The sequence below is a fragment of the Chryseobacterium rhizoplanae genome, from assembly GCF_900182655.1.
Taxonomy (GTDB): domain Bacteria; phylum Bacteroidota; class Bacteroidia; order Flavobacteriales; family Weeksellaceae; genus Chryseobacterium; species Chryseobacterium rhizoplanae.
On the sequence record NZ_FXTC01000007.1, the window covers coordinates 1 to 115,343 of the forward strand.

At 37.1% G+C, this 115,343-nt stretch carries 103 protein-coding genes, 2 tRNA genes and 1 riboswitch; of the genes, 59 read left to right on the forward strand and 46 right to left on the reverse strand.

All coding sequences use genetic code 11. The features are described 5' to 3' along the window. Nucleotides 1-864: 864 nt before the first annotated feature. Nucleotides 865-1,026: a bacteriocin-like protein gene (locus FN817_RS23205; RefSeq protein ID WP_167498881.1), complete on the reverse strand. Its 162-nt coding sequence runs from the start codon at nt 1,024-1,026 to the stop codon at nt 865-867. A gap of 226 nt (nt 1,027-1,252) precedes the next feature. Between FN817_RS23205 and FN817_RS15580 the strand changes: the two genes are divergently transcribed. Beyond that, nucleotides 1,253-1,525 carry a bacteriocin-like protein gene (locus FN817_RS15580; RefSeq protein WP_142718759.1) on the forward strand — a complete coding sequence of 91 codons (273 nt, stop codon included), beginning with the start codon at nt 1,253-1,255 and terminating at the stop codon, nt 1,523-1,525. 52 nt (nt 1,526-1,577) lie between these two features. Here the strand turns inward: FN817_RS15580 and FN817_RS15585 are convergent, their stop codons facing one another. Next, a complete protein-coding gene (locus FN817_RS15585; protein ID WP_142718760.1) occupies nt 1,578-2,528 on the reverse strand; it encodes an isopenicillin N synthase family dioxygenase in 951 nt (316 codons plus the stop codon). 84 nt (nt 2,529-2,612) lie between these two features. Between FN817_RS15585 and menD the strand changes: the two genes are divergently transcribed. Then, on the forward strand, nt 2,613-4,283 hold the full coding sequence (gene menD / locus FN817_RS15590; RefSeq protein ID WP_047420743.1) for a 2-succinyl-5-enolpyruvyl-6-hydroxy-3-cyclohexene-1-carboxylic-acid synthase: 1,671 nt from the start codon (nt 2,613-2,615) through the stop codon (nt 4,281-4,283). Between the two features lie 2 nt (nt 4,284-4,285). Here menD and FN817_RS15595 read toward each other — a convergent pair whose 3' ends face one another. Both FN817_RS15595 and FN817_RS15600 read right to left on the reverse strand, forming a co-directional pair. Further along, complete coding sequence (locus FN817_RS15595) at nt 4,286-4,912, reverse strand: aminotransferase class IV (protein ID WP_047420744.1); 627 nt, start codon at nt 4,910-4,912, stop codon at nt 4,286-4,288. Beyond that, nucleotides 4,896-5,873: an aminodeoxychorismate synthase component I gene (locus tag FN817_RS15600; RefSeq protein ID WP_142718761.1), complete on the reverse strand. Its 978-nt coding sequence runs from the start codon at nt 5,871-5,873 to the stop codon at nt 4,896-4,898. The genes FN817_RS15595 and FN817_RS15600 overlap by 17 nt, the downstream gene beginning before the upstream one ends. A gap of 44 nt (nt 5,874-5,917) precedes the next feature. Between FN817_RS15600 and FN817_RS15605 the strand changes: the two genes are divergently transcribed. The 4 genes from FN817_RS15605 (at nt 5,918) to FN817_RS15620 (ending at nt 8,785) form a co-directional block, all read left to right on the forward strand. Continuing rightward, complete coding sequence (locus FN817_RS15605; protein WP_142718762.1) at nt 5,918-6,643, forward strand: hypothetical protein; 726 nt, start codon at nt 5,918-5,920, stop codon at nt 6,641-6,643. 72 nt (nt 6,644-6,715) lie between these two features. After that, complete coding sequence (locus tag FN817_RS15610) at nt 6,716-7,444, forward strand: beta-carotene 15,15'-monooxygenase (RefSeq protein ID WP_047420747.1); 729 nt, start codon at nt 6,716-6,718, stop codon at nt 7,442-7,444. Nucleotides 7,445-7,456: 12 nt separating this feature from the next. After that, the gene (locus FN817_RS15615) at nt 7,457-8,536 is read left to right on the forward strand and encodes an AI-2E family transporter (protein WP_142718763.1); all 1,080 of its coding nucleotides are present in this window, start codon (nt 7,457-7,459) and stop codon (nt 8,534-8,536) included. Between the two features lie 21 nt (nt 8,537-8,557). After that, nucleotides 8,558-8,785, forward strand: a complete 228-nt coding sequence (locus tag FN817_RS15620; RefSeq protein WP_047420761.1) for a DUF3820 family protein — start codon at nt 8,558-8,560, stop codon at nt 8,783-8,785. Nucleotides 8,786-8,866: 81 nt separating this feature from the next. Here FN817_RS15620 and uvrB read toward each other — a convergent pair whose 3' ends face one another. The 3 genes from uvrB to FN817_RS15635 all read right to left on the reverse strand — a co-directional run bounded on the left by uvrB (nt 8,867) and on the right by FN817_RS15635 (nt 13,171). Continuing rightward, nucleotides 8,867-10,858: an excinuclease ABC subunit UvrB gene (gene uvrB, locus FN817_RS15625; RefSeq protein ID WP_142718764.1), complete on the reverse strand. Its 1,992-nt coding sequence runs from the start codon at nt 10,856-10,858 to the stop codon at nt 8,867-8,869. A 148-nt stretch (nt 10,859-11,006) separates the two neighbouring features. Further along, nucleotides 11,007-12,797 (reverse strand): M56 family metallopeptidase, encoded by a 1,791-nt coding sequence (locus FN817_RS15630; RefSeq protein WP_142718765.1) that lies wholly within the window; start codon nt 12,795-12,797, stop codon nt 11,007-11,009. 2 nt (nt 12,798-12,799) lie between these two features. After that, entirely contained in the window at nt 12,800-13,171 is a 372-nt protein-coding gene (locus tag FN817_RS15635) for a BlaI/MecI/CopY family transcriptional regulator (RefSeq protein ID WP_142718766.1), read from the reverse strand. Between the two features lie 105 nt (nt 13,172-13,276). On the opposite strand from FN817_RS15635, the gene FN817_RS15640 reads away from it, so the two are divergent. Further along, nucleotides 13,277-14,494, forward strand: coding sequence for a PQQ-dependent sugar dehydrogenase (locus tag FN817_RS15640; RefSeq protein WP_142718767.1), 1,218 nt, complete (start codon nt 13,277-13,279; stop codon nt 14,492-14,494). 141 nt (nt 14,495-14,635) lie between these two features. Here FN817_RS15640 and FN817_RS15645 read toward each other — a convergent pair whose 3' ends face one another. From FN817_RS15645 to FN817_RS15680, 8 genes are all read right to left on the reverse strand, one after another. Further along, nucleotides 14,636-17,062: a TonB-dependent receptor plug domain-containing protein gene (locus tag FN817_RS15645; RefSeq protein WP_142718768.1), complete on the reverse strand. Its 2,427-nt coding sequence runs from the start codon at nt 17,060-17,062 to the stop codon at nt 14,636-14,638. Between the two features lie 162 nt (nt 17,063-17,224). Continuing rightward, entirely contained in the window at nt 17,225-18,382 is a 1,158-nt protein-coding gene (locus FN817_RS15650) for a pyridoxal phosphate-dependent aminotransferase (RefSeq protein ID WP_142718769.1), read from the reverse strand. Nucleotides 18,383-18,384: 2 nt separating this feature from the next. Continuing rightward, nucleotides 18,385-19,461, reverse strand: a complete 1,077-nt coding sequence (locus FN817_RS15655) for an FAD-dependent monooxygenase (protein ID WP_142718770.1) — start codon at nt 19,459-19,461, stop codon at nt 18,385-18,387. 332 nt (nt 19,462-19,793) lie between these two features. Then, nucleotides 19,794-21,170 carry a tryptophanase gene (locus FN817_RS15660; protein WP_142718771.1) on the reverse strand — a complete coding sequence of 459 codons (1,377 nt, stop codon included), beginning with the start codon at nt 21,168-21,170 and terminating at the stop codon, nt 19,794-19,796. Nucleotides 21,171-21,263: 93 nt separating this feature from the next. Continuing rightward, a complete protein-coding gene (locus tag FN817_RS15665; RefSeq protein ID WP_142718772.1) occupies nt 21,264-21,881 on the reverse strand; it encodes a DUF502 domain-containing protein in 618 nt (205 codons plus the stop codon). A gap of 25 nt (nt 21,882-21,906) precedes the next feature. Further along, the gene (gene miaE / locus FN817_RS15670; protein WP_142718773.1) at nt 21,907-22,485 is read right to left on the reverse strand and encodes a tRNA-(ms[2]io[6]A)-hydroxylase; all 579 of its coding nucleotides are present in this window, start codon (nt 22,483-22,485) and stop codon (nt 21,907-21,909) included. A 74-nt stretch (nt 22,486-22,559) separates the two neighbouring features. Continuing rightward, on the reverse strand, nt 22,560-23,648 hold the full coding sequence (locus FN817_RS15675) for an acyltransferase family protein (protein ID WP_142718774.1): 1,089 nt from the start codon (nt 23,646-23,648) through the stop codon (nt 22,560-22,562). A gap of 142 nt (nt 23,649-23,790) precedes the next feature. After that, on the reverse strand, nt 23,791-24,675 hold the full coding sequence (locus tag FN817_RS15680; protein WP_142718775.1) for a neutral zinc metallopeptidase: 885 nt from the start codon (nt 24,673-24,675) through the stop codon (nt 23,791-23,793). 184 nt (nt 24,676-24,859) lie between these two features. On the opposite strand from FN817_RS15680, the gene rplU reads away from it, so the two are divergent. The 4 genes from rplU to FN817_RS23215 all read left to right on the forward strand — a co-directional run bounded on the left by rplU (nt 24,860) and on the right by FN817_RS23215 (nt 26,407). Continuing rightward, entirely contained in the window at nt 24,860-25,438 is a 579-nt protein-coding gene (gene rplU / locus FN817_RS15685) for a 50S ribosomal protein L21 (protein WP_081995486.1), read from the forward strand. Between the two features lie 12 nt (nt 25,439-25,450). Continuing rightward, entirely contained in the window at nt 25,451-25,708 is a 258-nt protein-coding gene (rpmA, locus tag FN817_RS15690) for a 50S ribosomal protein L27 (protein WP_027372929.1), read from the forward strand. A gap of 189 nt (nt 25,709-25,897) precedes the next feature. Continuing rightward, nucleotides 25,898-26,065, forward strand: a complete 168-nt coding sequence (locus FN817_RS23210) for a hypothetical protein (RefSeq protein ID WP_167498882.1) — start codon at nt 25,898-25,900, stop codon at nt 26,063-26,065. 177 nt (nt 26,066-26,242) lie between these two features. After that, nucleotides 26,243-26,407, forward strand: a complete 165-nt coding sequence (locus tag FN817_RS23215; RefSeq protein WP_167498883.1) for a bacteriocin-like protein — start codon at nt 26,243-26,245, stop codon at nt 26,405-26,407. Between the two features lie 76 nt (nt 26,408-26,483). On the opposite strand, the gene FN817_RS15695 is transcribed toward FN817_RS23215, so the two are convergent. The 7 genes from FN817_RS15695 to FN817_RS15725 form a co-directional block, all read right to left on the reverse strand. Then, a complete protein-coding gene (locus FN817_RS15695; protein WP_228451580.1) occupies nt 26,484-28,919 on the reverse strand; it encodes a DUF5686 family protein in 2,436 nt (811 codons plus the stop codon). 372 nt (nt 28,920-29,291) lie between these two features. Beyond that, nucleotides 29,292-29,365, reverse strand: a tRNA-Asn gene (locus FN817_RS15700). A gap of 136 nt (nt 29,366-29,501) precedes the next feature. Then, a complete protein-coding gene (locus FN817_RS15705) occupies nt 29,502-30,221 on the reverse strand; it encodes an AAA family ATPase (RefSeq protein WP_142718777.1) in 720 nt (239 codons plus the stop codon). A gap of 68 nt (nt 30,222-30,289) precedes the next feature. Next, complete coding sequence (locus FN817_RS15710; protein WP_142718935.1) at nt 30,290-33,478, reverse strand: S41 family peptidase; 3,189 nt, start codon at nt 33,476-33,478, stop codon at nt 30,290-30,292. A gap of 299 nt (nt 33,479-33,777) precedes the next feature. Further along, nucleotides 33,778-33,851, reverse strand: a tRNA-Asn gene (locus FN817_RS15715). An 80-nt stretch (nt 33,852-33,931) separates the two neighbouring features. After that, a complete protein-coding gene (gene rseP / locus FN817_RS15720) occupies nt 33,932-35,413 on the reverse strand; it encodes an RIP metalloprotease RseP (protein WP_142718778.1) in 1,482 nt (493 codons plus the stop codon). A gap of 106 nt (nt 35,414-35,519) precedes the next feature. Next, nucleotides 35,520-35,960: a DUF6646 family protein gene (locus FN817_RS15725; RefSeq protein WP_047381880.1), complete on the reverse strand. Its 441-nt coding sequence runs from the start codon at nt 35,958-35,960 to the stop codon at nt 35,520-35,522. Between the two features lie 222 nt (nt 35,961-36,182). Here FN817_RS15725 and FN817_RS15730 point away from each other — a divergent pair, with 222 nt between their 5' ends. Beyond that, nucleotides 36,183-36,935, forward strand: a complete 753-nt coding sequence (locus FN817_RS15730; RefSeq protein WP_142718779.1) for a nitrilase-related carbon-nitrogen hydrolase — start codon at nt 36,183-36,185, stop codon at nt 36,933-36,935. A 54-nt stretch (nt 36,936-36,989) separates the two neighbouring features. On the opposite strand, the gene FN817_RS15735 is transcribed toward FN817_RS15730, so the two are convergent. Together FN817_RS15735 and FN817_RS15740 are read right to left on the reverse strand one after the other, a co-directional pair. Further along, nucleotides 36,990-37,289, reverse strand: coding sequence for a thioredoxin family protein (locus tag FN817_RS15735; RefSeq protein WP_142718780.1), 300 nt, complete (start codon nt 37,287-37,289; stop codon nt 36,990-36,992). Nucleotides 37,290-37,347: 58 nt separating this feature from the next. Continuing rightward, on the reverse strand, nt 37,348-38,757 hold the full coding sequence (locus FN817_RS15740; protein WP_142718781.1) for an MBL fold metallo-hydrolase: 1,410 nt from the start codon (nt 38,755-38,757) through the stop codon (nt 37,348-37,350). A 342-nt stretch (nt 38,758-39,099) separates the two neighbouring features. On the opposite strand from FN817_RS15740, the gene FN817_RS15745 reads away from it, so the two are divergent. From FN817_RS15745 to FN817_RS15800, 13 genes are all read left to right on the forward strand, one after another. Next, nucleotides 39,100-40,626, forward strand: a complete 1,527-nt coding sequence (locus FN817_RS15745; RefSeq protein WP_142718782.1) for a helicase HerA-like domain-containing protein — start codon at nt 39,100-39,102, stop codon at nt 40,624-40,626. A gap of 160 nt (nt 40,627-40,786) precedes the next feature. Then, nucleotides 40,787-42,010, forward strand: coding sequence for a 3'-5' exonuclease (locus tag FN817_RS15750; protein ID WP_142718783.1), 1,224 nt, complete (start codon nt 40,787-40,789; stop codon nt 42,008-42,010). 262 nt (nt 42,011-42,272) lie between these two features. Then, nucleotides 42,273-43,475, forward strand: coding sequence for a diaminopimelate decarboxylase (lysA, locus tag FN817_RS15755; protein ID WP_174774481.1), 1,203 nt, complete (start codon nt 42,273-42,275; stop codon nt 43,473-43,475). A gap of 272 nt (nt 43,476-43,747) precedes the next feature. Next, complete coding sequence (locus FN817_RS15760) at nt 43,748-45,481, forward strand: thiamine pyrophosphate-dependent enzyme (protein WP_142718784.1); 1,734 nt, start codon at nt 43,748-43,750, stop codon at nt 45,479-45,481. 128 nt (nt 45,482-45,609) lie between these two features. Beyond that, the gene (locus tag FN817_RS15765; protein WP_228451581.1) at nt 45,610-46,092 is read left to right on the forward strand and encodes a hypothetical protein; all 483 of its coding nucleotides are present in this window, start codon (nt 45,610-45,612) and stop codon (nt 46,090-46,092) included. Between the two features lie 17 nt (nt 46,093-46,109). Continuing rightward, nucleotides 46,110-46,799, forward strand: a complete 690-nt coding sequence (locus FN817_RS15770) for a hypothetical protein (RefSeq protein WP_142718785.1) — start codon at nt 46,110-46,112, stop codon at nt 46,797-46,799. A 100-nt stretch (nt 46,800-46,899) separates the two neighbouring features. Continuing rightward, the gene (gene miaB / locus FN817_RS15775; protein WP_047424859.1) at nt 46,900-48,336 is read left to right on the forward strand and encodes a tRNA (N6-isopentenyl adenosine(37)-C2)-methylthiotransferase MiaB; all 1,437 of its coding nucleotides are present in this window, start codon (nt 46,900-46,902) and stop codon (nt 48,334-48,336) included. Nucleotides 48,337-48,451: 115 nt separating this feature from the next. Beyond that, nucleotides 48,452-48,598, forward strand: coding sequence for a hypothetical protein (locus FN817_RS23220; RefSeq protein WP_167498884.1), 147 nt, complete (start codon nt 48,452-48,454; stop codon nt 48,596-48,598). Next, nucleotides 48,570-49,289, forward strand: a complete 720-nt coding sequence (locus FN817_RS15780) for a tetratricopeptide repeat protein (protein WP_142718786.1) — start codon at nt 48,570-48,572, stop codon at nt 49,287-49,289. Before FN817_RS23220 ends, FN817_RS15780 begins: the two co-directional genes overlap by 29 nt. 115 nt (nt 49,290-49,404) lie before the next feature. Then, the gene (locus tag FN817_RS15785) at nt 49,405-50,694 is read left to right on the forward strand and encodes a sigma-54 interaction domain-containing protein (protein ID WP_142718787.1); all 1,290 of its coding nucleotides are present in this window, start codon (nt 49,405-49,407) and stop codon (nt 50,692-50,694) included. Between the two features lie 7 nt (nt 50,695-50,701). Then, on the forward strand, nt 50,702-51,406 hold the full coding sequence (locus FN817_RS15790) for a hypothetical protein (protein ID WP_142718788.1): 705 nt from the start codon (nt 50,702-50,704) through the stop codon (nt 51,404-51,406). Next, nucleotides 51,396-51,947 carry an LptE family protein gene (locus FN817_RS15795; RefSeq protein WP_052186504.1) on the forward strand — a complete coding sequence of 184 codons (552 nt, stop codon included), beginning with the start codon at nt 51,396-51,398 and terminating at the stop codon, nt 51,945-51,947. The genes FN817_RS15790 and FN817_RS15795 overlap by 11 nt, the downstream gene beginning before the upstream one ends. Before the next feature lies 1 nt (nt 51,948). Next, on the forward strand, nt 51,949-54,069 hold the full coding sequence (locus tag FN817_RS15800) for a hypothetical protein (protein ID WP_142718789.1): 2,121 nt from the start codon (nt 51,949-51,951) through the stop codon (nt 54,067-54,069). Between the two features lie 39 nt (nt 54,070-54,108). On the opposite strand, the gene FN817_RS15805 is transcribed toward FN817_RS15800, so the two are convergent. The 4 genes from FN817_RS15805 to FN817_RS15820 all read right to left on the reverse strand — a co-directional run bounded on the left by FN817_RS15805 (nt 54,109) and on the right by FN817_RS15820 (nt 56,661). Then, the gene (locus FN817_RS15805; protein WP_142718790.1) at nt 54,109-54,717 is read right to left on the reverse strand and encodes a DUF4126 domain-containing protein; all 609 of its coding nucleotides are present in this window, start codon (nt 54,715-54,717) and stop codon (nt 54,109-54,111) included. Between the two features lie 215 nt (nt 54,718-54,932). Next, nucleotides 54,933-55,304, reverse strand: coding sequence for a ribonuclease P protein component (gene rnpA / locus FN817_RS15810; RefSeq protein WP_142718791.1), 372 nt, complete (start codon nt 55,302-55,304; stop codon nt 54,933-54,935). Between the two features lie 15 nt (nt 55,305-55,319). Beyond that, the gene (locus FN817_RS15815) at nt 55,320-56,045 is read right to left on the reverse strand and encodes a tRNA threonylcarbamoyladenosine dehydratase (protein ID WP_047424574.1); all 726 of its coding nucleotides are present in this window, start codon (nt 56,043-56,045) and stop codon (nt 55,320-55,322) included. Beyond that, nucleotides 56,038-56,661, reverse strand: a complete 624-nt coding sequence (locus FN817_RS15820) for a TatD family hydrolase (protein ID WP_142718792.1) — start codon at nt 56,659-56,661, stop codon at nt 56,038-56,040. The genes FN817_RS15815 and FN817_RS15820 overlap by 8 nt, the downstream gene beginning before the upstream one ends. A gap of 96 nt (nt 56,662-56,757) precedes the next feature. On the opposite strand from FN817_RS15820, the gene FN817_RS15825 reads away from it, so the two are divergent. The 12 genes from FN817_RS15825 to FN817_RS15880 all read left to right on the forward strand — a co-directional run bounded on the left by FN817_RS15825 (nt 56,758) and on the right by FN817_RS15880 (nt 68,516). Continuing rightward, on the forward strand, nt 56,758-57,387 hold the full coding sequence (locus tag FN817_RS15825) for a TetR/AcrR family transcriptional regulator (protein ID WP_142718793.1): 630 nt from the start codon (nt 56,758-56,760) through the stop codon (nt 57,385-57,387). Between the two features lie 103 nt (nt 57,388-57,490). Next, on the forward strand, nt 57,491-58,486 hold the full coding sequence (locus FN817_RS15830) for an outer membrane protein assembly factor BamD (protein WP_047424577.1): 996 nt from the start codon (nt 57,491-57,493) through the stop codon (nt 58,484-58,486). A 41-nt stretch (nt 58,487-58,527) separates the two neighbouring features. Further along, on the forward strand, nt 58,528-58,851 hold the full coding sequence (locus tag FN817_RS15835) for a DNA-directed RNA polymerase subunit omega (protein ID WP_034681463.1): 324 nt from the start codon (nt 58,528-58,530) through the stop codon (nt 58,849-58,851). A gap of 124 nt (nt 58,852-58,975) precedes the next feature. Then, nucleotides 58,976-60,181, forward strand: coding sequence for a bifunctional phosphopantothenoylcysteine decarboxylase/phosphopantothenate--cysteine ligase CoaBC (gene coaBC / locus FN817_RS15840; protein WP_142718794.1), 1,206 nt, complete (start codon nt 58,976-58,978; stop codon nt 60,179-60,181). Nucleotides 60,182-60,217: 36 nt separating this feature from the next. Then, nucleotides 60,218-61,123: a type IX secretion system protein PorD gene (gene porD, locus FN817_RS15845; RefSeq protein WP_047424582.1), complete on the forward strand. Its 906-nt coding sequence runs from the start codon at nt 60,218-60,220 to the stop codon at nt 61,121-61,123. 170 nt (nt 61,124-61,293) lie between these two features. Further along, nucleotides 61,294-62,943, forward strand: coding sequence for a DNA repair protein RecN (locus tag FN817_RS15850; RefSeq protein ID WP_142718795.1), 1,650 nt, complete (start codon nt 61,294-61,296; stop codon nt 62,941-62,943). Between the two features lie 73 nt (nt 62,944-63,016). Continuing rightward, entirely contained in the window at nt 63,017-64,483 is a 1,467-nt protein-coding gene (locus tag FN817_RS15855; protein ID WP_142718796.1) for a DUF5687 family protein, read from the forward strand. A gap of 3 nt (nt 64,484-64,486) precedes the next feature. Continuing rightward, nucleotides 64,487-65,203 carry an ABC transporter ATP-binding protein gene (locus tag FN817_RS15860; protein WP_142718797.1) on the forward strand — a complete coding sequence of 239 codons (717 nt, stop codon included), beginning with the start codon at nt 64,487-64,489 and terminating at the stop codon, nt 65,201-65,203. An 18-nt stretch (nt 65,204-65,221) separates the two neighbouring features. Further along, complete coding sequence (locus FN817_RS15865) at nt 65,222-66,160, forward strand: Dyp-type peroxidase (protein WP_142718798.1); 939 nt, start codon at nt 65,222-65,224, stop codon at nt 66,158-66,160. Nucleotides 66,161-66,286: 126 nt separating this feature from the next. Continuing rightward, a complete protein-coding gene (locus FN817_RS15870) occupies nt 66,287-66,847 on the forward strand; it encodes an RNA polymerase sigma factor (protein ID WP_142718799.1) in 561 nt (186 codons plus the stop codon). Further along, nucleotides 66,834-67,445, forward strand: coding sequence for a hypothetical protein (locus tag FN817_RS15875; protein ID WP_142718800.1), 612 nt, complete (start codon nt 66,834-66,836; stop codon nt 67,443-67,445). The genes FN817_RS15870 and FN817_RS15875 overlap by 14 nt, the downstream gene beginning before the upstream one ends. 30 nt (nt 67,446-67,475) lie before the next feature. After that, the gene (locus FN817_RS15880; RefSeq protein ID WP_142718801.1) at nt 67,476-68,516 is read left to right on the forward strand and encodes a porin family protein; all 1,041 of its coding nucleotides are present in this window, start codon (nt 67,476-67,478) and stop codon (nt 68,514-68,516) included. A gap of 73 nt (nt 68,517-68,589) precedes the next feature. On the opposite strand, the gene fumC is transcribed toward FN817_RS15880, so the two are convergent. After that, nucleotides 68,590-69,984 carry a class II fumarate hydratase gene (gene fumC / locus FN817_RS15885; protein ID WP_142718802.1) on the reverse strand — a complete coding sequence of 465 codons (1,395 nt, stop codon included), beginning with the start codon at nt 69,982-69,984 and terminating at the stop codon, nt 68,590-68,592. A 222-nt stretch (nt 69,985-70,206) separates the two neighbouring features. On the opposite strand from fumC, the gene FN817_RS15890 reads away from it, so the two are divergent. Further along, nucleotides 70,207-71,814 carry a fumarate hydratase gene (locus tag FN817_RS15890; RefSeq protein ID WP_142018895.1) on the forward strand — a complete coding sequence of 536 codons (1,608 nt, stop codon included), beginning with the start codon at nt 70,207-70,209 and terminating at the stop codon, nt 71,812-71,814. Nucleotides 71,815-71,907: 93 nt separating this feature from the next. After that, nucleotides 71,908-72,192: a hypothetical protein gene (locus FN817_RS15895; protein ID WP_171006268.1), complete on the forward strand. Its 285-nt coding sequence runs from the start codon at nt 71,908-71,910 to the stop codon at nt 72,190-72,192. Between the two features lie 93 nt (nt 72,193-72,285). Here the strand turns inward: FN817_RS15895 and FN817_RS15900 are convergent, their stop codons facing one another. Further along, nucleotides 72,286-73,158 (reverse strand): helix-turn-helix transcriptional regulator, encoded by an 873-nt coding sequence (locus tag FN817_RS15900; RefSeq protein WP_167498885.1) that lies wholly within the window; start codon nt 73,156-73,158, stop codon nt 72,286-72,288. Nucleotides 73,159-73,312: 154 nt separating this feature from the next. Between FN817_RS15900 and FN817_RS15905 the strand changes: the two genes are divergently transcribed. From FN817_RS15905 to FN817_RS15975, 15 genes are all read left to right on the forward strand, one after another. Continuing rightward, entirely contained in the window at nt 73,313-75,391 is a 2,079-nt protein-coding gene (locus FN817_RS15905) for a T9SS type A sorting domain-containing protein (protein ID WP_142718804.1), read from the forward strand. A 193-nt stretch (nt 75,392-75,584) separates the two neighbouring features. Next, nucleotides 75,585-78,422: an alpha-amylase family glycosyl hydrolase gene (locus FN817_RS15910; protein ID WP_142718805.1), complete on the forward strand. Its 2,838-nt coding sequence runs from the start codon at nt 75,585-75,587 to the stop codon at nt 78,420-78,422. 260 nt (nt 78,423-78,682) lie between these two features. Beyond that, nucleotides 78,683-78,788: riboswitch (SAM riboswitch) on the forward strand. A 94-nt stretch (nt 78,789-78,882) separates the two neighbouring features. Next, nucleotides 78,883-81,315, forward strand: a complete 2,433-nt coding sequence (locus FN817_RS15915; protein WP_142718806.1) for a TonB-dependent receptor plug domain-containing protein — start codon at nt 78,883-78,885, stop codon at nt 81,313-81,315. A 7-nt stretch (nt 81,316-81,322) separates the two neighbouring features. Then, a complete protein-coding gene (locus tag FN817_RS15920; protein WP_142718807.1) occupies nt 81,323-82,633 on the forward strand; it encodes an APC family permease in 1,311 nt (436 codons plus the stop codon). A 147-nt stretch (nt 82,634-82,780) separates the two neighbouring features. Next, nucleotides 82,781-83,866 carry a peptide chain release factor 1 gene (prfA, locus tag FN817_RS15925; protein ID WP_047424606.1) on the forward strand — a complete coding sequence of 362 codons (1,086 nt, stop codon included), beginning with the start codon at nt 82,781-82,783 and terminating at the stop codon, nt 83,864-83,866. A gap of 80 nt (nt 83,867-83,946) precedes the next feature. Further along, on the forward strand, nt 83,947-84,621 hold the full coding sequence (locus tag FN817_RS15930; protein ID WP_142718808.1) for a hypothetical protein: 675 nt from the start codon (nt 83,947-83,949) through the stop codon (nt 84,619-84,621). Between the two features lie 95 nt (nt 84,622-84,716). Beyond that, complete coding sequence (locus tag FN817_RS15935; protein WP_142718809.1) at nt 84,717-86,819, forward strand: prolyl oligopeptidase family serine peptidase; 2,103 nt, start codon at nt 84,717-84,719, stop codon at nt 86,817-86,819. A 138-nt stretch (nt 86,820-86,957) separates the two neighbouring features. Further along, entirely contained in the window at nt 86,958-90,011 is a 3,054-nt protein-coding gene (locus tag FN817_RS15940; protein WP_142718810.1) for a reprolysin-like metallopeptidase, read from the forward strand. Nucleotides 90,012-90,149: 138 nt separating this feature from the next. Next, nucleotides 90,150-92,270: a methylmalonyl-CoA mutase gene (gene scpA, locus FN817_RS15945; RefSeq protein WP_142718811.1), complete on the forward strand. Its 2,121-nt coding sequence runs from the start codon at nt 90,150-90,152 to the stop codon at nt 92,268-92,270. A 42-nt stretch (nt 92,271-92,312) separates the two neighbouring features. Next, complete coding sequence (locus FN817_RS15950) at nt 92,313-93,299, forward strand: M28 family peptidase (RefSeq protein WP_142718812.1); 987 nt, start codon at nt 92,313-92,315, stop codon at nt 93,297-93,299. Nucleotides 93,300-93,699: 400 nt separating this feature from the next. Beyond that, the gene (locus tag FN817_RS15955) at nt 93,700-94,434 is read left to right on the forward strand and encodes a hypothetical protein (RefSeq protein ID WP_142718813.1); all 735 of its coding nucleotides are present in this window, start codon (nt 93,700-93,702) and stop codon (nt 94,432-94,434) included. 27 nt (nt 94,435-94,461) lie between these two features. Further along, entirely contained in the window at nt 94,462-95,853 is a 1,392-nt protein-coding gene (locus tag FN817_RS15960; protein WP_142718814.1) for an RtcB family protein, read from the forward strand. An 83-nt stretch (nt 95,854-95,936) separates the two neighbouring features. After that, nucleotides 95,937-96,482 carry a nucleotidyltransferase family protein gene (locus tag FN817_RS15965; RefSeq protein ID WP_142718815.1) on the forward strand — a complete coding sequence of 182 codons (546 nt, stop codon included), beginning with the start codon at nt 95,937-95,939 and terminating at the stop codon, nt 96,480-96,482. Between the two features lies 1 nt (nt 96,483). Next, nucleotides 96,484-97,182, forward strand: coding sequence for a peptide chain release factor H (gene prfH / locus FN817_RS15970; protein WP_142718816.1), 699 nt, complete (start codon nt 96,484-96,486; stop codon nt 97,180-97,182). Then, nucleotides 97,169-97,675 (forward strand): tetratricopeptide repeat protein, encoded by a 507-nt coding sequence (locus FN817_RS15975; protein WP_142718817.1) that lies wholly within the window; start codon nt 97,169-97,171, stop codon nt 97,673-97,675. The genes prfH and FN817_RS15975 overlap by 14 nt, the downstream gene beginning before the upstream one ends. 158 nt (nt 97,676-97,833) lie before the next feature. Here the strand turns inward: FN817_RS15975 and FN817_RS15980 are convergent, their stop codons facing one another. Together FN817_RS15980 and FN817_RS15985 are read right to left on the reverse strand one after the other, a co-directional pair. After that, nucleotides 97,834-98,121, reverse strand: a complete 288-nt coding sequence (locus FN817_RS15980; RefSeq protein WP_047424621.1) for a c-type cytochrome — start codon at nt 98,119-98,121, stop codon at nt 97,834-97,836. Nucleotides 98,122-98,141: 20 nt separating this feature from the next. After that, complete coding sequence (locus tag FN817_RS15985) at nt 98,142-98,435, reverse strand: c-type cytochrome (protein ID WP_142718818.1); 294 nt, start codon at nt 98,433-98,435, stop codon at nt 98,142-98,144. Nucleotides 98,436-98,635: 200 nt separating this feature from the next. Between FN817_RS15985 and meaB the strand changes: the two genes are divergently transcribed. Further along, nucleotides 98,636-99,628, forward strand: a complete 993-nt coding sequence (gene meaB / locus FN817_RS15990; protein ID WP_142718819.1) for a methylmalonyl Co-A mutase-associated GTPase MeaB — start codon at nt 98,636-98,638, stop codon at nt 99,626-99,628. On the opposite strand, the gene FN817_RS15995 is transcribed toward meaB, so the two are convergent. Beyond that, nucleotides 99,625-100,173, reverse strand: coding sequence for a DUF4251 domain-containing protein (locus FN817_RS15995; protein ID WP_142718820.1), 549 nt, complete (start codon nt 100,171-100,173; stop codon nt 99,625-99,627). The genes meaB and FN817_RS15995 overlap by 4 nt on opposite strands. Nucleotides 100,174-100,278: 105 nt before the next feature. Between FN817_RS15995 and FN817_RS16000 the strand changes: the two genes are divergently transcribed. Both FN817_RS16000 and FN817_RS16005 read left to right on the forward strand, forming a co-directional pair. After that, nucleotides 100,279-101,085: a M48 family metallopeptidase gene (locus tag FN817_RS16000; protein WP_142718821.1), complete on the forward strand. Its 807-nt coding sequence runs from the start codon at nt 100,279-100,281 to the stop codon at nt 101,083-101,085. Between the two features lie 86 nt (nt 101,086-101,171). Continuing rightward, nucleotides 101,172-101,483 (forward strand): hypothetical protein, encoded by a 312-nt coding sequence (locus FN817_RS16005; protein ID WP_047424626.1) that lies wholly within the window; start codon nt 101,172-101,174, stop codon nt 101,481-101,483. Nucleotides 101,484-101,517: 34 nt separating this feature from the next. Here FN817_RS16005 and FN817_RS16010 read toward each other — a convergent pair whose 3' ends face one another. From FN817_RS16010 to FN817_RS16060, 11 genes are all read right to left on the reverse strand, one after another. Continuing rightward, complete coding sequence (locus tag FN817_RS16010) at nt 101,518-102,129, reverse strand: outer membrane beta-barrel protein (RefSeq protein ID WP_047377301.1); 612 nt, start codon at nt 102,127-102,129, stop codon at nt 101,518-101,520. Beyond that, a complete protein-coding gene (locus tag FN817_RS16015) occupies nt 102,113-102,928 on the reverse strand; it encodes an ABC transporter ATP-binding protein (protein ID WP_047424627.1) in 816 nt (271 codons plus the stop codon). Before FN817_RS16015 ends, FN817_RS16010 begins: the two co-directional genes overlap by 17 nt. Continuing rightward, nucleotides 102,928-103,680: an MlaE family ABC transporter permease gene (locus tag FN817_RS16020; protein WP_047381748.1), complete on the reverse strand. Its 753-nt coding sequence runs from the start codon at nt 103,678-103,680 to the stop codon at nt 102,928-102,930. The genes FN817_RS16015 and FN817_RS16020 overlap by 1 nt, the downstream gene beginning before the upstream one ends. A 103-nt stretch (nt 103,681-103,783) precedes the next feature. Then, the gene (locus tag FN817_RS16025; RefSeq protein WP_142718822.1) at nt 103,784-105,154 is read right to left on the reverse strand and encodes an exopolysaccharide biosynthesis polyprenyl glycosylphosphotransferase; all 1,371 of its coding nucleotides are present in this window, start codon (nt 105,152-105,154) and stop codon (nt 103,784-103,786) included. Nucleotides 105,155-105,196: 42 nt separating this feature from the next. Then, nucleotides 105,197-105,826 (reverse strand): 7-carboxy-7-deazaguanine synthase QueE, encoded by a 630-nt coding sequence (locus tag FN817_RS16030; RefSeq protein WP_142718823.1) that lies wholly within the window; start codon nt 105,824-105,826, stop codon nt 105,197-105,199. Nucleotides 105,827-105,833: 7 nt separating this feature from the next. Further along, nucleotides 105,834-106,718 carry a bifunctional 5,10-methylenetetrahydrofolate dehydrogenase/5,10-methenyltetrahydrofolate cyclohydrolase gene (locus FN817_RS16035; RefSeq protein WP_142718824.1) on the reverse strand — a complete coding sequence of 295 codons (885 nt, stop codon included), beginning with the start codon at nt 106,716-106,718 and terminating at the stop codon, nt 105,834-105,836. A gap of 47 nt (nt 106,719-106,765) precedes the next feature. Continuing rightward, on the reverse strand, nt 106,766-108,406 hold the full coding sequence (gene pgi, locus FN817_RS16040) for a glucose-6-phosphate isomerase (protein WP_142718825.1): 1,641 nt from the start codon (nt 108,404-108,406) through the stop codon (nt 106,766-106,768). 194 nt (nt 108,407-108,600) lie between these two features. Continuing rightward, entirely contained in the window at nt 108,601-109,206 is a 606-nt protein-coding gene (locus tag FN817_RS16045; RefSeq protein ID WP_142718826.1) for a hypothetical protein, read from the reverse strand. Further along, a complete protein-coding gene (locus FN817_RS16050; protein ID WP_142718827.1) occupies nt 109,196-109,705 on the reverse strand; it encodes an RNA polymerase sigma factor in 510 nt (169 codons plus the stop codon). The genes FN817_RS16045 and FN817_RS16050 overlap by 11 nt, the downstream gene beginning before the upstream one ends. Before the next feature lie 24 nt (nt 109,706-109,729). Further along, entirely contained in the window at nt 109,730-110,608 is an 879-nt protein-coding gene (locus tag FN817_RS16055; protein WP_142718828.1) for a TraB/GumN family protein, read from the reverse strand. A 156-nt stretch (nt 110,609-110,764) separates the two neighbouring features. Then, on the reverse strand, nt 110,765-111,676 hold the full coding sequence (locus FN817_RS16060; RefSeq protein WP_142718829.1) for a DUF4349 domain-containing protein: 912 nt from the start codon (nt 111,674-111,676) through the stop codon (nt 110,765-110,767). Between the two features lie 208 nt (nt 111,677-111,884). Between FN817_RS16060 and FN817_RS16065 the strand changes: the two genes are divergently transcribed. Next, nucleotides 111,885-113,243, forward strand: a complete 1,359-nt coding sequence (locus FN817_RS16065; RefSeq protein ID WP_142718830.1) for an acyl-CoA dehydrogenase family protein — start codon at nt 111,885-111,887, stop codon at nt 113,241-113,243. Between the two features lie 58 nt (nt 113,244-113,301). Here the strand turns inward: FN817_RS16065 and FN817_RS16070 are convergent, their stop codons facing one another. Next, nucleotides 113,302-113,679, reverse strand: coding sequence for a DoxX family protein (locus FN817_RS16070; protein WP_047424651.1), 378 nt, complete (start codon nt 113,677-113,679; stop codon nt 113,302-113,304). 152 nt (nt 113,680-113,831) lie between these two features. Here FN817_RS16070 and FN817_RS16075 point away from each other — a divergent pair, with 152 nt between their 5' ends. Further along, nucleotides 113,832-114,080: a bacteriocin-like protein gene (locus FN817_RS16075; protein ID WP_142718831.1), complete on the forward strand. Its 249-nt coding sequence runs from the start codon at nt 113,832-113,834 to the stop codon at nt 114,078-114,080. A 114-nt stretch (nt 114,081-114,194) separates the two neighbouring features. Here FN817_RS16075 and FN817_RS16080 read toward each other — a convergent pair whose 3' ends face one another. Further along, nucleotides 114,195-115,307, reverse strand: coding sequence for an AI-2E family transporter (locus FN817_RS16080; RefSeq protein WP_142718832.1), 1,113 nt, complete (start codon nt 115,305-115,307; stop codon nt 114,195-114,197). Nucleotides 115,308-115,343: the final 36 nt, after the last annotated feature.

Below are 115,343 nucleotides of genomic sequence, written 5' to 3' on the forward strand. Positions count from 1 at the left end.
AACACAGAAGTTAAGCCCACCAGCGCCGATGGTACTGCGAAAGCGGGAGAGTAGGCCGCCGCCAGTTTTTATTTTATTTTTAAAAATCCTTTATCTTATGATAAAGGATTTTTTTTTGCTGTATACCCAAGCCAGCACAATCCTAAAAGATAAGTAATGAATAATAAGCAATGAGTAATAAATAATGCATCAGTTTATCAATTATCATTGAGTGCACATTGTTCAAAACCAGTTTCCCGTCTTTACCATCATTACTAATCTATATTCCTCTTATCTGTCACTTTGAAGGAGTTTAAACAACCCGGGATTGTATTGTATCATTTTCCTCAACGAATGTCTTACCAAATAATAAATTTTGGCTAAAGCCCCATAGGAAGAAAGAAATCTTAATAAAACGGCTTCCTTCGACTACGCTCAGGATGACGGCCCGCTCCTATTGAATAGGATAAAACTATTATTTATAATCTGAACCTCAGAAAAACGTAACGCGAATCCCGAATCCCGCAACTCATAACTCATAATTCGTCTTCCCTAGCCCCGATAGCAATGGTTACCCCACAGCTTGCGTGGGAGAGCTGTGGGTTTGAGTGTAGGAAAGCGCTGGCGCGAGGAGTATGAATGGATAGCGGGAGAATGCTCTTCTTTATTAATGCTGATGAATTCTCTAATTTAATACCAAGTATTACTTATTACTATCAGACATTATTTTTAAGCTCATAAACAATCTCTTTTTTATAAAAATATATCTGTGTGTGGAAATGTTATAGGAAGAGCTAAAATCTACCCTATTGTAAGCCTACAGAAATAAAAAAACCGCTTCAACAAAGAAACGGTTCCCATTTTATGACATTTTGATTTTCAATCTTACATATCACTGTTTGTGTCCGGGCATTTGAAATCATCACTGCACGTAGCACAAACAATTACTCCGCTGCAATAATACATGCAGAAATCTGCTTCAGGAAGAGTGGCACCTCCGGAAATGTTTTTTAATTGGCCTTTTTGTAGTTTTTTTAAATTTTTCATATTGTTTTAATTAAAAATTTGTATGTAAAGTAAAAATAGTTAAAATATTTTTAATTAAACAAGATATGGTATATAAAAAAATAAAGTTTACTAAAATTATAGTCTTTTGAATCTGCTAGAAACTCAGTTTTATTTAAATATTTGATTATTAGTTAAATATATATTATTTTTAGGCAAGCGTTATCCGAAAAGCTTTTAGAGTAGGAAATACCAAAAATCAAAAACTATGAAAAATCTAAAAAAACTTTCAAGAGAAGACAAGAAAAGTATTGTTGCTGGAGTCGACTTTCCGGCATATTGTTTTGAGGGTGGAGGACCAGGAGAAGGAGGGTGCTCTGCGGGAGAGATCTGTTCAGGTGGTAAATGTGTACCTTACGGAGGAAATCCGGGAGGTGGAGGAAACCCAGGCGGTGGTGGTGATTCTTATACCTGTATCTGTCCGTGGGGAACTTTCACTCAGCCTACGCCATGCCCTGAATTTTATTGTATCACAGGTTAGGACACAAATAGGAATAAAAAAGGCTGTCTCAAGATCGAGACAGCCTTTTTATTTATTTTTTAATCAATCCCAGTTCGATCAATCTTTCATGCAGGAATTCTCCGGCAGTTGTATCTTCGTATAGTTTCGGATTGTTTTCGTCTACACAATTTTCAAGTGCATTTAAAGACATAGCACTTACAGGATGCATAAAGAAAGGAATCGAATATCTTGAAGTACTCCACAATTCTCTTGGTGGGTTTACCACTCTGTGGATAGTAGATTTCAATTTGTTGTTGGTATGTCTTGAAAGCATATCTCCAACATTGATCATCAATTCATCCGGTTCTGCAATGGCATCAATCCATTCTCCGTTGTGATTCTGAACCTGAAGACCTTTCCCTTGTGCTCCCATTAGAAGAGTAATAAGGTTAATATCTCCATGAGCTGCAGCTCTTACCGCATCATCCGGTTCTTCAGTAATTGGCGGATAGTGAATAGGTCTTAAAATAGAATTTCCTTCTGCGATTTTGTCATCAAAATAGAATTCATTTAAGCCAAGATGCAATGCTAAAGCTCTTAGAACATACTGTCCCGTTTTCTCAAGCATCTGAAATGCCTCTTTACCAACTTCGTTGAATTTTGGAAGTTCATCAACGATTACATTGTCCGGATACTCAGTTTTGTATTTTGAATCATCAGACAGATATTGCCCAAAGTGCCAAAATTCTTTTAAGTCTCCTTTTTTGAAACCTTTTGCAGTTTCTTTACCGAATCCTACATAACCTCTCTGGCCGCCTATTCCTGGAATCTCATACTTCTGTTTCGTTTCCACTGGCTGTTCAAAAAAGTTTTTTACCTCTCCATACAAATCATCTACCAGGTTGTCATCAAGAAAGTGGCCTTTTAAGGCTACAAAACCAATTTCTTCATAAGCTTTTCCGATTTCATTTACAAATTTCTGTTTGCGTTCCGGGTTGTCCGAAAGGAAATCACGCAGGTCTACACTAGGTATTTTATCCATTTTTAGAAATTTACGAACAGCAAAATTACATTTTTTTTAATTTAAATGATTTTAAAATCATTATTTATAAGTTAAATTTGCTGTATGAAAAAATATTCTTCTAAGAGAAGTATCCAAATACTTGCACATCTTCTTCAACAGTACGGAATTGCTGATATCGTAATTTCTCCGGGGTCAAGAAATGCTCCTTTGGCCATTCATTTTTCGGAGGTAGATAGTTTTAACTGTTACAGTATTGTAGACGAAAGAAGTGCTGCTTTTGTGGCGATGGGAATGGCAAAAAGCGAAAAGAAACCGGTAGCAATTACCTGTACCAGCGGATCTGCAGTGGTAAACTATTATCCTGCTGTTACTGAAGCTTTTTATCAAAATATTCCACTTTTGGTACTTACTGCTGACCGACCGACTGATTTTGTTGATTTGTTCGATGGTCAGACGATAAGACAGAAGGATGTTTTTCATCAGCATTCCTATGGTGATTTCCAGCTTTTGGAAGACAGCAAAGAACATGCAGAAGATATTAATTTCGATACCATTAAAAAAGCCATTGAACTTTGCTTTGAAAAGCAGGGGCCGGTGCATATTAATATTCCTTTGGAGGAGCCTTTGTATGAGCTTGTATCAGAACTTCCTACTTTTCCTACGGTAGAAAAAACAATCAAGCATAAAGAGTATGAAATTCCTTCAAATTTAATTGCAGAATGGCATACTTCACAAAGAATTATGCTGTTGGTAGGAACCAGAGATTACAGCCCTGAGCTGGAAAATCAATTGACTCAATTGGTGAAAAACCATTCTGTGATTGTTTTAAGTGAGGCCAATTCTAACCTTCATCATGAGAAGTTTTTCAAACATATAGACCGTTATATATTTAATTTTACAGAAGAAGACTATAAAACCTATGCTCCGGATCTGTTGATCACAGTGGGACAGAACGTAGTTTCTAAAAAAGTAAAACAGTTCCTGAGAAGTGCTCGCCCTAAACAGCACTGGCACCTGGATGAAGTATGGCAGCCGGATACCTATTTCTCACTGACAGAAAAAATTGAAGTTAAGCCTGAAGTTTTCTTCTCAAAATTGTTGAAATTTATCAATCTGGAGCCTAGACCCTATTTTAATCTTTGGGACGTTTTAAGGGATAAAAAAGATGCTAAACACGAGCAGTTTTTGAATACGATTGAATTCTCAGATTTTTATTTCTTCAATAAGGCTTCGCAGACGATTCCTGAAAATTATAACATCCATTTCAGTAATTCTTCCGGCATCAGATATGCACAGCTGTTTGATTTCGGAAAGCGAAAAATGTACTGTAACAGGGGAACCAGCGGTATTGACGGATCTACTTCTACGGCAATGGGATTTGCTATTAAAAATGAAAATCCTACTTTGCTGATTACAGGAGATTTAAGTTTCTTTTATGACATCAACGGACTTTGGAATCAATATATCCCACCGTTTGTAAGAATCATGATCTTCAATAACGGTGAAGGAAATATCTTTAAGATCATTCCGGGGCCCGGAAATGCCAACCCGAATACATTGGATGAGTTTATTGCTACAAAACACCGTAAGAATGCAGAATCTCTTGCCAAGCACTTTGGGTTCTCCTATATAAAAGTAGAGGATGAAATTACGCTTGACAGAGTTCTGGAGAATTTCTTCAAACCTGATGCACAACCAAAAATCCTGGAAGTAAATACTCACGGGAAGAATAGCGCAGATGTGCTGAAGTCATACTTTGAGTTTATGAAATAATCTTAAAGATCAAGATACTCTTCATTCCCCGGCAGATTGATAATTCTGTCGATAGGGTAGATGAACATATCATCAAAATCATTCAATGCATTAATGATCTGGAAATGGGTGAACTGCTTTATATTTTGTAAAGTAATCTCCGTTTCTTTGATCTTTTTGTGCTTTAAAAGATGCTGCCTCTGTACTCCGTTCAGCAGATAGGTAGCGGGAGTAAACCAGTCTTTCCCTTTTAAAAATAAAAGGTTAGAAAAAGAGGTATCGGTGATATGATTATTTTTAACAATGATAATCTCTTCTGTCTTGGATTTCATCTTCATTTTATCCAACTCTTTACGGTCTTCAAACTTGAATGAATAATCAAAACTGTTGTTTTCTACCAGCTTGAAATCCTGAATTTCAGGAATCGCATAAGGAATCATCTGTGTTCTGACTCTTTTGTCGAGATCATAAGAAATTCTTAATTTGAAAAGACCATCCTCATCATGCTGTAGATTTTTGTAGATCTTAGCCAAATCAATAGAGTCTTCTTTCCCGAAATGGGAAAATGTTTGATTGACACGTTTCTGGTGTAGATCCAATAGAAAAACCTCCTGATCTTCTACTTTAATGCTTTCAATGAATTGGGACATAGATTTTATTTTTCATTTCCTGATATTCGTCTTCTAACTTACTCATGTGCGTTATACCGCCTCCGCTTTTGAAATACAGCTGGTCTTCTTCTTTTTCAATAAAGCGTATCATTACACAGCTGTCTACATTCTGGCCGTCAAACCAGCCACAAATTCCCGTGTAATATCCTCTGTCATATCCTTCTGCATCCAGAATTATTTCCAGTGTTTTAGGTTTGGGAGCTCCTAAAATAGATCCCGCAGGAAGAAGTTTCTGCATAATACTTCCTACTTTTCCCTCATATTCAGGTTTTATCATTCCTGAGATTTCAGAACTCATGGCATACAGATCCTTTTGTTGGGTTTTGATGAAATCAATATGCTGGAACTGGTCCACCCTTACATCATCAGCTACCATGCTCAGATCATTCCGAAGCAGATCTACTACAGTGTAATGTTCTGCTTTTTCCTTTTTATCATTCTTCAGTATTTCCGCAGCATTTTCAATAGAGGCATCAATGGTGCCTTTCATGGGATAGGTTAAAATTTTTCCGTCAATGATCTTTACAAAAGTTTCAGGAGAAAAAAATACAAAAAAATCTTTATAAAAAACTTTGTATTTCGCATTTGAGTGGTAAAAAATTTCTTCTAAGGTTAAATTGGTCTCTATCTTGGTCTTTCTGGTATAATTTACTAAATAAGAATTTCCCAAACGAATATTTTTCTGAACCTTATCAAAGCCGATTTTAAAGCTTTCCAATGTTTCAGGAAACGATTTCCAGACTACTTTTTTGTCCAGTTCCTGTGTCTCTTTTGTGTTTGAAAACTCTTGAAAATCAATAATTAAGCCTTCTTTTTCAATTTCATGTTCCTGATAGATTTCCACATTCTCCGAGAGAAAGTCGATAACGAAAAAATAGGGAACCTTCTGAAGAGAAAGCTCGTCCATTTCCATAAATTTTTGATGATTCACTGAAAACATTCTGCAAAAGTACTTATTGATGTTTACTTTTGCATAAATTTTTTATGATGCAGAACAAATATCCTCAGAAACCGGGACTAGATTTTATATTGAAGCAGGCATTTTTTTATTGGAATAAAACACTGGTTTTTCAGTTGATGTTTTCCATCATATTTTTTGGAATATTGCTTACCGCCGTTATGCTTTTTGGAACAAAGTATGACGTTTTCTCTTACAATAAAGAATTGGAGGAAGCTTTTTTGCAGGGAACAAAAGCATATCTGAAAAAAATGGAAGCGATAACGGCAACCGAAAATTATCAGATGTTTACACTGGCTATCTGGGGGACTACAGCATTTTTGTATCCATTGAATCTTGGGATGTTCCAGATCTTCAGGAAAATTGATCTTAAAGAAAATATTGTGATCGGGGATCTTTTTGCGGGGTACAATGGACTCAACTTTTTTAAATATGTAGGGTATTTTCTTTTCTGGTTCTTTATTTACAGATTTACAATTCCTACCATAATATTGGCTGTTGCTTGGGTTGCTGTGACTCTGTTTGTTGCACCGCTTATGTTTTTTGCGGATAAAAGGATATTCGAAGCCATTTCTCTGAACTTTAAAGCTCTTAAAATGTATTTCGTTGAAATAATGGTTTGTGTAATCGTTGCTTTTCTATTTAAGTATTTAGGTTTTGCTCTTTTTTTGATAGGAGGACTTTTCACTTTTCCTTTTTGGAATGCGATGATTTATTCATTGTATAAAACCGTTTTTTCAGAGAAAAGCTAAAATTCATTCGTGTTTAATGTGATTTTTTACTAAAAAAAACTAATTTTGGTAAAATCATTAAATATTTAAACTATGTCTGAATTTAACGAATTTGATCAGCAAGGCTCTGTGCCTAACAGAGATACGGGGTCGATTATTTCTCATGCCTTTGAAATGTATAAAGGTGTTTTCGGTTACGGAATCGTAGCAATGATTATTTATCTGGTGGGAGGGTCTGTTATTCAGATGCTTACAGGATTTGATTCTGCTTCTATCGTAGAAGATATGAAATCTTCAGGAGGTGATTTTAATTATTGGAGTGCTCCGGGACTTCCTTTGTATATGGGGGCTTCCAGTCTTTTCGGTCTCTTATTATCGCCTTTGTATGTAGGATTGATCTACATGGTGAATAAATATAACACCAAAAGCCCTATTGAGTTTTCTGACCTATTCATCGGATACCGTCAGAATTTTGTAAACATATTGATCTACAGTCTTCTATCTGGGATTATTTCTTCAGTTGCTCTTGCATTGTGTGTACTGCCTATTATTTTTGTATATCCTTTCCTTTTATTAGGATATCCTATTCTGTTATTTGAAAATGCTTCAGCTACAGATGCTTTAGGGAAATCTTTCAATATTGCTAAAGAAAACTATGGCGTTTTCTTATTAACCGGATTCTTAGGATTCCTGATCTCTATTGCAGGGGTTATTCTTTGCGGAATTGGGGTTATCTTAACCGCTCCGTTTATTATGATTGTAATGTACTCTACGTATTGTGCTTTCTTAGGAAAACCAAGACAAATTATGTACAGTAAATAAAATATAAAATACATGATGAATAAGGACAAACAAATAAGCAGTGTTGCAATAAAGCAGATGTCTTTGCTGGCCATTATTATAGTGCTGGCAGGGTTGATCTGTTTTAATCTGGCATTGTTTATTCCCTCTGTTTTGGGGGCAATCACCATTTATGTAGTCTGCAGAAAATATAACTTTTACCTGCAGGAAGAAAAAAAATGGAAACCTTCACTTGCGGCATTTGCATTAATGTTTGCGAGTCTTATTGTTCTTATTCTTCCTATCTACTTTATTGCCGATCTGATTATTGATAAACTGGGAAATGCGCAGGCCTATATGGCCAAGTTCAATGTTTTCCTGGATAAAATACATTCTTACATATTTTCCAAAACAGGGTTTGATATTCTGAGCAAAGAAAATATGACGAAACTGAAAGATAATGTAGGAAAAGTTTCTACGTCAGCGCTCAGTGGGACATTCAATACGCTTACTGTAGTGATGTCCATGTATTTTATTCTCTATTTTATGCTGGAAAGACCAAGACTCTTTGAAAAGATTCTTACTTCTTCTGCACCGTTGAAGAGATCCAACATTTCTTTGATAGGCGATAAAATGAGAAAACTGATTATGGCCAATGCTATCGGGATTCCGGTTGTAGCAGTAGGACAGGGGATTGTAGCGCTTATCGGATACCTTATTTTTGGAGCTCCGGGAGCAATTCTTCTGTTTGCTTTGACGGCTGCTGCTTCAGTAATTCCTGTGGTAGGAACGGCTATTGTATATGTTCCGGTATGTATCTTTATGATCGCTGAAGGAAATACAGGTCAAGGTATTGGCTTAGCGATCTATTGCCTTGTAGTGGTAGGTCTTACGGATAATCTTCTTCGCTTTACGCTTTTAAAGAAACTGGAAAACATCCATCCTTTGAATACGGTATTTGGGATTATCATGGGAATGAATCTTTTTGGCTTCATGGGGCTTATTTTCGGGCCTATTCTGATTTCACTGACCCTTCTTCTGGTTCAGGTATACAGAAATGAGTTTTCGGATGAAGAGACACCTCCAGACCTTGAACTGCCCGGCCAAAATGATCTTGAAGAAAAATTAATTTAATTATATAAAAAAGTGGAAGGACTGAATCCCGAAATATTAAAAGAAATCTGTGTCATGAAAATGCCGTTCGGCAAGTATGAAGGAACGGTTCTGATTGATCTTCCGATCAGTTACCTGGAATGGTTCAACAAAAACGGAATGCCAAAGGGAAAACTGGGAATGCAACTTTCAACAGTTTATGAGATCAAATTAAACGGCCTGATGGATCTTTTGACTCCCATCAGGGCAGCAGTAAGAAACGGATTGTAATAAAAATAAATAAACCAATCTTGGTAAAAAGTTTCGGCGGCATCGAAGATGCCGCCGAAACTTTTTTATAAATCAGTCTTATTAAGCCTTCAAAGCTGCAATTTCATCTCTCAGCTTGGCCGCTTTTATAAAGTCAAGGTTTTTCGCAGCAGCTTCCATTTCTTTCTGCTTCTGTGTAATCATTTTCTCTATATCTTCACTTGCATAGGTTGCTTTTGTTTCAGCAACTTTCTGAAGGATTTCTTTTTGGGTATATTTCTCATCCGGGAAGTCTTTGCTTCTTCCGACAAGGTTTTCAGAAATCTTTTTATTTAATGCTTTTGGCTTCAGGCCGTGATCTTCATTGTATTGCATTTGTTTAGCACGGCGGTATTCGGTTTCATCCAGAGTAGCCTGCATGGATTTTGTGATTTTATCAGCATACATGATTGCTTTTCCGTTCACATTCCTTGCAGCACGTCCCACAGTCTGAATCATTGATCTTCTGCTTCTCAGCATTCCTTCTTTATCAGCATCCAGAATAGCTACTAATGAAACTTCAGGTAAATCCAATCCTTCTCGCAATAAGTTAACCCCAATAAGCACATCAAAAAGCCCCAGACGAAGATCCTGCATGATCTGAATACGTTCCAGCGTTTCAACATCAGAGTGAATATATCTTGTTCTGATTCCGAATTTGGTAAAGTATTTCGTAAGTTCTTCTGCCATTTTCTTCGTTAAAGTCGTTACCAGTACTCTTTCATCAGCATCAGATCTTTTATGGATTTCCTCCATCAAATCATCAATCTGGTTGATGGTAGGTCTTACCTCAATAATGGGGTCAAGAAGTCCTGTCGGACGGATGATCTGCTCTATATAAGCTCCTCCGGTTTTTTCAAGTTCATAATCTGCAGGAGTTGCTGAAACATAGATTACCTGATTCTGAATAGCTTCAAATTCTTCAAACTTTAAAGGTCTGTTGTCCATAGCAGCCGGCAGTCTGAAACCGTATTCCACTAATGCTTCTTTTCTGCTTCGGTCACCACCATACATAGCATGAACCTGTGGAACCGTTACGTGGCTTTCGTCAATAACCATTAAAAAGTCTTTAGGGAAATAGTCGATCAGACAGAAAGGCCTTGTGCCCGGAAGACGGCCGTCAAGATATCTCGAATAGTTCTCAATTCCTGAACAATAGCCCAATTCTTTGATCATTTCAAGGTCCAATTCAGTTCTTTCCTGAAGTCGTTTGGCTTCTAATGGTTTTCCAACAGAACTAAAGAAATCAACCTGTTTTACCATATCATCCTGAATTTCTTTGATGGCACCGTTTAAGGTTTCCTTTGATGTGACAAAAAGATTGGCAGGATAAATTTGTATCTGATCAAAATTGTCTTCTACATTTCCTGTAACCGGGTCAAAGCTTTGAATTTTTTCAATTTCATCTCCAAAAAACTGAATTCTGATGGCATTATCAGTATAAGCGGGGAACACATCAATCACATCTCCTTTTACACGGAATGTTCCTCGTTGGAATTCATTTAATGTTCTGGCATATAATGCATTAACTAATGAGTGGAGAAGCGCTGTTCTCGTCACTTTTTCACCAATAGCAATGGAAATTAAAGATTTATGAAATTCTGTAGGGTTTCCGATACCATAAATACAGGAAACAGAGGCTACAATCAAAACATCCCTTCTTCCTGAAAGAAGGCTGGCAGTTGCAGAAAGACGCAGCTTTTCCACCTCTTCATTGATGCTCAGGTCTTTTTCAATATAAGTTCCCGTTGTAGCAATATAAGCTTCGGGCTGGTAATAATCATAGTAGCTTACAAAGTATTCCACGGCATTTTCCGGGAAGAACTCTTTAAACTCCATGAAGAGCTGTGCCGCAAGAGTCTTATTGTGTGCCAGAACTAAGGTTGGGCGCTGAACATTTTTTACAACATTCGCAACAGTAAAGGTTTTTCCGGAGCCTGTAACTCCTAGGAGTGTTTGATATTTCTCACCGATCTCTATTCCTTCGGTAAGTTTTTCAATAGCTTGAGGCTGGTCTCCGGTAGGTTTATATTCTGATTGAAGCTTAAAATCCATAGAAAAGAATGTATACAACAAAAATACGAAAGAAATTATTAGACAGGATAATGTTTTGATGGTGAATATTTTGATAATAAAATTTTAACAGTTTCAACAGGAATAATTGAAAAAATAAAAAAAGCGCTAAAAATTAGCGCTTTCAAGATTAAGGTTTTGTAAAAGTCATTGTTGCGGGGACTTTTAGTACAGAAGCAATGGGTTTCCCATCTTTCGTAGCAGGTTTCCAAACTGTGTTATTACTTATTTCAGTGACTGACTTAAGAAGTTCCCGGTTTAGTATTTCATTATCTCCCGAAGTGGTTACCTGTGTTGTTTTTCCTGTCTCATCGATATGAATATAAGCAGTTGATGTTATAGTACCATATTTAGGTTCAAAGTGACTGGTATCAATGCCCTTATTTATTTGCATTCTGAAACTTTTATCCCCATCAACGTATTGTGCCGGAAGTTCATTAGTGTTCTGTGGAGTATTGATGGTTGTATTTGTGTTTTTACCTTGATTATTTTCATTTATGCTATTTATCCTTGGAACGATTGTATCTGCAACGGCTTTTAAATCTTGCCTTTTGAATCCCATTATGACAGAAGATTTTCCTTCTTGTCTGGTCTTTTCAAAATAAGCCGGAGTCATTAAAGTAACCTGATAAGGCTGAGGATTTTGTGCTGTTCTGGCATTTGGATAAATTTTACTGATATAAACATTTGAAAAATCTGTTTTCTTATAGTTTTTCAAAACGCTGTTTTCAATTTTTTTTGAATCAATCCAGACTGCATAGTCTTTTTTATTTAAAAATGATTTCAGTTCACTCTCTGTTGGAATTCTTTTTTTTAATTCAGGCAACGCAAAGAATGTGATCTTCTGCTCATTTTTCTGGGTTTCATTCAGTAAAGGATAAAGTTCTTCCAGTCTTTTTTTATCACTTTCTGAGACCTTTTTTGAAAATTCAGCATATTTTCCATCATTCAGCAAATCAGCATACTTAGCCAATATGTCTTTAAATTCCTGATAAGAATCCTGGTCATTAGTCTGAGCAGAAGTTTCCGCTATTTTTTCTGGTATCTGAATACTTGCGGAATTCCCTGCATATGTTCTTTCAGAAAGTAAAACAGCGGCAGCAATTAGCGTTGTGATTCCAGCTGTTTTCTTTAACAGGCTGAATTTCGATTTTTTGGTTTTCATCATAATAAATCTTTTTTTGGTGTTGTTAAAATTAAATGAATGAGTCAAAGGAGGATTTTGGTGGCTAAGAATTTGATCAAGAATAAGGTTTTGGTACTCTTTAATATTATAATTCTTTTTCAGTACCGCTTCATCTGCTAAAAACTCATGATTCGTGATTACTGCTTTTTTGTATAAGAAAAGAACAGGGTTGAACCAGGTAAAAATCTTTAAAAGATCCAGTATTACTAAATCTACACTGTGTTTCTGATCAATGTGAGCCTTTTCATGCAGGAAAATTCTTTGGTCAATTCTATCATTTTCCATGTAATTTTTCCCCATATATATTGTATTCCAGAAACTGAATGGAGAAAGACTTTCACTTGTTAATATGATATTGTAATATTCGTAAATACGTTTTTCACCTTTAATTCTTCTGAAAGCTAAGAGAGCTAAGAGACTTTTCATGAGTAGAAAAAGTGTCATTACAGCATACACGCCCCACACAATATTCATCCAGTTGAAACTATCCTGTTCTGGCTGAATTAAAATCATTTGCTGAGCCGTTTCTTCAATCATCATTTGAGTTTGAGGCTCTATTTTAGCTTCAGGTCTTTGTATCGTAATATTGATAAATGGAATAATATAAGAAAGCAGTATACCACTTAATAAATACCATCTGTTGAATCTGTACATTCTTTCTTTTTCAAGGAAGAGATAATAAACGGCAATGAAAACAGAAGAACACAGAACTATTTTCAGAATAATGGCTGCCATATCTATTCCTTTATCTGATCATCTATGATATCACGGAGTTCTTTCAGCTGCTTTTGACTAAGCTTTGCATTCGATGTAAAAAAGGAAGCAAACTGTGTTACTGAGCTGTTGAAAAAACGATCAATCATGGAAGTCATTTCTTCCTTGAAATATTCCCCTTTTTCTATTTTTGGATAGTATTCACGGGAATTTCCATACACTTTATAACCTACAAGATCTTTGTTCTGCATTCTTTTAAGCAAAGTTGCAATAGTAGTTGCAGCAGGCTTGGGGTCAGGATAGGTTTCCAGAATATCCTTCATGAAAATTTTTTTCTTCTCCCAAAGAATTTCCATGAGAATTTTTTCAGAATCTGTTAATTTAATCTCTTTCATTCTACAATGTTGTAATTTGTTCTACAAATGTAGAATAAAAAATGAAACCAACAAATTTTATGGCATTATTTTTCCATTCATTATACAATCACCAATCCTAATATTATGAGAATCAATCAATTTTATGTCCCGATAATGAGCCTTTTTCTTGTTTTGTCATCGTGCAAAGAAAATCATGCGAATGCTCAGAAGACTGGAAACGATGGAAGTGTAGAGACAGAGAAGCCTAATTCTGATTACAAACCGGCATTTAAAGGGCAGACAAGAATCAAGGCAGTAAAGACTACAACAGCATATAATGTAGAGATATTAAACAAAGATTTAGGAAGACCCTGGGGAATTATCAATTTACCTGATGGAAAGTTTCTGATTACGGATAAGAATGGTCACATGAATGTTGTGTCAATAGATGGGAAACAGGTGTCAAAAATAGAAGGCTTTCCAAAAGTGGATTCAAAAGGGCAGGGAGGAATGTTGGATGTGGCTCTTGATCCTGATTTTACTGCCAACAATATTATTTACTTCAGTTTTTCAGAACCGTTTGGGAAAGGAAATTTAACTTCCGTGGCGAAAGGCAAGCTGTCTGCAGATCTCAAAAATATCTCAGAAGTAAAAGTTATTTTCCGTGCTGAACCTTCTTACGATGGAGATAAACATTATGGAAGCCGTCTGGCTTTTGATAAAGATGGACATTTATTTATAAGTACAGGAGAAAGATCAGATAAAGTGACGCGTGTCTATGCACAGAAAACGGATAATTATCTTGGAAAAATTCTGAAAATTACAAAAGACGGCAAGCCCGCTCCGGGAAATCCTTTTATCGGAAAACAAGGCTATAAACCTGAAATTTATGCTTATGGTGTGCGTAACCCGCAAGGAATGGCGATTGATCCTAATGGCAATCTCTGGGATGTGGAAATGGGACCGAGAGGTGGAGATGAGATCAACCTCATTCAACCCGGAAAAAATTACGGATGGGGAGATGTGACGTATGGAATTGAATATTCAGGTGATAAAGTAGGGCAGGGAATCACCCAAAGAGAAGGAACTGAGCAACCCATCTATTACTGGGATCCGGTGATTTCACCAAGCGGAATTACTTTTTATACAGGAAATATCGAAGAATGGAAAGGAAATCTGATGATTGGATGTTTAAGTGGCGAGCATATTGACAGGATTGTCATGAAAGATAATAAAGTGATCGGTGAAGAACGTCTTCTGGCAGATCAGAAAGAACGTTTCCGCGACGTATTGAACGGAATGGACGGAAATCTTTATGCGGTAACCGACAGTGGTAAGCTTTATAAAATTTCAAAAAAATAAAAAAACTGTATCAAAATGTCATTCTGAACGAAATGAAATGTAGTGAAGAATCTTATGCTATTGGTTTATCAATGAGATTCTTCCTTCGTCAGAATGACAAAGGTGAAATTATTAACCTTGGATACAGCTTCTTTTATTCTCTTAAAACTTAAAGTTAAGTCTGGCAAAAACCTGTCTTCCGGCAAATCCCATCTGAACAGGGTCAAAAATACCTCCGCCTTCTGTATTTCCATCACTTACATGAGTGGTTTGCAGTGTAGGGTACCTGTTAAACAGGTTTTTACTGCCCAGGGTGAGGTTCAGATTCTTACAAAATTCATAACCAAAAGAAAGATCAGTAGTTACTTTTGGATTATAGACCTGTTCTCTACCGTCATAACCAATCAGTGTTGCTTTGTCAAATCTTACCAACTGGAGATTCGCATTGAATTTGTTGATCTTATAATTGAGGTTCAAATTGACTTTTGTTTTCGGAGCAGAAGCGAGGATAAAAGCTTTTTCTCTTTCGCTTAAGTAAATGTTTTCTTTCCCTGCCAGTTGTTCTGAAGTATTTACTTTGGTGATTTCCATATCATTATAGTTTCCGGCTAAGGTAGCCGTCAGTTTTCCAGAACCTACATTTTCACTATAGCTTAAGATAATATCAATCCCTTTCGTGCGGGTATCAATTGCATTAGAAAAGAATTGTACCTGGTCAATAAATGGATTTTCTTCTTGAACTTTTTCTGGCAAGTCCGCCTGTGCGAAATATCCGGTAAGAACGATTCTGTTTTTTACCTGAATATAATATCCATCCACTGTCGCTGTAAATTTTCCTGTGTTGAAAGTGAATCCTGCACTTCCGTTCACAGAGGTTTCCTGCTTCAGCTGAGGAATTCCAAGGCTGCCTGCAATATTACTATCGTTAGATGCGAGCTGAATGGTAACTAATTTTTTTTCCTGGAAGTTGGTAAATTGCTGGCTGTAATATTTCTGAGCCAGAGAAGGTGCTCTGAACCCGGTAGAAACGGAACCACGGAAAGCAAATTGCGGAGTGATCGCATATCTTGTTGCAAATTTTCCATTTAAAGTGCTTCCAAAATCATTATAATTTTCAAATCTTCCGGCAACGCTTATCATCCAGTTTTTTGTAACGTCAAGTTCAGTATCTATATAGGCCGCAAAGTTATTTCTGCTCTTACCAATGTCTGTGGAATATCCCGGGAATCCTTGGGAACCGCCTGGTCTTACATCACCGCTTAAAGGATTGGTGACAAGAAGGTTTTGGGGTGTACTGGCGGTCACAGGATTTCCATTTACATCATACATAGCATAAGAAGCTTCTTCTCCTTTGATGATATCAAATTTTTCATACCTGAATTCCGATCCGAAAGCGATATTCAGTCCTTCCAGTACTTTGAACTGCTTTACAGCATTAAAACCTGTTGTATTCTGTAGTAATGAATGTCCTCCTGCATTAAAGCTTGTAGGTGATTTGACTCCCAAAGTGGCATTAATCGTATTGTCAATCTGATAGGTAAATCTGTTGTTGCCAAAAGCATTATAAAAATCTACATCCCAGCCGGCAACTTTAAACTTAAGACCGTTGTCAAACGTAAAATCTGTAATGCTTGTATTTTCAATCGGGTTGAATCCTGTAGGATAAATTTCAGGAATATTTCCGTCGGCATCTGCTGATCTGGTCCATGCGTAGGCCTTGGTATTTCTGTGAGAAAAACCTTGACGGGAATAGAATTTCAGACCATCAGATAAAGGAAGCTCAATATTTCCGAAAAAGTAAATGTTTTGCGCCTTTGCATCCCCGAAACGCTGTCTTGGAGCAGTATATAAGTCAGGATTTGCATTTCGTATCGCATAATCTTTGTTCATAAACTCTACTGTAAAGTTTCCAAAACCTCCCTTTGAGCCTATTTTAGTTCCTAAATTTCCACTGAAATCAAAGGTAGTTCCATCTACTTTATGATCTGAGACAACATCATTATTCCCCGGGCTTTTAAAAAGATTCATTCCATAAAAAGCATTTCCTTCAAACCCTTTGTCACGGTCATTCAAAATAACATTGATTACTCCTGCAATGGCATCAGATCCATATTGAGCTGAGGCTCCGTCACGAAGGACTTCCACTCTTTTTATCGCACCAATTGGAATGGTATTCATATCATATCCGGTGTTTCCTCTTCCTTTAGTTCCAAAAAGATTGATGAGTGAAGACTGATGATATCTTTTTCCATTCAACAATAGCAAAGTTTGATCCGGCCCTAAACCTCTTAAAGTGGCAGGATCTACTGCATCAGCACCGTCAGATCCTGATTGTTTGTTAGAGTTGAAAGATGGCGCAGAAAACTGTAAAAGCTGGTTGATTTCTACTTGTCCTGTTGACTGGCTTACCTGTTTAATGTCGATGATATCAATAGGAACAGGCGTATTCACTACTGTTCTTTTTTTATTCCGGCTTCCGGTGATGGCCACTTCGTCAATCTTCGATTCTTTCAGGGTATCCTTTATTTGCTGGGCATAAGATAAGGTAGAAGCTCCAAGAAAAATGATGCTGATGTATTTTATTTTCATATAGATAATTTTGAGTGGTGATTTAATCAAAATTATCAATATTTATTTTTAAATCCACATTAAAATTAAATATTCAGTATGGATGTCTTAATTTATTAAAGATTTGTGTTAATTTGAGAAAAATAATAACTTATTATTAAAATTTGATGAAAAATTTTAATGTTAAAAGCTGGTAATGATTCTGTTAATTCCTTCTTCTAAAATTTCCTGTGAAGTGGAAAAACAAATTCTGATATGTCCTTCCGCTCCTTTTCCGAACCATCTTTCTGATCCGGGAACAATGGCAACCTTTCCCTGCTTTAAAACATGTTGGGCAAACTGATCGCTGGACATTCCGTTTTCAATCTTCGGAAACAGCACAAAAGTAGCCTCAGGTAGATTTGGGGTTAGAATTTCTGACCGGCTTAATAATGTAAAAGCAAAATTTCTGTTACTCTGTAAATGAGCTAAAAATTCTTTATACCAAGGCTTTGCTTTCTCCAGAGCTACACTTCCGGCAATCTGGGACAACGTAGAAACGCCTTCTATTGTTGAATTGAAATTGGACTTTTCTGTAAAATCTTCAAGAATATCCTGGTCATTACACAATACAGCCCCAATTCTCAGTCCTGCAATTCCAAATGATTTTGAAAAGCCGTAAACGGTAAAACTTTTTCTCTTCGCCTTCTCAGAAACGGAAGAGTAGGTATGGAAGTTTTTGTTGTCATAAATAATATCACTCCAGATTTCATCACTCATCACCCAAAGATCATGAGCTGAAGCGATTTCTGCTATTTTTATTAAAACTTCTTTAGGGTATACTTTTCCCAGTGGATTGTGCGGATTGCAGATGCTGATAAGCTTCGTTTTGGAATTGATTAAAGAAACCAGTTTTTCAAAATCAATGTCTCCCGTTATGGTATCTACAGGACAAAGCCTCACTTTTCCACCAGCAGTTTCTACTGATTTTTTGAAAAGAAAATCTACAGGATCCAGAATAATGGCTTCATCTCCCGGGTTCAGAACATAAGAGGCAATCAGAAACATTCCCTGGGCGGCACTGTTGACTGCCAGAACATTTTCCGGGAAAAAGCTTCCATGTTTCTCATTATTAAAATGATCTGCAACACTTTTTTTGAATTCCGGAAGACCGGAAAACGGTCCGTAGCTTAGATAGCCATCTTTCAGGTATTCAATAATTCCCTGTTCTATTTCAGGTGCTGTCCTGAAGTCCGGATCTGCAGCGGTAAGGGGAATAATTCCTTCCTCTAAAGTTGCCCATCTTCCGTTGTAGGCTTTTCTTTTCAGTGCTTCAAAGTTGATATCGTTATTGCTGAACATATTTATTTATAAGATATGGGTAAAATGTTTTCTGATTGTTGATGGAGCGGGAGCAGGAACTGATTGAGCAATGTTCTTCCGTTATTGATATGAGTCTCAATTTCAGGTTTCCTTTTTGCCTCATATTTTCTGAAGGCTTCCGTTTTATCTTCTTCTTCAACTAAATACTTCGTTAATGTGAAAGAGTCTTTCAAGGCTGAGGTTACACCCTGGCTAGTAAATGGGATCAGTGGGTGCGCTGCATCTCCGATGAATACAATATTATCTTTATAAAACGGATTCAGTTTTTCCAGCTCATAAACACGCCATAAGTGTACGTTTTTATAGTCTGATTTCTGTATAATTGATGGAATTAAAGGATGCCAATTCTCAAAAACTTCGAGCATATATTTCTTTAAATTCTCTGCTGAGCAGTCGTTGATCATATATTTTTCATTGTCAAACTGTGAATACCAAAGAACAGTATCATGGGTGAGTTTAAGAATACCAAAAGTTAACCCACCGTCTTCATGATGGAATTTTATAAAGTCATTTTCAATAGAATCTGCAATTTCTTTATCCTGAATGATATTCACTACTTCACTTTCCCTTACCACTTTCATGGTTTCATCTTTAAAAAGACGGCTTCTTATACGGCTTCTGGAACCATCAGAAATGACTGCTATTTCTGCATCAATATCAGTTCCATCGGAAAGTTTTAATTTTCCGTTCTGTTGATCATCGGGGATTATGGTGTGTTCGTAGGTTATTTTTTCAGGAGAAATATTTTGAGCCAGCAGATCAATTAATGAATTTCTTGAAATGGCAAAAACATGGTTCAGTTCCTTTTCTGCCAGTATTTTTCCTGTATGGGAGTATTGTATGTATTTCTTTAAAAAATTCCCATGCTTAAGAAGAAGGTCCGGATCTATGATCTGATAAAGGTATTCCATTCCTTCCTGTGGAATAAGAAAACCATGACCTGCCAGATCTTCCTTTTTTCTTCTTTCATAGATGTGATAATCAATCTTGTATTTTTTTAAGTAATTCGCCATGCTTAAGCCGGAGATACCGGCGCCCACGACAGCAATTTTCTTCATTTTCGGAATAACGGATTTTTCAGGTTGGTTCTCAAGTATTTTTATATCTGTTTTACCAGATGGATACAAAATTAAAATTAAAAACATTCACTATTTCAAAAAAGAAATTAATTTAATTGAGTTTTCTAAAAAATAAAGTGAAAAGAATAATATGTTGCATGTGATAAAGAAATATGTTTGATTTATATTTATTTGTAAAATATAATATCTGAGTGATTTTGAACCAGTTATCTTTGTTTTTTTGAAAATAAGAGGCACAAGATTGTTCTTGTATAGGAAACTTTTGAATTTTAATGCATAAAAAAACCGGAAAAAAAATTCCGGTTTTATGATTAAGCTTTTTCAAGCTGAACAGTAAAGTGTCTTAAGATTTCCGGTTCCCAGGTGATCTTGTATCCTTTTGCTATTTCTTCACGTCTTTCATAAACATTCTTGATAGCAGCAGCAATATAATCCATATGGTTATTGGTATAGGTTCTTCTAGGAATTGCCAGACGTACCAATTCTAACTTAGGATAACGGTTTTCTCTTGTTGCTGGATCTCTGTCAGCTAATAATGTTCCTATTTCTACAGTTCTGATCCCTGCTTCTTTGTAAATTTCAAGTCCTAATGTCTGTGCCGGATATTCTTCACGGGAAACATTGGGTAGAAAGTTTAAAGAATCAATGAATACAGCATGTCCTCCGATTGGTTTTTGAACCGGAATTCCGTATTCAATCAGTTTATTACCTAAGTATTCAACCTGAGAAATTCTGCTTTCAAGATAAGCGAACTCAGTAGCTTCATCAAGACCTACAGCCAATGCTGCCATATCTCTTCCAGCCATTCCTCCGTAAGTAATAAATCCTTCGTAAATAATGGTAAAGTTGGAAGCTTTTCTGAAAACTTCTTCATTATTTAAAGCAATGAATCCACCGATATTTACTAAACCGTCTTTTTTAGAACTCATTGTCATCCCGTCTCCGTAAGAGAAAATTTCCTTACAGATTTCTTTGATGCTTCTGTTTTCCTGTCCTGCTTCTCTTTTTTTGATGAAGTAAGCATTCTCAGCAAACCTCGCTGAATCAAAGAACACAGGGATTCCATATTGGTCAGAAAGAGCTTTTACAGCCTTCATGTTTTCTAATGATACAGGCTGTCCTCCTGAAGAGTTACATGTAATGGTAATTAAACAGAAAGGAATATTTTCTTTTGGGTGACTTTTATAAACTTCTTCCAGTTTTTCAAGGTTGATATTTCCTTTGAAAGAGTGAAGATCATTAATATCAAAAGCTTCATCAATAGTACAGTCTATGGCATGTGCCTTTCTGATCTCGATATGCCCTTTTGTAGTGTCAAAATGAGAGTTTCCCGGAACTACATCTCCTTCTTTTACCAATACTGAGAAAAGAACGTTTTCTGCAGCTCTTCCCTGGTGTGTAGGTAATAAATATTTGAATCCTGTAATGTTCTCTACAGTTTTCTGTAACTGTTCAAAAGAACGGGATCCTGCATAGCTTTCATCTCCGGTCATTAAAGCAGACCATTGTCTATCAGACATTGCTCCGGTTCCTGAATCGGTAAGCAGGTCAATATAAACATGTGAAGATCTTAAATTGAAAAGGTTATAATTAGCTTCTTTAAGCCATTGCTCTCTTTCTTCTCTGGTAGATTGGTAGATTTCCTCCACCATTTTGATGCGGAAAGGTTCCGCGTACGGTAAATTCATGAGTTAAATTATGTTTTAAATTGTTTGTAAAGAAAATGTGTTTGAAAATAATTTTCAAAATTCATCAATGTTATAAATAAGGCTTGGGAAGTATTATTCTGGAGCTTTAAATATATTTTCATCAGAATGGAATCCGGCTACACCGCCGCTCACGGCAAACTTCATTGCAGAAGCTGCTGTCATTCCCACTACAGGTTTGATGTTTTTTTCTTCAGTAACAATTACCCAGCCCGAGATGGCGTACGAGTGGGGAAGATATACCGCAACGTAATTATGCTTTTCAACGTCCGACATTTCTTTTTGGGTTAAAAAGCCGATTCTCCAGATTTCCGGATTTTCATTGGTTTTTACCCATACAGGATCGTTGAATTTTTTCTTATCACCTACGAATGAAGACATCACGTCTTTTGTAGGAGTGTAAATATGCTTTACTCCCGGAGTTTTTTCCAGTAAGCTGTCCATCGTATCGAAAAAGAATCTTCCGACCACGAATTTATTTCCTAAATACCCTAAAATAGCAGTAAACAGTATGGTTGATACGAAAACAAGCCCTGGGATCTGCTTTGCAAGAGAAGGAACAAGATTGTCAATGGCACTTACAATATACCAGATTACAAAAATGGTAAGCCCGATAGGACCAATAATAACCAGTCCCTGAAAAAAGTTTTTCAGAAATAGATTGGCAATATTTTCAAAGCTTGGCTTCTTCAATGTGTATTCTTTACTGCTTTATATTTTAACCGTGAATGGTTTCTTTGTTCCCGTAGGATTTAATAATGCTGGCTTCATATTCCAGCCATTCTTCCCAACGTTTGTTTACTTTCTCCGGATCTCCAAGCTGTCTTGCGAATCCAATGAAAGTCGTATAATGATTGGCTTCAGAAATCATAAGTTCTTTGTAGAAAACTTTAAGCTCTTCGTCTTTGATGTTTTCAGTAAGAACCTTGAATCTTTCGCAGCTTCTGGCTTCAATCATAGCAGCAAAAAGCATTTTGTCTACGATGAGGTCTTCTCTTGTTCCCTGAACGATAAATTTCGCCAGCTCATTTACGTAATCATCTTTTCTTGCTCTTCCGAAGGTATGCCCTCTTTTTTTAATGATCTCATGCACCTGATTGAAATGATCCAGTTCTTCCTGTGCAATGGCAAGAAGTTCTGTCACAATTTCAGGATATTCCGGAAGCATTGTAATCAGGCCTATGGCATTGGTAGCTGCTTTTTGCTCGCACCAGGCATGATCTGTTAAAATTTCTCCGATGTTTCCTTCTGCAATATTGGCCCACCTTGGATCGGTAGGGAGTTTCAACTTAAACATGTTGTAAAATTTCTGTAAATTTAAACAAATTGAGGTAAGAAATGTGACTTTATTTCAATTTGATCGTTAAAGTCTTAAGAGGCGGTCTTTCTTCTTAGGAATTCCAAAATATTCCAACCCCAGCTATCCACTTTTTTCAACCCGGCAGAAATCATGAAGGCTAAAATGATATTAATACCATAAATAATGATCATTAAAATCCACCACGGCATATTTTCTTTTAATGGAACCACCAGAAAATATACCAATGAAGAACTGATTCCCTGTGCAAAGTAGAAGAAAATAGCATTCTTTCCGATATAGGTAATGAAATTTTCTTTTGTGATCTTTAATCGGTTATAAAGAACAAATAAGGTTACCAGGGAGAATAATGCCCAGATGATATAGGGGATTTTTGGCGGGAATTTATTTTTATTGATTTTATAGAAAATTTCTCCTCCATAGTACCAGAACATCCATAAAAGAGCTGCTCCAACAAGTGCATATAATATTGGAATTGCTTTGGTGGGGATTTTTTTTCCACGCATTTTGTTTCCAATTAAAAATACGGCAAGATAAAAGGCTACATATCCCACCTGCCCGGTTGGATAATATTCCGGGAAAATGTTGAATAATAAGGTTAAACCAATGCAAAGCCCAATGAACCAGTTGATCTGTTTCGGGAAGAACCTTAAGATAAGAACACCAAAAACAGTAAGAATATAATACACTTTAAGATACCAGAAACTTCCCATCACCACAGGAAAAGTGTCGGCATTGGTATATTGATGCAGATACCAGTTGCCCAGGTTTTCCCATTGAGGCGTTGTTGAAATGCTGGTAGTAGAATATTTAGATCCAAATGTGGAATAAAAGCTTTGGAGCCATTCCATCGAAAAGAAGCTTAGTCCAAAGACTTTAAAGAAGTAATCTAACAAGAACAGGAAAGTCACAAATATCATATAGGTAATCTGCAGTTTCAACAGGCGGTACAATGTTTTTTCAATATTGGCTCCGGAAGTAATTCCACTCAAAGCATAGAAAAGAGCTACGTCAAAAACAAGCGAAAATACCCTTATTTCTGCGGGAATATAAAACTGTCCGGACCAGAAAGCGGTATGGATAAATATGATAGAAAGTGTTGCCAGTCCTTTGGCGAAATCAATATAGAGATCTCTGTTCATTATGGATTACTTGGAATTTTTTTATTTTCAAAAATACAAACAAATTGATTTTATAGAACATAAAAAGTTTTTTTAAACAAAAAAGGGGCGGAACATACTGCCCGCCTCCTTTCTTAAATATGCTAAAAATGAATGTTCGTGTTTATTGAAGATGTTTAAATTCTTCTGCAGAAATTTCTCCTGACTGAATTTTTCTCAGCTCATCTATATATTGGCTCATGTAGGCGTCAATTTCAGGATTTACTGTGTTCTTAGCCATCTTGTAAGTTCCGTTTAATACTCCCTGATAATAATAGAAGAAATTATAATCAAAATTGGAAGCGTTAAGATCATACTGTCCTAAAAGGAATCCTAAACGAACTGCAGATCTTCTTTGTGCAGGTGTTCCGTGATGTCCGGGATTGGTTGTCTGATAATCTCCGATACTTTGAGCAAACTCATAAGCTGCTGCAATTTCCGGGAAGCTTGTTTTATTGTACCCGTTAGGTCTTCTCAAATAGTATCCTGCAAAACCGTCAGCTTCAAGCTCGTTAGGTCTGGCTGTGTTTTCGCTTACAGATGGAAGTCCAAAGATATACTGCAGCTGATGTCCGTACTCATGAGCGAGAATCATCGCATTCACAATATCACCTCCTTTTGCTTTTGCATCATAATAGATGGCGTATCCATAATAGATCTTTCCGGTAGAATAGGAAATTGCATTGTACGTAGAATTGTAATTGGATGGATCATTCACAAATCTTAGTGTAGGATTGCTTCTTCCCCACATACTTGCAATCTTAGTCATCTGACCGTTCATGAAATTGGTGTCTGTGGAATTTTGAAGTCCGGTTAGTAAAACTGAATTTGCACTCCAGTTGTTATCAACATAAGAGCAGATTTTTTCCAGATCTCCCGGCTGATCAATTTTTGCACTAAGTTCTTGCTGAGGTTGAACATTGTTGTCCATTTGGTCATCACTACATGCTGTCAATGAAGTTACAGCAATGGCACCTGCTAGTAAGCAGAGATTAAAGTTTCTTTTCATATATAAATTCAATTTGGTAAAACGAAGGTATGAAATTATCTCTTAATTGTGAGTATTTTAATGAAAAAAATTATTCAAAACATAGTGAGTAGGTTTTTAATTAAAAAAACATTGCTTTGATTGTAAGCTGTTTAGAAAATTATATGTATATTTGCACCTCGAAATAACTAAAAATTTATAAACAATGTTTGCAATTGTAGAAATAGCAGGGCTTCAATACAAAGTTGAGCAAGACCAGAAGTTGTTTGTAAACCGTTTAAAAGGAGATAAAGGAGGAAAAGTTTCTTTCGATAAAGTTCTTCTTACTGTAAACGGTGCAATCACTGTAGGCGCCCCAGCTGTAAACGGAATCACTGTAGAAGCAGAGATCCTTGACCACGTTAAAGCTGATAAAGTAATCGTTTTCAAAAAGAAAAGAAGAAAAGGTTACAAAGTGAAAAACGGTCACAGACAATCTTTAACTCAAATCGTAATCACTGGTATTACAGGATTTGAAGGTGGCGCTAAAAAAGCTGCTGCTAAAAAAGAAACTGTGAAAGGTGAAGTTCTTTCAGACAACGCAACTGTTAACTTTAGTGAAGATCACGAGCTGAACTATCACTTAAAGAAAAACAACTTGTCTCAGTCTAAAGAGAACAGAGAAACTTTAATTACTTTAGGTAAAGCAGTTAAAGTGGAATTAGAAAAGAATATTCTTACTCATGAAGAAGTAGATGCTGCTATCATTAAGAATATCGATCAATTTAAAGCACTTAATAAATAATCCAGTAATAAAATGGCACACAAGAAAGGAGTCGGTAGTTCCAAGAACGGTAGAGAGTCTCACTCTAAAAGATTAGGTGTGAAGATTTTCGGAGGACAAGCAGCTATTGCCGGAAATATTATTGTTAGACAAAGAGGTACTCAGCACCACCCAGGTGATAACGTGGGAATCGGTAAAGATCACACTTTGTTTGCATTAGTAGATGGTAAAGTAGTTTTCAGAAAGAAAGCAAACAACAGATCTTTTGTATCTGTAGAACCAAACGCATAATTTTTAAGCGTTTTATAAAAATCAAAGCTTCAGCAAATGCTGAGGCTTTTTTTTGTTATTATAATTGCAATTATTTTCGCGGTATTCAATTTTTTGTGAAATATTTTTATATTTGTTAACTGTCCTGTTATGAATAGTTGTGAGAGCCGAGAAGCATAAAGAGTAGGCGCAAATTAAAACAAAATATCTATGAAAAATCTAAAGAAATTAACCAAAAAGAATTTAAAAGAAATGACCGGAGGAGTAGCGGCCGTCTGCCCTTCTATGTTTCAATCCTGTGATGAATGGTGCAGATGGTCACCATGGCAAAAATCACACTGTATGCTTTCCCAGTCCTGTACAGAATGTTTTGAATGATATAAATAATCTTCTTTAAGCTGAACCTTATGGGGTTCGGCTTTTTATATGAAGTTAAAAAAGCTTAAATAATATCCTTTGGTGGTGAAATAATTATATATTTGTCTGTTATCAAATAAAAAATTGCGGAAGCCGAAAAGCAAAGAGAGTAGGCAACAAATAAAACTAAATATAATCATGAAAAATTTAAGAAAATTAACAAAAGCCAGTCTGAGAAGTATTAACGGAGGAGAAGTATGGTGTCCGGCAAAACCTATTACATCATGCAGTGTATGGTGCGGATTGACAAAAGAGCAGAAAATGCGTTGTCTGCTTGATGTAGAGGGTTGTGAGTGTTTCTGATACTTTGTATAAAGTTGAAAAATAAAAGTTCGGCGGCTTCAAAGAAGCCGCCGAAACTGTTTTATATTATTTCTGGTTAGAATCCTACCTGAAATCCTGCTTTAACACCGAATTTTGAAATATCCGGTCTGTCAAGGTAATTTCCTCTCCAGTTGAAGTCTACCCTGAAAATTCTAAGATTTCCGATTCCTATATTTTCAATTCCAAATCCGTATTCATAATAAATATGTTCGCTTGGTGCAGAATATCTAAAACCTTCAACATTGATTGCCTTTGAAGCATCGCTTAATGTTCCATAAGCTCCTCTGATAAACGCAACCTCCCGGAATTTCAGTTTTTTAATCAAAGGAATATAAGAAAGAATTTTACCGTTAAAATGATGCTCCAGCTGAAGAGTGGTATAAGCGTCAGTCACGAATTCATAATAGTTAAGCTGAGAGAATGTATTCGGTACCAAACCATAGGACAGGTTGGCGGGAATGATATTCTGTAATGCCAGAGGAACTGTACTGAAGTTTTTTCCTGCCTCAAAATTCACTACCAGTTTCCCCATGCTGCCAATCAAAAACGGCTTATAAAGCATGAACTGAAGCTTGTCATAATTGAAGTCAGCATTAAATAAACCTTCAATACCTCTGGTATATCTTAAAACAATGGTTGGTGCAAGGTTTCGGGCCTGGTAACGGTCAATCCCGGTTTGAGAGAACTTAGCGCCAGGCTTGGCGATTAAACTGATGGTAACATGTGAGTCATTCACTGTTTGTCTTAGCCGGCCATCTTTGTAATACATCAGATTGAATTTCTCCGGAATAGCGGATTTGATGCTCTGCATTACTCCATCCACTCTGATCTGAAAATTTTTCCAGGGTTCAATAGCGGCAAAAACACTTGTTTTGTTTACCGAACTTAAAGAAATGTTTTCTCCTCTTGCAAAAAAGGTACTGGAAGATGAAGATTGCGGGGTAACACCATCACCCGAAGTAAGCTGTCCTCCAAGCTGAACGATATCTCTGGTGGTTCCTGCTCCAATCATAAAACGGTTAAGCTTATTGAACATATATCGTGCTTCAACACCATATTTAAACTGTTGATCTTTGAAACCATAAGCTGTATAAAACTGAGCTCTCCAGGTATCATTCAATCCGAAATAAGTTCTTGCTCCTAATCTTATTCTGTCTCCTTCCACTTCATTCCTTCCGTAAATAGAGAAAATAGGGCCTATATCTATTCCTTTAAAGGCGTTGTAATATCGTGAACCCAGGGTTTCAAACAGTTTTACCATTCTGTTGAATTTTGGAGTCTGCTGAAGCTGATCAAGCATGTTATAAACACCCTGTTCAGCTTTAGATAAAGTGTCAGGTCTGGCTTTGGTCCAATATGCGTCGTCTTTATTGGTGAATTTATCTTCATATTCCTCTTCCGTGCGTTTGAATACTTTTGGATCCAAAGGCTTGTTAAACTCATATTCAGAATAATCTACCGATCTTTTGGCTATAATACTTTTGGCACCTTTCTTTTTTGAAAAAGGGCTCATTTCAAATTCAGTAATCAGTTTTTTAGGAAGAAAAGTGGTTTCATCAGGATTGTCATATTCTACTTGTGTATAGACACTGTTGACGAAATTTACATTGATTTTCTGGGTTGATTTTAATGTTGCTCCTAAAACTGCATAGGTGTCTGTATCTATATAAAGATTTCCCTGGAAGGCAAGGATATCTTTTCTCTTCGGCTGATATCTGATCTGGAAAGCTTTCTCACCACGAATGGTGATGGTGTCCATAAGGCTGTAATCATAAGTGCTGAATCCATCTGTCCCTACAGGGCTTTGAAATCCAATATCGAAATAGTTCAGCGTATTGTCGTAGATATTGATATCCCGATACAGGTTTTTAGCAGAAACCGTAATCACCTGATTGTCCTGGAAACCTGAAGTTTTTTGAGCTACCAATGTTCTTTTGCTATCCTTATCCGGTCTGTTTTTACCAAAATTTTCATATACGGCTTCATTTAAAAAGATGGGAAGTCCTAATCTTCCGCTGGCTGTAGAATCAGCATAGTCAAAAATGAAATCCAGTTTATTGAAAATCTTTTTTTTCATGAAGGCACTGTCCAGGTTGTTCAGGTCGAATTGAGTTTTTTCGTATTCTTTAAAGGAATAGGTATCAAATTTTTCTAACCCGTTATTTCTTTTTTGGGCCCATACTTTTTGCATGATGGCGTAAGCAGGGTTTTCTTTTTTATTTTTGTATTTAGTCTTACCGCTCTGAAGGACAATCTCCTGGATGTCACTTACTTTGGCCTGGGATAGCTGTACGAAAATATTTTCAGCATTTTCAGGGGTAATATCAAGTGTTTCTGTAGTATAACTTTTTCTGGAAAATTTTAGCTGATGAATAATACTGTCTGACTGAACGATGAAGCTGCCTGAAGTTGTCGTCAGGGCAGGTGTTTTGCTGTTGTTGATAAAAATATCAACTTTTGTAAGTTCTTTGCTGCTTTTTTCGTCAACCACCCTGCCACTGGCCCGGTTTTGAGCGCATACGGAACTGGAGAGAATCAGAAAAAAAAATAAAAGATAGTGTTTTGGGGAGTTATTGTTTAACATCATTCGTTTCTTCAGGCAATTAGCATAAACAAAAAGTATGCAGTTTATTTAAAAAACAGGTAAAAAAATAAAATATTTTTAGTCTACCATATAAAACGACAAATGTAGCAAAAATTATATACGGGTTCATTAAAATTAAATGAGAAATTTTAATGCTTACAGGATAAGAATCAGAGGATTAATAACAAGTGAAAAGTCCAGGCATCGATCCATTATTTCACCGTTCTATCTTTATGAATTGTAAATGAAAAAAGACCTACATTTCTGTAAGTCTTTTTGCTCCTCCTGCTGGGCTCGAACCAGCGACCCTCTGATTAACAGTCAGATGCTCTAACCAACTGAGCTAAGGAGGAATTTCCTTTGTTTAAGGTGCTGCAAATATAATAGGAATATCCGTACCAAGCAAGTTTTATCGTGTTTTCTGAATCGTTTTTAACTAAATGTATTGAATTTCAATAAGAAATATTTTCTGAATATTTCTATTGAAACCTATAGGTCTTCAAATAAATGCCTAAAATAATGTTCCGGCGATTCCAGAAAATTCTTTGTCAGCTGATAATGTTCCGTTTCTTTATAATGAACTTTTTGAATTTTATCGTCAAGTAAATAAATTTCAGCAGCTGGATAGCTCATTAATATCGGTGAATGGCTTGAAATGATAAACTGAGCTTTTCCTGTTTGTTCTAATTTATGAATAATAGATAATAATGAAAGTTGTCTTTGTGGTGATAAAGCAGCTTCAGGTTCATCAAGAATATAAATGCCATGCTGGAAATGGTTATGGAATAATGATAAAAAAGCTTCACCGTGGGACTGCTGGTGTAAAGATTTCCCTCCATAGGCTTCCAGAACTCTTTGATCTTCTTGAGCCACTTCATCGATATAGGTGGCAAAATTGAAAAAACTTTCAGCTCTCATAAAAAAGCCCTGAGAAGTCTTATGGTGCCAGGAAAGTGTAAGATATTCCGACAGCGCAGATTCTGTTTTATGAAAGTCGTAATTGTGATTACGGTTTCCTCCGGCGACATTAAAATTACATTGGTCTGCAATGGCTTCGAGCAGGGTAGATTTTCCAATTCCATTTTCGCCAACGAAAAAGGTAACATTACTTTTTAACCTTAAATTTAAACCGTTGCGTAAAAAAGGAAGGTTGAAAGGAAAGTCTTGGGGATGATTATCTTGTAAATAAATTTTGGATAAATAAGGCATTTTGCTTGATAGAATTATTAATCCTATCAAGCAAAATATGTGCAAAAATAAGAGCAATATTTTAATTCTTATTTCTTCAAATCTTTAAGGATTTCCTGCACGGCTCTTTCCAGCTGTGGGTCGTTATTTTGAAGACGGTCCATAAAGGTATTTTTAACATAAATATCTGGTTTTACACCTGTTTTTTCAAGGTTTTGTCCGTCCAGCGTATAAGTTCCCCATGAAGGCAGTCTGTAAGAAGATCCGTCTACCAAACCTTTGGCCGAAGTGAAAATAATCCATCGATAGGTATCCTGGCCTATGATTTTACCCAGTTTCAGTGCTTTAAATCCTGCTGCAGTCATTTCGGCATCACTTAATGAAGCTTCATTAATCAGAAGTACAATAGGTTTTCCGGAAGGAGCAAAGTTAGGCTGTGTTGTCATTTTTCCTTCACGATATTTCCATTGTAAATAAGGCTTCTGAGAAAGGAAATTTAATACCTTATCATGAACATTTCCACCTGTATTATAACGCAGATCAAGAATAACAGCATCCTTTCTGTTTTCCTGTTCTACCATATCCAGAAGGAAACGGTCCAGCTCATCAGTAGACATATTTTTCATACACGAATAAGCGATACGGTTGTTGCTGAGTTTATCAACACGCTGGTGATTGTTGTAAATCCAGTCATCATAAAGCAGTCCTTTTAGTTCTCCGTTTGATATTGGATGTACTTTAGTTGTTACATTTTTACCGTCACGGCTGAAAGTAAGAACAAGTTCATCCTGTTTTTTAGGGCTCGTAAAATATGTCTCACGGTTTTCATTAGGATCAATCTTTTTCCCGTTGACAGAAATCAATTGATCTCCCGGTTTAATATCAACTCCCGAACGGAAAGCCGGTGATTTTCTTACAATACTTTCCACCGTGTAAGGCTGGTCTTTTTTGAAGATAATTCCTGTTTCGTTGGTGAAATAGTTCAGGAACATTGCTTCTTCTTTTCCGGTTGAAGAAAAGCCGGTGTGAGAAGAGTTAAGCTCCCCTAAAAGGTCATTTAATAAAATCCGCAGATCATTTCTGTTATGTACATACGGAAGATATTTGGCATACTGCTCCTTTTTCGCTTTCCAATCGATACCATGGAATTTTTCGTCATAGAAATTTTCCTCTACACCTGTCCATGCCTCGGCATACATTTGAGTAAATTCAGAAGCCAGATCTTTGTCAAAACTATACTGAATATTTATTTTCTCAGGTTTTAAAGCTGCTACAGTTGTTTTATATATGTTTCCTTCGATCAAAGCAAACAGGTTTTTCTCATTTTTAGTAAGATAATAAGCTGCTTTATCAAAAACTTTTTCGGATTTGGCAGGCTCAAAATCTGTGAATACTTTTTTATACAGCTGTCTCTTTCCATTATCCTGATTGGAGTTGAATAACAGAATTTCCTTTTTGTCGTCTGTAAAAACTGCAGGATCATCCTGATATCCATATCGGTCGGTAACCAGTTCGATTCTGTCCAGAGTATCTTCAGGATTTACCTTCAGTTCTTTGATTACCGGTTCTTTTTCTTCCTTTTTCTCTTTGTCCTTGTCTTCTTCTTTTTTATCCTTCTTGTCTTTATCTTTATCCTTTGCTTTATCAGAAGATTTTTCTTCTTTCTTTTCTTCCGTGAAGAGACTGTCGAATTTTTCAGATTTAAAAGGTTCATCAAACCAGTCTAAAGCCATACGGTAAATGTTAGACTTCTGCATGCCTAGAGGATAAGACGGATTGGTTCTGTCGCTGGCAAAATAAATATACCTGCCATTGGGTGACCATACAGGATCTTCCTCTGAAACACCAGTATTGGTGAGGTTAAGTGTCTGTCCTTTTTTGATATTATAAATGAAAATATCAAGCTCGAAATTTCTTTTTGCCGAGAATAATACATATTCGTTATTAGGCGAAAAAGAAGGCCTTGAGTTTTGGAAAGCCCAGATTTCATCCTTTACAATCGTTGTAGATTTGAAGCTTTTTAAATCCAATACTCTTACTTCATCTCTTCCGCTTAAATAAACTGCTTTTGAAAGGTCGCCGTTGAGCGTTATATTACGGTTATTGCGTAAATCTTCTGTTAATTGTTTTGGCTGTCCCTTTCCGTCTGCCTGAATCGTAAACCAGTTTTGGTATCCGTTGTAGGTCTGGCTGTAAAGAAGGGTGCGGTTGTCTTTCAGCCATTTTACTTCCATAGCACGTTCTTTTCCGTCAGAAACCTGCTGGGCAAATTTTCCTTCAATATCCGATACAAATAAAACTCCACGGCTTATAAATGCCATTTTTTTACCATCCGGAGATACATCATAATAAGAAATGTTGTTTTCCACATTGAAATTCTGTTCTTTATCCAATGTTTTATTGATGTTTAAACTGATAGTAAGTGGAGTAGTATTTTTTGATGCTATATCATAAGTATAAAGCTGATAATCCTTTTCAAAAATAATTTTAGAGCCGTCTGCTGAGACAAAAGGTTTTTTTATAGAAGTATCAAATTGCGTTAAAGCCGTTTTTTTACCATTTTCAAGCTTATAAAGATTGTATTCTCCGTTATTTTCATCAGAAATAAAGTAAATAATACCGTTTTTATCTACGCTTGGGTTGAAATCTTTGCCTTCGTAATTCGTGTACTGTTTGAAAGTATTGTTTTTGGGGTTATATCCTAAAATATCAGGATTGTTTTCCCCTTTGTAACGCTTACGCTGCACCTGATGGGCACTTTCTGAAGAGCTGGTGAAAAGATATTCTCCCGCAGGAGTTTCTACAAGTCCATTGGTATTGTTGAAATAATTGTTGAATAATTTTTGTGGAGTTTTCCCTTCAATTGTAGTTTTGAAGCTGCCAAAATTATTATTTCTGCTTGAGGTAAAATAAATGGTTTTGCTGTCCCATGCCCAGCTTTCCATTTCGTCTCTTCCGGTGTGGAAGGTTAGCTGCTTGATTGTTCCTCCTCCCGCAGGCATTACATACACGTCATAATTTCCATATTGGTTAGAACTGAAGGCAAGCCATTTTCCATCCGGTGAAAGTCGGGGATTGATTTCTTCTCCGTCCAATGCGGTAATTCTTGAAGCGTTCCCTCCATTGGAGTCTGCTTTCCAGATATCGCCGTCATAAGCGAAATACGCTGTTTTTCCATCAGGACTCAATGAAGGACTTGATAAAAAATAAGACTTTTCCTGTGCCGAAATCCCTATAATAGAAAATGCTGCTAATAACGAAATAATAGTTTTCTTCATGGTATAATGGGGTATTGATACAATACTATAATATTGGTTTATTACTCTTTGTCTTGGTAGAGGAGTATCCATTTGCTGAGAATTTTGGCGCTTTGAATAACTCTAAAAAAGAATAGTCGAATGATTACGGAAATCGTTACATGAAAAATACCTAAAAAGGTGGATAATATTCAGTGAAGCAGATTGATACTTCATAAAAGTTAATGTAAGTTACCGATATCTGTCTTTTCAAGGCTGGATATGTAGAATTGTTCAGATGTAAGCATAAAAAAAGACTTACATTTCTGTAAGTCTTTTTGCTCCTCCTGCTGGGCTCGAACCAGCGACCCTCTGATTAACAGTCAGATGCTCTAACCAACTGAGCTAAGGAGGAATGTCCTTTGTTTTAAGTGGTGCAAATATAGGACGAATATTTATACCCTACAAATATTTTTAAGAAAAAATTTTAAAAAATTATAATTTTCCTGTAAATACCTTGAAGATGTCGCTTCCGAAGATCAGTAACATCAATCCTAACAGGAAGATAACTCCAATCATCTGAGCGTTTTCCAGCACTTTCTGAGGAACCGGTTTTCCTACAATCATTTCGTATAACGTAAATATAACGTGTCCACCATCAAGTCCGGGAATGGGAATAAGATTTAAGAACGCCAACCATACGGAGAACATTGCTGTAAAGCTCCAAAACATAGTCCAGTTGATAGAAACAGACCCGTCTTTAGATTTCTCTACCGGCATATTTTTAATGATAGCGATAGGACCTCCCACTTTTTTATAACCTTGAACCTTTTTATTGAAAATCAGTTTAAACTGTTTGATTTGATAGGTTAAACTCTCAATACTTCTTGTATATCCTCTGCCAATTGACTGTGCAAAAGTAAAATGTTGAGTATTGGCATATTTTTCCAATTGCTTATAAGACCCGATGCCTAGTGTTCCTTCTTTAGAAACTTCGAGATTCAGGGGTTGTACAGCTCCTGATCTTAGTACCTCTACATTCATTGTCTTTCCTGCATTTTTCCCTACAAGGGCTTGTAGCTCGTCATAAAAGCTAATTTTCTGTCCGTTTACAGAAACAATCTGGTCACCTATTTTTAATCCAGCTGCAGCTGTTTTTGGGTTCGTAATAGTATCTATTATAGGAGAATATCTTGGTGTAAGAAATGCTCTTGGGTTGTCATCCTTAAATGCCATTGCCTTTCCGTCATCATTCGTTTCGAAAGTTACTTCTTTACCCTGCCTTAAAACAGTGATCTGGTCGCTCAGTAAAATATCCAGAGAAAGTTTATCTAAGCTGTTTTGAACTTTGCCATCTACTTTTAATATCTTATCACCATCCTCAAAGCCCATTGCTTTCGCAATCTTTGTATAATGCATAGGCGCTTCTACTCTTGTTGTGTCAAAAGAGGTTTCTCCATTAAAGTAAGACAGACATCCGTAAATCAACCATGCAAGGAAAAAGTTAACCGTAACTCCTCCCAGCATAATGATAAGTCTCTGCCAGGCCGGTTTTGATCTGAATTCCCATGGTTCTGCCGGTTTTTTCATCTGGGCAGTATCCATACTTTCATCCACCATTCCGGCAATTTTCACATATCCTCCGAAAGGAAGCCATCCAATTCCGTATTTGGTTTGTTCAGGGTGTTTTCTCCAGTCGTTATCCGGAAGTTTTGATATATCGATAGGAACTTCTTCCTTCTTTCCGTTTACCTCTATTACTTCAGAATCCGGCAGGTTCTTTGATAAAAACTTATACTGCCATTTTCCGTTGATTTTCTTCATGGAGAATATGGAGAAGTAAGGATCAAAGAACAGGAAAAACTTCTCTGCTCTGGTCTTAAACCATATTGCGGGTAAAAAATGCCCAAGCTCATGAAGAAGCACAAGTATAGAGATGCTCAGAATGAACTGAAAAAGTTTGATTGCTATTTCCATTAATAAATTTTAGATTTTAATTTGCAAAGGTAACAATTATCAAAACTATGCCAAATAAAAAAGCTCCCCGAAACGAGAAGCTTTGTCATATTTAAAGACGATTTGATTATAAATTGAAAGAAACACCCAGACTGCCATTATTACCTACTTCTGCAAATACCCCTATTTTCTCTGTGAAGAAATAACGGGCTCCAATGTGAGCGCCAACACCGAAGTCTCTTCCCAGAACGCCAAGGTCTACACCAGGATAGATATCCCATTTTGAAGGAAGGTTCAGTGCTTCCTGTAAGTGGAAATTCAGTCTTCCGAAAACAAAAACACGATTATCCTTATCGTTGTTTTTGTAATTGTCAAAATAGCCATTGATCCCGGCTCCTACTGAAATAAGTTTGTTGAGCCCATAGTCATAGGTTCCCGTTACTCCGGTCCCATATCCCCAGGCACTCAGCCCCAGTTGTATTTTCTGATCTCCCTTTCCTGTCCAGGCCTGAGCATTAGCCATAGCCCCGAAAAAGAAGATCGTCACCATAAAAAACAATTTCTTCATAAATTTTAAATTTTTAAGGATAGTAATAAAAAATATCTCTATCAAAAATGAAACCGAAAGAATGGCAGTATTGTAAAAAGACGAGACTTTAATAAATTATTAAGAAATATAACTCCGTTTTTGTGGACTAAACTATTTTTTCAACGGTTTAATTCTCCTTTTGTAATCATAAAAGCTGTATTTTTATACATCAGATTTGTAATAATTTAAAAAGAATAAAAGATGAAAGTTGTAGGGCTTAATTTAGATATCATCTGGAAAAATAAAGCTGAGAATTTTAAACTCATAGAAAAAGAACTTCAAAATGTGGAAGCGGATCTGTTTCTTCTTCCCGAAATGTTTTCAACAGGTTTCTGTATGGACGCTTCTGAAGCGTCAGACAGAAATAATGAATCACTGGAATTTTTGAAAAAGCTTTCAAAAGATAAAAATGCCGCCTTCTGTGGAAGTGCTCCCGTAGAACATAACGGAAATTTTTACAACAGAATGTATTTCGTAAAGCCGGATGGTGAACCCTCTTTTTATGATAAAAGGCATTTATTTTCCTTTTCTGGGGAAGATAAAGTGTATACACCCGGAAAGGAAAGAGTAATTGTTGAATATCAGGGAATAAGATTCCTTCTTCAGGTATGCTATGACCTGCGTTTTCCTGTTTTTGCACGAAATAATGATGATTATGATGCTATTTTATATCTAGCCAACTGGCCGGAGAAAAGAGTAGGAGCTTGGGAACATTTGTTAAAAGCCCGGGCAATTGAGAATTTGTCTTTTGTTTTTGGCTTAAATAGAATAGGAACCGATGGGAATGACCTTTTTTATCAGGAAAGTTCTCATTGCTTCTTTGGTGACGGAAAAGAAATTTCTCAAAAACAAGGGAATCTTGTATCCGCAGAATTAAATATGGATGAATTGAAAGATTTCAGAACACATTTCCAGTTTTTGAATGACCGGGATCGTTTCTCAATTCAATTGTAAATAAAAATAAAGGCTGAAATTCATTTGAACTTCAGCCTTTATTTTGCTCTTTATCTAAAGATATTGTTGGAGAAGATGGGTTAATGTATTCACATCATGCACTCCACTTTCTTTCCATAGCATTTCTCCCTTTTTGAAAATAGCCAGAGTAGGAACTCCACGCACTCCATATTGAGCTGCTAATGCAGGATATTGATCTACATCTACCTTTATAATTCTGGCTCCTTCGCCGATATTTTCTTTTACAGTATTTAATACCGAAGACTGTACTTTACAGGGTTGGCACCATGTTGCGAAAAAATCGATCAGTACCGGTCTTTCGGAATCAATGATTTCCTGAAATTTTTGTGACATAGTTTTGGTTTTATTAGTTTGTTTTTAAGAAAAGTCCCAAAAACTTAATTTTCATATCTTACGATGTTTTGGATTGGCATACAAAATCTGTAGTCGGGAATTTTTCAGTCTTTTTTATACCGTTGAAACCTCCTTCTATTTCAGTAAAGTTTCTGATTCCGTGTGAGTTAAGAATGCTTGCTGCGATCATGCTTCTATATCCGCCTGCACAGTGAAGGAAAAAGTGTTCTGAATCATCAATTGTGCGCGCCCAATCACTGATTGCATCTAATGGCTTGTTGTACGCATTATCAATATGTTCAGCAGAATATTCAGTCAGTTTTCTTACGTCAATTACTTTTGCATCTTCTGTAAACTGTTCAGCAAATTCAGCTGGAGTGATTCTTTTGATCTCATCGGTTTCTTTACCTGCATTTTTCCAGGCTTCAAAACTTCCCTTCAGATAACCTACCACATTATCAAAACCAACTCTGCTTAGTCTTGTAATTACCTCTTCTTCAGTTCCTTCATCTGTTACCAGTAATAAAGGATGCTTTACATCTACGATAAGGTTTCCTACCCAAGGGGCAAAATCACCTTTCAATCCTATGTTGATAGAGTTGGGAACAAATCCTTTATGGAAGTCCGCTGCTCCTCTTGTATCTAAAATTAATGCTCCGGTTTCTTCAGCCAATGCTTCAAAATCTTCCGGTGCTACAGGGTGTAATCCTTTGTTCATTACAACGTCCAGACTTTCATATCCGCCTTTGTTTAATGCTACATTCATTCCGAAATATTTCGGTGGGGCTGTTAAACCGTCAAGAACTTCTCTGATGAAAGATGCTTTGTCTGGTTGATTAAGCGCATAATTGGTCTTCTTTTGGTTTCCTAAAATATCAACCGTTTCTTTCTGCATGTTCTTTCCACAGGCAGAACCCGCACCATGAGCAGGATAAACAGTGATGCTGTCATCCAATGGCATGATTTTGTTTTGAAGGCTATCGTACAGAATCCCTGCAAGGTCTTCCTGGGTAAGATTAGTTGCCTTCTGTGCAAGATCCGGTCTTCCGACATCTCCTAAAAACAGGGTATCACCCGTGAAAATTGCCTTTTCAATACCGTTTTCATCTATTAAAAGATAAGTGCTGCTTTCCATCGTGTGTCCCGGCGTATGCATTACTTTTATTTTTACTTTTCCGATTTCAAAAATCTGGTTGTCTTCAGCAATAATTGCTTCAAATTCAGGAGCAGCAGTAGGTCCGTATACAATAGGAGCACCTGTTTTTTTGCTTAGATCCAAATGTCCGGATACAAAATCAGCGTGGAAGTGAGTTTCAAAAATATATTTTAAAGTGACATTGTCTTTTTCCAGACGATCAAGATAAGGTTTTACTTCTCTTAGTGGATCTATAATGACAGCTTCATTCTCTGATACAATATAATAGGCACCCTGAGCCAGACAGCCCGTATATATTTGTTCAATTTTCATTGGGTCTTTTTTTAATGAGTTAAAGATACAAAGTATTAGATAAATTCTAAATGAAATGTTAAATCCCATTGATAGTTTCTTTCAATACTTTGTTAAACGAATGTTTAATCTGATGTGTTTTTCAGCAAAAAGAATGCCTTACAGCTTGTGAATTTGCAAATGCTGTTTTTTATCATGTCTTCTGGGAAATCATCTATTGTTCACAGATAAATACATATGGTTTGAAATTTGTTTATGCAGATGCAAATTTTATTTTTCGAAGAAATAAAGATAAGTTCATTGGAAAATATCTTTACATATTCTGCAAAAATTTTATATTTATAAGTTAAAAAAAGCGATCAGATGGCAGACAAAGCACAATTTATTGAGGAACTCAACGCAAGATACACTCCAAAAGGAGAACATATTATATTAGGAAAAGGAATGCTGGATGGAGAAGTAGTTACAGAAGTGAATGTAACCATTCCCCTGAAAACAATTAACCGTCATGGCCTGATTGCCGGAGCCACGGGTACCGGTAAAACAAAGACATTGCAGGTGTTTGCAGAACAGCTTTCCCATGCGGGAATTCCATCTTTGGTTCTTGATATTAAAGGAGACTTCTCCGGGATTGCAGAAGCAGGCCAGATGAATCCTATCATTGAAGAAAGATATGCTAAAACACAGCTTCCTTATAATCCACAGGGTTTTCCGGTAGAACTGATGAGTATTTCCGGGGGTGAAGGAGTAAAATTGAGGGCTACCGTTACAGAATTCGGACCTGTTTTACTAAGTAAAATCCTTGAACTTAATGATACTCAGCAAAGCATTATGTCTATTGTCTTCAAATACTGTGATGATAAAGGTCTTCCCTTGATTGACCTTAATGATTTGAAGAAAGTACTGCAGTATGTGACAGATAATGCACAGGGAAAAGCTGAGCTTGCAGCAAATTACGGATCCATTGCGCCAGCATCTTTAGGAACAATTTTAAGATCTATAGTTGCTTTAGAACAACAGGGAGCAGCAGGTTTCTTTGGTGAATTAAGCTTTGATGTTCAGGATTTATTGGAAACAAGAGACGGAAAAGGAGTTGTTAATATTTTAAGAGTATCTGATATTCAGAATAAGCCACAGCTTTTCTCAACGTTTATGCTTTCACTTTTTGCTGAAATTTATATGACGTTTCCGGAAGAAGGAGACAGCGGTAAACCAAAGCTGGTATTATTTATAGATGAGGCACACCTGATTTTTGACGAAGCTTCCAAAGCGCTTCTTTCACAGATTGAAACGATGGTAAAGCTGATTCGTTCCAAAGGAGTTGGGATCTATTTCATTACCCAGATTCCGGGAGATGTTCCTGAAAATGTGCTTTCTCAATTAGGATTAAAAATCCAGCATGCATTGAGAGGTTTTACAGCCAAAGATAAAAAAGAAATTTCCAAGGCTGTTGAAAACTATCCTACCACAGAATACTACAATGCTTCCAGCCTGATCCAGAATTTAGGAATTGGGGAAGCATTTGTTACCGCTCTGGATGAAAAAGGAATACCTACCCCATTAGTGCATACCTATCTGATCTCTCCGGAATCAAGAATGGATGTTCTGAGTGAAGCGGAAATCTCTGATCTGACAGGTAAATCAGCAATGGTTGCAAAATACGAGCAGGCTATTGACAGAGAATCAGCTTACGAAATGCTGACCAACAGAATGGAACAGGCAGCACAAAATCCCACTCCTGCACAAAAAACAAGACCTGTGAAAGAAGAACCGGGAATGTTTGAACAGGTATTACAGAGTAAAGCCGGCCGTACTTTTACCAATACATTAATGAGAGAAGGAGCAAAAGCGATTCTCGGGATGTTCGGTTTAGGAGGCAGAAGAAGATAGGTTGAGGGATAATAAAGGATGATCTGCTGGGTTTTGACATATTTTTTGTTATTTTAGCAGGTTATCTTTACTTAATGGTGAGAAATAGAGCCTGATTTATTGGGGAATAAATCAGAGGTTTTAAATATGAATTATAAAAAAGCAGTTAACACACATTAGAATGTATTCAATTATAGATATAGAAAGTAATGGTGCAGGTTATAGAAATGAATGCATTATAGATATTGCCATCTACAGATATGATGGTCAGAAAATTACGGACCAGTTTATATCCCTTGTAAACCCTGAAAGTGATATTACTCCTTTTGTACAGAAACTGACCAGTATTACCCCAAAAATGGTCAAGACAGCTCCGAAATTTCACGAAATTGCCAAAAGAGTCATTGAAATTACTCAGAATACAACCTTGGTAGGGCACAATATCGATTTTGATTACAGAATGCTTCGCCAGTCTTTCAAAAGGCTTGGGTATGACTTCAAAATCAATACTTTAGATACTATTCCTTTAGCGAAGAAACTGATTCCTGATGAGGTAAGTTATTCGTTGGGAAAGTTGGTGAAATCTCTGGGAATTCCCTTGACCAATCACCACAGGGCTGAAGGAGATGCAAGAGCTACGCTGGAGCTTTTTAAACTCCTGATTTCAAAAGATACTGAAAACGAAATCATTCAGAAGCAGCACGATGAATCTAATGCAAAAACCTATATCAATAAGATCAAAGAACTTACTCAGGATCTTCCTAATGATAAAGGCTTTGTGTATTTTCAGGATGAAGCAGGCCGTATTATTTTCTCGGATTATGTTCAGGATATCAACAAGTTTTCCAAAAAGGTTTTTAATTCCAAATCGAAGAAATGGGAGAATATTCAAAAAGAGGTTGAGCAGATTAATTTTGAACTTACAGGAACAGATATTATTGCAAAGCTGATTTTGAATTCCAAGAATATTAAAAAGAAAGAAGTATTGCCTTTCGGGCTTTATTTCAGGAATAATAAATATGTTGTTGAAAAAAACACACTCAATAAAACAGAAAAACCGGGCTTAAAATTCAGGTCATTTACCCAGGGAACAAAAGCGGTTCAGTTTATTGGTTTGCAGGAGGAGTTTAATGATTATACAGCGTTGAAGCAGAAAATTGAATTCAGAAAAAGAAATGAACTGTGGCTGGGGCCGGGAAGAAAATTGGGTGAAAAATTATTTTTAATCATCGAAAACGGAAAAGTGATTTCATTTGGTTTTTATGAGCTGTTTACGCAGATTCAGACTCTCAGTAAGCTGGCTAAATTAAAAATTGATCTTCCGTTATCTTCTGCGGATTTGAATAATGAATTGCAGCTGGCACTGCTTCGAGGCGACTTCGAGACGCTGCCGTTGCCAAAATAACAGAGAAATTTAAGCTTTACCCATTTTATCGGAAAGAAGCTGCATTTCAAATCAATTTTCATAAAATAAAAAATAAGTAGTATTTTTGCAAAAAATAAATAGTAGCAATGCAAAATTTTAAACAAATAAAAACTGGAAAAAAGGGAGCTGTAAAGTTCTCTAAGGTTTGGAATATTTAAAAGAGTTGTCTTGCATAAAAAATAATCAATGTGGCAGACTCTTTTTTCGAAGGATCTGCCTTTTTTTATGTTAAAATGAAATTATGAATTCAAAAGAATTACTAAAGATTGCCAATGAGTTTGGCACACCGGTGTATGTTTATGATGCGGAGTCCATCAAAGTTCAATACGAAAAACTTACGTCTTCTTTTTTAAAACATACAAAGTTCTTCTATGCAGCGAAGGCATTGACGAATATCAATATCCTTAAGTATGTCAAGAACCTGGGTGCTTCTTTGGATTGTGTATCTATTAATGAAGTTAAACTTGGATTAAAAGCAGGATTTTCAAAAGAGAAAATATTGTTTACTCCAAATTGTGTTGACTTGGCTGAAATAGAGGAAGCAATGACTTTTGGTGTTCATATAAACATTGATAACATTTCTATTCTTGAGCAATTCGGGAACAAGTATGGAAATACCTATCCCATTTTAGTAAGAATCAACCCGCATATTTTTGCCGGAGGGAACTATAAAATTTCAACAGGGCATATTGATAGTAAATTCGGGATTTCCATTCACCAGGTTCGTCACATCGAAAGAGTGATGAAAAGTACAAACCTGAATGTGGAAGGACTTCATATGCACACAGGAAGTGAGATCAAAGATCCGGATGTATTTCTGCAGGCTTTGGAAATCATGTTAGAGCTTTCTGAGCATTTCCCGAACCTGAAATATCTGGATATGGGAAGTGGTTTCAAAATCCCTTATCAGGATAGTGAGGAAGAAACTGATGTAAGAACATTAGGAAAAAAAGTAGAAAAAGTAATTTCTGAATTTTCAAAATCTACAGGAAAAAAATTCGAGCTATGGTTTGAACCAGGGAAATTTTTAGTTGGTAAAAGCGGATATTTATTGGTAAAAGCTAATGTGATCAAGCAGACAACGGCTACTGTTTTTGTGGGAGTGAATTCCGGATTCAACCACCTTATCCGTCCAATGTTCTACGATTCTTACCACATGATTGAAAACTTATCCAATCCAAAAGGAGCAGAAAGAATTTATACTGTAGTAGGAAATATCTGTGAAACAGATACTTTCGCATGGGATAGAAAACTGAATGAAGTAAGAGAAGGAGATATTCTTGCCTTCCATAATGCAGGAGCTTATGGTTTTGAAATGAGTTCAAACTTCAACTCAAGATTAAAACCTGCAGAAGTGTTATTCCTGGATGGGAAAGCCCACCTTATCCGTAAAAGAGATGAATTTGAAGACTTACTGAGAAATCAGATCGAAGTTGTGATGTAAACTCAGACGATAATATATGAGCAGCCGCCTTTTTAGGTGGCTGTTTTTGTTTTGAGATTAATACGTTTGGTTATTATTGATGTACTAGGCCTCATGAATTTCTAAAACTTATGGGCTTAAATAGTAAAAAACTCAAAGTTAAATTACAAATTTTTAACATTGAAGCCGGGTGAAAGTTCCAATTTTATTAGCTAAATTTGATAGACATAGGAAGGTTTTTCTTTCTGTCAAATACTATTTTCATCAAAAAATAACTACCAAAACAAATAATTATGGCAAAAAATATTGCAGAGCAGATTGTTGAAATGCTCGAAAATGCCAATGTGAAAAGAATTTATGCAGTAACCGGTGACAGTCTCAACCATCTGAATATTGCCGTCAAAAAAAGCAGCATCCAATGGATCCATGTAAGACACGAGGAAGTGGGAGCTTATGCAGCTGCTGCAGAGGCAGAATTAGATGGCTTGGCAGTGTGTGCAGGAAGTTGCGGCCCGGGACACGTTCACCTTATCAATGGAGTATATGAAGCGCACAGATCCCATGTTCCTATGCTGGTGATTGCCTCCACGATTCCCAGTGATGAAATGGGAATGGATTACTTTCAGGAAACCAATACAATAAAACTGTTTGATGACTGTAGCTATTATAACCAAATGATTACACGTCCAGAACAGGTGCAGAGAACCGTTCAGACGGCCATTCAACATGCAATTTCGAAAAAAGGAGTTGCGGTGATAGGTCTTCCGGGAGATGTTTCCGAACTGGATGCAGAAGAAGGATCTACTTCTACCCAAATTTTTAAAACCAATCCTGTTATAAGACCCTCTGATGATGAATTGAAGAAACTGGCAACATTAGTCAATGGAAGCAAAAAAGTAACATTATACTGCGGAGTAGGAGCGGGTGAAGCAAGTGCAGAAGTTATAGAGTTGTCTAAACTTTTAAAAGCACCTGTAGGATATTCATTCCGGGGAAAAATGGCCATTCAGCCTAATAATCCTAATGAAGTGGGGCTGACCGGGCTGCTGGGATTTCCTTCAGCGTATCACGCAATGCACGAAGCAGATCTGGTTCTTCTTTTAGGAACCGATTTTCCGTACCAGAAATTTATGCCGGTAAAAAATAAAATTGTACAGATCGATGAAAGTCCGGAAAGATTGGGAAGAAGAGCAAAGCTGGAATTAGGCCTTGCAGGAGACATCAAAGAAACGATAAAAGCATTGCTCCCTTTATTAGAAGAAAAAACAGATGTGCACTTTCTGAATGAGCAGCTTGCGTTTTATGATAAAGTAAAAGAAAGTCAGTTGGAGTATGTAAAAGATTTTGGAAAAGAAAATGCCATCCAACCGGAATATGTGGCCCATACTTTAGATAAGCTTGCCAAAAGGGATGCTATTTTTACTGTTGATACCGGAATGTGCTGTGTTTGGGGAGCCCGGTTTATTACAGGAACAGGAGAAAGGAAAATGCTTGGTTCATTTAATCATGGATCAATGGCCAATGCAATGCCAATGGCAATCGGAGCTGCTTTAGCCCATCCTGAAAAAGAGGTTATTGCCATGTGTGGAGATGGAGGATTATCTATGTTATTGGGAGATATGGCGACTATTTTTCAGTATAAATTACCGATAAAACTGATTGTTTTCAACAACCGAACGCTGGGAATGGTAAAGCTTGAAATGGAAGTCGGCGGAATGCCCGATAATGAAACAGATATGATCAATCCCGACTTTGCAATGGTAGCACACGCAATGGGATATCCAGGTAAGAATGTACACCTTCCCGAAGAAGTGGAAAGCGCGATCAAAGAATGCTTAGATCACAACGGACCTTATCTTCTGAATATCTTTACTAACCCCAATGCACTGGCTCTTCCTCCTAAAATTGAATTTGATCAGATCATGGGAATGACCAAATCTATGGCTCAACTGATGCTTGGCGGTAAAATGGATGAGGTTTTTGAAACCGTAAAAAGCAATTATAAACACATCAAAGGCCTGCTGTAGGAAGAAATAAATAATCGGAAAGTTCTCTGAAATTCAGAATCTATATATAAAACTTCATGCTTTGCGTGAAGTTTTTCTTTTTTATAAATGGGCTAAATATTTACCTTTGCTTATTATTAAACAAAATTATGAGAACAGTACTTTTATTTTTGGCTTTGTGTGCAGTGAATTTTTCATTTGCACAAGATCAGGAAGAACGAGATGATTCCTTCATAAGAGATAATAATAAAACCCTTTTAAAAATAGATATTAAAGAACCTTTTATGCAGGTTGCTGTGAAATGTAATGATTTTAAACCGGCAGCTTATGAAGGTGGGGTTGCGGCTTACAAAGACATCTTGAACAAGTATATGTATGCTTATCTGAATTCGGATTTCTATGCGCTGACAGGAGACTTTACATTTACTTTAGTACTTGATGCCAAAGGAAAAGTTGTAGATGTGAAAGGAATGCCTAAAGTACAGAACAGCGAAGTTTTTTTTGATGACATGCAGTATGTCGTAAGAAGAATAAAGAAAAACTGGACACCGGCGTCTTGCGGCGGACAGCCTGTAGCTTCACAGATTAAAGTTAAAATGAACTTCTCTTCAATGTCAGCAGATATCGATTAAATAATTTAAACACAATAATGAAAAAGACTTTTTTTATGTTTTTTCTGGCTTTCGTATCTCTGTATAAAGCGCAGACATTTGATCTTCTTCAGGGAGATATGAACCCTTATAAAGGAGGTGCTGTCCAGTTTTATAAAGATTTGAATACAGTTCTGATTGAAAGTCATTCAGAGCATTGCAATAACAGAAGGTCTGAAATGTTTCTGGCTGAACTTGAAATCGAAAAGGGACATGCTAAAATCATTAATAAAACACTTTCTGATAATTGCCCTACCACCGTATTTGTAAAGGCTCTCGATGAAATAAATAAACTGAAAAAATGGAAAAAAGGTGCGGATGTACAGAAATATGTTTCCATCATATTTTATCCGATCGATTATTTTGACAACTTTAAAGAAAATTATACCACGCAGGGCTTAAAAAAATCTGCTGAATTTCCAGGAGGAATGGGAGAATTCAGAAACCGTCTGCTCATTAATCTGAAAAACCAGAACATCAGAAATGCTGATGGAGTAACAGCTGAAATACGATTTAAAGTTAATCAGGAAGGTGTTTTACAAGATATTATAATACAACCTGATGATTTACAGGATGATATTAAAAACAAGGTAATGAAAGCTGTAGGGCAAATTACCGAAAAATGGCAACCGGAATCTTTCCGCGGCGTTCCGATAACATCCAGTTACGTGATGCGTGTAACTTTATAATTTTGTTACAATAATAGCGCTGACATTCTGTCACAATATTTTGTATCTTTGCAAACTTATTTGTTCGTAATTTAAAATTGCGAACCTTAAATTGATTATCGTGCAGGAAAAATATATAGACGAAACGAAACAGGGCGAAGCTTTTGCTATTGCTGAAAGACCGGAGAACTCTAAAAAACTGTTTTTAGAAAGCTATGGTTGTCAGATGAACTTCTCTGACTCTGAAATTGTTGCATCCATTCTCAATGAACAGGGTTATAATACAACAATGAAAGTAGAGGAAGCTGACCTGATTCTCTTAAATACATGTTCCATCCGAGAAAAAGCAGAACAGACCGTGAGAATGCGTCTTTCACAATTCAAAAACCTGAAAAAAGAAAAACCGAATATGACGGTGGGGGTTTTGGGTTGTATGGCGGAAAGATTAAAAACCAAATTCTTAGAAGAAGAACAACTGGTTGACCTTGTTGTAGGTCCTGATGCCTATAGAGATCTACCTAATCTTTTAAAAGAAACTGACGATGGAAGAGATGCAATTAACGTGATCCTTTCCAAAGAAGAAACCTATGCAGATATCAATCCCGTTCGTTTAGGCGGAAACGGTGTTACCGCTTTTGTTACCATTACCAGAGGTTGTGATAACATGTGTACATTCTGTGTAGTTCCTTTTACCAGAGGAAGAGAAAGAAGCCGTGATCCTCACTCTATCATAGATGAATGTAAAGATCTTGCCAACAACGGATATAAAGAAATTACCCTTTTAGGACAGAACGTAGACTCTTACCTTTGGTATGGAGGAGGCCCTAAAAAAGATTTCGCCAAAGCTTCTGAAATGCAGAAGGCAACTGCTGTAAATTTTGCTCAATTGCTTGATTTGGTAGCTAAAGCCGTTCCGGAATTAAGAATCAGATTCTCCACTTCAAATCCGCAGGATATGAGCCTGGATGTATTTAAAATGATGGCAAAACACGATAATATCTGTAAATACGTGCACCTTCCTGTACAAAGCGGAAGCAATAATATGCTTGAAGCGATGAACAGACAGCATACCCGTGAAGAATATCTTGATCTGATCAGAAAAGCAAAAGAAATTGTTCCTGAAGTAGCCTTTTCTCAGGATATGATCGTTGGATTCTGTAATGAATCAGAAGAAGACCACCAGGATACCTTAAGCCTGATGAGAGAAGTGGAATATGACTACGGTTATATGTTTGCTTACTCAGAAAGACCGGGAACTCCGGCTCACAAGAAAATGGAAGACAATATTCCGGCTGATGTAAAACAGAGACGTCTTGCTGAAGTTATTGCCCTTCAGGGTGAGCTTTCCAAACAAAGAATGAAATCTTATGTAGGAAGAATGCACCAGATTCTGATTGAAGGAATTTCCAAGAAGAACAAAAACCAATGGAAAGGAAGAAACTCTCAGAATGCCGTATGTGTATTTGATCAGCTGGAAGGACAGAAAATAGGTGACATTGTGAACGTTTTTGTCTATGACAACACACAAGGCACACTTTTAGGGAGAACAGCGGAATAACAGTAAGTTTTGATCAGGGCGGTGTATCTTTTTGCAATGCTTTCCTTTGCTCTGGTATCTTGCCGGATTTTTAGTAAATTGTGAAAGAAAGACTAGACTCTTCAGATCACAGCATATGAGCCAGAATCTGAAAGATACTGTACTGGATGAAGAATCACTCGATGGCTGGATGCCGAAAGAGATAAAAGGTTTAAAAGTAGATTATTATCAGTATTTAACCTATAAAATTGAAAATGGAAAAGTTTCAGAGGTATTACCTTAGCTTTTTGTTGCTTATCGTTTACACCAATACTATTGCACAGGTCAACTGTAATGCAGTAGAGGGTGAGAACTGCAAAAAAGCGTGTGAGTTATACAACTGGGCTTCAGATGTACAAGGTTTCGCAGCATCTCAGGAAGGCTTTGATAAAGCTATTGGGCTGTGTCCTGATTTCTCCCTTGCTTATATGGAAAAAGCAGTTCCATATCTTAAGAACGGGGATTTTGAAACCTGGAAAATTTTAATTGATAAAGCCGTTGCTTTAGATCCTCAAATGCACCTTGGTTATAGAGGCTGGGCCAAGTTTCAGTTTCTGAGAGGCTTTAAAGGAGCTATTCAGGATTTAGACCAATTAAAAAAATATTATCCCGGAGACTTGGGAAGGTCTCGAAACGGGGACTATAATCTGGATGTAGTAAGAGCTATGTCCTACAGCGCGTTAGGACAGAAAGAAAAAGCGGCTGGGATTATAGAAAGGCTTCTGGCTACCAGAGGTTATGTGAAGGGAATGTTTGATCATTATCAGTTGGGAGTCACTTACTTCGAGCTGGGAAGGTATGACAAAGCCCTGGAAAATTTTGAAAAACAAAGCAAAGAATACAACTTTGCCGAGAATATATACTTTAAAAGTAAAGTTTCTAAGATCAGAAACAAAGATTATTTAGATTTAAAAATGTTAGCCCTGCAAACGTAATGATGAGGGAAAGACCATGAAAGATGTCTACACTCATCACTTTAACAAAGTCTACAGGAAAGAGATTGAAGAGCTGTAGAAGATTAACATTAAATCAATAATCAAAAATTTACTTATGAGCAACGAGTTACAAAACATAAAAAACCGTTTCGGAATTATCGGAAACTTTCCGGCACTCAACCGGGCGCTGGAAAAATCTATTCAGGTGGCCCCTACAGATATTTCTGTACTGGTAATAGGGGAAAGTGGAGTAGGAAAAGAATTTATTCCGAAAATTATCCATTCAGAATCCAAAAGAAAACATCAGCCTTATATCGTAGTAAACTGTGGAGCAATTCCGGAAGGAACCATAGACTCTGAGCTGTTCGGACACGAAAAAGGAGCTTTTACAGGAGCTACAGCTACAAGAAAAGGGTACTTTGAAGTAGCAGACGGTGGAACCATCTTTTTGGATGAGGTAGGAGAGCTTCCACTGCAGACCCAGGTTCGTCTTTTAAGAGTGCTGGAAAGTGGTGAATTTATGAAAGTAGGTTCTTCACAGGTACAGAAGACCAACGTAAGAATTGTAGCGGCGACTAACGTTAATATGATGAAAGCCATCCATGACGGAAGATTCCGTGAGGATTTATATTACCGTCTGAATACCGTTCAGATCGACATGCCGCCTTTGAGAGAAAGAAAAGGTGACATTCATTTGCTGTTCAGAAAATTTGCAATAGACTTTGCTGAAAAGTACAGAATGCCGGAGCTTGAGCTGGAGCAGAGCGCTGTTCATTATATAGAAAATTATTCTTTCCCGGGTAACATCCGCCAATTAAGAAACTTAGTAGAGCAGATGACCGTTGTGGAAAGGAACAGAAATATCACTGCTGAGAAACTGGCTGAGTATATTCCGATGGAAACCCATCTTCCGATGGTAGTGAACAGTCAGAATACTCCTAAGCAGAACGATTTCGGAAGTGAAAGGGAAATCATGTATAAAATTCTGTTCGATATGAGGAATGATATTAATGATTTAAAATCCTTAACTTCGGAATTGATTAAGAACAGGGGAACAGCAGATCTGAGTAACCATGAGAAAAACCTGATCAACAGGATTTATACCCCTGAGACTCAACCTCAGGTAAATCCCGGGTCTTTAGTCTATTTTGACAATCATAATGATGCACCGGTAGTTCAGAATCCTACGATTATCTCAACTCCGGATGACAGTTATGAAGATATTGAAGATATCGAAATTGAAGAAAACAGACCGGAATCACTTTCTCTTCAGAATAATGAAAAAGATTTGATTATCAAGGCGTTGGAGAAGCATAAAGGACGCAGGAACAGAGCCGCAGATGAATTGGGAATCTCACAAAGAACTTTATACAGAAAAATAAAACAATATAACCTGGAAGATTAGCACAATAATGAAAGTAAATTTAACATCTAAGCCGATCAATTTTAAACTCGGAGAATATATTAATAAAGGTTTTGAACTTTTAAAGAAAGATTTCGGAAATATTTTTGTAGCATTTTTAGTGTGCTTTATCATGTCGATTATTCCGTTTTGCGGATTATTAGCGATGGGTAATTTGTACAAATATCTTCAAAGGCTGAGCAGAAATCAGCCGGCAAGTCCGGGAGATATCTTCGATTTTAAGGACTTTATGCCTTACTTTATGCTGCAGTTAATTGTTTTTGGAGGTGTTTTATTACTTTATATTCCTTTACTTGCTGTGCTGGGGATATCAGGAGCAATGTCAGAGGGGAATGAGCCCAATCCAATGGTCGCTCTTTTTATTTTTCCTTACGTGTTTTTATTGATTGCAGCGATATACTACTTTGTATTGAAGGGCTTTTATATCATTCCATTAATCAGCCTTAAAGGAATCACAGAAATAAAAGAAGCGTGGAATATTTCAAAAATAATGACCAAAGGAAATCTATTGTCTATTTTCCTTTTCTCGTTAGTGGTGAGCATCTTAGCTCAGATTGGTATTGTGGCTTGCGGGATAGGGATTTTTCTTACCCTTCCGTTTTTATATACTGCAAACTATTTTGCTTATGAAGATGCTATTCAACAAATTGAGTATGATGAAATTATTGAAATTGGATCTAAAAATGAATTTTAACATTAAAAATATCAGCCTGAAACAATCACTGCTTACCGCAATGCTTTTTGCATTGCTGGGAGTTTTAAATTCATGCTACAGCTTTACGGGATCATCTCTTACAGATGAAAAAACGGTGCAGATCAATGAATTTCCAAATAATGCACCCCTTGTAAACCCTGCATTATCCCAACAGTTTTCTACCGCAATACAAAACAGATTCCTTCAGAGAACAACGCTGAAAGGGACCAAAGAAAACCCTGATATCCTGATAGAAGGAGAGATTACAGACTATTCCATTACTCCTACCACAATCAGTTCCAATACCCAGACCAACCCTTCTGGTGGAGTGATTCAGCAGGCACAGAATAAACTTACGATTACCGTAAAGGTACATTATGAAAACAAAATTCATCCGGATGCAAGTTTCGACAGAACCTATTCCGATGAAGCCGCTTTCAACAGTGATGTATCACTAAGTCAAATCGAAGACCAGCAGGTAAAACTGGTAACAGATAGAATTATTAATAAGATATTTAACGACATTGTAGCGAATTGGTAAGATGAATCCGAGAGTTTTAGAATTAATAAAAGATCCGAAAAATATTCAGTTCGAAGACCTTGGTCTTTTGAAAGAAGAGATTCATACTTTTCCTTATATTCAAAATATCAGGGCGCTTCATCTGTATGGAGTCCATCTGTACGAAAAGGAAAACTATCAGAAAGAGCTTTCCACCACGGCAGCTTATACAACTGATAAGAAGATTTTGTATCAGCTGATCAACGGAAAGATCAACCAGGAACCCAAACCGGAAATTGTTGAAGAGAAAAAACCTTCCAAAGCAATTGAAAAACCAACTCAGTTAGTCCCGAAAAAGTCTTTTCCTATCAAAAGAGAAGAGGGCGTTTCTGTGGAAAAACCAATAGAAGAGCATGATACTGCATGCCTTTTACCAATTACACAGGAGGTTAAGCACATTTATGTAAATGGTGAACGAAACAGAATTTTATTCGAAGGGGAAGAAAACTTCCTTGATGAGCAAAATTCTGAAACAATAGATATTGAGTCTACCCTGGAATCAGGAGTTCTGGTCACTCAAAAGACTGAACCTGTAGTGGAAAAGCCTGTTCAGCAAGACGAAAAACAAGCTGAAGCAGAGGAAAAGGCAGGAGAAAACTTTACGCCGGAAACCATCATTCACGAAGATCAGATTTCTTCAGAAAAAGAAGAAGAAAAGATTGACGAAGAAGAAAATATCAGTTTTCATGAAGTAGCTCCTGTAGTACCGGAAGAAAATGTTGAAAAAGTTGTAGAAGAGCCTGTAAAAACAGAATCAACAGTTAATGAAACTGAAATTATTTCTGAAGAAGAGGCTTCTCAACAAGTAATACAAGCTGAAATAGAAGAGAATGCTGGAGAAAATTTTACGCCGGAAACCATTATCGATGAAGATCAGATTTCTGTTGCAAAAGAAGAAGGGAATAATGAAGAAGAGTCACCAATAGAAGTATCCGATGCGGAAGTAAGCTTCCATGGAACAGAATCCTTCATGCCGGATGTTAAAATCCAGGGCAACAACGAAGAAATTTCTGAAACAGCTGCAGTTTCCCAGTCCCATGTAAATAAGCATGAAGAGGAAATGAGACGTCTGATTGAAGAAGTGGAGAAAAAGATGAAGGAGGCTAAACCTGTTGCTCAGGAAGAAAAGACAGAGCCTGAAGCAACTGAAGATCATGAAATTAGCTTCGCTGAAACCCAGAATTTCCATTTCTGGTCAACAAGTGATGACAGACCTTCGGAAATCAAAGAAGAGCCTGTAAAAGAAGAAGTTGTTGAAAGCCAATTGCCTTCGGAAGAGGAGATTAAGGTTGAAGCAGCGGAAGAAAAGGAAGAAGTTCCTGAAGTTCAGTCTGCATGGAAGCCTATGAGTGTGGAATCCAATTTGCCTGATTCATTAATCAGTAAGTCAACAGAAGCGGCAGCTCCTGAAATAAAAGCCCCGGTAGCAGAGATAATTCCTGCAGAAGAACCGGAACCTGTCATTGAAGCTGAAGCTCCATCTGAAACGATTGAGGGCATTACAGAAAATGTTCAGGAAGATACTGTAGAAAGAACCTCAGAAGCAGCTGAAGAGCATTCTGCCCCAATTGAGACAACCGAAGAAAATACTGATAAAGCTGTTGAAAAAGAAGAAGTTCCCGTGATGAATGTTTCTTTCTTTGGAACCGATATTTCTACCCTTAAGGTTGAAGATAAGCAGAAGGAAAGTAAAGAAGAACCTGTAGAAGAAATACAGGAAGTTACTATGAAGAATACAACACAGCCGCAATTAGACAGCAATGTTCCCGGTTTTATCAATACCTGGCAAAGCTGGCTTAAGATTGGCAGAACTGAAGAAGTCGTAAAGGAAAAATCTGAAATAAAAGAAAAGGCTATTGAAGCCTTCATTGAAAATAATCCTAGAATCAGCCAGTTAAAAGAAGAAAGCTCCTATGTTGTTAAAGAAAAGAACGATGATATCTCACATTTGATGACAGAGACACTGGCGAATCTTTATTTTGAACAGAAACTATACACAAAAGCGATAAAAGCGTTTGAAATATTAATCAAAAAGAGTCCTGAGAAAAAAGAATATTTTGAATCTAAAATTCAGGATATTAAGGACTTCAGAAGTAAAAATTAAAAGGAAAAAGGTACTGCTTTAAACAGTACCTTTTTTTATTTATAAATTCTGAGGATCGCTTTTACTTCCCCGTAATTTTTTCCATGCCCTCCGTCCAAAAACAATAACAAGAATTAAGGTAATTATTGCAAGAATTGCTGCAATGACTGGTGCAGCCATGGCAAGAACAGACATAAGACCTGCTCCGGCTGTTTCCGTGGTCCCTACCACAGAATTTCCCAATCCTCCGGTTGTAGCCGTAGAAGCTGCCCGTATTCCTGCAAATCCTGAGCTGATGGTGGCTGCTGTACCTCCACCTGCAATTAATGCGAGCGCCCATTGCGGAAATGTTCCCAGCTCAGCAAACTGACTCGCAAATAATATGGAACCTGCTACTGTCGCCATCGGAATAGAAATCGTATCCAGCAAATGATCAATAAAGGGGATATAATAGGCCAGAATCTCAGCCACGGTGGCAATTCCTGTTGTAATCAACGTAGGAAGGCCCGCAAGCCACTCAAAATGCTCATTCATGGGAATCCAGTTGAAATAAGAAGAAAGACTTACGATAAACATCGGGAGAAATACCCGAAATCCCGTAGCCGCTGCCAGTCCAATCCCGATAAATGCGCTGATGATATAAGAAAAATAGGGAATATTATCTAACATATTAATTTTCAGATTTATTGTTTTCCCTAAATTACAAAAAGTATATGATATTAAGAGTTGTTAATTTCATGTGCCGGATATGAGATACGGGATGCGGATTTCGAGCTTCGCTATTTGTGATTTATTGTAGAATAAAATAGAGTATCTACACAGTGTAAATCTGTGTGATCCGTGGGATAAAAACGTCTCACAGATCTTTTTATTCTAATGAAAAGTTATTTTTTCTGTGCTTCACAAAGTTTAATAAACTGAGCCTCTACATCCTGAAATTTAGGAGGCATCTCAGGAGAAACCCAGAATAACATAGCCATCGTTTTTTCTCCAAAGGCTTCTTTAAATAAATCTTTATTCAGACGGTAGCATTCTCTCAGTAATCTTTTGATACGGTTTCTATGGACAGCTTTTTTAAAATATCTTTTTGAAACAGAAACCCCGAATCTGGGTGCTTCTACGGGAAGGGTGGCTTTGTCTTTCAGAATAATAATTCTCAGATTTCCGCTGGTTCTCCATTTGCCTTTCTCAAAAAGCAAACTGATTTCCGTATTTTTTTTGAGCTTTTCCGCTCTGGGATACTTGGAATTTGTCATTTACGGGGTGTGAATTTAATCCTGATTTAATAAATGATTAATTACTTCTGAAGCGGTGTACAACCCGAAAATGGCAGGCATATAACTTATGGTTCCGTAAAAAGATCTTTTATAATTAGTTCCGTCAGTCATTTTCAAACTGTCTTCATCCTGGATGTCATTGGCAAAAACACAACGCACACCTTTGTCAATTTTTACTTTTTTCAGCCTTTTTCTTACCTGTCTTGCAAGGTGGCAGTGTTCTGTTTTACTGATGTCTCTTACCAGTACTTTGCTTGGATCGGTTTTTCCGCCGGCTCCCATTGAGCTTACGATTTTGATCCTTCTTCTTTTTGCAGCGATAATTAAAGAAAGTTTTGGAGTAACACTGTCGATACAGTCCAACACATAATCGAATTTGGCAGAATCCAGCACTTCTTCCATTCTTTCCGGATTCAGAAACTCATTGATTTTCGTTAAATTAAGCTGTGGATTGATGTCAAGAAGCCTTTCAGCAACAACATCTACCTTATGTTTTCCTACAGTAGAGTGTAAAGCAGGCAGCTGTCTGTTGATATTTGTAATATCTACCGTATCGCCATCCACAATGGTCATATTTCCTACCCCGGCTCTCGCCAGAAATTCTGCGGCAAAAGAACCTACTCCGCCTAAACCTACCACAAGCACATTCGCTTTGATCAGTCTATCCAATCCTTCTTCCTTTATCAAAAGTTCAGTTCTTTCCAGCCAGTATTTATCCATTTTTTATTGAGTGTAAATTTTCTAAAATTTGTTCATTCATTTGTTCCAGGGAAATAGCTTTTATTTCCGAAACTTTAATGTACAATTCTTCAATGTTAAAATCTTCATTATCAGTTTCTAAAAAGATTCTGTCTAATGGAGTGTCTTTTATAATATCCTGCAAAGATAAATTATACAAAACAGCTTTTCCAAAACTCAGGTAAAAATTATTGCTCAGAAGATCTTCAGCAATTTGCCGTTTTTTATTGAAACCATGGATAATCATTGGCTGTTCGGCCTTCTTTTTAAAAGAGATCACCTCATAAAACTTTCTTACACAATGAATAATCAGAGGCTTTTTTACCTCATTTGCGATTTTTATCTGTCTTAAAAAAACTTCCTCCTGAATTTTCTGATCCACAGAAACCAAAGAATCCAAACCACATTCACCAATAGCAAAACAGTTTTCAGACATCGTATTTTTCATCCATGAAAACTGTTGTTCTATAGTATTAACATCAATATCGTTGGGGTGAATACCGATGGAATAAGGGAAATCGGGCGGAATTCCTTTCGACAGATTGTAAATTCCGTTTCTGATATATTTTTTATGATGGTGAAAATCAAAAAATTCCATTTTCAAAAATAAGTATTTTCAGATTTAATTTAAAATTATTAAACGATCGTTTATAAATGTGTTAAAAATTTCTTAACTTTACTCAAAGTGCACTTCATGAAAAAAAAATTTACAGAAAAACAGATTCACATACTGGATATTGCGGAAGAACTCATAGCCAAGAAAGGGTATGAGGGAACTTCTGTAAGAGATATCTGTTCAAAAGCCAATATCAACGTCGCTATGATCTCTTATTACTTCGGTTCTAAAGAGAAAATGATGTCTTATCTCTACCAGTACAGGGTGCTGAAGACCAGAGAAAACTTTTCAGAATTTGCAGATACCATCAAAGATGGGAAGCCGGAAATGCAGATGCGGGAGATGATCAAATATATCGTTTCTCAACTCTTCAAGTATAATTATTTTCACGGGTTCGTTACCCAGGAACTTCGCCATACAGAAAATCTGAAAGATGAGTTACTTGATTTCTACCAGCTATTCGTTAAAAAACTGGATGAAGTAATTAAAAAAGGGGTGGCTTCCGGTGTTTTTACTTTTACGCCAAAGCCTGAAGACATTCTTACCATGATTATTGGATCCACTTTATTTGTTATCAGGAATAAAAATTTTTATGAGCTGTATGTTCCGAGTAAAAATGAAGAAACATATAGCAAAGAAGCGGAGAAAAAGGTAAGAATGAATCTTTTATTAAGTGTTTTTGCAATTTTGGGATACGCTGCAGACTAAAATTACGTTAAATATTCATAAAAAAAAATCTATTGGCAAAAAAGTTATATTTTTGCAAATTAGTAAATCGGCTGTATAATCCGAAAACTGTTGAACTTTTTATATGAAAAAATATATTTTAGGTCTTTTTGCTGTAGCGGTAATTTCATCTTGTGTAAGCCAGCAGGAAAGAGCAATGAGGAGTGCTGATAAAGAATTTATCTTGAAAGCAGCTAATGAAAACTTTGCTAAGAAAAAGTGGAAAAATGCATTGGCTCTTTATGACAGACTTGCAAATCTTGTGGCAGGAACAGATGATTTTCCCAATGTAGGTTTCAACACTGCTTATGCTAACTATTATGACAAGAGTTATAAATTGGCAGGTCACCAGTTCAAAAACTTTGCAGTGAGTTTTCCGAAAGATCCAAGAGCCGAAGAAGCAGCCTACATGTCTGCATTGTGCTATTATGAAGGATCTATGGATTATAACCTGGATCAGTCCAGTACAGAATTGGCAATCAATGAACTTCAGGACTTCCTGAACAATTATCCAAATTCTGAGAGATCTAAAAATATCAGCCAACTGATTGATGAATTGTCTTATAAGCTTGAGTTTAAAGCCTATGAAAATGGAAGACAATACTTCAAAATGGGAGATTATAAAGCAGCCAATGTAGCATTGGAAAACGTTTTGGAAGATTTCCCAGGTACAAAACTTCGTTCAAAAATTTATGATTATATCCTGAAGTCACGTTATGAACTGGCGATGAAATCTGTTTATAATCTTAAAGCTGAGCGTATTGAAAGTGCATTAACTTATACAAGATTTGTAGAAAAAGAACTTCCTAATACAGAATATTCTAAAACAGCTACAGATCTGAGAGAAAAACTGGAAAAGGAAAAAGAGCACTTTGCTGTTGTTAAAAAAGAAACAGATGCTAAAATTGCAGCTTTAACAGCAAGACAGAAAAAAGAAGCTGAAAAATTGGCTGATCAGGGTAAAACCGAGCAGCAAATTAAAGATCAGATCAGCAATGAAAAGAAAGCAATGCAGTTACAGAGGGACAGTGCAGCACTTAAGACCCCTCCTCCTGCAGCGACTTTCAAAATTCAAAGATAATTCGTAAATTTGCCATCTTAAATAAAAATAATTTTCTCAAAATGAGTGTAAAAGATACAAAAGCAGAAGTAAATACAATTACTTACGATAAAGATAAGATTGAAGATAAAGTAGGTTCAATCTATGAAGCTATTGTTATCATGGGAAAGAGAGCAGAGCAGATCAATGCGGAGATCCGTACGGAACTTCACAACAAATTGGATGAATTTGCCGTTCACAATTCTACATTAGAAGAGGTTTTCGAAAACAGAGAGCAGATTGAGATCTCTAAACATTACGAAAAGCTTCCAAAGCCAACTTCAATTGCTATTGAAGAGTGGTTAAACGAAGATGTTTATTTCAGAAAAACAGAAGAAAGAAAATAAATCTTCTGTATTCTTATAAATGAAGGTCATAAAGGAAATCTGTTCTTTTATGACCTTTATCGTTTTAAAGCCTGATTGTGTGGGAAAAAATAAGTATTTTAGTATTTCAAAAAATTAGAACTTAATGAGTGTTTCCGGTAAAAAGATACTTATCGCCGTCTCTGGTGGGATTGCGGCCTACAAAATTCATTTTCTGATAAGGGATTTTGTGAAAAAAGGAGCCGAAGTGCAGGTCATTATGACGCCCGATGCAGAGCATTTTGTGACGAAACTAAGTCTGTCTACACTATCCAAAAAACCGGTGTATTCAGAATTTTACAGCGATAACGGAACATGGAACAGCCATGTGGAAATGGCACTGTGGGCAGATGTTATGATCGTAGCGCCCTGTACTGCCAATACACTGTCTAAGATGATTCACGGGATGTGTGATAATCTGGTTATTGCAACTTATATGTCTGCAAAATGCCCGGTTTTCATAGCTCCGGCAATGGATCTTGATATGTATGTACACCCATCCACAAAGAAGAATCTGCAGCTTGCAGAAAGTTTTGGACATATTATAATTCCTGCAGAAAACGGAGAGCTCGCTAGCGGACTGATCGGACAGGGAAGAATGGCAGAACCGTCCACGATTTTTAATACTGTTGAAAACTACTTTACGAAAAGCAATCATTCCCGAAGTCTTGAAGGAAAAACGGTTTTAATTACTGCCGGTCCTACTTATGAAGCGATAGATCCTGTAAGATTCATCGGAAATCATTCATCGGGAAAAATGGGATTTTCTCTGGCAGAAGAAGCTTCAAAAAGAGGTGCAAAAGTGATTCTGATTTCAGGACCAAGTTTCCAAACCATTAATGATCCCAATGTTGAACTTCATAAAGTAACTTCAGCAAAAGAAATGCTGACAAAAGTATTTGAATTTTATGACAGTATAGATATCGGGATCGCAAGTGCTGCGGTGGCAGATTACGCTCCAAAAGAAGTTGCAAAAGAAAAGATCAAGAAAAATGATGATAACCTGACGATTGAGCTGGTTAAAAATCCTGATATCCTTAAAACGATGGGGGAAAAGAAAACACATCAGTTTCTGGTAGGTTTTGCTCTGGAAACCCAAAATGAAGAAGAAAATGCAAAAGGAAAACTGGAGAAGAAAAACCTTGATATGATTGTTTTAAACTCTTTGCGTGACGAAGGTGCCGGGTTTAAGAATGATACCAATAAAATAAGGATCTTTACAAAGACAGAGAAAAAAGAATTCGATCTGAAATCCAAAGATGATGTAGCAAAAGATATCCTCAATTTTGTTGAGTCTCAACTTTTAAAATAATTTTAATAAATTTCCGTTCTCAATTTTTAATAGACAATGAAAAAAATTATAAGCTTATTTTTTCTGTTTTTTATATATACCCAAAGTTTTTCTCAAGAGCTGTTGGCAACCGTTCAGGTAAACTCCCAGCAGGTAGGAGGAAGTAACCAGCAGGCATTTAAAGCATTGGAGAAAAGTCTCAGGGATTTTATCAATAATACCAGCTGGACAGGGAAAAAGCTTCAGAATTTTGAAAAAATAAAATGTGGTTTTTCCGTTGTTATTGGAGAAAGAGATGGAAACAGATTCAAAGGATCCATTGTTGTTCAGGCTATGCGTCCTGTTTACAACACAACGTATGACTCTCCTTTAATTAACCTTCAGGATCAGAGATTTGGCTTTGAGTATATTGAAAATGAGAGTCTTATTTTTAATGAAAGACAGTTTTCAGGGAAAAACCTTACGGATGTAGTCAGTTTCTATATTTATCTTATTTTGGGATTGGATGCAGACAGTTTCCAGTCTATGGGAGGATCTCAGTGGTACGCAAAAGCACAGCAGATTGCTCAGAATTCCCAGAACAGAAACTATGAAGGCTGGAACACCATCAATGAGCCAAGAAGCCGCTCTATATTGATCAATGAGGTGATGAACCCTAACTGGAACCAGTTACGCTCTACTATCTATACTTATCACAGAGCCGGAATGGATAACCTTTTCAATCAGGATCAGACTGCCGGGAAAAAAGTGATCTTTGATGCCCTGATGCAATTGAAAATGTACGAGAACACATTTCAGCAGGCATTTTTCTTTAACCTGTTCATGGATACAAAAAGTGATGAGATCTTCAATATATTTAATTCCGGAAATAACGGAGGTTTGATTCTTAATGATCTTAAACAGACGATGATTATTCTCTCACCAAAAAATATTGATAATAAGTGGAATAAGTGGAAAGTATAAGGTTGAAATCCACTAATAAGCTTTAAAAATTTCTGAGAAGCCGTTTTATGAAAATTGGCGAGAGGAAAAAATAGTAATGAGCAGAAAGCACTTAAACATTTTCTCAATTCATTAAAAAAAAACTTACTTTTACAGTTCAAACTGAAATTGGATCATAACCCGGATTATCAATGCTTTCGAGAATATATATTAAAAACTTTGCCCTGATTGATACTCTTGATGTATCTCTTAAAAATGGTTTACAGGTTATTACCGGTGAAACAGGGGCAGGTAAATCTATTATTTTAGGGGCGCTCCGACTTATTTTAGGAGAAAGAGCAGATGTAAAATCTATTGCCAAAGCTGAAGAGAAAAGTGTGGTGGAAACTGAGTTTTCCCTGAACAACCAGTTTAAGAAATTCTTTATTGAAAATGATCTGGATTACGAGCTTCAGACAATTATAAGAAGAGAAATCCTTCCATCAGGGAAATCGCGTGCCTTCATCAATGATGTGCCGGTAACGCTGGATATTCTTAAAGAGCTTTCCTCACAGCTGATCGATATTCATTCCCAGTTTGAGACATCCAGCCTTTTTACCTCAGAATATCAGTTTAAAATTATCGACGGACTTTCTGATAATAAAAAAATTATTGAAGAGTATCAGAAGGAGTTTTCCGACTTTCAAAGCCTGAAACTGCTGTTGAAAAAACTGAAGACTCAGCTTTCAGAAAGCAATAAAGAAAGCGATTATAAAGAATTTTTACTTAACGAATTAGAAGAGTTAAAGCTTGATGACGTTGATTATGAAGATGTTCAGAATCAGCTTTCCATTCAGGAAAATGCAGGGATGATTTCTGAAAACATAGGCCAGATCCTGTCCAGGTTCCATCAGGAAGAAATAGGAATTTTGTCTTTCTTTCATGAAGCAACTCATAAGCTTTCAAAAATTTCTGAAGTTTCTACCAGTTTCGCAGAATTAGATGAAAGACTTGAAACGTCTTTTGTAGAGCTGAAAGATATTATTTCTGAACTGGAGCATGCTGCCGAAAGAGTTGAAATCAATCCTGAAAATCTGGTATATCTTACCGATCTTAATAATAAAATCAACGCCTTATTTCTTAAACATAATGTTTCAGATCTTAATGAACTGATTGAGATCAGAAACCAGCTGGCAGGAGATCAGAAAGGAGCTTCTGAACTGGAGCTACAGATTGAAGAAACGGAAGAGGGTATTGCTCAAAAAGAAAAAACACTTCAAAGTCTCGCTGTAAAGCTTTCAAAGAACAGGCATAAAAATATTCCTGTCTTCATCAAAAAAGCGGAAGGTCTTCTGAAAAAATTAGGCCTTGAAAAAGCTAAAGTTGATATAGAGCTGCAGGATGCTGAGGAATTCAATCCGTTTGGAAAAGAAAATATCCAGCTGTTATTCCAGGCTAATTCGGGCTTTCCTTTAAAACCAATTCAGACGGCTATTTCCGGAGGAGAAAGATCAAGGGTAATGCTGGCCGTAAAAAAGATTATTGCAGAAAGTGATGAGCTTCCAACCCTTATTCTGGACGAAATTGACACCGGAGTTTCAGGAAAAGTTGCCGAGGAGATCGGAAACCTTATGAGAGAAATGTCTGAAGACATGCAGCTGATCGTCATTTCACACCTGGCGCAGGTTGCTGCAAAAGGAAACGATAACTATAAAGTGGTAAAGCAGGATATTTCCGGCAGAACACAATCTACTATAATTCCTTTGAGCAACGAAGAAAAACTGAACGAAATTGCCCAGCTACTTTCCGGAAGCAAAATTACGGAAGCTGCTCTGGCACAGGCAAAAGAGCTTATTGGATAACTATATAATTCTATTTTCTTTAAAAAATTGTAACATATTTTACATTATATTTACTAATGTAAAAAACTAACATATGTTTCTAAAGTTCCTTAAGCTTGAAATAAAAAGCTTCTTCCGTGGTACATCTTTAGGGATCAATCTGACCATGAAAATCCTCCGTTTTATCGGAATACTTTATTTCGTGGGCTGTCTTGTAGGTGGGGCTTTTATCGCTTTTTTCTACGTGCAGGAGGAAATGCATCAGAATCCTTTGAAGATGGTTTCAAAATTCATGATTGTTGCCTGGATTATTGATCTTGTTCTTAAATATCTCTGGCAGGAAATTCCCACACAGAATATCAAACCGTTTCTTACGATGAATATCCGGAAGAATACATTGGTTAATTATATGCTGGCCAAAACTTTTCTTTCAGCATTCAGCTGGCTGAGTTCTTTATTCTTTATCACATTTTCATTCATTGCCTTATTCAACGGATATAGTATCTTAGGAGTATTGGTGTGGCTTATAGGAGTGATTTCATTACTCTACCTGAATAATTTCCTCAACATTTTCTTTAATGGTAAAGAAACGTTGGCGGTGATCATAGGAGTATGCCTTTTGGGTATAGGAATGTTGGGATATTATAAAATAATTCCGGTTCTGTCTTATTCCGAATCTGTTTTCTTCAGTTTTTATGAGAAGCCATACTTTGCGCTGATACCTGTTGCTTTGTTCGTAATGCTGTGGTGGATTTGTTTCCGGTACCTTCGTAATGAATTTTATCTTGACCAAGGGCTGGAAGCCAAGAAAACAGTAGGGAAAACAGAAAATATTGCTTTCCTGAACAATTATGGAGTTATCGGAACATTCATCAATAATGATATTAAAATGCTGAGGCGTAATAAAGTACCCAAGGGTATTTTGCTGGGAAGCTTTATGTTTCTGTTCTACGGACTGCTGATGTTTACTTCTTCAATGTATAAAACACCTGCAATGATGATGTTTATGGGACTTTTTGTAACAGGAGGTTTTCAGTTTCTGTTCGGGCAGAGAGTTCCCGCTTTTGACAGTTCCTATTATCCATTGATGATGACCCTGAATGTTCCTTATAAAGAATATTTAAAAGCGAAATGGTGGCTGATGAATATTGTGACGGGAATTTCTATCATTATAGCGCTTTGCTATGCCTACTTTGGCTGGGAAGTCTACGTTACTTTTTTTGCCGCAGGATTATATAATATTGGTGTGAATTCTCAATTTACCCTATGGTCCGGTGCTTTCAATAAAACTCAGATTGATCTTAATACAAAAGAGAAAAGATTGGGACAGAAAGGGAGCTTCAATATGATCGCTATGCTTTTGCTGATTCCTAAAATGCTTCTTCCGATGGGAGTATTTGCCTTAACAAAATATTTATGGGGAATTACCGGAGGAGTGATAAGCATTGCAATTATCGGTATTGTAGGGTTTTTCCTGAGAGAGAAAATCTTCGATATTATCGTAAAACTTTACAAAAAAGAAAAATACAGCACACTGGATGCATTTAAAAATATAAGTTAAGCCATGATCAACATACAAAATTTATCTAAAACATACGGAACAGCAACGGTTCTTAATATCGAACATCTTGAAATTCCAAACGGGGAAACATTTGGTCTCGTGGGAAATAACGGAGCAGGAAAAACTACTCTTTTCAGTCTGATGCTGGATCTGATTCAGGCTACTACAGGATCTGTAAGCATTGATGGAGTTAAAGTAGCTGAATCTGAAGCATGGAAAAATAAAGTTTCAGCCTTTGTAGACGATACATTTCTTATCGGCTATCTTACTCCTGAGGAATATTTTTACTTCATTGGAGAGCTGAGAGGGCAGAACAAAGCATCAGTAGATGAGTTTCTGAAGCCTTTTCACGATTTTTTCAATGGAGAAATCCTTAAATCCGGGAAATATGTCCGTGACCTTTCAAAGGGTAATCAGAAAAAAGTAGGAATTGTAGGGGCAATTATTGGAAACCCTGAGATTATTATCCTGGATGAGCCTTTTGCCAACCTCGATCCATCCACACAGATCAAACTGAAAAATCTGATCAAGGAATTATCAAAACAGGACGGTGTTACTTTCCTGATATCCAGTCATGATCTTTCCCATACAACGGAAGTCTGCAACAGAATTGTGGTAGTGAACAAAGGGCTTCTGGTAAAAGATATTCAGACCAATCCGGAAACTTTGAAAGATCTGGAACAATATTTTGCAGATCAGGTTTCTGTTTCGGATATTTAATACCACAAAAAAAGAGGTATGAATACGATAGAATCGCAGAATGTTACAGACTATCCAAACAGCAACACTATTTTCATGGTCTGGAAACTTAACGAAAGCCCACAGCTGAAAGATATTTTTCAGGAGTTGTGTGCTTTGGTTTTAAATCTTAATAACTCAGTTTTCAACCGTTTTCCGGATAGCAGAGCAAGCTGCGTAATGGGAATTGGTGCTGAAGCATGGAGAAAACTTGAACTTCCGACACCACCACCAAAGGAGTTAATCAATTTTGAAGAAATAAAAGGAATAAAACATACGGCTGTTTCCACTCCCGGAGATCTTCATTTTCATTTGAGAGCTGATAACAAAAGCCTGATTTTCGATATGGCTGTTGAAATATCAAAGCTATTGAGCTCAGTGGCCGAAAGTATTCTGGAAATTCATGGATTCAAATATTGGGATGCACGTTCGATTCTTGGCTTTGTAGACGGAACTGAAAACCCGCATGGAGATGACCGTGATTATTTTGCAAAAATCGGAGATGAAGACCTTCAGTACAAAGGCGGAAGCTACCTTTTTGTTCAGAAATACCTTCACAATATGGATGCCTGGAAAGGGCTTTCCACGGAAGATCAGGAAAAAGTAATCGGAAGATCAAAAGAGAATGATATTGAAATGTCTGATGATGTAAAACCTTCCAACTCACACATTGCTTTGGCCAATATCGAAGGGGAGAATGGGGAAGAATTGAAAATCGTAAGAGATAATATGCCATTTGGAAATCCTTCTACGAATGAGTTTGGAACTTATTTTATTGCCTATTCAAGTACATTTTCGACAACAAAAAAAATGTTAACCCAAATGTTCATAGGTGATCCTCCGGGAAATTATGACAGAATTTTAGATTTCAGTACAGCAGTTACAGGAACGCTTTTCTTTGTTCCTACTAGAAATATGCTTGATGAATTCTCAGGATAAAATAGAAAAGCTGCCTCACTCTGAGACAGCTTTTTTTTGTTTTGTTGAGTAGTACAAATAAATTTTTTCAAAAACATTGTAACCTTTTTTTGTTTTAATTGTCTTTAGTATAGAAACAGCATAAGCATGAAACTTTTGTTCGGAAATAAAAAGAATGATTTGTTGAGCCTCCTGAAAAAACAGGATCCGGCTGCACAGAAGATTTTCTATGAACAGAATGTAAAGAGATTCCTGAGTGTGAGTAAAAGCTATGTTAGCGATTTATATCAGGCAGAAGATTGTCTCATAAAAGCGTTCTGTAAAATTTTTAAGCACATAGAAAGCTTCAGAGGAGAATCAAACCTGGATAGCTGGGCAAGAAGAATTGTCGTGAATGAATGCCTGAATTTTATCAAAAGCCATAAAACAGTATTCTATCTGGATGAGATCAACCAATCCTTTCATGAAGATATCCATGAACCGGAGATTGATTGTGACTTTAATGCACAAGACCTTTTGGATCAGCTTCCCGATGCCTACAGAATGGTTTTTAACCTGTACGTGCTGGAAGGATATTCTCATCAGGAAATTGCTGATACTTTGCAGATTTCAATAACTGTCAGCAAAACACAGCTGTTCAGAGCAAAAGAAAAATTAAGAAAGATCTACTTTCAACAACAAAAAAAAGTGAGAAATGAAAACGTTTAAAGATAATATTGAATTTGAGATCAAAAAGCAGATTGAGGAAAGAGAAATTACTCCTTCACGTGATCTGTGGTCTGAAATTGATCTTCAGAACAGCAATAATTACCGCTCCAAATCAAAAATCAACTGGTTTTTAGTGGCTGCATGTCTGATGTTGACATTGAGTTTAGGAGCCGTTCTCCTTTTTCTTAATCAGCCTTCAGAAATCCAACCGGAAATTGTAAAGCAAACAAGAAAAAAGACTTCAGAAGAAATTATAAAAAATTCTGTTCAGAATAATGCTCCGCTGGCTGCTCAGAATAATGATAAAAAGGAAATAAAAATAACAACACCTTCCCAGGATAAAGAAGAAGTGATTTCTGCAGTAGCAATAGGTCAAAATAAACTTATTCCCAGAGAAACCACAGTAAAGAAACCGGAAATTCCTCAGATTTCTAATCCTAAACTTCTGGCAAAAGCTGATTCTTTGAAAACTCCGGTTAAAAAGAAAAAATATGTAGACCCTTCTACCCTTCTTTTTTCCGTAGAACATAAGGATGTCATTGAAAAAACAAAAGATGGAAGCAACGTGGCTACTACTATTGATTTGAATGCCAGATAATTTATCCGTAAAAAAATAAAAATTAATAATATGATCAAGAAATTAATCGTAATGGGAATGCTGTGCTCTATTTCAGCATCATTACAGGCACAAAAGGCACTGAATATTAATTTGTCTTCTAAAAAAGACACGGAAGTAAGTCCTATTGTAAAAGAGAAAGTAGAAGAATATGCTACGAAGATCAATGCCATCATTCAGGAAGAAAAAAAGCTTATGGAGGACGAGCTTGTCGTTTTGCAGGCAAGAAACCTTGATAAAGCAGATTTTGACAGAGAGAAAGCTCAGATTGCAGACCGTTATTCTGAGAAAATGGATAAAAGAATTGATGAACTTGGATTTGATCTGGATGACGTTATTCAGAAACAGGTAAGATATTCACTTTTGAATACAGATGTTACTTCCAAAGAAGAGCTCAAAGAAAAGTTGTTGAAAAAATTTCGTCCCAGCAGAAGCTTTACAGGATATTTCTCTTACGGAATCATGACTCTGACGAACAGTTCTCCTGATAATGACCTGGATAAAAACATCGGATATGCCAACAATCTGGAATTTGGCCTGAAACTGAACTATCAGCTTAGCAGAACAAGCCCGTGGGCCGTTATTTCCGGATTAGGATTTTCCTGGAGGACTGTCAGAACAGACAACAATATGTACTTTACAAAAAGTGCTGATCAGGGAGTTGCTTTAACACAAGCCAATGAAAACCTTGATAAAAGTAAACTGAGAACAGGCTATATTATCGTTCCTCTGGGTATACAGTATAATTTTTCCAAACTTAAAAATGCCGGAATGGATATCCAGTACAGAAGCTATTACAAAGGATTTAAAGTAGGAGCCAATGTGTATGGAGGGGTGAAAATGTCTACCAATAACATTGTAAAAGGAAATGACGGAGAAACCAGAGACCGCGGAAATTATCAGGTAAATCCTTTTGTGTATGGGGCTCAGCTTACTTTCTCTTATAACAACGTCAGTGTATTTGTTAAAAAAGATTTCAGCAACTTCTTTAAAGACAGTTACTTTAAAAATGATAAAGCATTAATATTCGGCTTAAGCATCGGATTAGATTAAATAACCATTGATAGTAAACTAAAAACTCCGGGAAAGCTCCCGGAGTTTTTGTTATAGTTAACGTAGAAAAGTCTTACTTTAAACTTCCTACCATATCTTCCGGTTTTACCCATTCGTCAAACTGTTCAGCTGTTAAAAGGCCAAGATTAATAGCTTCTTCTTTCAATGTTGTTCCGTTTTTATGAGCTGTTTTAGCAATTTTAGCTGCATTTTCGTATCCGATATGAGTGTTTAAAGCGGTAACAAGCATTAATGATTTGTCTACAAGCTCTTTAATTCTCTCGTGATTCGGTTCAATGCCTACAGCACAGTGATCATTGAAAGAAATACATGCATCAGCGATCAATTGGGCAGATTGCAGGAAATTGTAAGCCATTACCGGTTTGAAAACATTCAGTTCATAATTTCCCTGGGTTCCGGCAAACGAAATTGTTGTATCATTTCCTAAAACCTGGGCACAAACCATGGTCATAGCTTCATTCTGAGTTGGATTTACTTTCCCTGGCATAATAGACGATCCCGGTTCATTTTCAGGAATATGAATTTCCCCGATGCCGGAACGTGGTCCTGATGCCAGTAATCTGATATCCTGAGCAATTTTATATAAAGACACCGCAAGTTGTTTCAAGGCACCATGGCTTTCTACAATAGCATCATGAGCAGCAAGCGCTTCAAACTTGTTTTCAGCAGTAACAAAAGGATGTTTCGTAAACTGAGCAATGTATTCAGCCACCTTTACATCATAGCCGCTAGGGGTATTCAGCCCTGTTCCTACAGCTGTTCCGCCTAAGGCAAGTTCAGAAAGGTGAGGTAATGTATTTTTTAAAGCTCTCAATCCGAATTCCAGTTGTGCCACATATCCGGAAAATTCCTGTCCCAGAGTAAGCGGTGTGGCATCCATTAAATGGGTTCTCCCGATTTTTACAACATCTTTAAAGGCCTTTGACTTTTCAGCCAGCGTATTTTTTAATTTCTCCACTGCCGGAATGGTTACTTCCACTACTTTTGTGTAAGCCGCAATGTGCATGGCAGTAGGATACGTATCATTGGATGACTGGGATTTGTTGACGTCATCATTCGGGTGGATTTCAGATTTTTCACCTAACGTTCCGCCGTTGTTGACGTGTGCCCTGTTTGAAATTACTTCATTGACATTCATGTTCGATTGTGTTCCGGAGCCCGTCTGCCAGATCACCAAAGGAAACTGGTCGTTAAGTTTTCCCTCCAGAATTTCATCACATACCCTGGCGATCATATCTCTTTTTTCAGCAGGAAGTACTCCCAGATCAGTATTTGTATACGCTGCTGCCTTTTTCAGATAAGCAAAAGCTTCAATGATTTCATGCGGCATTGAACCTTCAGGTCCTATTTTAAAATTGTTTCTGGAACGTTCTGTCTGTGCACCCCAAAGTTTGTCTGCAGGTACCTGCACTTCTCCCATGGTGTCTTTTTCTATTCTGTAATTCATAATGGTTGAAATTTATATGATCTTTTATTCTAAGCCATAAATATGTTGATATTATTCATGTTTTATGAAAAAATAATGTTTTGGCTTCGTTTATTTATCTTCTATAAAGGTACTTATAAACTCAGAAACCTCCAATTTATAATCATTATAAATATCAATTTAAATGACTGATTTTACTCATATTTTTTTAATGAGCCGTATTTTTGCACAAACAAAAATTGAATGGACTTTAGATATCAGGATCCGTATCCAATTCAGAAAGATGATACGGTGTATAAGAAGCTTACATCAGATTATGTAAAGGTTGAAAAACTGGGTGAAAGAGAAATTTTAACAATTGATCCGAAAGGGCTGGAGCTGTTAGCCGAAGAAGCTATGGCGGATGTTTCTTTCATGCTTCGTTCTTCACACCTGGAAAGCCTTAGAAGAATCATTGATGATCCTGAAGCTACAGATAATGACAGATTCGTTGCTTATAACCTTTTACAAAACGCTGCAGTAGCCGTTGAGGGAGCTCTTCCTTCATGCCAGGATACGGGAACAGCTATCGTAATGGGAAAGAAAGGAGAAAATGTATACACAGGAGTAGAGGATGGGGAATACCTGAGCAAAGGAATTTTCAATACCTATCAGAAAAGAAACTTAAGATATTCTCAGGTAGTTCCTTTGACCATGTTTGATGAGAAGAATTCAGGATCTAACCTTCCTGCGCAGATTGATATCTATGCCAAAAAAGGAGATTACTACGAATTCTTATTCTTAACAAAAGGAGGAGGTTCAGCCAATAAAACATTCTTATACCAAAAAACGAAATCTTTATTGAACGAAAAATCTCTTGAAGAGTTCGTTAAAGAAAGAATTTCAGACTTGGGAACAGCTGCCTGCCCGCCTTACCACTTAGCATTGGTAATCGGAGGAACTTCAGCAGAAGCAAACCTTGCGGCAGTAAAGAAAGCATCAGCAAAATACTATGACCACCTTCCAACAGAAGGAAATGAGGCCGGACAGGCATTCAGAGACCTTGAATGGGAAGCAAAAGTTCAGAAAATCTGCCAGGAAAGTGCCATCGGAGCTCAGTTTGGAGGAAAATACCTTACTCATGATGTAAGAGTGATCAGACTTCCGAGACATGCAGCATCTTGCCCTGTAGGAATGGGTGTTTCCTGTTCTGCGGATAGAAACATTAAAGGGAAAATTACAAAAGAAGGGATCTTCCTTGAGCAGTTGGAGCAGGATCCAAAAAGATTCTTACCTGATACACCTCCACACTTAGAAGAGGCAGTTGAGATTAACCTGAATAAACCAATGCCGGAAATTCTTGCAGAACTATCCAAATATCCGATCAAAACAAGATTGAAACTGAACGGGACATTGATCGTAGCAAGAGATATTGCACACGCAAAAATTAAAGAAATCATTGACAGTGGTAAACCAATGCCTGAATATTTCAAAAATCACCCAATCTACTACGCAGGACCTGCAAAAACTCCGGAAGGAATGGCTTCAGGAAGCTTCGGGCCTACTACAGCAGGGAGAATGGACGTTTATGTGGATGAATTCCAAAGCCACGGTGGAAGTATGATCATGCTGGCAAAAGGGAACAGAAGTAAAGATGTTACCAATGCCTGTCATAAATACGGAGGTTTCTACCTTGGATCCATCGGAGGGCCGGCTGCTATTCTTGCCAAAGACAATATTGTGTCTGTAGATGTAGTAGACTTCCCGGAATTAGGAATGGAAGCGGTAAGAAAAATTGAAGTAAAAGACTTCCCTGCATTCATTATCTCTGATGATAAAGGCAACGATTTCTTCGCAAATCTTGCTCACTAATTAGTTTAAAATGAAAATAAATAATAAAATAGAGCACTGATCTTTTGTGTAAAAAAGAAAAAAGCTTTATTTTTGCCTAAAATCTTAAAGAGAATGATAACGATATTATCAGCATTTTGGCCATTCTACCAGTTCCTTTGGACTATTTTCTTCATCACTATGTTCTTAGTGGGATTCTGGTGTATTTTTATGTTCTTCGGATTAGTAATCCCAATGTGGCTAACTGAAGGTTTGAAAGAGTATTTCGGAAAAGTAAAGCCTTTCGATCCAGAAGATATCAGAAGAAAGCTTATTACTGAGCAGGAAGGTGTAGAGGTTATCTACAACGAGCCTAAAGGAAACGGACCTTTCCTTCACGATCACGGACATCATCATTAATTGATTGTCATTGCTTTTTCACCTGAATTCTGAAAAAGTAATATCAAAGCAAAACAACATATATAAAACCGCTTAATTTGTTAGGCGGTTTTTCTATTTATTATTCCTGAGGCTTTCCGGAGACACTCCAAATTTCTTTTTAAAAGCCCGGGTAAAGTTCTGAAGATATTCATAACCGCATTCAATAGCGATTTCTTTGATCATAATCTCTTTGTTTGTGATCAGTTTCTTTGCCTTCAGCATTCTGAGTTCCGATATATAATGAGCAATCGTTGTATGATACTGAGCTTTGAATTCCTTTCTGATGATGCTTTGATTCATACCCATATATTTTCCAATTTCTTCCGCTTTTATATTCCTGTGGTAATTTTCATCAATGAATTTCCTGATCATTTCAGGAGTTTTGGGAGTAGATTCCAGAATATTTTTCTCATTGAACTGCTCAAAAATCAGAATAAGAAGTTTGATGATCTTGGCTTCTATAAATAGCTTCTGCATAATTCCCTTTTTGGTATACCCCAGAATTTCCTTTACGATCATATGCATTTCGACGGTCATATCCGGCGGTGTTTCTTTATGAAGGAATATGAAATTATTGTGAGTCATGCTTTCCAGAATCTCTGCATTCTCACGGTTGAAATCCGGGTTGATGAGGTTGAAAACATATTGATAATTGAGCTGTATGTGAAGAAATCTCAGAACTTTCTGGTTTTCTGTCCATAGCTCGGCAGCACTTTCCTGGGGCGAATAATGGAGGATGTATTGATTTTTCTTAAAATAAAATTTCGTTCCGCAGTCATGAGCCTCCAAATTGATTTCATCACTCAACAGGAAAAGAAGGTTAAAGCTTGCCTTTCCCTCCAGCATATGAGACTTGAAGGTTTGGTCAGGACACAGATCTTCCTGCATAATGATTTTGATGTCTTCGGATCTGAACAAAAGTCCATTTTTAGATGATTTCCTCATACAACACATTTTTACAGCCATGGTACAACTACTTAAGGTAAAAGTCCTTTACAGGATAACTAAAAGTTCGTAAATGATAACTCGGGGTTAATTATGTGAGGTACTTTTGCGCAAAATTAAATTAAATTTAGAATAATTAAAAATAATATTTTATATGTTTAGAGATTTATATTTTGCAATACAGAAAATCAGAACGGGATTATCGTTACTGACGATCGCCGGAAGCTGCCTGTATGCTCAGCAATGGGAAAATGTTGGAGGCGCTCAGGATGTATCGGCGGGGGGAAGCAGCTTTAACAATTTAGTTATTGACAACTCAGGAAATTATTATCTTTCATATTATGATGTTTCCATAGCCAAAGGTTCTGTTCAGAAATTTAACGGGAATTCATGGTCATATTTGGGAGGAAGTGCGGGCGTTACAACAGGAACGGCAACTTATAACTCATTGTCTATAAGTTCTAATGGAAACAGCCTTTATTATACCAATCAGCTTGGCTATCCGGATTCAGGGATGGAAGTTCGTTTGTTCACTGGATCCTTATGGTCTCAGCTTCCGAATGCTACGGACAGTTCTGTAAATTATCAGGCTTCTGCAGTATCTTCTGATAATATTATATTCACTTACGGGTCTTATGGCTCCGGAACTGTGAAAAGATATACTGCAGGTGCATGGGAACAGGTAGGAAATGCCGGTTTTTCAGGAGGTGCAGAATTTGCAGAAATGGTGATTGGAACCAATGATATGGTGTATACATGCAATGTTTCCGGAGGGTTAAAAGTATATCAGAACAGTACTGGTGCAGACCCTTCACAAAACTGGAGCCTGGTAGGAGGTACTGCTGCAGATGCTTCTTCTTCAGGAGAACAGTACAATGCCGATATCGCTTTGGATGGATCTAATACGATTTATGTAGCCTATGTTTCAAATTCAGGAGGCGGCAGAAAACTGAATGTTAAAAAGTTTGACGGAAACTCTTGGGTTCAGGTTGGAAATGCTAATTTTTCGGACGGAAAAGTTCAGCATGTTGCTTTGGCAGTGACAGAATCCGGGAAGCCGTATGTAGTTGCCAGCCGTTTTGAAAATGATAATTTCCTAAGAAATACGGTTTATAAATTAGACGATTCACAAAACTGGGTTGCTTTTGGAGGTGACTTTGTTTCGGATGGTGAAGCTAAATACAACGATCTTGCTATAGATAAGGCAAACAATTATCTTATCCTTGCTTATTCTGAAAATACTACAAAAGTGAAAAGAATTTCTCTGACGTTAAATCCTCAGACATGCAGCAATACAGACCCGGGAACCAATGCAGGAGATGTGGGTTGTGTAAGTTTTATGTATCGTGGTCAGCAGGTTGCTTATTCCACGGTAAGAGCTGCTGACGGAAAAATCTGGCTTCAGCAGAACCTTGGAAGTACACAGGTTGCTTCATCAATAGCAGACGAGAATTCATACGGAGATCTTTTCCAATGGGGAAGATGGGATGACGGCCACCAGCTTAGAAATTCACAGACAGCACAAGCGCCTTCACCTAATACGCCGGAAGGAATTGCTGCTGCGGGAGGCGTATATATTGCAGGGTCTCCGGCATGGTGGGCAGGTTTTGCGGGTTCAGACACATGGAATGGAGTAACAGCTTCACAAGCTAATGCCTCTACTGGGGTAGATCCATGTAAAGCTATAGGAGCAGACTGGAAAATGCCTTCCCAGGCAGATTGGACGATTTTAATAGGAGCTGAAGGTATCGGTAACCCGGCAACAGCTTACAGCAGCAATCTTAAATTACCGGCAGGAGGGTACAGAAGCTCCAGTGACGGGAACTTTACTTTCGTAGGCCAGAGAGGATATTTCTGGAGTTCAGATACATCAAGTTTAGGGGCGAAGTATCTGTATATCGGATCCACTATTGCAAACCCATCGGCTGGAGCTATGAGAGGGCAAGGGTCTTCAGTAAGATGTATTAAACCTTCATCTTCTTTGGGCACTTCAGATATCAGACTGAATAATGCAGTAACAGGAATGTATCCTAATCCGACAAAAGGAATTCTTACTGTTAAATCAGATTCCGTGATTGACAAAGTAAACGTTGTTAATGCAGTAGGACAAAAAATGAATGTACAGTTCTCAGATCATCAGATCAATATGACTGAACTTCCTTCAGGGTTATATATCGTGGAATTAAAATTAAAGAACGGACAATCCGTTTCTAAAAAGATTATAAAAGACTAACAGAATTGCAATAAGAAAAATTTTCGTCCAAAAAATAGTTCATTACAATTACTTTTATTGAGAGGCTCATGAAATTTTCATGAGCCTTTTTTTAATTTTTTTTTTTCCAGGAAAATTGAAATATTTGATGATGAATGGACAAGAATAATCGTTATGAAGAAAAATTTATACTATATTCGATAAAAAATAAGAAATGAAAAAGCTTTATTCCGTTGTTTTTCTGTTGATTGCAATGGCTGTTTTTGGACAGATCAACTATACAATTACACCTAATCCATTCAACGAGACAGATGCTGTTACCCTTACTGTTCCAGGAGATCAGATTGATGAGTCCGCTTGGGGTGTTTCCAATAATGCTATTTATATCTGGACGTGGTCTTTTGATACCAATTATCAGAACAGCCAGGATTGTCCTACCAATGGAAGCTGGAACAATTCCAATGATCTGAATAAGCTGAATTATAATGCAGCAACCGATAGTTATTCACTTACTTTTACACCTACTTCTTTTTATGGAAGAACAGGAATCGGAAGGTTTGGGTTTTTATTGAAAGATAAAACAGGATCCCATCAGACCTCTCCGGACATATTTGTGAATGTGGGTACTTTAAGCTTAAATCTTACCAATCCGCTGGCCAATAGTCTGACTTCTGTTCCGGTAGGGAACGCTATTAATATTACAGCTACAACAAATACCAACGCAACATTTCAGCTAAAAGCAAACGGAACTGTTGTTAACTCAACGACAACTCCTTCACAGACCTATTCTTACAGCTATACAGTCACTCAGGATGCCAGCATGGAACTTGTTGCAACGCAAGGAGTTAATTCTAAAACTGCGACATTCATTTTACAGGTTCCGAGAAATGTTGTTTCTGAAGCCATTCCAAACTGGATTAAACAGGGGATTAATTATCTTCCGACAGATCAGACCAAAGTGGGACTTGCGTTATATGCACCAGGCAAAAGTTTTGTACATGTCATTGGTAGTTTTAATAACTGGGCGGTGAATGACACATATCTAATGAAAAGAGACACCACAAACCCTGATCTTTATTGGATTGAACTCAACGGCATTACGCCTCAGCAGCTCTATACTTTCCAGTACAGAACAAATGATTTGAGAAAAGTGGCAGACCCTTATTCACCACAGATTTTATCTTCTTATGATGATGCTTGGATTTCAGCTTCAACCTATCCGAATTTACCAGCATTTCCTGCCGGACAAGGTTTTGAGGTTTCAACATTTAAAACTGGTCAGACCGCTTATAACTGGCAGACAACCAATTTTCAACGACCAGCGAAAGAAGATCTGGTGGTCTATGAATTATTATTGAGAGATTTCACACAGGAAAAGAACTGGCAGTCATTGATTAATAAAATTTCTTATTTAAAAAACCTAAAGATCAATGCAATAGAATTACTTCCCATTATGGAATTTGACGGAAATCTTTCCTGGGGTTACAACACCTCTTTCCATTATGCACTGGATAAAGCCTATGGAACTCCTGAAAAATTCAAAGAATTTGTAGACCTGTGCCACCAGAATGGAATTGCGGTGATTCTGGATGTAGCATTTAACCACGCAACAGGACGTTCACCTCTGGTGAGACTCTGGAATATAGATCCGGATGGTGATGGTTATGGAAATGTGGCAGCAAACAACCCTTATTTCAATCAGGTTCCGAAACATTCATACAATGTATTTAACGATTTTAATCATACAAGCCCTTCAACTCAATATTACGTTGAAAGATGTCTTGAGCAATGGCTGACGGAATATCACATTGACGGATTCCGCTGGGACTTAACCAAAGGATTTACCCAAAGCTGCTCTGAAAATGATGAAGCCTGTACCAATGCTTATCAGCAGGACAGGGTTGATATTATGAAACATTATGCAGACAGGCAATGGGCAATTGATCCCAATTCATATATGATCTTTGAACACCTGGGAACGGATGCAGAAGAGCAGCAATGGGCAAACTACAGAGTAGCAGAAGGAAAAGGAGTGATGCTTTGGAATAAACAAACCGATCCATATAACCAGAATACCATGGGATATAAAGACAACAGTAATTATGACAGAATGAACCATAGTCTTCATGGTTTTACCAATATGCGTGCTGTAGGATATGGAGAAAGTCATGATGAAGAAAGGCTGATGTTTAAAAACCTTGCTTACGGAGCTGTCAACGGAAGTTACGATGTTAAAAATCTGAATACTGCTCTTGAAAGAATGAAGACTTTCGGAGCAACTTTCTTTACCATTCCCGGCCCGAAAATGATCTGGCAGTTTGGTGAATTAGGATATGAGTTCAGTATCAACAGATGTGCAGATGGTACTATCAGCAACGGGTGCAGAACTGATGAAAAGCCTGTTGCATTCACTTTAAACTATGATACGAACATAAACAGAAAAGCTGTGTATGATACATGGGCTAAAATAATCACGATCAGAAATACCCATCAGATTTTTAAAACTAAAACGTACAGTATAGAATCCAATAACCTGACTAATGATCCAAATGGATTGATCACGAGAATTTATCTGTATGATCCGGCTATAACAACCGGAATAAAAAATGTGGTGGTACTGGCCAATTACGATACCTCTGCAAAAAATGTAGTTCCATACTTTCCTTACACAGGGCAATGGCAGAACCTGATGGATGACAGTATTTCGAATATCGCTTCTACCACGGCTCCGATAACTTTACAGCCGGGAGAATTCAGAATTTTCGGAAATTATGCAGGTGCGCTGTCAACAACAGATCCAAACGCTGTACATAAATTATCGCTTCAGATTGCGGATAACCCGATACAAAACGGAGTGGCAAAATTAATTTTTAACAAAGCGAAAAACGGAGAAATTTTGATTTTTGATATGACCGGTAAAAAGCTGGATTCATTCAAACTAAATAAAGAAAACGGTACCTATGAAATGAAAGTCAGTTATCCTGCAGGAACTTATCTGGTTCAGCTGAAATCAGAAACAGGAACTGCCATTCAAAAGATGATGATCAAATAAAACAAATTATGGAGTTGTTTAGACTTATAAAAATGTAGAATATATTGAAACCATTAAGAAGGATTTAAGAAATAAAGTGTAGTTAAGATGAATCATTCTGATTTTTAAGCTTAAAGCGAAGCTTATCTTAACACTCTTATCATCTTAATGTTTCAAAAATAAAACTTTAAACAAGCTCTATAAAATAATAAAAGGCAGATTTGCAGTGTAGCAGGTTTGCCTTTTTTGTGTATTTAAAAAATTAGTCTACTTTTGCAGTAGATTTATCAAGAAAGGTGGAGGGATTTGGCCCAAAGAAACCTTAGCAACCTGCACGATTCCAGAAGTGTAAAGGTGCTAATTCCAACCCTTCGGGGGAGATAAGTGAAGTCAATATTCTTATATGAATTCCATTTCTTGAAGTCTTGTATATCTGCGGAAATATCCGTCAGACTGTTATTATTAATTGGCAAGAACAAAAATGAAAAAATTAAGTACAGCGGTATTATTGCTTGGGGCCATTTGGGCTGCTGCTCAGGAAAACGAAGAAAAAGGAAAACAAATCGAAGATATTATCATCGTTGGAAACCGTAATGTCAAAAGAACAAAACTCGAAACACCGGTTCCTGTAGATGTTATCAATATTGACAAAATTCAAAGGAGTTCTCCGCAAATGACGGCTCAGGATCTTCTGAATTATGTGATCCCATCGTTTAATGCAGTGAGGCAGTCTGCTTCTGACGGTACAGAACATATTGATCCTGTAACTTTAAGAGGAATGGGGCCTGATCAGGTTCTCGTATTGCTTAACGGGAAAAGAAGACATACAACCTCTTTGGTCAACTATCAAAATACCGTGGGAAATGGTTCTGTGGGAACAGATCTGAGCACAATTCCTGTCATTGCTATTGATAGAATAGAAGTGTTAAGAGACGGTGCTGCAGCACAGTACGGATCTGATGCAATTGCAGGAGTAATCAATATTATTCTTAAAAAAAATGCAGGAGCCTCTGCAAGTCTTACTTACGGATTGACCGGGAGAAATGATGGGGACACTTATCAGGCGGGAGTAAATTACGGAACTTCATTAGGAAAAAAAGACGGGTATATCAATCTTTCCCTGCAGTTAAGCCACAGGGGTAAAACTACAAGAACTCAAAATCATGATCTGGATATTTTCGGAGATAATTTCGCTTATGAATTTGCTGGTGATGCTGAAGCCGTAAAAGCGGCCAGAGCTGCGGATGATGCAGAAATAGAAAAAAGAGGATTGACCCGTGATGATTTCAATTTTCAGATCGGAGATGCCCAGATCAGACAGGGACAGTTGTTTTTCAATTCAGAATACCCTTTTAACGATAATTTTAAAGTATATTCTTTCGGAGGTTTCAGCATTAAAGAAGGAAAAGGCTTTGGTTTCAGAAGGCTGCCGAGCGAAAAGTCTAACGTGGTTTCATCCATTTATCCGAATGGTTTTCAGGCTACTCTTGGATCTCAGGTATATGATATTTCCTATGCTGTAGGTGCAAAATATAATGTCAATGAATGGCTGTTTGACCTAAGCAATACATTCGGCAGCAATACCTTCAATTATAATGTAAGCAACACCAACAATGCTTCTCTGGGAGCAAAATCTCCAACCCGATTTTATGCAGGAGCGCATAGCTTTCTTCAGAATACTATTAATCTTGATGTTTCCAAAAATATAAACCGTTTCAATATCGCATTTGGGGGAGAATTCAGATTTGAACAATACCAGATCAAAGCCGGGGATGAAGCTTCTTATACCCAATATGACATCAATGGAAATGTGGCCACTGAAGGATCAACAGTGCTTGGTGCAGGTGGTTCTCAATCCTTTATCGGTTTTTCTCCAAACAATGCCTTGAAAAAAGACAGACATTCAACGGCCGTGTATGCGGATGTTTCCTATGATTTAGATAAAAAATTAAATATTGACGCTGCTGCCAGGTTTGAAAATTATTCAGATTTCGGAAATACTTTGAATGGAAAGCTTGCCGTCCGGTATGAATTCATAAAAAATTATGCAATAAGAGCAGCGGTTGGAACAGGGTTCAGAGCACCTTCGCTTCAGCAGCAGTATTTCAATAATTCCTATGCGGATATTTCTACTTCCGGCTCAAAGATTGTTACCAAAGGAATATTCAGCAACGATAGCGAAGCTGCCAGAATTCTTGGATTTGATAAACTCAAACAGGAAACTTCTATTAACGCGAGTGCTGGATTTACGCTGAAACCTATAAACAACCTGACGATCACCATAGATGGATACTGGATTAAAGTGAAAGACAGAATTGTGGTTACCAGCAATATTACAGACTCAAGGTTAGACCAGTTTAAGGTAGAAAGCGGAAGATTCTTTGCCAATGCTATTGATACAGAAACAAAAGGAGTAGATGTAGTGGTTTCTTATGACTGGATTCTCGGGAATGGAAAATTAAATATGAATCTTGCCGGAAATTACACAGAAACAAAAATCACAGATTTCCATTTTCCTGAAAATTTAGAAACGCCTCAGGATCAGTTTTTTGGTCCCGATCAGATCAATATCATTGAAACATTGTCTCCAAAAACCAAAGCTTCATTAGGATTAAATTATGGAATCGGAAAATTCAATTTTCTCGTAAGAAATACTTATTTTGGTAAAGTAATAAGAGATGGTTATCCATTTGGAGGAGTACAGGAATTTTCCCCAAAAGTAGTGACTGACATCAGCGTTGGGTATGATATCACCAAAAGTATCAACTTTACAGTAGGGGCCAATAATGTATTTGATGTCTTTCCGGATCGCCAGATTTATGAAAATTCATACTATGGAGTATTCAAATATGCACCGGTTCAGATGGGAACACTGGGGAATTATTTCTTCGGAAGACTTAATTTTAACTTTTAATCATTAAATGAGTACTACCTCACATCAGATTGGCTGGAAAACAGCCGCTGCCATTGTCGTTTCCAATATGATAGGAACCGGAATTTTTACAACCCTCGGTTTTCAGTTATCCGATATTACCAATACCTACAGTATTTTCCTGTTATGGGCCATCGGAGGAATTCTTGCTTTGTTCGGGGCTTTTTGCTATGCCGAGTTAGGTTCACATTTCAAAGGGAACGGAGGTGATTTTATTTACCTTAAAGAAACCTATCATCCTTTGTTCGGATATCTGATAAGCTGGATTTCTCTGATTATAGGATTTTCCTCTCCTGTCGCACTGGCAGCGTTGGCCATGTCAAAATATCTTTCCGTATTTGATTATACCTTTGGAAATGGTTTTGCGATTGCTGCTATTTTTCTCGTGGCAGTGTCATTATCATTCAGCTTAAAAACATCCAGCAGGTTTCATAACTTTTTCACCTTCATTAAAATAGCCTTTATAATTGTCCTGGTCATCCTTGGCGTTGGACTTTCAGAATCTCCACAGTTTGGCAACAGTTTGAATTTCAGTAACAGCTGGCAGAATGAGATCATGCTTCCTGCTTTTGCTACTTCTCTTGTATTTGTAACCTATTCTTACACAGGCTGGAACTCGGCATCTTATATTGCCGGAGAAATAAAAGATGTTCAGAAAAACCTTCCTAAATCCTTGATCATTGGAACTGTTTTCGTGACGGTAAGCTATATTCTGGTGAATTATATTATGCTGAAACATGCCCCTGTAAGTCAGCTGGCGGGAAAAGAAGATGTGATGGGAGAAGCGGCTGTTAATATGCTGGGGCCTGCCTTTGGAAAGATTGTCAATATTTTTATTGCTCTGCAGCTGGTTGCTACGATTAGCGGGTATTTATGGGTTGGTTCAAGGTTGACACAGGCATTTGCAAATCATACCCACATATGGAAGCCTTTATCAGCAGGAAATGCAAAAGGAATTCCCGTAAGAGCTATTTTTGCTCATGCAGTCATTGCAACTATTATTATTCTAACGGGAAGCTTTAAAGAAATTTTTGTTTACACGGCTTTTATTTTACAGCTTTTTGCAAGTCTGGCAATTTCTACCGTTTTCTTCCTGAAGAAAAAAGACAGGAAAATTTTTAAGTCGAACGCGTTTCATATTTTTCCGGCCGTTTTTCTATTGTTCAGCATCTATATTCTCTATTTCACATTTATTCATAATCCTAAAGAAAGCCTTATAGGAGTGGGAATTATTGCGGTAGGAATTATTTTATATTGGGTTGACAGGAGACTTTCCAGACAATATCAGAGCAAGTCTTAACTGTACAGAAATACTGATAGGGAAATTTGTAAATCCACCTTTTTACAGTTTTGCTCCCTTTATCCCTAATGCTCAAAAATTTATGATCATCAGTAATTTTAATTTTGAATTAATAATCCTTATCTTTGCACCCACAAAATTTCTACAATGTCTAAATCATTAATTCCAAAATTAGAAGCTATAAAACAAAGATATAACGAGGTTGCAGACCTTATTATACAGCCTGATGTCATTTCAGACCAAAAAAGATATTCTTCTTTGAACAAAGAATATAGTGATTTGGGGAAAATTGTAAGAGTTTACGATCAGTACAAAGGGGCGCTGGACAGTATTGCAGAATCTGAAGAGATCATTGCAGACGGTTCAGACAGGGATCTGGTAGATCTGGCTAAAGAAGAAAAGCTGGAAGCTCAGGCTAAACTTCCGGGATTGGAAGAAGAGCTGAAAGTATTACTGATTCCTAAAGATCCTGCCGATGACAAAAACGTTATCGTAGAATTACGTGCCGGAACAGGTGGTGATGAAGCGGCTATTTTCGTAGAAGATATTTACAGAATGTATACCATGTATTTCAAAACAAAAGGATGGAGACATGAAGTGACAGATTCTAACGAAGCAGCAAAAGGATACAAAGAATTGATCATGAAAGTGGAAGGAGAAGGTGTTTACGGAATCATGAAATTCGAATCCGGAGTTCACCGTGTACAGCGTGTACCTGAAACAGAATCTCAGGGAAGAGTACACACTTCTGCCATTACCATTGCTGTTCTTCCGGAAGCTGAAGAAGTAGATTTTGAACTGAATCCTGCTGATATTGAAATGCAGACATCCCGTTCAGGAGGTGCCGGAGGTCAGAACGTAAACAAGGTTGAAACGAAAGTTCAGCTTACCCACAAACCATCAGGACTTGTTGTGGTTTGTCAACAGGCTCGTTCCCAGTTAGCTAACCGTGAGTTGGCAATGGAAATGCTGAGAACAAAATTATACGATATCGAATTACAGAAAGTACAGGGAGATATTGCCGCACAACGTAAATCTATGGTTTCTACCGGTGACCGTTCTGCAAAAATTAAAACATACAACTACCCTCAGGGAAGAGTTACAGATCACAGAATCAACAAGTCTATGTACAATCTGGACGCTTATATGAACGGAGATATTTCTGAAATGATTGATGCCGTAATCATGGCGGAAAATGCAGAGAAAATGAAGGGAGAAGAAGAAAATTATTAAAACTAAAACAAATAAAAATAAAGCCTCTGATCCTTCAGGGGCTTTGTCTTTTCAAATGACTAAACATAAAAATATCAACTATGAAAAACTACAAAATTATTTTTCTGCTGCTTACCATGATGGGGCAGCAACTTATCGCTCAAACTGAAGTGAAGAAGCCTAAAGAAGCCTTCGAATTATTTTTCGGAACTTTCGTGAATAATGACGAAGCTGCATTGAATAAGCTGAATGATTACTTAAAACCAACAGTGGAGGGGCAGAATGCTTACCAGGTAGATTTTAAAGAAACATCAAAAGAAATGATGAGCGGTAGTGTAGAGAATTTTCTGTCTGCTTTCCCCAAGGCAACGGCTGCAGCATGTAAAAAAGAAGCAGAGGAGTACTTTACCGCAATGTTTGGGAATTTTAAAACAGGAAAACTGACCGTTAAAAATGTAAAAGTTGTTCCGAATGAATATGTTGAGGGAGAAAAAATTGCAGAAATAAGTTATTCTGTAAGCTTCCTTGTTCCCTCAAAGCTAACCTCCGGACCAAAAGGTGACCTGAATAAAATAAAAGCTGAAGATCTTAAAAAGTATCTTATTCAGGCAGTTCAGGATTTTAAGAATGCTGATAAAACGGTAACAACCGACCAAAATTTTAGACTTTATGAACTTAAAGAAGGTGATAAAATATACTATTGGAACGGAAGCCCCGATGAGATTGTTACCAATCTTACCGATTTTTATTTTGAAAGCTTCGGCGCCAATGAATAATTGAAAAACATCCTTTTAAAGAATAAAGAGTCCCAATACACAGGGACTTTTTTTATTTCACATACTTTACGTATTTTTGAGAAAAACCGATCAGTATGAATTTTAAGCCTATATTGTTAACAGCTGGAGTTTTATTTTCAGCATCTTTTTATTCTCAGAAAATGAATTATCCTAAAGCGTTAAAAGGAAGCCAGACAGATACCTATTTCGGAACTGCTGTTTCTGATCCCTTCAGAGATCTGGAAAATGATTCCGAACCTACAAAGAAATGGGTAGATGAAGAAGTAGCTTACAGTCAGAATTATCTTTCTAAAATTCCGTTCAGGGATAAAATTAAAAATCAGCTGAAGGAAATCTGGAATTATGAAAAAATTTCAGCTCCTTTCAAAGAAGGAGATTATACCTATTATTATAAAAACGATGGTCTGCAGGCACAGTCTGTTTTGTACAGAACAAACAACAAAACCAATGCTACAGAAGTATTTTTAGATCCTAATAAATTTTCAGAAAAAGGAACAACTTCGCTTTCCAATCTTTCATTCAATAAAAAAGGAAACCTTGCGGCTTACTCTATTTCTGAAGGAGGAAGTGACTGGAACAAGATTATCATCATTGATGCTGTTACTAAAAAACAGATTGATGAGACTTTACTGGATGTGAAATTCAGTGGGATTTCATGGCAGGGAGACGAAGGATTCTACTATTCAAGCTACGATAAGCCGAAAGAAGGAACAGTGCTTTCCGGTATGACAGACAAGCACAAAGTGTATTTTCATAAATTGGGTACAAAACAGTCTGAAGATAAATTGATCTTCGGAGGAGAAAAAACGCCAAGAAGATATTTAAGTGCCGGCGTTTCTGAAGACCAGAGATACCTGATCATTTCTGCTGCTAATGCTACCAATGGTAATGAGTTATACATAAAAGACCTTCAGAAAGGAGGTGATTTTGTACAAATAGTAAATGGGTTTGATATCAATGCCAGCATTGTAGATACTCAAGGTGATGACCTTTTCATTTTCACCGATAAAGATGCTCCGAATATGCGTCTTGTTAAAACTACGATAAGCAATCCTGCTCCGGCAACATGGAAGGATGTAATTCCACAAACTGAAAATGTATTGGGAATTTCTACAGGTGGAGGATATTTCTTTGCAACCTATATGATTGACGCTATAGATCAGGTGAAGCAGTTTGATAAAACAGGAAAACTGGTTAGAGAAATTACGCTTCCCGGTAAAGGAAATGTTTCAGGATTTGGAGGAAAAGAAAAAGAGAAGGATGTTTACTTTTCTTTCAGCAATTATATTACACCGGGAACTACTTATAAATTCAATGTAGACTCAGGAAAATCTGAAGTATATCAAAAGCCTAAAGTGAAGTTTAATCCGGACGATTATGTTTCAGAACAGGTATTCTATACTTCAAAAGATGGTACAAAAGTTCCTATGATGATCAATTATAAGAAAGGAACTAAACTTGACGGTAAAAATCCTACGATCCTATATTCTTACGGAGGCTTCAACATCAGCTTACAACCTTCATTCTCTGTAGTCAATGCAATATGGATGGAAAATGGAGGGATTTATGCCGTTCCAAACATCCGTGGAGGAGGTGAGTATGGTAAAAAATGGCACGATGCAGGAACAAAGCAACAGAAAAAAAATGTTTTTGAAGACTTTATCGCTGCCGGAGAATATCTTCAGAGCAAAGGGTATACTTCAAAACAATACATGGCTCTTTCAGGAAGATCAAACGGAGGATTACTGGTTGGTGCAACAATGACGATGAGACCGGACCTGGCAAGAGTAGCCTTCCCGGGAGTAGGTGTTTTGGATATGTTAAGATATAACAAATTTACAGCAGGAGCAGGATGGTCTTACGATTATGGTACTGCAGAAGACAGTAAAGAAATGTTCGAATATCTTAAATCCTATTCTCCAGTACATAATGTGAAAGCAGGAACTTGCTATCCATCAACAATGATCATCACTAGTGATCATGATGACAGGGTTGTTCCGGCACACTCATTCAAATTTGGAGCAGAACTTCAGGAAAAGCAGACATGTAAAAATCCTATTCTTTTGAGAATTGAAAAGAATGCAGGTCACGGAGCCGGAAGAGCAACAGATCAGGTCATCAGTGAAAATGCAGATCTTATATCATTTGCTTTGTTTGAGATGGGAATAAAGAAATAGCTATAAAAAAGAATAATATTTAAAAAAACGGTCAATTTTATTTAAAATTGACCGTTTTTTTTTATGTGGTTGTGTTTATAATTCTTATTTTTATGCTGGATATTTAAAGTTTATTAATTCTAAATTAATTAAGTAATTATGAAAAAAAGAATTTTACTGATTTGTGCATTGGCTGCTGGGCTGTCCAGCTTTAATGCGCAGAGGTGGGAACCGGCCTCACAAAGGACATCACAAATCAGAAAAGAAGTAGAAGTTCAGTATTCTTATAGGTTTGATTTGCAGTCGCTTAGAAACATTTTAAAAGATGCTGTAGAAACAGGAAAAGGAGCTCAGGCTGTTATTGTATCTCTTCCTACGGCAGAAGGGAAAGTTGAAAAATTTGCTGTTTATAGTGATCCGGTAATGGAAAAATCTATTGCAGACAAATATCAGTTAGGATCTTATGTTGGAGTAGGGGTAGATGATCCGGGTAAATATGTAAGATTCAGTACTGCACCTACAGAAATGCAGTCCATGATTATCAAAGACGGAAAGTTTCAGTTCATAGAACCTATTACTACAGATAAACAGGTGTATGGTGTTTTCTATAAAACAAACAGAACAGAAAGCGAACACGGATTTGAATGTGCTACAGATGAAAAGAACTTTAGAGACATAAAAGCATTAGAAGCTAATGGAAAAAAGACTCTTTCTAACGTAGGAATCACTAACAGACCATCAAGTACAAAATTCAGAACTTACAGGCTAGCAGTTTCTGTTACCGGAGAGTATACCCAATACTTTATGAATTTGGCTGGTGTACCTGCTACAGCTACTGATGATCAAAAGAGAGCTCCGGCATTGGTTGCAATTAACAACACGATGAGCCGTGTGAACGGTGTGTTTCAAAAAGACTTTGGAATAAAATTATTGGTTCAGAACTTCCCGAATGTTATCTATACAGATCCAAATACAGACCCTTATTCAATTGCTGATGATGGTGTAGCTGGAGCTTGGAATCTTGAACTTCAGAATGCTATGACCGCTGAGGTAACTAATGCAAACTATGATATCGGACACTTATTCGGTGCTTCAGGAGGAGGAGGAAATGCCGGATGTATAGGTTGTATATGTGTCGACCCTACCACTGCTGTGCCTGCGGGTAAAGGATCAGGGTTTACTTCACCATCTAATAATGTCCCAAGTGGAGATTCTTTTGATATTGATTATGTTGCTCATGAAATGGGACATCAGTTAGGAGGGAATCATACATTTTCGAATAAATCAGAAGGAAGTAATGTTAATGTAGAACCGGGAGGAGGAACTACTATTATGGGGTATGCAGGGATTACAAGTGATAATGTTCAAATGTCTTCAGATGCCTATTTCCATTATAAATCCGTAGATCAGATTTTAACGAACCTGGAAGGTAAACCTTCAACATGTGGTACTTCAGAAAATATTACTAATAATACACCACCTGTAATAGCGGCACTTACGTCATATACAGTTCCTAAAGGAACCGCCTATTATCTTGATGCATTAGCAACAGATGCAGAAGGAGATGCTATTAATTATACTTGGGAACAGACAAATAGTGTTACCAGTTTAGCTTCAATTTCCGGAGATACAGGATGGGGATATAATACGCAGGGTGCTTTGACAAGATCCCGTTTCGGAACAGCTAGTGGAAGAAGATATTTCCCAAGCCTTCCTCTAGTGATGAATGGAATTCTGACCAATAAAACTGATGCTGCAAATAATCCTAATCCAAATTGGGAAACTGTATCTTATGTTCCTAGAACGGTAAGTTATGCCGTAACTGTTAGAGATCAAAATGCACAAAGACCAATGCTATCATCTTCAGAAGTTAATACAGTCATTGGAAACGATGGTCCTTTTAAGTTTAACGGACTTACTGCATCATCAGTATTATATAAAAATGCTAATAACGTTATTCAGTGGGAAGTAGCCAATACCAATACAGCTCCTTATAACTCACCGAACGTAAAGATTGATTATACTTCAGATAATGGAGCAACCTGGACAGACTTAGTAGCTTCTACCCCTAATACAGGTAGCTTCACAGTGCAGATGCCAAATACAATTACGACACCAATTAAGTTGAGAGTATCAGCAATTGGTAACGTTTTCTATGCCGTTTCTCCTCAAGTTACCGTTGCAGATGCTCCAACTTCCACAACTGCTGCTCCGACAGGGCTTACAACAATAAGCACAGAAGTATTTAAAACAACAGCCAGAGTATCCTGGAATAATGTACCTGGAGCAACATATTCTGTTAACTATAGAAAGCAAGGTACTTCAAGCTGGTCAAATACAACGAGTACAATGAATTCAGTGGTGTTAACAGGTCTTGAAGATGAAGCAAATTATGAAGTGCAGGTAGCCGCTGTTGTAAACAATGTTCCTGGTGCATTCTCTAATAACTATATATTTAAAACAAACGGCTTAAAAACTGGGATTGATTACTGTATAATGAATTCAGGGACATCTTATGTCGGAGCAATCAGAAAAGTAACAATATCAAATCTTGTTTATGATGATCCTTCATTAAGATCATATAAAGATTTATCTGAGGATCCTAGTAAGATTGTCAATTTGGTTCAGGGAACAGCGTATGCTATTACACCTGTAGTAAGACAAGCATTTAGTAATTCGAATGTTCCTTTAAATCTTTCTGTTTGGATTGATTATAACAGAAATGGAGTATTTGAAATTGCTGAAAGAGTAATTAGTGTTTCTGGAGGTGTTCCCGCAGGAAGTGTGAGCTTTGGACCGCAAAATTTTACAGTTCCTTCAACTACATATGCCGGAGATAAGCTTTTAAGAATGAGAATTGTTACCAAGTATGGTACTGCAGCTTTAGCAAGTGCTTGTGGAGATATTACAAGTGGAGGAGGTTCAGTAATGGATCTGCCAGTAAAAATTACAGGTACTCTTGCGGTAAATGAAACAAAAGATGTTAAATCAACTGAAATTTCAATTTATCCGAACCCTGCAGATACTTTCGTAGAAGTGAAAAATCTTAAAGGTAAGGCAGATTACAAAATCTATACTGCTGACGGAAGATTAGCTCAGGAAGGTCAGATTGATGGACAAAGAATTAATGTTGCTTCATTAATCAAAGGAATGTATGTGATCACGATAAAAGATGACAAAAACACTTACAATACGAAGCTTATCAAAAAATAAGCAGACGATATACCAATAAGAAAGGCCGGGCATTTGTCCGACCTTTTTCTTTTGCTAAATTGAAGTAAAACAGAGCGTTAACAGAAGTTTCATGTTTCGTTCAAAAAAATTAACTTTACGGGGACAAAAATAATTGGAATGCGAAAGACAATTTCTGTGAAAAAACCGGATTTTAATGTATTACCTCAGGAAAGAGAGATTTACAATTTTGAAAAAGACGGGCTTGAACTCAAATCATCTTATGAGAAAAAAGATGTAAAAGATGAATCATTAACGCAGACTTCTCCAGGAATTGCTCCTTATCTGAGAGGGCCGTATTCTACGATGTATGTACAGAAACCTTGGACGGTTCGTCAATATGCAGGATTTTCTACTGCCGAAGAATCCAACGCTTTTTACAGAAGAAATCTTGCCGCAGGTCAGAAAGGACTTTCAGTGGCATTCGACCTGGCAACGCACAGAGGATATGATTCTGATCATTCAAGAGTAGTAGGAGATGTTGGAAAGGCAGGAGTAGCTATCGATTCTGTGGAAGACATGAAAATCCTTTTCAATGAAATCCCACTGGACCAGATTTCAGTATCCATGACCATGAATGGGGCGGTACTTCCTATTTTGTCTTTCTATATCGTAGCAGCAGAAGAGCAGGGAGTAAAACAGGAACTGCTTTCAGGAACCATTCAAAATGATATTCTGAAGGAGTTCATGGTAAGAAATACCTATATCTATCCGCCGGCACCTTCCATGAAAATCATCGCTGATATTTTTGAATATACTTCGCAAAACATTCCAAAATTCAACTCCATTTCTATTTCCGGATACCATATGCAGGAAGCGGGTGCCACACCGGTACTTGAAATGGCTTATACGCTGGCCGATGGTCTTGAATACGTAAGAACAGGAATAAAAGCTGGAATGAATGTAGACGATTTTGCTCCAAGACTATCTTTCTTCTGGGCAATCGGGATGAATCATTTCATGGAAATTGCTAAAATGCGTGCCGCAAGGTACATCTGGGCAACCCTTTTAAAACAGTTTAATCCTCAGAATCCAAAATCTCTGGCGTTAAGAACCCACTCTCAGACGTCCGGATGGTCTCTGACAGAGCAGGAACCTTTCAATAATATTACAAGAACAGCCATTGAAGCTTTGTCTTCAGCTTTAGGAGGAACACAGTCTCTCCACACCAATGCACTGGATGAAGCCATTGCTCTTCCTACAGACTATTCCGCAAAAATTGCAAGAAACACACAGATCATTCTTCAGCAGGAAAGCGGAATATGCGATGTGGTAGATCCAATGGGAGGAAGTAACCTGGTGGAAAGCCTTACTCAGCAAATGATCGAAGAAGCTATGAGGTACATCGATGAGGTAGAGCAGGAAGGAGGAATGACCAAAGCCATCGAAGCCGGAATTCCAAAAATGAGAATTGAAGAAGCTGCTGCTAAAAAACAAGCTAAGATCGACAGTGGAGAAGAATTCATTATCGGAGTGAATTCATTCAAATCCTCATTAAAACAGGATCAGATAGAAATCTTAGACATTGATAATACAGAAGTTCGCAGAAAGCAGATTGAAAGATTAGATACTATTAAAGCTGAACGAAATACAGATGCTGTAGAACAAATCCTGAATGAAATCCGTGAAAGTGCAAAAACAGGAAAAGGAAACCTACTGGCATTATGCATCGAAGCAGCAAGAAGAAGAGTTACCCTTGGCGAAATGAGTGATGCCATGGAAGAAACCTTTGGAAGATATAAAGCAAATATTAAAACAATCTCTGGTGTATACGCAATGAATGCCGGTAAAAACGAATACTTTGAAAAAGCCCTTCATCTGACTCAGAAATTTGAAGAAGAAGAAGGACGCCGCCCAAGACTTATGGTAGCTAAAATGGGACAGGACGGGCATGACAGAGGTGCGAAAGTAGTAGCCACAGCATTTGCCGATATGGGATTTGACGTAGATGTTGCTCCATTGTTCCAGACTCCTGAAGAAGTAGCTAAGCAAGCTGTGGAAAACGATATCCACATTCTGGGAGTATCTTCATTAGCTGCAGGACACAAAACATTGGTTCCGCAGGTAGTGGAAGAATTATCCAAACTGGGAGCAGATGATATCACGATCGTTGTAGGAGGAGTAATTCCCCAACAGGATTATGAATTCCTATATGCCAACGGGGCAGACTTTATTTTCGGACCCGGAACCAACCTTCCGAAATGTGCAGTAGAAATTTTAGAGAGGTTTTTAGAAAAATAAACAGAAAAGCTTTAATTTCAATTTGAAATTAAAACACAGCTTATGAATCTGAAAAATATAATAAAGCCTACGAGGAAAAAACTGTTTCTTCTCGTAGGCTTATTTATTATCGCTGGTTTTTTCCTGTTAGCTTCAGGGAAGAAAAATAGATCCATACAAAGCTCGAAGATCATTGCAGATACTGCTTTGGTTAAAAAACATTTGACAGCGCTTACCCAAACACCACAATTCAGGAACCATAAAAATATAGACCAGCTGAATGCAGTTGCAGACTATATCCATCAAACTTTCAATGCCAATGGTGACAGCACTGCTTACCAGGAATATAAAGTAGACGGGAAAATATATAAGAATGTAATTACTTCCTTTGGAACAGAAAACAAGAAGCGAATCATTATAGGAGCTCATTACGATGTTTGCGGAGATCAGCAGGGTGCAGATGATAATGCAACCGGAGTTACAGCCCTCTTGGAGCTGGCAAGAATGCTTAAAGGACAAAAGCTGAACTACAGAGTTGATCTTGTAGCTTACACATTGGAAGAACCTCCTTATTTCAGGACTGAAAATATGGGAAGTTATGTCCATGCAAAATACTTAAAAGACAATAATATTGATGTGTATGGAATGGCCAGCGTGGAAATGATTGGATACTTCAGAGATGAAAAGGGGTCACAGAGCTTTCCTTTAGGCATTCTTTCATGGTTTTACGGTGATAAAGGAGACTTTATTACTTTAGCTAAAAAGTTCAGTGGGGCAGGTCTGTTTGTAAAAAACTTTATCGACAACTTTAAAGGCTCTGGGCAGATCAAAACAGAAACCTTCTCAGCACCTAAATTTGTTGCTGGAATAGACTTTTCCGACCATCTCAACTATTGGAATTTTGATTTTCCGGCACTCATGATCACCGATTCCTCTTTTTTCAGAAATAAAAATTATCACCAGCCCACAGACACTCTGGAAACCCTTGATACCAAGAGAATGACAAAAGTTATTGATGCTATTTTTCTCAGTATTATTCACCTTAAGTGAAAAAAATAATTTTGATTCTCAGAAAAATTTATATATTTGCACCTGAAAATCAAGTTTAACCAATAATAAAACGACGAAGCAATGTTCAGAACTAAACAGAATTCTACAGTTGGATTGCCACTTATGGTGGTAAGGCTTCGCGGTTTGGTACATTCTTAGAATAACAGTACAATACAATATCAAAACCCGAAGTCGTAGAGATTTCGGGTTTTTAATTGCGCAATATTTCAAACTCCCAGGTTTACCCGAAATCTTTTTTAGTGTCATTACAGACGAAACAGGTGAATTATATCCTCACACTGTAGACGTCTATTATTAATCCATTCAACTAATGTTTTAGTTGATTAAAAGTTGTGTGAGATAAAAGACTTTACAATCTCGCATCATACTTCTGTGAACAATGGAAAATGATAACCTTCTGTTTTCCCGGCTGAGAAGCTTGAGAAGCAGAAAAAGAACAATTAGAAAAGATGTAGAAAAACAGATCAGAAAAAAATATCGACGTAGTGAAGAACTTTCAGACATCAGACGAAATATCCAATGGATTCCTTTGGATAAGCCTTATCAAAGAGGATTTGTAAGATTCTTTGTGGTAAGGGAAGATGTAATGAGATCCAAATACGGAGAGTTCTTTGAAGGAGTTCTGAAGAAAATTAATACTTACATGTATTCTGAAAGCAGAAAATTTCTTAAAAAGAAAAGAAAATCCGGAAGAAGAATCTATGTGGAAAGAGAGCAGAAGCTCAATAGAGTTTCAGAATATGCCTGGAATGATCCGAAATTCGGACTTACACCAATGGAAAGGCAGTATTTTTTGCAAAAAGAAGAATATTGCCCTTTAAGGAAGAGGTATGAGATTTACTACGAATTCATTGAACCGTGGAGGTTTATCCTTAGAATAAGACCCAATATGATTACCCATTATAAGCCTGTAGATTTCGAACTTGAAAAAGAATATGCAGAGCTGGAGTCCTATTTGAGACAACATAAGGTTGCAGGGATTATCCATAAAACAATATATGGAAGGCCAAGTTCATGGAAGATGAAATACAAATCTGATCAAAATGAAAGTACAAAATATTTTCACTACAAAATGTCTGCAACAGAGATTGCAGAAAGCTTACAAGACGTATAAGTCCAACTGTTATTTAAAACAAAAACAATGGGAAATTTAAAACTTAAAGGAAAAGATATATTAAAATTGGGCTATCCAAATAATCAAAGCGTAAATGTAGCATTGGAAGTCATGAAAAGAAATTTTGCAACGAAGAATATTCACCATGTAAAATCGATTTTAAAGGAAATCCTGCTGAATCCGGAAGAATTTGAAAAAGATCTGACTTTCGGACAAATTGCAGAAACCCTGCTTTCATCCAAAAAAACGGAAAAAAGAATGCTGAATTCACAGCGTGCCTCCTTTCAGATTTTTGGTAATAATATCTCAGAAGAGGCAAAAAATCAGCTGTACACGGCTTTGAAACTGCCTATTTCTACACAGGGAGCATTAATGCCCGATGCCCACAGCGGCTACGGACTTCCCATTGGGGGAGTTCTGGCAGTGGAAAATGCAGTAATTCCTTACGGAGTAGGAATGGATATTGGCTGCAGAATGAGCCTCAGTATTTTGGATACCCCTGTTTCATATCTTGAAGGAGCAAGAGATAAATATGAAAAAGCGCTTGCCGAACATACAAAATTCGGGATGTATGAAACGCACAAATCTCACATAGACCATGAGATTTTTGAAAGAGATACATTCGATATGATCCCGATCTTAAGAAGATTAAAGGGAAAAGCCATCAAACAGATGGGATCCTCAGGCGGAGGAAATCACTTTGTAGAATTCGGAGAAGTAGAAATCACCGAAGAAGATGAACAGATTGGCCTGCCAAAAGGAAAATATCTGGGAATACTTTCTCACAGTGGCTCAAGAGGTCTTGGAGCAGAAATTGCCCAATATTACTCAAGAGTGGCTATAGAACAGTGTCCATTACCAAAAGAAGCTCAAAACTTCGCCTGGCTGGACCTTAGCACACACCTTGGATTGGAATATTGGACGGCAATGAATCTCGCCGGAGATTATGCTTCAGCCTGTCACGATGATATTCACAGAAGGCTGGTAAAAGCAGTCGGCGGAAGAGTAAAAGCCAGAATTGAGAACCACCACAACTTTGCCTGGAAAGAAATCCATAACGGAAAAGAAGTGATTGTTCACCGGAAAGGAGCCACACCTGCCAACGAAAATGAACTGGGAATGATTCCCGGATCCATGACAGCGAAAGGATTTATCGTTCGCGGAAAAGGAAACCCGGATTCCCTGAACTCAGCATCTCATGGCGCAGGAAGAGCGCATTCAAGGGGAGAATGCAGAACCCTTTTCACCCAGCATGATATCAAGAAAGAATTAAAACTTAAAAATGTCACACTGATGGGTGGAAATGCAGAAGAAGCACCAATGGCCTACAAAGACATCAATGAAGTAATGAATGCACAGAGTGAATTAGTGGATATCCTGGGAACATTCCAGCCGAGGATTGTAAGAATGGACAGATAATTTGGTTGATTGTTTATAGTTGTCAGTTGAAAATATTGAGCTTTCAACTATAAACTTTCAGCTTTTAATTTAAAAACAAAGCAATGGGAGCACCACATAACATAAAAAGATACGGTGAAGTCTGGCCGGAATTCAGAATCCGGTTAGGGTTCGGAATTTTAAACATATTAAAAGATAAAATCATTATCTCAGGGGGCTGGGCATGGCATTTTATGTCTGAAACAGGACATACGGAATATAAGCATGCTCACGACCATAAGGATATTGATGTTTTTGTAAAGAAAGAAAATGTTGCAGAAGTCGTTATCATTCTTCAGCAGGAAGGTTTCCAGAAAGTCTGGACCCGGTATGATCACCTTCCGAGTGAGGAAAACTTCCGCAGGTACGAGAAAACAGTAGAATTGGAAAATGATAAATTCCACAGAATTACCATAGATTTCTTTGAAAGAGACGATCTTGAAACTATAGAAGCCAATGGTTTTACTGTCGTAAAGCCTGATATTTTACTTTCATTTTACAGAAATATACACTCCAGTGACAAATGCTGGGCAGTGATGGCTGCAAAAGATTTATTACAAAAAGGGACAGATCCGGTAGGACACCCTTTATTAAGCAAAATGCCAACATAAAATGGAAAAATTAATACAGATCACTTCAGGAAGAGGGCCTTTAGAATGTCAGTGGGTTGCTGCAAAGGTTCTGAAGACCTTTCTTGAAGAGGCCAAACAAAATACAATAGAGTACGAAATCGTTCATCGCGAAAACGGTGATGAAAACCTTACATTAAAATCAGTAACCCTGCTTTTAAAAGGAAAAGAGATAAACCTGTTTCTTAAAAACTGGTTGGGAACTGTTTGCTGGATAGGAAAAAGCACATTCAGGAAACTGCACAAAAGAAGCAATTGGTTTATCGGAATTTTTGAATTAGATGATGTAAAAATGATTGATTTCAATGAAAAAGATATCAGATTTCAAACAGTGAGAAGTCAGGGAAGCGGAGGACAGAATGTAAACAAAGTGAATACAGCGGTGCGTGCTACTCATATTCTGACCAAAGAAACAGTGTTTGTACAGGACTCACGCTCGCAGCTGGAGAATAAAAAACTTTCTGTTATCAGATTAAAAGAAAAGGTAATGTCAGCTTATATCCAACAGTTGGAAAGAAAACTGAAAGAAACCTGGTCTCTTCAGATGCAGGTAGAACGTGGAAATCCCGTCCGGACATTTTCAGGAACAGATTTTAAAAAGAATTACGAAAACAAGACATTCAAAAAACAAAGGAATGCCTTGAAAAATGACCTTAAAAACTACAGCAATGACCTTAACTAAAAGTAAATATTATTTTGAAGCATTAGACTACTTTCCATTCAATCTTTCTGAATGTATGGATGCTCTGAACTATGCCCTGTCTTACGAACCAGAAGATGCAGACAGCCTTTGTCTGATGGGGAGAGTATATTCCGAAGAACTGAAAGATTATGAAACGGCAAAGAAATATTTTGATGAAGCTATGCAGAATAATATCGCAAATATCAATACGCCTAAATATTACATTGAATGTCTTTTGAATAATGAAGATTATAAAGAAGCTGAAAAATTAATTGAATTCGCTTTAAAATTAATAGGAATTGACAAATCGGAAATTCTGAACTGTCTCTCTCTTCTGCAGGAAAGAAATTTTGAGTATAAACAGGCCTTAGGAACCCTTAAAGAAGCCAAAAAATTTGCTTACAACCGTGCAGCCCTCGAAATACTTGAAGATAGAGAGAAACTTGTCAAAGGAAAGATAACCAGAAACCGAACTATAAAAAAGACAGAATAATCTGTTTTCGACTTATAATTAAAGATAATAAGACTGTCTCAAAGATCAAATCATTTGACTTTTGTCATTCTGACGAAGGAAGAATCTTGTTAGTAATCATCAATAAGAGATTCTTTACTCCATTCCATTTCGTTCAGAATGACAATTTTGAGGCAGTCTTATTTTTTATTCACAGAGATCAGATAATCATACACCATTTGATGCTGGTCATCGCTCAGTTTAGCCTTTGGAGCCATTCTGCTTAATGTGTTGATCCATCCCTTGTCGTCATGTTTCGTTGGTTCTGGCAGCTTATGGCATTTTGCACAGGAATTTTCAAAAATGGTTTTTCCTTGCGCCAGCTGCTCAGATGAGGTATACTTTGGCCCTGTTACAGCCACACTTTTTGGTCCGCAGGATACCAGAAATGCTGATGCTGCGATACCGGTTAAGATGAATTTTTTCATATCCTATTTTTATTTGATGATTACTTCTTCACAGAAACAATATAATCATAAACCCATTGGTGCTGTTCATCCGTTAATTTTGCCTTTGGAGCCATAGAATTCATGATTCCTACCCATTGTACAGGGTTGTGTGAAGCAGGATCAGGTAATTTATGACATCTTCCACAAGAGTTTTCAAAAATAGTTTTCCCCTGAGCAATCTGTTCCGCAGTAGATGTTGAAGTACCTGCAGCAGCAGTGGATGTAGCAGCTTTCGGCGTACAGGAAACCAGCAGAATACCAGTAAACGAAGCCGCAGCGATGAGTTTTTTCATGTTTCTTCTTTTTGACATATAACAAATGTAATAAATTCCTTAAGCCGTTGATATAGGGGCGTTCTAGTTTTAATTTAGAAGAAATAAAAATTAAATTCACGTAAAATCGGCAATCCCGAATGAAGATAATTTAAGCCTTTTGCCTCATCATTGTAAGCAGGCTATTGACCATTCCCATTTTAATTATTAATTTTGAATCAATGAAATTTTCTACAGAAGAGCTAATAGACGGAATACAGTCAGGAAACAAACGCCTGATTGCAAAAGCTATTACATTGGTTGAAAGTAAAAAAGCAGAACACAGGGTACAGGCAGAAGACCTTCTGAAGAAGATTATGCCTTATACCGGAAACTCTGTGAGAGTAGGAGTGACAGGAGTTCCGGGAGCCGGAAAATCTACCTTTATAGAAAACTTCGGCCGGTTGGTGATTGCACAGGGTAAAAAAGTAGCCGTTCTCGCTATTGATCCCAGCTCAGCAATCAATAAAGGAAGTATTCTGGGAGATAAAACCAGAATGGAAGAATTGGCCAAAGAAGAAAATGCTTTCATTCGTCCTTCCCCAAGTTCAGGTTTTCTGGGCGGAGTAGCCAATACTACTTTTGAAACCATGATGATCTGTGAAGCAGCAGGATATGATTATATTTTGATAGAAACCGTTGGAGTAGGGCAGTCAGAAGTCCTTGTTGCTGATATTACCGATGTATTCTTATTCCTTAAAATCATTGGAGGCGGAGATGAACTTCAGGGAATAAAGCGCGGAATCATGGAAATGGTAGACCTTATTTTCATCAATAAAGTAGATCAGGACAATCTTCAGAAAGCAAAAAATACAAGACTGGAATTAAAAAGAGCCCTGGATTTTATTCCTCCTAAAGAAAAAGGCTGGAAAATTCCTGTTTTATTAGGTTCAGCTCTACATAACGAGGGATTACAGGACGTTTATGATACAATTTTCGAGTTTATTGATCTGAAAAAGAAAAACGGACGTTTTGAAGAAATCCGGGTTCAGCAGGCAGAAAAGCGATTCGAATATTGGGTTCAGGAATATATTTTATCTCTGATGAAAAAGAGCAATGCAGTAGAAGAAGCTTATCATATGCACAAAAAAAATGCTTCAGCGATGGTTTCCAATCCAAGCACTGAAGCAAAATTATTTGTTGAAAAATTTTTATCGAATGAAAACAGGGATTAAGGCTTTTCTTTTTCCTGTTTTATCTCAGTTTTAGAGATGTAGCCGTCATAACTAATCGGCTGTCTGTCATTACTTCTCATAGAAACGAAGGCTTTACCGTTTTTAAAGATCTCAATATTCATCTCATCAACGGTTTTTACATCTTTTGGTTTGAACTTTAAAGTCCATTTTCCCTTATTATTCTGAGTTTTAGTTACTGTAAAATCTTTTGAAGTAAATCTGTAGCTGTTATCGCTTGTATTTCCATAGGTTGGATTGAACAGTCTTCCAAAATAAGGAAGAACTACATCCAGTGTATTTTTACTTACGTCAATAGTATAATCGCCATTCAGATTCAATATTCTCGTTGCCGTAGCATTAGGCATTGAATTCATGACATTGATAACATCATAGTTCGTAGGATTAGCTCTTTCTGCATGGAATGTAAATTCTTGAGAATCAATTAATAAGTCCACTGTTTTCGAGTCTAATGAACCCTGTGAAGCACAGCTCTGAAATAAGAACAGGAATCCAAAAATCATTAGTAAAGAAATATACTTTTTCATAATGAGATAATTATTACATTTAAACAGCAAAATGTATGCAAATATATTCTTTCTGAAATATTTTGGAATAAAAATTGTTAAGGTTGAATTATTAACACTCAAACTATGAAAGTTACACATCTATTAGGAATGGGAGCTATTGCTCTGTCGGCTGTTGCCTGTACTACAAACCCGATTACCGGAAGATCGTCTTTACAGCTGGCCAACAACTCGGAAATTTTAACAATGTCTTCGCAGGAATATAAGACGACATTGTCTAAAGGTAAGGTGATTACCGGTACGGCAGATGCAAAGAGAGTGGTAAATGTAGGAAACAGAATTAAAAGTGCAGCAGAAAGATATTATCAGAGTATAGGAAGATCAGCAGATCTTGCCAACTATAGCTGGGAGTTTAATCTTCTGCAAAGCAGTGAACTGAATGCCTGGTGTATGCCTGGTGGTAAAGTAGCCGTTTATACCGGAATATTACCGGTAACAAAAGACGATAACGGACTTGCAGTAGTATTGGGACATGAGGTTTCTCACGCGCTGGCAGGCCACGGAAACGAAAGAATTTCTCAGGCAATGGTAGCCCAGTACGGAGGAGCTATCCTGGGAGGAACAATTTCAAACTCACAATGGGCGAGTGTTTTCCAGAAGGTATATCCTATTGGTTCACAGGTCGCTTTATTGAAATACGGAAGAGGTCAGGAATCTGAAGCAGATGAAATGGGGCTTTACCTGATGTCTATGGCAGGATATGATCCGAGAGCGGCAATCCCTTTCTGGAACAGAATGGAAGCAGCTTCTACAGGAGCAAGACAGCCGGAATTCTTATCCACCCACCCGAATCCGGAAACAAGAATTTCAGATATCAATAAAGATCTTCCGAAAGCTTTAGAATATTATAAGGCTGCGGGAGGAAAATTATAATTAGAATTTTAATCTTGAATAAGGCCTTATTAAATTTTTAGTAAATTTGATAAGGCTTTTTTATGTAACCACCTAAACACAATATTATGAAGAGTTTATCAATTACCGGACTTATACTTTTGGCTGTTTCTGCATTACTTTTCTATTTAACTACTGATTTTGCCGTAGAACAAATAAAAATTTCTCACATTATGGGAGTAATGGCAGGAGTAGGAATAGGGCTTATCATTGGAGGAATGGTAGGGTATGTAAGCAAAGGAAGCGCTATAAAAGCGGAACAGAAGAAAAAGGAATTCAAACAGCTGCAGAAAGACAAGGAAGAGCTTGAAAAACAGGCTGCAGACATTGCAAAACGCCAGGCTGAACTTGAAGAACAAAATAAAAACCCTCAAATTTAATTTGAGGGTTTAAAGTTGTTATTTCGATATTAAATTAGAATTTATATCCTAAACCTACCATAAACAGGTTAGGTCTGTTATCATATCTGATTTCCGAACCGGAAACTCTGTTGATAAAGTTTCTTTCATCTTTACTGAAAGCTCCTTCATATCTTGCATTTACAATTAGCTTTTTGATTTCAAGCTGTGCTCCGAACTGATAACCTACTGTAAAGTCATTTTTAGCATTTTCTTTGAAATCGTTGTAAGTATTGTCTTTATTTAAATTAAAACTTCCAACAGGTCCTACAAAAACACCTAACATATTCCCCAGAAGGTTGTATCCTAAAAGAACCGGAACATCAATACGGTTGCTTTTAACATCAAAAGTAGTGTTCTCTGTAGTAAACTCATTTTTGAAGTGAGTATAATAGATCTCCGGCATCACAAACAATGAAGTAGGAAGACCCACTTTTAATGAAAGTCCGACATTGAACCCTACATTGTTTTTACCTGTTCCGTCAATGGCATCATTCACTGTTCCTTTAATATTAGACCAGGAAGGGGAGCCGGTAGGAAAAATTAAGTTAGCTTTCCCTGCCAGTGAAATCTGTGCAGAAGCCCACATTGAAAATCCTATTAACGCTATACTAAGTACCTTTTTCATTATCGTCTATTTTTGTATTTGTCGTTTCAATCGTTTTATTATTCTCAAGTAAATATTCTCTCAGCTCTTTAAACAGTTCTGAAGAATAAACGAAATCAATCAGATTTTTATTGCCTGCGGTAATCAGGATGTCCTTATTCCCTTCCCATTCTTTGATTCCCAGTCTTAGGTATACAATTTTCTCGCCAATCGTCATTACAGAGTTCATGTCGTGAGTATTGATGATGGTGGTGGTATTATATTCTTTGGTGATCTCATAAAGAAGATCATCAATGATCTTTGAAGTATATGGATCCAGTCCGGAATTGGGCTCATCACAGAACAGATATTTAGGATTGTTGACAATCGCTCTGGCAATTGCCACCCTTTTCTGCATACCTCCCGAAATTTCAGAAGGATATTTTCTTTCCGCTTTGTCAAGATGTACTCTTCCTATTACTTCAAAAACCCTTTTCTTTTTTTCTCTGTAGGTAAGATTGGTAAACATATCAAGAGGGAACATAATATTCTCCTCCACAGTTAAGGAGTCAAATAATGCACTTCCCTGGAATACGGTCCCGATTTCTGAACGGAGATGCTGTTTTTCCTCCCTGTTCATGGTATTTACATTTCTGCCGTCGAATAGGATTTCTCCGGAGGACGGCATATAAACATTCAATAAGCTTTTTAAAAAAACGGTTTTACCGGAACCACTCTGCCCAATGATCAAGTTTACTTTTCCTTTATCAAATGAAGTTGAAATTCCTTTCAATACTTCAACATCATCAAAACTTTTCTTAAGATCTTTTACCTCAATCATCAGCTTAATATTAATTGGGTTAAAATTAATTCAGAAATGATAATGAATACCATTGTCCATACCACTGCCTGCGTACTTGCTCTACCTACTTCCAGGGATCCTCCTTTTACATTGTATCCGAAATAAGAAGGAACCGTTGCAATAATAAAAGCGAAAACGATAGTCTTGGTAAATGCATAGTAAATAAACAAATTCGGCATATACATTTGAATACCAACGATATAATCATTTTCTGTCCAGTTTCCTGTTAAAATCCCGGCAATATATCCACCACCAATACCGAATACGATACTGATAGCAATAAGAAGGGGATTAAACAGCATACAGGCAATAATTTTAGGAAATATCAGAAAATTGGGTGAGTTTACTCCCATGATGTCCAATGCATCAATCTGTTCGGAAACTCTCATTGTTCCAATACTTGACGCAATATAGGAACCTACCTTACCTGCCAGAATAAGACTGATAATGGTAGGGGCAAATTCCAAAACCAAAACCGCTTTCGTAGCATATCCTACAAATGAGGGCGGAATAGGAAAGGAAGAAGCATCAAAGTTGTTGAACATCTGAATAGCCACTACCGCTCCAACGAATATGGATGTGAAGATGACAAGTCCGAAAGAATTTACTCCCAAATCATTAATTTCTCTCATGAACAGCTTCCAGAAAACCCTCATTTTCTGAGGCTTCTGCAGGGATTTTCCCAAGAGGATCATGTATTCCCCTACTGCTGTGAAAAACTTTTTTAACATACTGCTAAATTAGACTTTTTTATTGAATTGGGCTACAGTCGGAAAGAAGACTAAAGCCTGGTTTTGTGTTAAAATTATTTCAATATTGGTTTGGCCCTGTTCTTTATTTTGCATTTTTATCTCCGCCTATCACCAGGAAAACGGTTTTTAAAATAATCACCAGATCAAGGATAAAACTCCAGTTTCTTACATAGAAAGCATCGGCCAGAACCCGTTTTTTCATCTCTACTTCCACATCTCCGAAGTCACCGCGAAGCCCGTTTACCTGTGCCAATCCTGTGATACCGGGGCTTACCATACTTCTTAAACTGTATCTCCCTATTTTTGGCTTATAATAATTATCTACGGAGAGCATATGAGGACGCGGACCTACCACAGACATTTCCCCTTTCAGTACATTGATGAACTGTGGAAGCTCATCAAGACTTGTTTTTCGTAAAAACTTACCTACTTTGGTGATTCTTGAATCATTTATTGATGTGGTTTTGGTTGTTGATTCATCATTTACAACCATTGTTCTGAATTTAAAACAATTGAAAACCTCTTCATGGAAACCATACCTTTTCTGAAGAAAAAATACGGGACCTTTGGAAGTTGCCTTGATTAAAACCGCAATGATCGGGAATACCCACGAACAGATAAAAACCAGTATAATAATAGAAAACAAAACATCAAACGTCCTTTTCATTATAAAATTAGAATAATAATCTAGAGGATATCTTGCCTGGTTAAGGACCGGCTGGGTTTGTATATACCCAAGATCATACAGGAAAAAATCGCTTTGTGTGATACTTGGAATAAGTGAAATATGAATCTTATTATCTTCCGCCAATTTGAAAATCTCATTCTGAATCCATTCACCGTAGGAGTTTTCCATAGATAAGAATAAGGTATGGATCCCGTTCTTTTTCCAGAAAGCAACCAGCTCATGACTATTGATATCAGAATTTTCGTATTCAAATATTCTGTATCCGTAGTCTTTACGGTCTGTGAAAATGTTTTTCAGGATCTCTATAGAGTGGCTGTCTCCTAAAAACATGACATTCCTGTAGTTAGCTCCAAGGGAACGTAAGTACTTGATCGCAAAATAGACCAATGACTTTACAAGGAAGATAAAAATGAAAAGATATAGCGAGAGCCAGTATATATCCGAATTGAAAAATACATTGTTACTTACCTTTCCTATAAGCAGTACACCAAGTATAAAAAAGAGGAAGTGGATTAAAAGGCGTTCAAGAAACAACGTATACGTAAGGTTCCTCGGAATGTTGTATATTTTTGTCCTGCCGCTTAGAAGCACCCAGAACAAAAACAACAGAATCAGAGAAAAAATATTCTGATACCAGGTTTCCTTATGGTATTTTAAACTTTCGTTTCTGCTTATAAAAAAGAATATGAAGATAGATGCAATAACCATGAGGTCAAGCAACATAATGATCGATTTCAGGTATCTAGAGTATCGAATTCTCTGCATCTATCGGTATATAGCGGATAATCCCTGCTAATTTAAGTTTTTTTACGGGATATTCAGATATTTGTGAGTCTGAACTGACGCCTGCCATTCCGGATGCTCCAGGATGAAATCTGTGATCTTAGGATACATCTCATCTCTTTTACTCCATTCACTTTGAAGATAGAGCTTGCAGTTTTCAGAAACTTTTGAGGCCTGTTCCTGTGCAAACGTAAAGTCATGCTGATTGAAAATAATTACTTTAAGTTCATGAGCTTTTTGATAGATCTCTTCTTTAGGCAGTCCTGTTTTCTTTGGCGAAAGGGTAATCCAGTCCAGCTGTCCGCTCATAGGATAAGCTCCCGAGGTTTCAATATGTACTGTACATCCCAGCTCTTTCAATCGGGAAGTAAGTATATCTAAGTTCCACATCAGAGGTTCACCACCAGTCAGGACAATGGTTTTACAATGTTTAGCAGCAGTTTCTGCAATTTCTACTGTATTCATCAGAGGATGGAGTTCCGGATTCCAGCTTTCTTTTACATCACACCAGTGACATCCTACATCACAACCTCCCAGCCTGATAAAGTATGCGGCTTTTCCGGTGTGTGCTCCTTCTCCTTGTAAAGTGTAAAAATGCTCCATTACAGGGAGCATTTTACCTTCTTTTAATAAAATATCTTCTTCTTTATTCATCTTAAAATTAGTCGTTATAGACCGAAGTTTTGTAAGCAATGATGGTGTTTTTCATCAACATCGCTCTTGTCATTGGGCCTACTCCTCCAGGTACCGGAGTAATCCAGCTTGCTTTAGCCGCACAGCTGTCAAAATCTACGTCACCTGCAAGGTAATATCCTTTTGGAGAGTCATTATCTACTCTTGTAATACCCACGTCAACAATTACAGCTCCTTCTTTGATCATATCTCCTTTTAAGAAGTGTGGATCTCCCAAAGCCGTAATTACAATGTCTGCTTTTTTCGTATATTCTTCAATGTCTTTCGTATAAGAGTGTGTAAGGGTAACGGTAGAGTTTCCAGGGAAATCTTTTCTTCCCATCAGGATACTCATAGGTCTTCCTACAATTTTACTTCTTCCGATAATTACACAGTCTTTTCCTTTGGTTTCAATATTATATCTTTCCAGTAATGTTAAAATACCGAAAGGAGTAGCAGGTAAGAAAGTATCCATTTCAAGCGCCATTTTTCCGAAGTTTTCAGGATGGAAACCATCCACGTCTTTTCTTGGATCAATTGCGTTGATGATCTTTTCCTGATCTATCTGGTCCGGTAAAGGCAACTGAACGATAAATCCGTCAACTGCTTTAGATTTATTAAGCTCGTCAATTTTTTCCAATAGTTCAGATTCCGAAACTGTACTTGGAAATTTGATTAAGCTGGATTGAAATCCTACTTCCTCACAATCTTTTACTTTAGAGTTTACATAGGCTTTGCTTGCTCCATTGTTTCCTACAAGAATAGCCACCAAGTGAGGTGCTCTTCTTTTGCTTGCGAGAATCTTTTCTACTTCAACCTTGATCTCTGCTTTAATTTCCTTGGATACTTTAAGTCCATCAAGAATTTCTGCCATTTTTACTTTTTTACTTTATAGATTTACTTTTACTTTCTTTTTACTTACTATTTGTTTTCCTTATAGTAATTAATCAATCCGTTAGTGGAGCTGTCATGAGAGTTTATTGCCTCATTGTTTTCAAGCTCAGGAAGGATTTTGTTGGCCAATACTTTTCCTAATTCCACTCCAAACTGGTCAAAGCTGAAAATATTCCAGATAACTCCCTGAACGAAAATCTTGTGTTCATATAAAGCAATCAGCTGACCTAATGAAAAAGGAGTTAATTCTTTGAATAATATAGAGTTAGTGGGTGTATTTCCATGGAAGACTTTGAAATTGATCAGTCTGTCTATTTCTTCATCAGACTTTCCTGCGTTTCTAAGTTCCTCTTCAACTTCTTCTTCCAGTTTCCCGAAAGCTAGTGCTTCAGTCTGAGCGAAAAAGTTAGCTAATAATTTATCCTGATGATCAGAAACTTTATTCGGACTTTTTGTATAGGCAATAAAGTCTGCCGGAATCAACTCTGTACCTTGGTGGATCAATTGATAGAATGCGTGCTGGCCGTTTGTACCTGGTTCTCCCCAGATGATAGGTCCCGTTTCATATTCTACAAATTCACCGTTTCTGTCTACACATTTTCCGTTGCTTTCCATATCTCCCTGTTGAAGATACGCTGCGAATCTGTCCAGGTATTGAGAATAAGGTAAGATGGCATACGTTGTTGCAGCATAGAAATTACGATACCAGATTCCCAGAAGTCCCATTAATACGGGAACGTTTTCAGAGAAATCGGCAGTCTGGAAGTGCTGGTCAGTATCAAAAGCACCTTTTAAAAGCTGCTCAAAGTTTTCATATCCTACAGAAAGTACGATGCTTAATCCGATAGCACTCCAAAGAGAATATCTTCCACCTACCCAATCCCAGAACTCAAAAATATTTTCTTCTGCAATTCCGAACTTCTTAACTTCTTCAATATTAGTAGATAAAGCTACAAAATGCTTTGCTACATCTTCCTGCTTTCCAGCCTTCAGGAACCAGTCCTTTGCTGAGTTTGCATTCGTCATTGTTTCCTGAGTCGTAAAAGTCTTGGAAGCAATGATGAATAAAGTGGTTTCAGGATTTAAGTTTTTCACCACTTCTGCAATATGATTTCCGTCCACATTGGAAACAAAGTGAACATTTAATCTTGTTTTAAAATGCTTTAAAGCTGAACAAACCATTACAGGACCCAAGTCTGATCCACCGATCCCGATGTTTACTACATCTGTGATCTCTTTTCCATTGAAACCTTTATGTTCTCCTGAAATGATTTTCTCAGAAAAAGATTTCATATGATCAAGAACCCTTTTGATCTGTGGTTTGATATTTTCGCCATCCACAAGAATTTCGCGGTCTGAAAAATCTCTTAATGCTGTATGCAGCACAGCTCTTCCTTCTGTTTCATTGATTTTATCACCGGAGAACATTCTGGAAATGGCATCCTTTAGCTGGCTTTCTTCAGCCAGTTGTAATAAAAGATCCTTCGTTCTTGAATCAATTAAATTTTTAGAATAATCAAAAAGATAGTTGTCCTTTTGCAGGGAAAACTCATTAAAACGGTTCGGATTATATTGGAAAAGAGTTCTAAGATCAAAGTCATTTCCACCGAAGTGTTCATCAAGTGCTTTCCAGCTGTTAGTTTGTGTTGGATTTATTTTTGATAGCATATTACAGAATTTTTATCGTTCAGAAGGTCATATAGCGGATGAAATCCATAATGATTTATTTCTGATCTGCAAATTTACGGAAAAATAAAACCTCAGATAAATTTGAAGATGATAAATAACGATTTTTTAAAAAACAAAACCTCAGACAAGGTCCGAGGTTGTAGTAAAATCTTTTGTAATAGGTTTTTAGAATGTTATTCTTCCATTTCATTCAGGATCTTTTCCAATTGTTTGGCGCTAGGTCCGTAAAAATATTTTGTCCATAAAATAATACTTGCTACAACAGAAAGAACACCTATCAATACTAATAAAATAAGAGATATTTGATGTTTATGGCTAATATCCGCCAACGATTCACCTTTTTTTTCCAAAAGATTATATGCTACTAAACCTAATGTTATTAGAAAATGGGGAAGTAACAAAAATCCAAATGACTGGTATCTTTCCATATTTAATTTGAGTTCGTGGTAGATCTTCCAAAGACTATTTCTTGTGTTTCCTGTGTAAAGCTCCGTCTGTTTGTAAAATTGATAAAATCCGAATAAATAATAACAGGATACGACTACCAATAAAGCATAAGATATATAATAAATGGTATACTGTGAAGACGGAAATTGGAATAGCATCGGGAAGAAACCAATAAGGATGATGGAAAGAACCTGTGCAGGAAATTCCTTCTTCATACTCTTTTGAATCTTTTCTATAGGATGCTTACTTTCTTTTAATTGTTCTATGGTATCAGGAATATGGACATCACTGTCTTCTTTATTCCATTGTTCTTTTAATTGATCAAAATTCATAGCCTGATTTTTTTATGATTTGCTGTATTTTTTCTTTTGTTCTGTTGAGTTTTACGCGGGCATTGCCTTCGCTGAGCCCCAAATTGTTTCCGATTTCTTTATGTGACATTCCTTCCATGAAATAAAATATGACGGCTTTTTCTAAGGAATTTAATTCCTGAACAGCGCTGTAGAAAATTTCCAGCTGCCTGTCCTTTGTGGGATTGTAATCCTCCTGCAGTATTTCAAAATGATGAGGAGTATCTGTATGGTTATTGGATCTCTGCTTTTCCTTTTTTAAATAGGTGATGGCAGTATTAATGGCAACCCGATACATCCAGGTTGAGAACTCACTGTTCCCTTTGAAATTCTGATAAGACTTCCAAAGCTGGATAAGGATTTCCTGCTGCAGATCTTCCCGGTCTTCTACAGAATCTGCATAGATCCGCGAGGCTTTGTATAAGATACCTTTATGCTGGTTGACAAGCTTTAAAAAGGCAGTTTCGGTTGGATTACTCACAATAATTTCATGGCTAGGTTATTGTTATAAACTCGTCACAGGTTTTACCGTATAGCCTTGTGACCGAAGAAGAGTGATAATGCCGTTTTCACCCATAAGATGAGAGCCACCTACTGCAAATAAAGAACTTTCCTTTTTCATCATTTCCGGCATTATTTTTACCCAGTTTTGATTTCTGTTGGTCAGCATTGCCTTTTCCTGTCGGGTATTCATAAATCTTTTATCTTTAAAAAGGCTGTAAAGGGATTGTACATTTTCATTTTTGAAAGCTTCAATCATCTGTCTGAAGAGTATTTCATATTCCTTACCCATTTTTAGTTGAGCAATAGTGCTTTTCATATCATAGGCTTCGCTAATAGCTTTCATCTGATCATCTACTTTTTCCAGTCCTTTGATGCTTTTTTTATCCTTTATGGCTTTCTTAAGAAGTTCCATTTCGTAAAGCTTTACTTCGGTCTGAGGACAAGGAACAGCCTTGGTAGAAAGCAGTGCATAGAGTGTCTGAGGATTTGAAGAATCTACACTTTTCAGATCCGTTCCGTAATTGGCGAGAATACTATTCAGTTCCTTGGCTTCTTCCCGAGAAAGCTGATCAGAAATTTTTTTATCAGTCTTTTGATACATTTTTTGTAGTGACATCATTTCAGCAGGATCTGTATAATTGATTTCCATAACAAAGTTGTCAGATTTCTCGAGAGCTTTTAATACCTTAGGTTTTATTTCAAAATCTTTAGTGCATAAGATATGAAATGTTCCTGTAATATATGAAGGCTTGGAAAGACCATTTCCGGAAACCTCCCAAAGCAGGCTGTTGTCTTTACTGGTGATATTGCTTTGTGCTTTTGATGTCATAGAACCCAATGATAATAACGCTGCGAATCCAAGTTTTACTAAATTTTTCATAATATTAATTTTTTTGATTTTCTGTTCTTTTAAACAGTAGGTAAAGCAGGTATTAAAATCGTTACAGTTTTTTTCAAAAAAAATAAAAACCTCCTGAAAACAGGAGGCTGTAAAATCTAAAATTATGATGATAACCAATTGGTTAATAGAGTTTTTTTATTGCTGGATTTTCGGTTGTTCAGGTTTTGAAACTTTTCTTTTTCTTAGGAAATAAATCAGAGCAGCTGCAATTAATAGGATTGGCCAGATATTGATAAGGGCAACGATAATTCTTTGGATCAGATAAAAACCATAAACAAAACCATCTTTCGCATCATAGATAAAATTGTATTTATATTTATTATCAATGCTTGTGGTATTGGCTACGGCAATTTCAGCGATACGCAATTGAGGTTCTTTGATGTAAATATCAATGGTGCTGTATTTCAGGTCGTCTGTCATATTCATACTTGCCAGCTTTTGAAGGTTTCCTTCAGACATATTCTCATCATCCAGCGTTACTTTATCTTTATTTGTCTTTAATTTGTTGATGTTCTCCGAAGTCTTTTGATTTCTTTTTCCTTCCAGTTCAGAATACTTGATGTTGGCCGTCACATCTTCCGCATTGATGGATCTTGAATTAAGAAATAATTTGTTTGAGTTGATTGCTGTTAAAAGTTCACCCAGCTTTTCAGTAGGAATACGCACCTGCATTCTATTCTCCGACTGATATTTTTTAACCAGCATCGCTTCTTCATTGGAAGTGTTGTAAGTATCTTCAGAAATTACATTGCTTTGAAGATTACTGTTGGTAACAAAACCTCCAAGTTCCTGAACCGATTTTTCAATAGCGATGGTTGCATTATACACATCTTTTACTTCCATGCTGACATCCGCGGTCTTGATGAACTGTTTGTCCTTTACCTTCATATCGGCAACAGATGAAATACTGTCTGAAATAATAGCAGAAGTTGAATCTGTTGTAGCGTAGGCATTAAGATCAGTTTCAGCAACTTCACCTTTTTTACATGAATAAATTCCTAATAAAAGTACAGCAGATAGAGATAATTTAATGTAAGTCGTTTTCATAGCGTTGATTTTTGTTGTTTTCCTTGAGTCAAAGTTCTGGCAGGATCTTTTGTAACACTTGAAAATCAAAAGTAAAAAACTTGTAAACGGAATATTCGTTTTTAATTGATTGAAAATAAGTACTTTGTAAAATGAAGCAGGGTTCCGGTGTTTGCTTTCGGAGCAATTTTTGCTTATCTTTTACAAACCAAAACTACAATCTATCACTATGTCAAATACCTTTTCCAAAATCAGAAACGCAATAGGACTATTCACATCCATAGATTTTGATCAGCTGAGTGCCATTTCTCAAAAAGTGGATCTTCCCAAACTGATGCATAATTTCTCAAAACTTGATGATAAACAGCTTTCCGGGCTTATGAAAATGCTGGATCCGGAAAAGAAAAAGAAAGAACTTCCACCTATTGACGGAGATTTCTATGATATCTACCATACCCTTACTCCCGAACAGCGTGAAATTCAGCTTAAAGTAAGAGCTTTCATGGAAAAAGAAGTAAAACCTCTGGTGAATCATTACTGGCTCAGAGACGAATTTCCATTTGAACTGATTCCAAAATTCCAAAAACTGGATATCTGCGGTGTTACTTACGAAGGTTATGGCTGTCCGGGAATGCCTTTCCTGATGGAAGGAGTCATTGCGATGGAAATGGCAAGGGTGGATGCTTCCATAGCAACATTTTTTGGAGTACAATCCGGGCTGGCAATGGGTTCTATTTATATCTGCGGGTCTGAAGAACAGAAGCAAAAATGGCTCCCGCAGATGCAGAAATTTGAAAAAATAGGCGCTTTCGGACTTACAGAGCCGGAAGTGGGTTCCGGAGCAGCAGGCGGTCTCACCGTAACCTGTAAAAAAACACCTGAAGGCTGGGTTCTGAATGGTCAGAAAAAATGGATCGGGAACGCCACTTTTGCTGATATAATTATTATCTGGGCAAGAGATTTGGACAGCGGCGAAGTGAAAGGATTTATTGTTGAAAAAGATAATCCCGGATTTTCTGTAGAAAAGATCAAAGGAAAAATGGCCTTAAGGATTGTCCAGAACGGACTGATCACATTAAAAGACTGTATTGTAACCGAAGAAAACCGTCTTCAGAATGCCAATTCATTTAAAGATACCGGAAAAGTACTCAGAATGACCAGAGCTGGAGTGGCATGGATGGCCACAGGCTGTGCACGAGGAGCCTATGAAAGTGCTCTGGATTATACAAGAAAAAGAGAACAGTTTGGAAGACCTATTGCTTCATTTCAAATGATTCAGGGGCATCTGGTAGAAATGCTGTCTAATCTTACTGCGATGCAAACGATGGTGTTCCGGCTGTCTGAAATGCAGGATGAAGGAATTTTGAAAGATGAACACGCCTCTTTGGCTAAAGTTTTCTGTACGCTCAGAACCAGAGATATTGTTTCCAGAGCAAGAGAGGTAATGGGAGGCAACGGAATTTTGCTGGAGTACGATGTAGCCAGATTTGTTGCCGATGCAGAAGCTATTTATTCTTATGAAGGAACGAAAGAAATCAATTCATTGATTGTAGGACGTTCCATTACAGGTTTCAGTGCTTTTGTATAGAGCAGAAAGCAGATAATAGGTTGTAGGCAATACGACCTGCAACCTATTACCTGCAACCTTATGAAACTAAGTGTTTATATTTTTCCCTGTTGTCAAGAATCATCCAAAGGTTGATCAGGAACATCACCCCGGCAATACCCATTCCCATTGGAGATTTGTCTAAAGTGAAAACATGGGCAACAATTCCTACCATCACGGGTAAAATAACAATAGCTCCCAGCGCTCTCGTTTTTGGGAAAATAAACAGTAATCCGCCAATGACTTCTACGATACCTACTAATGGCATCAGCCAGCTGATTTCTCCGAAAGCAGAGAAGAGTTTCATTTGCTCAGGAGTAGGTTTCTCCATAGGCATATAGTTAAAAAACTTGTTTAATCCGGCATTAATAAACATAAGACCGAACAGTAAGCATAAAATGAATTTTATTATTTTCATAATTGATGATTTGATATCAAATGTAAAATAAAAATATGATATTTTGTTATTTATTTAACATAAAATATTAAATCAATTGTTAATGTACGTTAATTAGTGCTTTTGTGTAATTTTATTGCATATCTTCGAAAAGCAAATCAAAACTATAAATCATGCTAAAAAATCTAAAAAAATTAAACCGTACGGATTTAAGAGAAATCCAAGGGGGAGGAGGAGTTGGAAAATGTGATATAGGACCGATAGGATGTCCATGTAAAATTCCACCTGGTGATCCTTGTTTAGGTGGTCCCGGCGGAGAACCCGGAGGTCCGACCTATGGATACTGCCCGGACAGTCAATCTTATATCCTATGTACAGAAACTTGTCCAAATGGAATGAGTCCTTTGTGTCCTCTTCCATAACAATAAAAAAGACTGTCTTGAAAAAGGCAGTCTTTTTGTTTAAATTTAAAAGCTCAAGTCTTTAAAATAATATTATTTATTACTCATTACATATTGCTCATTAATAAATAATGATCAGTCCATTTCCTTCAGCGTAATATTCTTAGAAATCTTATAACTTTTCTTCTTTTTATCAGGTCGCTGTTCTTCCCCAAGCAATCTTCCCCAAGGTTTAAGGTCATCTACTCTTTCACAAATAATCTTAATAATAGCAATCGCCGGAATACACAGGAACATTCCTGCAATTCCCCAAAGATGCTCTCCCAACAGAATACCAATAAAGGAAAATAAAGCATTGATTTTTACTTTGGAGCCCACCACAAATGGCAGAACAATATTTCCGTCTACAGCATGAATGGCAATATATCCCAAAGCAACATAAATACACGTTGAAGGGGTAGAAGTTGCAAAAGCTATAAAGCAGGAGATTAAAAGTGAAATAAAAATTCCAAGATAGGGAATAACGTTTAATAACCCGGTAAGAACTCCTAAGAGAATGGCATATTTTACCCCAAGAACCGTAAGGAGAATGGATGTTAAAACAGAAACGATTATTACCTGAAGAAAAAGCCCGAAGATATACTTCTTAGTCATGATGCGGATCTCATTTACAGCTTCCTGTACGCTCGCTTTATGTCTTTCGTTGAAAACGGTAACGATAAAATTATTTAAAAGTCTTCTGTAATTTAAAATAAAGATAAAAAACAGAGTGAAAAATATAATAAAACCGAATCCTGTTGAAAATATTCCAAAGGTAAATCCTAAAATTACTCCCGAAGAAGATAGCAGTTTAGTTAATCCCTGGTTAATATAATCCACCTGTTCATCCACTTTCACATTAAATGTTTTGGAAACCCAGTGCTGAAGGCTATTGAAAACAGTGGTAAACTGTTCTTTGAGGTGCGGAAGATCTTTGCTGAAATCAGACAGCTGATTGGTGAAAAAATAAATAATACCGCCTAGAATCATCAGCATAATAAATACTGAGGTCATGGTAGACATGGATCTCGGAAATCTTAACTTTTTTTCCATAAAGGTGGCTGCCGGTAAAAATAGCATAGCCATAAGGAATGCAAGAAAAAACGGAGCTAAAATACTCTGTCCTAACGCCAGAAGGTAGCCAAGGCCAATGATAGAAATGACCACGAGCGTAAGCTTGACAAGGAAAGGAAGTCTAAGAAAATTCATAATCTAAAAATCTGCAGTGTGGAATAAAAATAAGAA

Coding starts and splice junctions, on each gene's coding strand:
- FN817_RS16000 (WP_142718821.1), top strand. CDS start 100,279: ATGAAAGTTACACATCTATTAGGAATGGGAGCTATTGCTCTGTCGGCT.
- FN817_RS15710 (WP_142718935.1), bottom strand. CDS start 33,478: ATGAAGAAAACTATTATTTCGTTATTAGCAGCATTTTCTATTATAGGG.
- FN817_RS16020 (WP_047381748.1), bottom strand. CDS start 103,680: ATGTTAAAAAAGTTTTTCACAGCAGTAGGGGAATACATGATCCTCTTG.
- FN817_RS15940 (WP_142718810.1), top strand. CDS start 86,958: ATGAAAAAAAGAATTTTACTGATTTGTGCATTGGCTGCTGGGCTGTCC.
- FN817_RS23205 (WP_167498881.1), bottom strand. CDS start 1,026: ATGAAAAATTTAAAAAAACTACAAAAAGGCCAATTAAAAAACATTTCC.
- uvrB (WP_142718764.1), bottom strand. CDS start 10,858: ATGGATTTTAAGCTTCAATCAGAATATAAACCTACCGGAGACCAGCCT.
- FN817_RS15890 (WP_142018895.1), top strand. CDS start 70,207: ATGGACTTTAGATATCAGGATCCGTATCCAATTCAGAAAGATGATACG.
- prfH (WP_142718816.1), top strand. CDS start 96,484: ATGGAAAAATTAATACAGATCACTTCAGGAAGAGGGCCTTTAGAATGT.
- FN817_RS15780 (WP_142718786.1), top strand. CDS start 48,570: ATGGAAAAGTTTCAGAGGTATTACCTTAGCTTTTTGTTGCTTATCGTT.
- FN817_RS15605 (WP_142718762.1), top strand. CDS start 5,918: ATGATGCAGAACAAATATCCTCAGAAACCGGGACTAGATTTTATATTG.
- FN817_RS15800 (WP_142718789.1), top strand. CDS start 51,949: ATGAATCCGAGAGTTTTAGAATTAATAAAAGATCCGAAAAATATTCAG.
- FN817_RS15630 (WP_142718765.1), bottom strand. CDS start 12,797: ATGGCAGCCATTATTCTGAAAATAGTTCTGTGTTCTTCTGTTTTCATT.
- FN817_RS15585 (WP_142718760.1), bottom strand. CDS start 2,528: ATGGATAAAATACCTAGTGTAGACCTGCGTGATTTCCTTTCGGACAAC.
- FN817_RS15600 (WP_142718761.1), bottom strand. CDS start 5,873: ATGTTTTCAGTGAATCATCAAAAATTTATGGAAATGGACGAGCTTTCT.
- FN817_RS16060 (WP_142718829.1), bottom strand. CDS start 111,676: ATGAAAACGACTTACATTAAATTATCTCTATCTGCTGTACTTTTATTA.
- FN817_RS15765 (WP_228451581.1), top strand. CDS start 45,610: ATGAGAACAGTACTTTTATTTTTGGCTTTGTGTGCAGTGAATTTTTCA.
- FN817_RS15855 (WP_142718796.1), top strand. CDS start 63,017: ATGTTTCTAAAGTTCCTTAAGCTTGAAATAAAAAGCTTCTTCCGTGGT.
- FN817_RS15980 (WP_047424621.1), bottom strand. CDS start 98,121: ATGAAAAAATTCATCTTAACCGGTATCGCAGCATCAGCATTTCTGGTA.
- FN817_RS23210 (WP_167498882.1), top strand. CDS start 25,898: ATGAAAAATCTAAAGAAATTAACCAAAAAGAATTTAAAAGAAATGACC.
- FN817_RS15850 (WP_142718795.1), top strand. CDS start 61,294: ATGCTTTCGAGAATATATATTAAAAACTTTGCCCTGATTGATACTCTT.
- FN817_RS15900 (WP_167498885.1), bottom strand. CDS start 73,158: ATGAGGAAATCATCTAAAAATGGACTTTTGTTCAGATCCGAAGACATC.
- FN817_RS16065 (WP_142718830.1), top strand. CDS start 111,885: ATGTCAAATACCTTTTCCAAAATCAGAAACGCAATAGGACTATTCACA.
- FN817_RS16075 (WP_142718831.1), top strand. CDS start 113,832: ATGCTAAAAAATCTAAAAAAATTAAACCGTACGGATTTAAGAGAAATC.
- FN817_RS15950 (WP_142718812.1), top strand. CDS start 92,313: ATGAATCTGAAAAATATAATAAAGCCTACGAGGAAAAAACTGTTTCTT.
- FN817_RS15875 (WP_142718800.1), top strand. CDS start 66,834: ATGAAAACGTTTAAAGATAATATTGAATTTGAGATCAAAAAGCAGATT.
- FN817_RS16035 (WP_142718824.1), bottom strand. CDS start 106,718: ATGGCAGAAATTCTTGATGGACTTAAAGTATCCAAGGAAATTAAAGCA.
- FN817_RS15880 (WP_142718801.1), top strand. CDS start 67,476: ATGATCAAGAAATTAATCGTAATGGGAATGCTGTGCTCTATTTCAGCA.
- FN817_RS15660 (WP_142718771.1), bottom strand. CDS start 21,170: ATGAATTTACCGTACGCGGAACCTTTCCGCATCAAAATGGTGGAGGAA.
- FN817_RS15740 (WP_142718781.1), bottom strand. CDS start 38,757: ATGAAAATTGAACAAATATATACGGGCTGTCTGGCTCAGGGTGCCTAT.
- FN817_RS15615 (WP_142718763.1), top strand. CDS start 7,457: ATGATGAATAAGGACAAACAAATAAGCAGTGTTGCAATAAAGCAGATG.
- FN817_RS15635 (WP_142718766.1), bottom strand. CDS start 13,171: ATGAAAGAGATTAAATTAACAGATTCTGAAAAAATTCTCATGGAAATT.
- FN817_RS15920 (WP_142718807.1), top strand. CDS start 81,323: ATGAGTACTACCTCACATCAGATTGGCTGGAAAACAGCCGCTGCCATT.
- FN817_RS15760 (WP_142718784.1), top strand. CDS start 43,748: ATGGCAAAAAATATTGCAGAGCAGATTGTTGAAATGCTCGAAAATGCC.
- FN817_RS16070 (WP_047424651.1), bottom strand. CDS start 113,679: ATGAAAATAATAAAATTCATTTTATGCTTACTGTTCGGTCTTATGTTT.
- FN817_RS15975 (WP_142718817.1), top strand. CDS start 97,169: ATGACCTTAACTAAAAGTAAATATTATTTTGAAGCATTAGACTACTTT.
- FN817_RS15930 (WP_142718808.1), top strand. CDS start 83,947: ATGAAAAACTACAAAATTATTTTTCTGCTGCTTACCATGATGGGGCAG.
- coaBC (WP_142718794.1), top strand. CDS start 58,976: ATGAGTGTTTCCGGTAAAAAGATACTTATCGCCGTCTCTGGTGGGATT.
- pgi (WP_142718825.1), bottom strand. CDS start 108,406: ATGCTATCAAAAATAAATCCAACACAAACTAACAGCTGGAAAGCACTT.
- FN817_RS16030 (WP_142718823.1), bottom strand. CDS start 105,826: ATGAATAAAGAAGAAGATATTTTATTAAAAGAAGGTAAAATGCTCCCT.
- FN817_RS23215 (WP_167498883.1), top strand. CDS start 26,243: ATGAAAAATTTAAGAAAATTAACAAAAGCCAGTCTGAGAAGTATTAAC.
- FN817_RS23220 (WP_167498884.1), top strand. CDS start 48,452: ATGAGCCAGAATCTGAAAGATACTGTACTGGATGAAGAATCACTCGAT.
- FN817_RS15640 (WP_142718767.1), top strand. CDS start 13,277: ATGAGAATCAATCAATTTTATGTCCCGATAATGAGCCTTTTTCTTGTT.
- FN817_RS15805 (WP_142718790.1), bottom strand. CDS start 54,717: ATGTTAGATAATATTCCCTATTTTTCTTATATCATCAGCGCATTTATC.
- FN817_RS15650 (WP_142718769.1), bottom strand. CDS start 18,382: ATGTTCAGCAATAACGATATCAACTTTGAAGCACTGAAAAGAAAAGCC.
- FN817_RS15655 (WP_142718770.1), bottom strand. CDS start 19,461: ATGAAGAAAATTGCTGTCGTGGGCGCCGGTATCTCCGGCTTAAGCATG.
- lysA (WP_174774481.1), top strand. CDS start 42,273: ATGAATTCAAAAGAATTACTAAAGATTGCCAATGAGTTTGGCACACCG.
- FN817_RS15745 (WP_142718782.1), top strand. CDS start 39,100: ATGGCAGACAAAGCACAATTTATTGAGGAACTCAACGCAAGATACACT.
- FN817_RS15935 (WP_142718809.1), top strand. CDS start 84,717: ATGAATTTTAAGCCTATATTGTTAACAGCTGGAGTTTTATTTTCAGCA.
- FN817_RS15870 (WP_142718799.1), top strand. CDS start 66,287: ATGAAACTTTTGTTCGGAAATAAAAAGAATGATTTGTTGAGCCTCCTG.
- FN817_RS15985 (WP_142718818.1), bottom strand. CDS start 98,435: ATGAAAAAACTCATCGCTGCGGCTTCGTTTACTGGTATTCTGCTGGTT.
- FN817_RS15835 (WP_034681463.1), top strand. CDS start 58,528: ATGAGTGTAAAAGATACAAAAGCAGAAGTAAATACAATTACTTACGAT.
- FN817_RS16010 (WP_047377301.1), bottom strand. CDS start 102,129: ATGAAAAAGGTACTTAGTATAGCGTTAATAGGATTTTCAATGTGGGCT.
- FN817_RS15865 (WP_142718798.1), top strand. CDS start 65,222: ATGAATACGATAGAATCGCAGAATGTTACAGACTATCCAAACAGCAAC.
- FN817_RS16080 (WP_142718832.1), bottom strand. CDS start 115,307: ATGAATTTTCTTAGACTTCCTTTCCTTGTCAAGCTTACGCTCGTGGTC.
- FN817_RS15675 (WP_142718774.1), bottom strand. CDS start 23,648: ATGAACAGAGATCTCTATATTGATTTCGCCAAAGGACTGGCAACACTT.
- FN817_RS15680 (WP_142718775.1), bottom strand. CDS start 24,675: ATGAAAAGAAACTTTAATCTCTGCTTACTAGCAGGTGCCATTGCTGTA.
- FN817_RS15955 (WP_142718813.1), top strand. CDS start 93,700: ATGGAAAATGATAACCTTCTGTTTTCCCGGCTGAGAAGCTTGAGAAGC.
- FN817_RS15910 (WP_142718805.1), top strand. CDS start 75,585: ATGAAAAAGCTTTATTCCGTTGTTTTTCTGTTGATTGCAATGGCTGTT.
- fumC (WP_142718802.1), bottom strand. CDS start 69,984: ATGAATTACAGAATAGAAAAAGACACCATGGGAGAAGTGCAGGTACCT.
- FN817_RS16025 (WP_142718822.1), bottom strand. CDS start 105,154: ATGCAGAGAATTCGATACTCTAGATACCTGAAATCGATCATTATGTTG.
- rpmA (WP_027372929.1), top strand. CDS start 25,451: ATGGCACACAAGAAAGGAGTCGGTAGTTCCAAGAACGGTAGAGAGTCT.
- rseP (WP_142718778.1), bottom strand. CDS start 35,413: ATGGAAATAGCAATCAAACTTTTTCAGTTCATTCTGAGCATCTCTATA.
- FN817_RS15915 (WP_142718806.1), top strand. CDS start 78,883: ATGAAAAAATTAAGTACAGCGGTATTATTGCTTGGGGCCATTTGGGCT.
- FN817_RS15645 (WP_142718768.1), bottom strand. CDS start 17,062: ATGAAAATAAAATACATCAGCATCATTTTTCTTGGAGCTTCTACCTTA.
- FN817_RS15790 (WP_142718788.1), top strand. CDS start 50,702: ATGAAAGTAAATTTAACATCTAAGCCGATCAATTTTAAACTCGGAGAA.
- FN817_RS16005 (WP_047424626.1), top strand. CDS start 101,172: ATGAAGAGTTTATCAATTACCGGACTTATACTTTTGGCTGTTTCTGCA.
- FN817_RS15825 (WP_142718793.1), top strand. CDS start 56,758: ATGAAAAAAAAATTTACAGAAAAACAGATTCACATACTGGATATTGCG.
- FN817_RS15580 (WP_142718759.1), top strand. CDS start 1,253: ATGAAAAATCTAAAAAAACTTTCAAGAGAAGACAAGAAAAGTATTGTT.
- FN817_RS15705 (WP_142718777.1), bottom strand. CDS start 30,221: ATGCCTTATTTATCCAAAATTTATTTACAAGATAATCATCCCCAAGAC.
- FN817_RS16055 (WP_142718828.1), bottom strand. CDS start 110,608: ATGAAAAATTTAGTAAAACTTGGATTCGCAGCGTTATTATCATTGGGT.
- rplU (WP_081995486.1), top strand. CDS start 24,860: ATGTTTGCAATTGTAGAAATAGCAGGGCTTCAATACAAAGTTGAGCAA.
- FN817_RS15965 (WP_142718815.1), top strand. CDS start 95,937: ATGGGAGCACCACATAACATAAAAAGATACGGTGAAGTCTGGCCGGAA.
- FN817_RS15960 (WP_142718814.1), top strand. CDS start 94,462: ATGGGAAATTTAAAACTTAAAGGAAAAGATATATTAAAATTGGGCTAT.
- FN817_RS15770 (WP_142718785.1), top strand. CDS start 46,110: ATGAAAAAGACTTTTTTTATGTTTTTTCTGGCTTTCGTATCTCTGTAT.
- FN817_RS16045 (WP_142718826.1), bottom strand. CDS start 109,206: ATGAATTTTGATCAATTAAAAGAACAATGGAATAAAGAAGACAGTGAT.
- porD (WP_047424582.1), top strand. CDS start 60,218: ATGAAAAAAATTATAAGCTTATTTTTTCTGTTTTTTATATATACCCAA.
- FN817_RS16015 (WP_047424627.1), bottom strand. CDS start 102,928: ATGATTGAGGTAAAAGATCTTAAGAAAAGTTTTGATGATGTTGAAGTA.
- rnpA (WP_142718791.1), bottom strand. CDS start 55,304: ATGACAAATTCCAAGTATCCCAGAGCGGAAAAGCTCAAAAAAAATACG.
- FN817_RS15830 (WP_047424577.1), top strand. CDS start 57,491: ATGAAAAAATATATTTTAGGTCTTTTTGCTGTAGCGGTAATTTCATCT.
- FN817_RS15860 (WP_142718797.1), top strand. CDS start 64,487: ATGATCAACATACAAAATTTATCTAAAACATACGGAACAGCAACGGTT.
- scpA (WP_142718811.1), top strand. CDS start 90,150: ATGCGAAAGACAATTTCTGTGAAAAAACCGGATTTTAATGTATTACCT.
- FN817_RS15750 (WP_142718783.1), top strand. CDS start 40,787: ATGTATTCAATTATAGATATAGAAAGTAATGGTGCAGGTTATAGAAAT.
- FN817_RS15785 (WP_142718787.1), top strand. CDS start 49,405: ATGAGCAACGAGTTACAAAACATAAAAAACCGTTTCGGAATTATCGGA.
- FN817_RS15725 (WP_047381880.1), bottom strand. CDS start 35,960: ATGAAGAAATTGTTTTTTATGGTGACGATCTTCTTTTTCGGGGCTATG.
- FN817_RS15730 (WP_142718779.1), top strand. CDS start 36,183: ATGAAAGTTGTAGGGCTTAATTTAGATATCATCTGGAAAAATAAAGCT.
- FN817_RS15795 (WP_052186504.1), top strand. CDS start 51,396: ATGAATTTTAACATTAAAAATATCAGCCTGAAACAATCACTGCTTACC.
- FN817_RS15610 (WP_047420747.1), top strand. CDS start 6,716: ATGTCTGAATTTAACGAATTTGATCAGCAAGGCTCTGTGCCTAACAGA.
- FN817_RS15895 (WP_171006268.1), top strand. CDS start 71,908: ATGATAACGATATTATCAGCATTTTGGCCATTCTACCAGTTCCTTTGG.
- menD (WP_047420743.1), top strand. CDS start 2,613: ATGAAAAAATATTCTTCTAAGAGAAGTATCCAAATACTTGCACATCTT.
- FN817_RS15995 (WP_142718820.1), bottom strand. CDS start 100,173: ATGAAAAAGTATATTTCTTTACTAATGATTTTTGGATTCCTGTTCTTA.
- FN817_RS15595 (WP_047420744.1), bottom strand. CDS start 4,912: ATGTCCCAATTCATTGAAAGCATTAAAGTAGAAGATCAGGAGGTTTTT.
- miaE (WP_142718773.1), bottom strand. CDS start 22,485: ATGTTTAAGTTGAAACTCCCTACCGATCCAAGGTGGGCCAATATTGCA.
- FN817_RS15815 (WP_047424574.1), bottom strand. CDS start 56,045: ATGGATAAATACTGGCTGGAAAGAACTGAACTTTTGATAAAGGAAGAA.
- prfA (WP_047424606.1), top strand. CDS start 82,781: ATGTCTAAATCATTAATTCCAAAATTAGAAGCTATAAAACAAAGATAT.
- FN817_RS15905 (WP_142718804.1), top strand. CDS start 73,313: ATGTTTAGAGATTTATATTTTGCAATACAGAAAATCAGAACGGGATTA.
- meaB (WP_142718819.1), top strand. CDS start 98,636: ATGAAATTTTCTACAGAAGAGCTAATAGACGGAATACAGTCAGGAAAC.
- FN817_RS15820 (WP_142718792.1), bottom strand. CDS start 56,661: ATGGAATTTTTTGATTTTCACCATCATAAAAAATATATCAGAAACGGA.
- FN817_RS15735 (WP_142718780.1), bottom strand. CDS start 37,289: ATGTCACAAAAATTTCAGGAAATCATTGATTCCGAAAGACCGGTACTG.